This window comes from Pseudoalteromonas sp. MMG005, from assembly GCF_018101015.1.
Classification (GTDB): domain Bacteria; phylum Pseudomonadota; class Gammaproteobacteria; order Enterobacterales; family Alteromonadaceae; genus Pseudoalteromonas; species Pseudoalteromonas aurantia.
Genome location: NZ_JAGJEK010000009.1, coordinates 57,672 through 173,014 on the forward strand (window position 1 = coordinate 57,672; position 115,343 = coordinate 173,014).

The 115,343-nt window shown below is 40.5% G+C and carries 84 protein-coding genes and 1 riboswitch (1 of these 85 only partly in view); of the genes, 53 read left to right on the forward strand and 31 right to left on the reverse strand.

Features of this window, described 5'->3' with window-relative positions:
- Positions 1-187: 187 nt before the first annotated feature.
- From J8M01_RS08645 to J8M01_RS08675, 7 genes are all read left to right on the forward strand, one after another.
- On the forward strand, positions 188-5,026 hold the full coding sequence (locus tag J8M01_RS08645; RefSeq protein ID WP_211057724.1) for an NAD-glutamate dehydrogenase: 4,839 nt from the start codon (positions 188-190) through the stop codon (positions 5,024-5,026).
- Positions 5,027-5,124: 98 nt separating this feature from the next.
- Positions 5,125-6,135, forward strand: a complete 1,011-nt coding sequence (gene pyrD, locus J8M01_RS08650; RefSeq protein WP_211057725.1) for a quinone-dependent dihydroorotate dehydrogenase — start codon at positions 5,125-5,127, stop codon at positions 6,133-6,135.
- A gap of 122 nt (positions 6,136-6,257) precedes the next feature.
- A complete protein-coding gene (locus tag J8M01_RS08655; protein WP_192508534.1) occupies positions 6,258-6,788 on the forward strand; it encodes a cell division protein ZapC domain-containing protein in 531 nt (176 codons plus the stop codon).
- Between the two features lie 68 nt (positions 6,789-6,856).
- Complete coding sequence (gene rlmKL, locus J8M01_RS08660; RefSeq protein ID WP_211047690.1) at positions 6,857-8,968, forward strand: bifunctional 23S rRNA (guanine(2069)-N(7))-methyltransferase RlmK/23S rRNA (guanine(2445)-N(2))-methyltransferase RlmL; 2,112 nt, start codon at positions 6,857-6,859, stop codon at positions 8,966-8,968.
- Positions 8,961-9,191 (forward strand): glutaredoxin family protein, encoded by a 231-nt coding sequence (locus J8M01_RS08665; protein WP_210997426.1) that lies wholly within the window; start codon positions 8,961-8,963, stop codon positions 9,189-9,191. Before rlmKL ends, J8M01_RS08665 begins: the two co-directional genes overlap by 8 nt.
- A gap of 1 nt (position 9,192) precedes the next feature.
- Complete coding sequence (locus tag J8M01_RS08670; protein ID WP_211057726.1) at positions 9,193-11,118, forward strand: ABC transporter ATP-binding protein; 1,926 nt, start codon at positions 9,193-9,195, stop codon at positions 11,116-11,118.
- An 11-nt stretch (positions 11,119-11,129) separates the two neighbouring features.
- Positions 11,130-12,887 carry a DUF3466 family protein gene (locus J8M01_RS08675; RefSeq protein ID WP_211057727.1) on the forward strand — a complete coding sequence of 586 codons (1,758 nt, stop codon included), beginning with the start codon at positions 11,130-11,132 and terminating at the stop codon, positions 12,885-12,887.
- An 80-nt stretch (positions 12,888-12,967) separates the two neighbouring features.
- Here the strand turns inward: J8M01_RS08675 and J8M01_RS08680 are convergent, their stop codons facing one another.
- The gene (locus J8M01_RS08680; RefSeq protein WP_192507235.1) at positions 12,968-13,474 is read right to left on the reverse strand and encodes a DUF2062 domain-containing protein; all 507 of its coding nucleotides are present in this window, start codon (positions 13,472-13,474) and stop codon (positions 12,968-12,970) included.
- Between the two features lie 63 nt (positions 13,475-13,537).
- Here J8M01_RS08680 and J8M01_RS08685 point away from each other — a divergent pair, with 63 nt between their 5' ends.
- The 7 genes from J8M01_RS08685 (at position 13,538) to tcdA (ending at position 20,988) form a co-directional block, all read left to right on the forward strand.
- Complete coding sequence (locus tag J8M01_RS08685; RefSeq protein WP_211057728.1) at positions 13,538-15,763, forward strand: DNA internalization-related competence protein ComEC/Rec2; 2,226 nt, start codon at positions 13,538-13,540, stop codon at positions 15,761-15,763.
- A gap of 114 nt (positions 15,764-15,877) precedes the next feature.
- Positions 15,878-17,614: a lipid A export permease/ATP-binding protein MsbA gene (gene msbA / locus J8M01_RS08690; RefSeq protein WP_192507237.1), complete on the forward strand. Its 1,737-nt coding sequence runs from the start codon at positions 15,878-15,880 to the stop codon at positions 17,612-17,614.
- A 3-nt stretch (positions 17,615-17,617) separates the two neighbouring features.
- Positions 17,618-18,598: a tetraacyldisaccharide 4'-kinase gene (gene lpxK, locus J8M01_RS08695; protein ID WP_211057729.1), complete on the forward strand. Its 981-nt coding sequence runs from the start codon at positions 17,618-17,620 to the stop codon at positions 18,596-18,598.
- Positions 18,588-18,785: a Trm112 family protein gene (locus tag J8M01_RS08700; protein WP_192507239.1), complete on the forward strand. Its 198-nt coding sequence runs from the start codon at positions 18,588-18,590 to the stop codon at positions 18,783-18,785. The genes lpxK and J8M01_RS08700 overlap by 11 nt, the downstream gene beginning before the upstream one ends.
- Positions 18,773-19,528, forward strand: a complete 756-nt coding sequence (gene kdsB, locus J8M01_RS08705) for a 3-deoxy-manno-octulosonate cytidylyltransferase (protein ID WP_192507240.1) — start codon at positions 18,773-18,775, stop codon at positions 19,526-19,528. Before J8M01_RS08700 ends, kdsB begins: the two co-directional genes overlap by 13 nt.
- Entirely contained in the window at positions 19,521-20,186 is a 666-nt protein-coding gene (locus J8M01_RS08710) for a TIGR01621 family pseudouridine synthase (RefSeq protein ID WP_211057730.1), read from the forward strand. The genes kdsB and J8M01_RS08710 overlap by 8 nt, the downstream gene beginning before the upstream one ends.
- A gap of 1 nt (position 20,187) precedes the next feature.
- Positions 20,188-20,988: a tRNA cyclic N6-threonylcarbamoyladenosine(37) synthase TcdA gene (tcdA, locus tag J8M01_RS08715; RefSeq protein WP_211057731.1), complete on the forward strand. Its 801-nt coding sequence runs from the start codon at positions 20,188-20,190 to the stop codon at positions 20,986-20,988.
- 21 nt (positions 20,989-21,009) lie between these two features.
- Here tcdA and J8M01_RS08720 read toward each other — a convergent pair whose 3' ends face one another.
- The 3 genes from J8M01_RS08720 to J8M01_RS08730 all read right to left on the reverse strand — a co-directional run bounded on the left by J8M01_RS08720 (position 21,010) and on the right by J8M01_RS08730 (position 24,024).
- Positions 21,010-21,414, reverse strand: coding sequence for a SufE family protein (locus tag J8M01_RS08720; RefSeq protein WP_211057732.1), 405 nt, complete (start codon positions 21,412-21,414; stop codon positions 21,010-21,012).
- A 3-nt stretch (positions 21,415-21,417) separates the two neighbouring features.
- Entirely contained in the window at positions 21,418-22,635 is a 1,218-nt protein-coding gene (locus tag J8M01_RS08725) for a cysteine desulfurase (protein ID WP_211057733.1), read from the reverse strand.
- 102 nt (positions 22,636-22,737) lie between these two features.
- On the reverse strand, positions 22,738-24,024 hold the full coding sequence (locus J8M01_RS08730; RefSeq protein WP_211057734.1) for a citrate synthase: 1,287 nt from the start codon (positions 24,022-24,024) through the stop codon (positions 22,738-22,740).
- A gap of 411 nt (positions 24,025-24,435) precedes the next feature.
- On the opposite strand from J8M01_RS08730, the gene sdhC reads away from it, so the two are divergent.
- From sdhC to J8M01_RS24345, 9 genes are all read left to right on the forward strand, one after another.
- Positions 24,436-24,813, forward strand: coding sequence for a succinate dehydrogenase, cytochrome b556 subunit (sdhC, locus tag J8M01_RS08735; RefSeq protein WP_192508535.1), 378 nt, complete (start codon positions 24,436-24,438; stop codon positions 24,811-24,813).
- Positions 24,804-25,151 (forward strand): succinate dehydrogenase, hydrophobic membrane anchor protein, encoded by a 348-nt coding sequence (gene sdhD, locus J8M01_RS08740; RefSeq protein WP_192507246.1) that lies wholly within the window; start codon positions 24,804-24,806, stop codon positions 25,149-25,151. Before sdhC ends, sdhD begins: the two co-directional genes overlap by 10 nt.
- The gene (gene sdhA, locus J8M01_RS08745) at positions 25,152-26,924 is read left to right on the forward strand and encodes a succinate dehydrogenase flavoprotein subunit (protein ID WP_192507247.1); all 1,773 of its coding nucleotides are present in this window, start codon (positions 25,152-25,154) and stop codon (positions 26,922-26,924) included.
- A 10-nt stretch (positions 26,925-26,934) separates the two neighbouring features.
- Complete coding sequence (locus J8M01_RS08750; protein WP_192507248.1) at positions 26,935-27,654, forward strand: succinate dehydrogenase iron-sulfur subunit; 720 nt, start codon at positions 26,935-26,937, stop codon at positions 27,652-27,654.
- 84 nt (positions 27,655-27,738) lie between these two features.
- On the forward strand, positions 27,739-30,558 hold the full coding sequence (gene sucA / locus J8M01_RS08755) for a 2-oxoglutarate dehydrogenase E1 component (protein WP_211057735.1): 2,820 nt from the start codon (positions 27,739-27,741) through the stop codon (positions 30,556-30,558).
- Between the two features lie 3 nt (positions 30,559-30,561).
- Positions 30,562-32,064 carry a 2-oxoglutarate dehydrogenase complex dihydrolipoyllysine-residue succinyltransferase gene (gene odhB / locus J8M01_RS08760; RefSeq protein ID WP_211057736.1) on the forward strand — a complete coding sequence of 501 codons (1,503 nt, stop codon included), beginning with the start codon at positions 30,562-30,564 and terminating at the stop codon, positions 32,062-32,064.
- Positions 32,065-32,241: 177 nt separating this feature from the next.
- Positions 32,242-33,408: an ADP-forming succinate--CoA ligase subunit beta gene (gene sucC / locus J8M01_RS08765; RefSeq protein WP_192507251.1), complete on the forward strand. Its 1,167-nt coding sequence runs from the start codon at positions 32,242-32,244 to the stop codon at positions 33,406-33,408.
- Positions 33,408-34,280: a succinate--CoA ligase subunit alpha gene (sucD, locus tag J8M01_RS08770; RefSeq protein WP_210997439.1), complete on the forward strand. Its 873-nt coding sequence runs from the start codon at positions 33,408-33,410 to the stop codon at positions 34,278-34,280. The genes sucC and sucD overlap by 1 nt, the downstream gene beginning before the upstream one ends.
- Positions 34,281-34,383: 103 nt before the next feature.
- Positions 34,384-36,219, forward strand: a complete 1,836-nt coding sequence (locus J8M01_RS24345; RefSeq protein ID WP_210997440.1) for a tetratricopeptide repeat-containing diguanylate cyclase — start codon at positions 34,384-34,386, stop codon at positions 36,217-36,219.
- A gap of 13 nt (positions 36,220-36,232) precedes the next feature.
- Here the strand turns inward: J8M01_RS24345 and J8M01_RS08780 are convergent, their stop codons facing one another.
- The gene (locus tag J8M01_RS08780; protein WP_210997441.1) at positions 36,233-37,303 is read right to left on the reverse strand and encodes a DUF3083 family protein; all 1,071 of its coding nucleotides are present in this window, start codon (positions 37,301-37,303) and stop codon (positions 36,233-36,235) included.
- 229 nt (positions 37,304-37,532) lie between these two features.
- Between J8M01_RS08780 and glnS the strand changes: the two genes are divergently transcribed.
- The 4 genes from glnS to J8M01_RS08800 all read left to right on the forward strand — a co-directional run bounded on the left by glnS (position 37,533) and on the right by J8M01_RS08800 (position 42,340).
- On the forward strand, positions 37,533-39,197 hold the full coding sequence (glnS, locus tag J8M01_RS08785) for a glutamine--tRNA ligase (protein ID WP_192507254.1): 1,665 nt from the start codon (positions 37,533-37,535) through the stop codon (positions 39,195-39,197).
- Positions 39,198-39,257: 60 nt separating this feature from the next.
- A complete protein-coding gene (locus tag J8M01_RS08790) occupies positions 39,258-41,099 on the forward strand; it encodes a serine/threonine protein kinase (protein WP_211057737.1) in 1,842 nt (613 codons plus the stop codon).
- Between the two features lie 316 nt (positions 41,100-41,415).
- Complete coding sequence (locus J8M01_RS08795; RefSeq protein ID WP_210997444.1) at positions 41,416-41,727, forward strand: hypothetical protein; 312 nt, start codon at positions 41,416-41,418, stop codon at positions 41,725-41,727.
- 43 nt (positions 41,728-41,770) lie between these two features.
- Positions 41,771-42,340 carry a hypothetical protein gene (locus J8M01_RS08800; RefSeq protein WP_211057738.1) on the forward strand — a complete coding sequence of 190 codons (570 nt, stop codon included), beginning with the start codon at positions 41,771-41,773 and terminating at the stop codon, positions 42,338-42,340.
- Between the two features lie 74 nt (positions 42,341-42,414).
- Here the strand turns inward: J8M01_RS08800 and J8M01_RS08805 are convergent, their stop codons facing one another.
- Together J8M01_RS08805 and J8M01_RS08810 are read right to left on the reverse strand one after the other, a co-directional pair.
- Positions 42,415-42,861, reverse strand: coding sequence for a DUF3010 family protein (locus J8M01_RS08805; RefSeq protein ID WP_192507258.1), 447 nt, complete (start codon positions 42,859-42,861; stop codon positions 42,415-42,417).
- Between the two features lie 63 nt (positions 42,862-42,924).
- A complete protein-coding gene (locus J8M01_RS08810; protein ID WP_211057739.1) occupies positions 42,925-43,929 on the reverse strand; it encodes an endonuclease/exonuclease/phosphatase family protein in 1,005 nt (334 codons plus the stop codon).
- A gap of 264 nt (positions 43,930-44,193) precedes the next feature.
- On the opposite strand from J8M01_RS08810, the gene thrS reads away from it, so the two are divergent.
- The 4 genes from thrS (at position 44,194) to rplT (ending at position 47,479) form a co-directional block, all read left to right on the forward strand.
- Complete coding sequence (thrS, locus tag J8M01_RS08815; RefSeq protein ID WP_192507260.1) at positions 44,194-46,104, forward strand: threonine--tRNA ligase; 1,911 nt, start codon at positions 44,194-44,196, stop codon at positions 46,102-46,104.
- Between the two features lie 56 nt (positions 46,105-46,160).
- Positions 46,161-46,721, forward strand: a complete 561-nt coding sequence (infC, locus tag J8M01_RS08820) for a translation initiation factor IF-3 (protein WP_084622626.1) — start codon at positions 46,161-46,163, stop codon at positions 46,719-46,721.
- Positions 46,722-46,903: 182 nt separating this feature from the next.
- On the forward strand, positions 46,904-47,104 hold the full coding sequence (rpmI, locus tag J8M01_RS08825; protein ID WP_010363888.1) for a 50S ribosomal protein L35: 201 nt from the start codon (positions 46,904-46,906) through the stop codon (positions 47,102-47,104).
- A 15-nt stretch (positions 47,105-47,119) separates the two neighbouring features.
- Entirely contained in the window at positions 47,120-47,479 is a 360-nt protein-coding gene (rplT, locus tag J8M01_RS08830) for a 50S ribosomal protein L20 (protein WP_192507261.1), read from the forward strand.
- Between the two features lie 114 nt (positions 47,480-47,593).
- Here rplT and J8M01_RS08835 read toward each other — a convergent pair whose 3' ends face one another.
- The gene (locus J8M01_RS08835) at positions 47,594-48,418 is read right to left on the reverse strand and encodes an SDR family oxidoreductase (protein ID WP_211057740.1); all 825 of its coding nucleotides are present in this window, start codon (positions 48,416-48,418) and stop codon (positions 47,594-47,596) included.
- Positions 48,419-48,571: 153 nt separating this feature from the next.
- Between J8M01_RS08835 and J8M01_RS08840 the strand changes: the two genes are divergently transcribed.
- The 6 genes from J8M01_RS08840 (at position 48,572) to J8M01_RS08865 (ending at position 55,258) form a co-directional block, all read left to right on the forward strand.
- Positions 48,572-50,356, forward strand: coding sequence for a M14 family metallopeptidase (locus tag J8M01_RS08840; protein WP_211057741.1), 1,785 nt, complete (start codon positions 48,572-48,574; stop codon positions 50,354-50,356).
- A 1-nt stretch (position 50,357) separates the two neighbouring features.
- On the forward strand, positions 50,358-50,999 hold the full coding sequence (locus J8M01_RS08845; protein WP_211057742.1) for an MBL fold metallo-hydrolase: 642 nt from the start codon (positions 50,358-50,360) through the stop codon (positions 50,997-50,999).
- A gap of 68 nt (positions 51,000-51,067) precedes the next feature.
- Positions 51,068-51,526 (forward strand): Lrp/AsnC family transcriptional regulator, encoded by a 459-nt coding sequence (locus J8M01_RS08850; RefSeq protein WP_192507265.1) that lies wholly within the window; start codon positions 51,068-51,070, stop codon positions 51,524-51,526.
- Positions 51,527-51,663: 137 nt separating this feature from the next.
- Entirely contained in the window at positions 51,664-53,220 is a 1,557-nt protein-coding gene (locus tag J8M01_RS08855; RefSeq protein WP_192507266.1) for a SulP family inorganic anion transporter, read from the forward strand.
- Between the two features lie 143 nt (positions 53,221-53,363).
- The gene (locus tag J8M01_RS08860; protein ID WP_192507267.1) at positions 53,364-54,434 is read left to right on the forward strand and encodes a histidine kinase; all 1,071 of its coding nucleotides are present in this window, start codon (positions 53,364-53,366) and stop codon (positions 54,432-54,434) included.
- Positions 54,434-55,258, forward strand: coding sequence for a LytTR family DNA-binding domain-containing protein (locus J8M01_RS08865; RefSeq protein ID WP_192507268.1), 825 nt, complete (start codon positions 54,434-54,436; stop codon positions 55,256-55,258). The genes J8M01_RS08860 and J8M01_RS08865 overlap by 1 nt, the downstream gene beginning before the upstream one ends.
- Positions 55,259-55,297: 39 nt before the next feature.
- Here the strand turns inward: J8M01_RS08865 and pyk are convergent, their stop codons facing one another.
- Entirely contained in the window at positions 55,298-56,731 is a 1,434-nt protein-coding gene (gene pyk, locus J8M01_RS08870; protein ID WP_192507269.1) for a pyruvate kinase, read from the reverse strand.
- Positions 56,732-57,228: 497 nt separating this feature from the next.
- On the opposite strand from pyk, the gene gndA reads away from it, so the two are divergent.
- Complete coding sequence (gndA, locus tag J8M01_RS08875; protein ID WP_211057743.1) at positions 57,229-58,602, forward strand: NADP-dependent phosphogluconate dehydrogenase; 1,374 nt, start codon at positions 57,229-57,231, stop codon at positions 58,600-58,602.
- A 416-nt stretch (positions 58,603-59,018) separates the two neighbouring features.
- On the opposite strand, the gene J8M01_RS08880 is transcribed toward gndA, so the two are convergent.
- The 3 genes from J8M01_RS08880 to J8M01_RS08890 form a co-directional block, all read right to left on the reverse strand.
- The gene (locus J8M01_RS08880; protein ID WP_192507271.1) at positions 59,019-59,456 is read right to left on the reverse strand and encodes a hypothetical protein; all 438 of its coding nucleotides are present in this window, start codon (positions 59,454-59,456) and stop codon (positions 59,019-59,021) included.
- Between the two features lie 232 nt (positions 59,457-59,688).
- Positions 59,689-62,832 carry an efflux RND transporter permease subunit gene (locus J8M01_RS08885; protein ID WP_211047665.1) on the reverse strand — a complete coding sequence of 1,048 codons (3,144 nt, stop codon included), beginning with the start codon at positions 62,830-62,832 and terminating at the stop codon, positions 59,689-59,691.
- A gap of 3 nt (positions 62,833-62,835) precedes the next feature.
- Positions 62,836-64,011: an efflux RND transporter periplasmic adaptor subunit gene (locus J8M01_RS08890; RefSeq protein ID WP_211057744.1), complete on the reverse strand. Its 1,176-nt coding sequence runs from the start codon at positions 64,009-64,011 to the stop codon at positions 62,836-62,838.
- Positions 64,012-64,437: 426 nt separating this feature from the next.
- Between J8M01_RS08890 and J8M01_RS08895 the strand changes: the two genes are divergently transcribed.
- Positions 64,438-65,130 carry a metal-dependent hydrolase gene (locus J8M01_RS08895; protein WP_210997457.1) on the forward strand — a complete coding sequence of 231 codons (693 nt, stop codon included), beginning with the start codon at positions 64,438-64,440 and terminating at the stop codon, positions 65,128-65,130.
- A gap of 84 nt (positions 65,131-65,214) precedes the next feature.
- On the forward strand, positions 65,215-65,982 hold the full coding sequence (locus J8M01_RS08900) for a ribonuclease H family protein (protein WP_348772732.1): 768 nt from the start codon (positions 65,215-65,217) through the stop codon (positions 65,980-65,982).
- A gap of 456 nt (positions 65,983-66,438) precedes the next feature.
- On the opposite strand, the gene J8M01_RS08905 is transcribed toward J8M01_RS08900, so the two are convergent.
- Positions 66,439-69,120 (reverse strand): TonB-dependent receptor, encoded by a 2,682-nt coding sequence (locus tag J8M01_RS08905; RefSeq protein WP_211057746.1) that lies wholly within the window; start codon positions 69,118-69,120, stop codon positions 66,439-66,441.
- A 996-nt stretch (positions 69,121-70,116) separates the two neighbouring features.
- Here J8M01_RS08905 and J8M01_RS08910 point away from each other — a divergent pair.
- Positions 70,117-70,362 carry a hypothetical protein gene (locus tag J8M01_RS08910; protein WP_211057747.1) on the forward strand — a complete coding sequence of 82 codons (246 nt, stop codon included), beginning with the start codon at positions 70,117-70,119 and terminating at the stop codon, positions 70,360-70,362.
- A gap of 510 nt (positions 70,363-70,872) precedes the next feature.
- On the opposite strand, the gene J8M01_RS08915 is transcribed toward J8M01_RS08910, so the two are convergent.
- On the reverse strand, positions 70,873-75,102 hold the full coding sequence (locus tag J8M01_RS08915) for a DEAD/DEAH box helicase (protein ID WP_211057748.1): 4,230 nt from the start codon (positions 75,100-75,102) through the stop codon (positions 70,873-70,875).
- Between the two features lie 319 nt (positions 75,103-75,421).
- On the opposite strand from J8M01_RS08915, the gene J8M01_RS08920 reads away from it, so the two are divergent.
- Both J8M01_RS08920 and J8M01_RS08925 read left to right on the forward strand, forming a co-directional pair.
- A complete protein-coding gene (locus J8M01_RS08920) occupies positions 75,422-76,654 on the forward strand; it encodes a S41 family peptidase (RefSeq protein WP_211057749.1) in 1,233 nt (410 codons plus the stop codon).
- 387 nt (positions 76,655-77,041) lie between these two features.
- Complete coding sequence (locus J8M01_RS08925) at positions 77,042-77,293, forward strand: YkgJ family cysteine cluster protein (RefSeq protein WP_192507280.1); 252 nt, start codon at positions 77,042-77,044, stop codon at positions 77,291-77,293.
- 33 nt (positions 77,294-77,326) lie between these two features.
- Here the strand turns inward: J8M01_RS08925 and J8M01_RS08930 are convergent, their stop codons facing one another.
- The 5 genes from J8M01_RS08930 to J8M01_RS08950 all read right to left on the reverse strand — a co-directional run bounded on the left by J8M01_RS08930 (position 77,327) and on the right by J8M01_RS08950 (position 83,224).
- The gene (locus J8M01_RS08930) at positions 77,327-77,734 is read right to left on the reverse strand and encodes a hypothetical protein (protein WP_211057750.1); all 408 of its coding nucleotides are present in this window, start codon (positions 77,732-77,734) and stop codon (positions 77,327-77,329) included.
- Positions 77,735-78,026: 292 nt separating this feature from the next.
- A complete protein-coding gene (locus tag J8M01_RS08935; RefSeq protein ID WP_192507282.1) occupies positions 78,027-78,581 on the reverse strand; it encodes a DUF4136 domain-containing protein in 555 nt (184 codons plus the stop codon).
- Positions 78,582-78,634: 53 nt separating this feature from the next.
- Complete coding sequence (locus tag J8M01_RS08940) at positions 78,635-81,427, reverse strand: ATPase (RefSeq protein ID WP_211057751.1); 2,793 nt, start codon at positions 81,425-81,427, stop codon at positions 78,635-78,637.
- Entirely contained in the window at positions 81,424-81,975 is a 552-nt protein-coding gene (locus J8M01_RS08945) for a hypothetical protein (protein ID WP_211057752.1), read from the reverse strand. The genes J8M01_RS08940 and J8M01_RS08945 overlap by 4 nt, the downstream gene beginning before the upstream one ends.
- Entirely contained in the window at positions 81,962-83,224 is a 1,263-nt protein-coding gene (locus tag J8M01_RS08950) for a hypothetical protein (RefSeq protein ID WP_211057753.1), read from the reverse strand. Before J8M01_RS08950 ends, J8M01_RS08945 begins: the two co-directional genes overlap by 14 nt.
- 149 nt (positions 83,225-83,373) lie before the next feature.
- On the opposite strand from J8M01_RS08950, the gene nhaD reads away from it, so the two are divergent.
- From nhaD to J8M01_RS08970, 4 genes are all read left to right on the forward strand, one after another.
- Positions 83,374-84,621: a sodium:proton antiporter NhaD gene (gene nhaD / locus J8M01_RS08955; protein WP_192507286.1), complete on the forward strand. Its 1,248-nt coding sequence runs from the start codon at positions 83,374-83,376 to the stop codon at positions 84,619-84,621.
- A 118-nt stretch (positions 84,622-84,739) separates the two neighbouring features.
- Positions 84,740-84,911: riboswitch (Lysine riboswitch) on the forward strand.
- An 87-nt stretch (positions 84,912-84,998) separates the two neighbouring features.
- Entirely contained in the window at positions 84,999-86,345 is a 1,347-nt protein-coding gene (lysC, locus tag J8M01_RS08960; protein ID WP_192507287.1) for a lysine-sensitive aspartokinase 3, read from the forward strand.
- Positions 86,346-86,447: 102 nt separating this feature from the next.
- Complete coding sequence (locus J8M01_RS08965; protein WP_192507288.1) at positions 86,448-86,978, forward strand: DUF924 family protein; 531 nt, start codon at positions 86,448-86,450, stop codon at positions 86,976-86,978.
- Between the two features lie 108 nt (positions 86,979-87,086).
- On the forward strand, positions 87,087-88,409 hold the full coding sequence (locus J8M01_RS08970; protein ID WP_211057754.1) for a sodium-dependent transporter: 1,323 nt from the start codon (positions 87,087-87,089) through the stop codon (positions 88,407-88,409).
- A gap of 54 nt (positions 88,410-88,463) precedes the next feature.
- Here J8M01_RS08970 and J8M01_RS08975 read toward each other — a convergent pair whose 3' ends face one another.
- Both J8M01_RS08975 and J8M01_RS08980 read right to left on the reverse strand, forming a co-directional pair.
- Entirely contained in the window at positions 88,464-89,768 is a 1,305-nt protein-coding gene (locus J8M01_RS08975) for an NAD(P)/FAD-dependent oxidoreductase (RefSeq protein ID WP_210997928.1), read from the reverse strand.
- Positions 89,769-89,910: 142 nt separating this feature from the next.
- Positions 89,911-90,777 carry an AraC family transcriptional regulator gene (locus tag J8M01_RS08980; RefSeq protein WP_211057755.1) on the reverse strand — a complete coding sequence of 289 codons (867 nt, stop codon included), beginning with the start codon at positions 90,775-90,777 and terminating at the stop codon, positions 89,911-89,913.
- A gap of 315 nt (positions 90,778-91,092) precedes the next feature.
- Between J8M01_RS08980 and J8M01_RS08985 the strand changes: the two genes are divergently transcribed.
- The 4 genes from J8M01_RS08985 to J8M01_RS09000 all read left to right on the forward strand — a co-directional run bounded on the left by J8M01_RS08985 (position 91,093) and on the right by J8M01_RS09000 (position 98,940).
- Positions 91,093-94,059: a TonB-dependent receptor gene (locus tag J8M01_RS08985; protein WP_211057756.1), complete on the forward strand. Its 2,967-nt coding sequence runs from the start codon at positions 91,093-91,095 to the stop codon at positions 94,057-94,059.
- Between the two features lie 222 nt (positions 94,060-94,281).
- Complete coding sequence (locus J8M01_RS08990; protein WP_211057757.1) at positions 94,282-95,541, forward strand: MFS transporter; 1,260 nt, start codon at positions 94,282-94,284, stop codon at positions 95,539-95,541.
- Positions 95,538-96,404 carry an ROK family protein gene (locus J8M01_RS08995; protein ID WP_211057758.1) on the forward strand — a complete coding sequence of 289 codons (867 nt, stop codon included), beginning with the start codon at positions 95,538-95,540 and terminating at the stop codon, positions 96,402-96,404. The genes J8M01_RS08990 and J8M01_RS08995 overlap by 4 nt, the downstream gene beginning before the upstream one ends.
- Positions 96,397-98,940 (forward strand): family 20 glycosylhydrolase, encoded by a 2,544-nt coding sequence (locus J8M01_RS09000; RefSeq protein ID WP_211057759.1) that lies wholly within the window; start codon positions 96,397-96,399, stop codon positions 98,938-98,940. The genes J8M01_RS08995 and J8M01_RS09000 overlap by 8 nt, the downstream gene beginning before the upstream one ends.
- 55 nt (positions 98,941-98,995) lie before the next feature.
- On the opposite strand, the gene J8M01_RS09005 is transcribed toward J8M01_RS09000, so the two are convergent.
- Together J8M01_RS09005 and J8M01_RS09010 are read right to left on the reverse strand one after the other, a co-directional pair.
- Positions 98,996-99,976, reverse strand: a complete 981-nt coding sequence (locus tag J8M01_RS09005) for a 2-hydroxyacid dehydrogenase (RefSeq protein WP_211057760.1) — start codon at positions 99,974-99,976, stop codon at positions 98,996-98,998.
- A complete protein-coding gene (locus tag J8M01_RS09010) occupies positions 99,942-100,457 on the reverse strand; it encodes a glutathione peroxidase (protein ID WP_192507297.1) in 516 nt (171 codons plus the stop codon). Before J8M01_RS09010 ends, J8M01_RS09005 begins: the two co-directional genes overlap by 35 nt.
- Positions 100,458-100,595: 138 nt before the next feature.
- Here J8M01_RS09010 and J8M01_RS09015 point away from each other — a divergent pair, with 138 nt between their 5' ends.
- A complete protein-coding gene (locus tag J8M01_RS09015; RefSeq protein WP_211057761.1) occupies positions 100,596-101,489 on the forward strand; it encodes an NAD(P)-dependent oxidoreductase in 894 nt (297 codons plus the stop codon).
- Between the two features lie 51 nt (positions 101,490-101,540).
- On the opposite strand, the gene J8M01_RS09020 is transcribed toward J8M01_RS09015, so the two are convergent.
- The 4 genes from J8M01_RS09020 to J8M01_RS09035 form a co-directional block, all read right to left on the reverse strand.
- On the reverse strand, positions 101,541-102,725 hold the full coding sequence (locus J8M01_RS09020) for a serine hydrolase domain-containing protein (RefSeq protein WP_348772733.1): 1,185 nt from the start codon (positions 102,723-102,725) through the stop codon (positions 101,541-101,543).
- Positions 102,726-102,991: 266 nt separating this feature from the next.
- Complete coding sequence (locus J8M01_RS09025; protein ID WP_211057762.1) at positions 102,992-105,751, reverse strand: methyl-accepting chemotaxis protein; 2,760 nt, start codon at positions 105,749-105,751, stop codon at positions 102,992-102,994.
- Between the two features lie 176 nt (positions 105,752-105,927).
- Positions 105,928-107,754 (reverse strand): di-heme-cytochrome C peroxidase, encoded by a 1,827-nt coding sequence (locus tag J8M01_RS09030; RefSeq protein WP_211057763.1) that lies wholly within the window; start codon positions 107,752-107,754, stop codon positions 105,928-105,930.
- 171 nt (positions 107,755-107,925) lie between these two features.
- Entirely contained in the window at positions 107,926-110,484 is a 2,559-nt protein-coding gene (locus J8M01_RS09035) for a TonB-dependent receptor (RefSeq protein WP_211057764.1), read from the reverse strand.
- A 155-nt stretch (positions 110,485-110,639) separates the two neighbouring features.
- Here J8M01_RS09035 and J8M01_RS09040 point away from each other — a divergent pair, with 155 nt between their 5' ends.
- Positions 110,640-111,164, forward strand: coding sequence for a YaeQ family protein (locus tag J8M01_RS09040; protein WP_210997939.1), 525 nt, complete (start codon positions 110,640-110,642; stop codon positions 111,162-111,164).
- Between the two features lie 23 nt (positions 111,165-111,187).
- On the opposite strand, the gene yfaE is transcribed toward J8M01_RS09040, so the two are convergent.
- From yfaE to J8M01_RS09060, 4 genes are all read right to left on the reverse strand, one after another.
- Entirely contained in the window at positions 111,188-111,460 is a 273-nt protein-coding gene (gene yfaE, locus J8M01_RS09045; RefSeq protein WP_210997940.1) for a class I ribonucleotide reductase maintenance protein YfaE, read from the reverse strand.
- On the reverse strand, positions 111,460-112,590 hold the full coding sequence (gene nrdB / locus J8M01_RS09050) for a class Ia ribonucleoside-diphosphate reductase subunit beta (RefSeq protein WP_210997941.1): 1,131 nt from the start codon (positions 112,588-112,590) through the stop codon (positions 111,460-111,462). Before nrdB ends, yfaE begins: the two co-directional genes overlap by 1 nt.
- 49 nt (positions 112,591-112,639) lie before the next feature.
- Positions 112,640-114,925, reverse strand: coding sequence for a class 1a ribonucleoside-diphosphate reductase subunit alpha (nrdA, locus tag J8M01_RS09055; protein ID WP_210997942.1), 2,286 nt, complete (start codon positions 114,923-114,925; stop codon positions 112,640-112,642).
- Between the two features lie 361 nt (positions 114,926-115,286).
- On the reverse strand, positions 115,287-115,343 hold the 3' portion of the coding sequence (locus J8M01_RS09060; RefSeq protein ID WP_211057765.1) for an HAD-IA family hydrolase. The gene runs 591 nt beyond the window's last position; only the last 57 of its 648 coding nucleotides appear in the window; its start codon lies off the right edge, out of view — the gene reads right to left on this strand; it ends in the stop codon at positions 115,287-115,289.

Consider the following 115,343-nt stretch of genomic DNA (forward strand, 5'->3'; position numbering starts at 1 on the left):
GCCATGATTGGCCATTTATATCTATATTTTGTGAATAGATGAGCAAATAGCTGAAAAGCTTAAAATGTTTTCATCGAAAAAGCTGTTTATTAGCGCCAGAAAGGTTAAAATTCATTTGACTCCACGCTAATAAATGGCTGTACAAATAATCTACCGTTCAAAGGTGGTATAGATTAAGGAACACATAATGACACAAAATGAAGGTTCAGCATCAGTTATTCTCGATAACGTCTGCAAGTTGATTCATAAGAAAGTTCATGCCGAAAACGTGTCACTCGTTGAAACATTCGCCAAAGCCTTGTACAGCAATATGTCTAAAGAGGATTTGGCCAATCGTAACGACAGTGACCTATACGGTGCGGCGCTTAGTCTTTGGAACTCTCTAGAACAAAATACTTCGGATGATGCTGTCATTCGTGTTTTTAATCCAGAAGTCGCAAAAGATGGATGGCAGTCGTCTCACACGATAGTCGAGATCATCGCCAAAGATATGCCATTTTTAGTTGACTCAGTGCGAATGGCATTGAGTCGCGAAAACATTGCATCTCACCTTTTACTGCATTGCCCATTAAAAATTAAACGCAGTGAAAATGGTCAAATCAGCGACCTTACGAATTTAAAAACAGAACAAGAACTTACGTCAACTAAAACCGTTTTCTTTATAGAAATAGATCATCAAACTGATGAAGCAATTATTGAATCTTTTAAGACAGAGTTAGAATCTGTATTGAAAGATGTATCTGTTGCCGTTGCAGATTGGTTGGCAATTAGAGATAGACTAGTTTCAGTTAGCAAAGAGCTGCCAACTCGAGATTCTGATTGCAGCAAGGCTGAAATTAATGAAACGGTTGAGTTTCTAGATTGGTTAGTTAGTGATAATTTTACTTTTATGGGTTATCGCCAATATGATTTATGCCCAGTGCAAGGGGACCATGAATTAAAACCAGTTGCAGGAACAAGTCTGGGATTGATGAAGAACTCTTCTTCAGAAGGCAGTCGTCTTCTATCTGAATTGCCAGAAGTTGCGCGTAAAGAAGCGCGTAGTAAAAATTTATTGATTCTAACAAAAACGAATTCATTATCACGTGTTCACCGCCCAGCCTATGTTGATTATGTCGGCATCAAGCGATTTGACGACAAAGGCAATGTGGTTGGTGAAGATCGTTTCATTGGCTTGTTCTCGTCAAGTTTCTATAATAATAGTGCCGCAGATGTTCCTGTTTTAAAATCTAAGATAAATCGCATTATGCAAATGTGTGACTTTGCCCAAGGCACGCATGCGTATAAAGCAGTTTTAAATATTTTGGAAACGTACCCTCGTGATGAGCTTGTGCAGGCTCGCGAAGCAGAATTGCTAGAAGTCGCGATGGGTGTGTTACAAATTCAAGAGCGTGACATGTGTCGTTTGTTTGTTCGTAAGGACATTTACGGTCGCTTCTTGTCTTGCATGGTATACGTTCCTCGTGAGCGGTATAACACTGCGCTTCGTCGTGAAACTCAGCAATTGTTAGCAAATGCGTTTCAGTCTTCTGAAAAAGTTGAGTTCACAACTTATTTCTCCGAATCTACGCTTGCACGAACGCATTACACCGTGCGCGTAGCTGACAACAACATTGAATATAACGTGAAAGACATCGAAAATAACTTAGTTGAAGCCGCTCGTACCTGGGAAGACAAACTACAAGGTGCACTATTAGAAAGTGCCGGTGAGTCTCGGGGTAATGAACTGAATCGTAAATATGCAAGTGCTTTTCCACATGCCTATAAAGATCAGGTTTTACCAAGTGCAGCTGTTGTAGATATCGAAAAACTAGAGCAGTTAGACGAAGAGCATAAGCTAGAAATGCTGTTCTATCGTCCGCAAGAAGAAGCTAACTCACAAATAGTCCGTTTAAGTTTGTTCCATAAAGACGAGCCTATTCATCTTTCTGATGTAATGCCAATGTTGGAAAACTTTGGCTTACGTGTTATTGGTGAAACACCATATGCAGTGAAGACGAACGATGGTCGCGTCAATTGGATCATGGACTTTTCAATGTTGTTAGACAGCAAAGGTATTGCTGAGTTTGATAAAGTATCAGCGCGCTTTAGAGCTGCGCTTACAAATGTGTGGAACAATACCCTTGAAAATGATGGCTTTAACCGTTTAGTTTTATTAGGTGGTTTAACAGGTCGTGAAGCGTCAATTTTAAGAGCCTACGCAAAGTATATGCGTCAGATTGGTGTTACATTCTCACAAACATATATTGAAAGCACATTTGATAATTACCCAAATATTGCGGCAAAAATTGTAGAACTCTTTACTAAAAAGTTCACACCTGTAAAACCAGCAGCAGAAAAAACCCTCGATAAACTGATTGCGGGTATTTATGAAGAACTGGAAAATGTTGCTAACTTAGATGATGACAGAATCATTCGTTTGTACGTCGACATGATCAATGCCACGTTACGTACTAACTTCTTCCAAAAAGAAGCGGATGGTGTAAATAAGTCGTATGTATCATTCAAGATCAAGTCAAGTGGTATTCCTGATATGCCTTTGCCACTTCCTGCGTTTGAGATTTTTGTATACTCACCACGCATTGAAGGTGTTCACTTACGCGGCGGAAAAGTTGCGCGTGGTGGCTTACGTTGGTCTGACCGCCGTGAAGACTTCCGTACCGAAGTACTTGGTTTGGTAAAAGCGCAACAAGTTAAAAATACAGTGATTGTTCCAGTTGGTTCGAAAGGTGGTTTTGTTTGTAAGCAACTACCAAGTGAACGTGAAGCATTCTTCAAAGAAGGGCAAGCTTGTTACAAAATCTTTATCCGTGGTTTATTAGATATTACCGATAACATTATTCATGGTGATATTGTGCCACCGGCTGATGTTGTACGTCATGATGAAGATGACCCATATTTGGTGGTTGCAGCTGATAAAGGCACAGCGACATTCTCTGACATTGCTAATGGTATTGCCGATGATTATAACTTCTGGCTAGGAGATGCCTTTGCCTCTGGTGGCTCAATTGGTTATGACCACAAGAAAATGGGGATCACAGCCAAAGGTGCATGGGAGTCAGTAAAACGCCACTTCCGTGAAATGGGGATAGATTGTCAAACAACCGATTTCACAGCGGTAGCAATTGGTGATATGGCGGGTGATGTATTCGGTAATGGTATGCTTGCTTCAAAGCACATTCGTTTACAAGCCGCATTTAACCATATGCATATCTTTATTGACCCAACACCGGATGCCGCATCTTCATATATAGAACGTGAGCGATTGTTTGCACTACCACGATCTTCTTGGGAAGATTATGATAAATCGTTAATTTCTGCTGGTGGTGGTATTTTCTCTCGTGCGGCAAAGTCAATTACGCTAACACCAGAAATGAAGAAAATGGTGGGCACGAAAAAAGCCAGTATGACACCAAATGAACTGATCAAAGCATTGCTAATGATGCCATCAGATCTACTTTGGAATGGTGGTATTGGTACTTACATTAAGCACACCAGCGAAACAAGCGCTGACGTAGGTGACCGTGCCAATGACGCACTTCGCATTAATGGCTCTGAACTTGGTACTAAAGTATTTGGTGAGGGTGGTAACTTAGGTGCGACGCAACTTGGGCGTATTGAGTTTGCAGCAAAAGGCGGCCGTATTAATACGGACTTTATTGATAACGTAGGTGGTGTTGCGTGTTCAGATAACGAAGTAAACATTAAGATTTTACTGAATGGCTTGGTTGCTGAAGGTGATTTAACCCAGAAACAACGTGATGAATTACTTTATTCAATGACCGATGAAGTGTCTGAGTTGGTGCTTGCAGATTGTTATCGCCAAACTCATACGTTGTCTATTACTAAGTCTAAAGGCCCGGCAACGCTGAAAGAAAAAGTACGCTTTATTCATGCGTTAGAAAAAGATGGTAAGCTTGACCGTAACATTGAATTCTTACCGACGGATGAAGAGTTAGCTGAGCGTGCAGCAGCTGGTAAAGACCTGACGCGTCCAGAATTGTCTGTGTTGGTTTCTTATTCAAAAATGGTACTTAAAGAGTCATTAGTCGTTGATGAAGTATCGGAAAATCCATATTACCGTCAGTTGCTAGTAACTTCGTTCCCGGTACCACTTCGTGATAAATTTAATGCTGCAATGGATAACCATCCACTACGCAAAGAAATTATTGCAACAAAGTTGGCCAATAATATCGTCAATGATATGGGCCTGAACTTTATGGTACGTATGAATGAAGAAACTGGCGCAACAGATAGCGAAATCGCGTTATGTTACTCAATTGCTAGTGCTATCTTTGAAATGAGTACAACTTGGTCGTCAATTGCGGCGCTGGATAATAAGATCCCAGCTGCGGTTCAAACTGAGATGCTGTATCAATTACGTAGAACGGTTCGCAGAGCAACACGTTGGTTCTTACGTCATCGCAATAAAGCAATGACCATTGAGCAAACAATAGAGTTTTTCACTCCGACGTTTAAAGATGTGAGTGTCAACTTAAACAGCTACATGATTGAAGAAGAGAAAGAGACTATTTCAGCTAAGGCTGCTGAGCTCGAAGCGCAAGGCGTGCCGGCAGATATTGCATTACGTATTGTGTCATTATCTAGTCTATTCTCGGTTATGGATTTAGCTGAAGTAGCGGATAACTCTAAACGTAAGATTGAGGTGGTATCAAATACCTACTTCAAGCTTGGTTCAAGCATGGGTCTTCATTGGTTCTTAGACCAAATTACGGCTCAGCCAGTTGCGAACCATTGGCAAGCACTTGCTCGTGCTTCGTATCGTGAAGAACTCGATTGGCAGCAGCGTTCGTTATCAGAAGTTGTATTAAATAGCTTCGAAGGTGATGATCATGATGTAAATGCTTTAGTGGAGCAGTGGATGGATAGTCAATCATCGTTGTTACACCGCTGGCAACAGATGTTGTTAGAGTTTAAGACTTCGCAAAGTCATGATTTTGCGAAGTTCTCGGTTGCATTACGAGAATTGATGTTATTAAGTCATAACTGTGATACTTCCAAATAAATTATAATTCGTTAAAATACCCCGGCCTTGCTGGGGTATTTTTTTATCTGCTGTTTATTCAGTAGATGTGTGTTACTTAGGATCTTTTAGGAGTTTTCATGTTTTACGATATTGCACGACGTTATATGTTTAGCCGCGATGCAGAATGGGCCCACGACTTTGCATTAAATAATTTACGTCGTTTTGCAAATACACCACTGAGTGCAGCGTGGTCTCAAACAGTGGCAGACAAGCCTGTGAACTTCTTAGGACTTGATTTTAAAAACCCTGTTGGACTTGCAGCAGGATTAGACAAAAATGCGGAATGTATAGATGCATTTGCACAAATGGGTTTTGGTTTTATTGAAGTCGGTACTGTGACACCTAGACCGCAAGCAGGAAACGACAAACCACGTATTTTTCGTCTTCCTGATGCACATGCGGTTATCAACCGTATGGGGTTCAACAATAAAGGTGTAGATAACTTAGTAAGTAATGTTAAAGCATCTCGTTATTCTGGGATCTTGGGGATCAATATTGGTAAAAATAAAGATACTCCGAATGAACAAGGCAAAGACGATTATATTCATTGTATGCGTAAAGTGTTTGAATATGCGTCTTATATTACAGTGAATATTTCTTCACCGAATACACCTGGGTTACGTGATCTTCAGTATGGTGATGCGTTAGATGACTTGCTTGAAAGTTTGAAGAGTGAGCAAATGGATTTAATTGCCAAGCACAATAAATCAGTGCCTATGCTTGTTAAAATAGCGCCTGATATTGACGCGGTCCAAGTTGCTCAAATCGCTGAATCACTTACAAAAAATCGCATCGATGGCGTGATTTCGACCAATACGACACTGGAACGCACAGCTGTTCAAGGTATGCAGTATGCCGAAGAAGCTGGTGGGTTATCAGGTCGTCCAGTTCGAGAAAAGTCGACGTTTGTTGTTGATGAGTTGAGACGTATTACTGATGGTAAATTACCAATAATTGGCGTTGGTGGCATTGATTCAGCAGAATCTGCAAAAGAGAAACTTTCTGCTGGTGCAGACTTGGTTCAAGTATATACGGGCTTTATATACAAAGGCCCAGGGCTGGTAAAAAGGATCGTTGACGGGTTATAAGGATCCGTTATATAACAAAATGATCCTAAATAAATTGTTATTATAAAAAATTTTACAGTTTAGGTTTTTTAGTTATACTCCCATCTACTATTAAATAATTATAAATAGTTGATGGGAGTAGTATTGTGCAGGCATCTAAAGAATGGCAATGGCAGTTATGTAGCCAACGAAATCGCTTGCTCGTAGACCTAGGTGAAGATCTTAGTTTATGTACCCCATTCAGACAGCGACAGTTAACTCAAGATATTACTTACAGCCCAAACTTTAGCCTAAATGAAGCTGGCTATTACCAAAACGTGTTTGCCTACCTATGCAAATTTGCTGTGTGGAGTGAAGCGCAATGTTGCCAAATTGCACTGAATGCAACCGCTGCAAAATTTTATTTATTACCAGTACAGGCTAAAAGTTGGTTCTTTCAAACATATGTAGGTGGTGAGCCTTGTACAGAAGCCATCATTAGTTTGCATTCAAAAAATCAAGTCGGTGAGTTTTTTATTGTTGAATATTGTGCCGAGTCGTCACTCTGCATTAATTTAACTGACAGTTTTAAGCTTGATGACCATTTAACACTTGAACAGTTTCAAGCAATCAAAGTACTCAATGATCGTATTCATCCCCTGGTTATTGCCGATAAAATTATCAAATCAGCTTAATCCCGCTACACCTCCTCAGCCGAACCTATGGTATACTCGCCTTCAATTGAATACATAGGGTTAGCACATTGCAATTTATCGCACTTACATCTATCGGCATAGAACACTTATTAGCTGAAGAACTAGAACAAGCAGGCGTGACACTGGGTAAACAAAGTGTCGGTTCGGTCCGATTTGAAACGGATAACAGCACAGCACAACGCATATGTATGATGACGCGTTTTGCGACGCGTATCATGCTTTTAATTGATGAAAGTGAAGAAATTACCAATAAAGATGCGCTCTATAAATTCGCACGCTTCCAAGCGTGGCAAGATTGGTTTGGCCCAACTCAAACGTTTGCAATTGAATTCAACGGAACAAATACTGAGCTCAAAAATACTCAGTTTTCAGGCTTAGTGATAAAAGATGGCGTCGTAGATTATTTTAATGACTTGTATGAGCAGCGTCCTAATGTTGATAAATCAGAACCAAACATTCGTATAATAGCAAAGTTGAACCGCGATAAATGTGCGTTGTATATTGATTACTCAGGACCTAGATTATCAGATCGAGGTTACAGAACTAAACAGGGTAAAGCACCTATCCGAGAGCATTTAGCAGCAGCACTTGTAAAGCGTAGCGGTTGGTTAGACGATATTACTCAGCCATTGTTTGATCCTTGTTGCGGTTCAGGTACTTTGCTTATTGAAGCGGCTGGCATGGCAAATAACGCACCAACAAATACAGAGCGGGAATTTGCGTTTAAGCGTTTGCCAAGCTTTCGAAAAGCAAAATTTGATATGGTAAAAGCTGAGCTCAAAGAACAGCAACAAGATAACAATTTATGGCTTATTGGCTCTGATATAGATCGAAAGTTAGCTGAGGTTGCGGAGCAAAATGCTGAAAGGGCTGGGGTAGGAAGCACGATAAAATTTAAGCAAGGTGACGCAAACCAGCTTAAAAGTATTGCAAAACGTCCTGGAGTTGTTATTAGTAATTTACCTTATGGTGAACGTATTGGGTCTATGGCAGAGCTGGTAAGTTTACATCGTAATATGGGTGTGGCATTTAAAAAGTACTTTCCTAACTGGAAGCTGGCTTTATTAGGAACAGACGATAGTTTGTTTAAACTATTGAAATTGTCGCGAGAAAAACGTTATAAATTTAAGAATGGTCCATTAGATGCTGAGTTTAATTTATATGAATTAAACGAACGTCAAGTGAATCAAAACGAACGTGCAACAGGCTTGAATTATGAAGGCTCAAGTGCGTTTGCAAATCGATTGAAAAAGAATAAACACGCATTAAAATCTTGGGTCAAGAAAGAGCAGATCAATGCTTACCGAGTGTATGATGCTGATATTCCAGAATATAATGTAGCGGTAGACATATACAACGACTGTGCTGTTATTTTTGAATATGCGGCACCAAAAGAAATCGAAGATGATGTCGCACAGAAGCGTTTGCAAGATGTTATTACATTGACTGCGCAGCAGCTAGAAATCGATCCTGAAAATATTGCAGTAAAAGTAAGAAAAAGACAAAAAGGTGAATCTCAATATACTTCAATGGATAAGCAAAATCGCTTTGAAACCATTGAGGAGTTTGGTGCAAAATTTAAAGTAAACTTGTTTGATTACCTTGATACTGGATTATTTTTAGATCATCGCTTAGCACGTCGTTATATTCAAGAAAACGCTAATAGTAAACGTGTGCTTAACTTATTTGCATATACCGGCTCTGTGTCGGTTCATGCTGCTTTGGGTGGTGCTAAAGCGGTCACAACTGTTGATATGTCAAAAACGTATTTAAAATGGGCAGAAGAAAACTTTGCGCTTAATGAGTTGAAAAATACTCGCTTCAGGTTTGAACAAGCTGATTGTTTAAAATGGCTAGAGCATGCTCAAGGTCAATATGATCTTATCTTCTTAGATCCGCCAACGTTTTCTAACTCAAAACGTATGAAAGAAGCATTTGATGTACAACGTGATCATATTCAATTATTGACTTGGATAAAGAGGATTTTGAGCCCTAATGGTACCTTATTTTTCTCAAATAATAAGCGTGGCTTTAAAATAGATGAAGTTGCGCTTATTGGATTAGGACTTAAAGCAGAAAATATTTCTGATAAAACACTCTCTCCTGATTTTAAGAGAAATAAGCAAATACATAATAGCTGGTTAATAACACATGGCTAAATATGTTTTATATCATACGGATGGGTGTCACCTTTGCGAACAGGCTTACGAACTTGCGTTGCACGCGATTCACGCCAGCGATATTAAGCACGTTGATATCACTGGTAGCGAAGAGCTAATGCAGCGCTTTCAAACGACCATTCCAGTATTAGAGCGTAAAAGTGACCACCAACAATTAACGTGGCCATTTGAACTAACACAAATTCAACAACTCGTAGAATAATATGGATCTAATTAGAATAGCTAAAGCGCAGCTTGCGTTTGGAACTCACCCTTTGCTTGATAACGCAGATGCAATTATCGAGGCAGGCGAAAGAGTATGTATTGTCGGCCGTAATGGGGCTGGCAAATCGACACTGTTAAAGGTACTTGATGGTGAAGTATTACTTGATGACGGAGAGATTAATCGCGTTGGCGAGCTTAAAATATCGAGACTAGAACAAGACCCTCCTAAGGGGGTTGAAGGTGCTGTATTTGATTACGTCGCAAGTGGGTTACCTGATATAGCCAATTTATTAATTGAATTTAATCATGTTAATGAGGCGCTACAAACTGACCAATCACAGGCACAGTTAAATAAACTTGAACGATTATCGACTCAAATAGAAGCCGCCGATGCATGGCGATTTGAAAGTCGAATTCAAACAGTATTAAGCCAGTTAGAATTAACGGCAGATATGCGCTTGGAGAAGTTATCAGGAGGTTGGCTGCGTAAAGTCGCGTTAGCAAAAGCACTAGTAAGTGAACCTGATTTACTGCTTTTAGATGAGCCAACGAACCATTTAGATATGAACAGCGTTATTTGGCTAGAGCAGTTCTTAAAGGAGTTTAAAGGCGGTATAGTCTTTATTTCACATGATAGAGCATTCATTCGCGCCGTTGCTACGCGAATTTTAGATTTAGATCGTGGACAGTTGATCTCATACCCAGGAGATTATGCGACGTATCTTGAACAAAAAGCACATGACTTAAAAGTTGAAGAAACGCAAAATGCACTTTTTGATAAGAAATTAGCAGAAGAAGAAGCGTGGATCAGGCAAGGTATTAAAGCACGAAGAACGCGTAATGAAGGCCGAGTGAGAGCGCTGAAGTCTTTACGCAATGAACGAAAGCAACGTGTAGAGCAGGTTGGGAGAACAGACTTTAATATTGAAACCGCCGATCGCTCAGGTAAATTAGTATTTGAAGCGCAACATGTTAACCATGCGTTTAAAGACAAAGTGATCACAAAAGATTTCTCTACCCTAGTAATGAGGGGCGATAGAGTTGGGCTTGTTGGTCCAAATGGAGTAGGCAAAACCACACTTCTCAAACTGCTTTTTGGTAATCTGGATGCAGATGCGGGTAAGATCAAACAAGGAGTTAACTTAGAAGTTGCGTATTTTGACCAATACCGAGAAAAGTTAGATGAAAATGCCACAGTTCAAGATAATGTGGCAGAAGGAAAGCAAGAAGTTATGATGGGTGGTCGCAGTCGCCACGTATTAGGTTATTTACAGGACTTTTTGTTTCCACCAGCCAGAGCGAGAACCCCTGTTAAAGCTTTGTCAGGAGGTGAGAAAAATAGGTTACTTCTAGCAAAGCTTTTCTTAAAACCTTCAAACATCTTGGTGTTGGATGAGCCAACCAATGACTTAGATATTGAAACCCTTGAACTATTAGAAGAAATAATTAATCAATATCAAGGAACTATCTTGATCGTAAGTCACGATAGAGAATTTATTGATAATACATGTAATAGCGTTTGGGCTTTTGAAGGAGAAGGCTTGGTCACGGAGATTGTGGGTGGGTATACTGACTATGAACAGTATGTTGCTCATAGAGTGGCTCAAGCTAAAGCGCTTGAAAAGGTAGACAAGCAAAAAACACAGAAATCGGATAAACAAACTCCGAAACAAGTTACTCAGGCCAATAACAAAAGTACTAAGTTAAGTTACAAATTAAAACTTGAATTAGAAGAACTGCCAAGTAAAGTAGAGGCACTAGAGCTTGCATTAGAGGCTCAACAAGAAATCGTGAATGCGGCAGACTTCTTTAAACAAGATGCAGAGACTACTCAAGCAGCGTTGAACCATTTGGCGGACCTTGAGTCGAAGCTTGAAACCTCATTTGAGCGTTGGGAAGAATTAGAAGCGTTACAGAATCAGTAGTAAGGAATAAAATGAAGCATACTTTAATTGCAGCGAGTATTTTTGCTGGCTTGAGTGGCCAGGCTTTGGCCGCCACATATCAACTTACAGAGTTACCAAGACACGAAGGTGCAGTTCATTCAATTGTCTCGGATGCGAATGAAAATGGTCAGATCATTGGGGCTGCGACTCGTCTTTTTAATTTGCCGATAGATGTTAGCTATATCGACTTTGATAAAGATGATACAGCGATAAAAACAGCATATGATCAAGAAAAAAGTAGATATGAACTGATTGATGAAACGATTACATTTACGCTTGAAGATGTAAAAAACGGTGCGGCGTCGACAAATGCAGATGCTAACAACTTCATGTTAGGTTTTTTGAGTCGTCAAAGTAATTCAGCTGAATATCAAAAGTTGACAGATCGCATTGCATTGACAGTTAGTCCCACATTTGCGGATGAAAAAGTCTTATTTGATGTACAGAGCTCAGAGCTCAATTCATTGACTCGCTCTGTGGGAAATAACTTGGCAGCAATCAGTGATGATGGGGTGATGGTTGGCTGGGGTTCAGCACCTTTTTCAAAAACAGAATTTACACCTAAAGACGAAAATGAAGCTAAGACTTTCTTTGTAAGAGATTGGAGTTATCGGGGTATTGTAATTAATACAGCGGGTGAAAAATTTACTCTTGAACCCGCATTTACCGAACATGGTGGCGCCAGTATTGCAACTGACATTGAGCGTTTAGAAACAGGTGGCTATGTTGTAGTTGGTTATGCCAGTGTTGGTATTACGACACAGCGCCAAGAAGGTTATGATGATCGTTGTAAAGGTGAAGATAGACCATTACAAGCATGTGTGTGGTTGGAAGAGCGCCGAGTGGCTAACTTAGATGGACTACCAACGTTTTATGACCTACGCGCATATCAATGGACCTTAGATGATAATTTTGCTGTGGTAAGTGCAAAAGAATTAGGTGTCGGAGCTGTCAGAAAAGACAATGAAGATAATACTATTTATAGTGCTGCAATGGCCATAAATAACTCAGATATCGCGGCTGGGTATTCAATAACTCGATTTGACAATGATATTAATGCACGTGTTGTACCTGGGTACTTTAAAGATGGTCAATTTAGTGAAATTGGAGAGCGTGATGCATGGTACAAAACAGGTAAAGCCGTCGATATTAATAACAATAATGTTGTTGTGGGTCACCGAGCAGAAGTAAGCCGGAGCACTATACAAAAAGCCGTGGGGTTTTATTACGATATTAATGCTGACAAATTCACAGATATTCCCACCTACTTTAATGGTTCTGAAATGGTCATTAATGATATTAATGATGCAGGATATGTTGTTGGGCAAGGTGAAATTGAGAAGAACGGTAACAACCAACGTAGAGAAGGTTTCATCTATAAGCTAGGAGATGAAAACATCGTTAATATTAATTCTTTGCTACCTTGTAAAGATGCCAGTGGTCAGGCATTCCCTTATACAATTGCAGAAGCCGTAAAAATTACTGAATCGAATAAAATTTACGCTATCGCGGTAAAAACGGTAGAGCGTAGAGACAGACTTGGTGCAGTAGAGAAAAACAGCAAAGGTGAGATTGAGTATGAATCAGCGACTTTACCTGTACTGTTAACACCAACGAATGGCGAAGTAGAGCAGTGTGCTGCGCCAGAAGTTGAAACGTATGAACGTCAATCAGGCAGCTTTTCTGTGTTTGCATTTCTTACGTTGCCTTTGGTTTGGTTAAGACGTCGAAAATTAAAGATTGCTTAAGCACCTAAGTTGTTGCATTTTGTCGTGATAATAAAAAAGCCCTTAAGGGCTTTTTTATTATCTATAATATAGAGGAAGTATTATTTATTGCGCGCATGCCATGCTTTATTTACCGAACGTCGCCATAAGTAATCAACCCCAAAGTACCCAATAATAGCGGCGAACGATGCACAAATGAGTGAGCCAATCATAAACGCAGGACCGATTGTGGTAATACTTTGAACGAGCCACTCCCAACTGGCTTCGAAATGAAAAGGTTGTGTTTCTTGGCCTAAAGCAAGCACACCAACTAAATAAGAACAGTAAAAAATAGGTGGCATAGTTAGTGGGTTTGTTAACCACACCAAAGCCACTGATAAAGGTAAATTTACGCGAAACGGAATCGCAAATGCGGCAGCTAATATCATCTGAAAAGGAACTGGGATGAAAGCAAAGAACAAACCAACTGAAAAAGCGCCACGCGCAGAACGGCGGTTTAGGTGCCACAGGTTGGCATCATGCAACCATCGGCCAAAAATTTTTAAAGACTTTTGCTGTTTTATTTTATTGTGATCAGGTAAAAAGCGTTGAATCGTTTTTTTAGCCATAGCATGCAACCGTTTACTTCAATTTTTATATGTTGGGGATTTCTATTCGGCTGTATCATTACCGTGTTTCTATTCAAAACGTGGCAGTTCTATAGCAGTCTTTTCTTCCTCACTATTTTGTTCCCCTATTTTAAGCCGTTTCGACCTGTATTGTTAGGTTTTATTTTCGCTATTTTTGTCGTTATTACTCAATATCATTTGTTTTATTCATTTAGTATAGAAAACCAACAATTTGACGATGAAATTTATTTCAGTGGTCAAGTTGTAAAGGTATTTGGAGAAGAGCCAGCAGATTATTTTCAGGTGAGCCTCAGTGATGTTGGTGAACATTCCTATTTACCTTGGATGAACCCCAAAGCGAACTTGGCTATTTCTCAGAATGAATTAAAGATAAAGGCTGGTAGTATCATTACGGGTATGGCCAAAATTCGTCCATTTAGAGGGCGAAAAAATTTTTCCGGTTTTGATAGTGAGCTTTATGCATTTAGAAATCAAATTGCATATAAAGGACGTGTTCTAGAGGCTACCATCGCGGCCCAACAAAATGACGCATATTATGAACCATACAGACAATTTTCATGGCAAGTGTTTGGAGGTTTAAAGTTAGGCTGGCTCTATTATACTTTAATGACGGGAGATACAAGCCAGATAAGTCATGATACCCGTGTCATGATGCGTAGGCTTGGATTGAGCCATATTATGGCCATTTCTGGGTTACATATCGGTATTATATTTGGGATTTCATATTGGTTTGTTAAAGCGGTTGTATCAGCTTATTTGCTATTGTATGCCAACCCTCGCTTTCAAAAGTACAATTTAACGACATTTTATATGTGTCTCTCGGGAGTAATTGCATTTATATATGTTTATCTGAGCGGTTTTAGTGTATCGGCGCTAAGAGCGTATAGCATGTTATTACTTGCGATTACAGCCTACATTGCATGTAAAAAGATAAGTAGCATGAGAATACTGGTCATCGCACTGAGCCTTATTTTACTTCTTGATCCTTTCTTATTACTTAATCCGGGACTATATTTTTCATTTATAGCTGTTGCCGTGATATTTTTTGTAATGAGTTCTGAGCACACACAGCATAGTTACAAAATGAACCTCCTTTTTAAGGTTATTTTATTGATAAAGATACAAATTTGTCTTTTCGTATTCTTGGCGCCACTCAGTATTTATTTCTTTAAAGGAGTTAGCTTAGCTGGATTATTTATAAATTTACTGGCTATTCCAGTGTTAAGCATAGTTGTTTTTCCATTTATGATATTGGCGCTCATATTGAGCTTTGCAATAGGCCATGCATCATGGGGAGTGGGTCTTGTACTCACGAGTCTAGACGGTTGCTTTCATTTCCTATTGCAAGGAGCCTCAATGATCAGTGCTGGTCACGGCTGGTTGCATACGGGCTCTTCATCTTTATCAATAACCATGTTTATATATCTCTCTTTACTATTTATAGTGTTAGCGCCTTTTAGAAAACTGGTTTGGCTTCCTGCCGTGATTTATGCGGTGCATAGGCTGTCGAGTGAAGAGGTATTATGGCAATTGGATGTTTTGGATGTAGGGCACGGAACCGCAGTGCTTATATCAAGTAACCGTGAAGCTCTATTGTATGACCTTGGAGCTAAATATTTTAACCGATATTCCCTATTTGAGCATGTTGTACAACCCTACATAGAGGATAATCATATCGTATTAACACACACAATTTTAAGTCATCAAGATAAAGACCATGTTGGTGGAGTTAAGGAATTGCTTGCATTTGATGGAATACACTCCTTTAAATCGTTTCATAATGGCATACCAAATAGTGATTGTAATTTGCGAACAGTCAAGATGGGTGAAGTCACTATTGAAACACTGTGGCCTCGAGCTGGGCGAGCCTCTAAAAACAACAATTCTTGTGTTGTGAAAGTCAGTGGAGGCAATTACTCAGCTTTATTAACGGGGGATATAGAAGCTCATGCAGAACGGCAGTTGGTAAATGTACTCTCAGCTGAACAATTAAAGAATGATATATTATTGGTCCCACATCATGGCAGTAAAACATCGTCAACAATGGCTTTTTTACAAGCTGTAAATGCCGACATCGCGATATATTCGCGCAATTATGCATCACAATGGGGACTTCCTCATACAGATGTTCGAGAGCGATTCACCCGATTGGGCACGTTACAATTAGATACGGCATTAGATGGCCATATTAGGATAAAAGTAACACCTGATGGACTAATCACTGAAAAGGCGAGAGAAGTAATGAAGTATTGGTTTTTACCCCAATAAAGGGGGGAGTTATTTGGTTTTCGTTTGATTAATTTAAAGTAGCCCATTTTGTTTTATAGGTATGGCAAGTACAATACACTGTTTTTTAGAATGGGTTAGTGGAAGAGAAAGTACATGCAAATGAGCGCGAAGCAGATATACAAACGTTTACTAGCTTATACATTAGATTACCGGGGCGTTGCGATATGTGCCGTCATTGGTATGTTAGGTTACGCAGCGATGGATGCGCTGTTTGTCCGCTTAATGCAACCGTTTATTGATGATGGGTTAAACGACAGAAACGTCGATGTTTTGTCGTGGGCCCCTATTGTGGTTATTGTATTAGTGATAGGACGTGGTGTCTTCAATTATATGGCATCATATTGTCTGACATATGTTGGATCCCAAGTTGTTAGGGCATTACGGCAAGAGCTGTTTGAGCACATGTTATTTTTACCCGTCTCATTTCATGACAAACATTCGAATGGTGAAATGATCTCTAAAATTACTTTTGATACAGAACAAGTTCAGCAAGCCATTACCCGAGCATTACAAGTCATAGTGCGTGAAGGTGCGTTTGTTGTTTTTTTATTATTTGTTATGTTTGGTGCGAGTTGGCAGTTGTCCTCGGTATTTTTAATTATTATTCCTATTGTCGCGCTGATCGTTTCAGTGGTATCAAAACGGTTTCGTAAGATTTCGAAAAATATTCAAGATGCGATGGGGGAAGTGACCCGTGGTTCTGAACAAATGCTTGCAGGGCATAAAGTAATTCATAACTTTGGTGGTCAACAAAGAGAAATCGACAAGTTTGCAACAGTCAATAATAAGAATAGGCAGCAACGGGTCAAAATGGATGCGACTCGGGCATTAAGTGTATCCGTGATTCAAATTTTAGCGGCCAGTGCGATGGCGTTAATATTGGCAATTATAGCCATGCCTTCTATGATAAATACGATTACTTCAGGTGCGTTTGTAGCGCTATTGACATCAATGATGATGATGTTGCGACCATTAAAGCAGTTAGCAAATGTAAATAGTGATCTGCAAAGAGGTATTTCGGCTGCGCAAAGTATATTTGCAATATTAGATACAGAGAAAGAAGGGGACCAAGGCACCACGCCGTTAGTGACAGCGAAAGGGTTAATAAGTGTTAAATCGGTTACATTTTGCTATCCGACTAAAGAAAACCCAGTAATTCAATCACTTGATTTAAAGGTTAATGCAGGCGAGAGCATCGCGCTGGTTGGCCGCTCTGGATCTGGTAAGTCGACATTATCAAATTTACTACCAAGATTTTATGATATTCAACATGGTAGCATCGAGCTCGATGGCGTCAATATTCAGGAATACTCTTTGCAGGACTTGAGACGGCAATTTGCGGTTGTTTCACAGCAAGTGGTTTTGTTTAACGATACTATAGCGAATAATATTATGTATGGGCTGGAAACGCCGTTATCAGATGACGCTTTAATTGCAGTTACAAAACAAGCACATGCTTGGGAGTTCATAGAGGGATTACCTGATGGCTTACATACTATGGTGGGTGAAAATGGGGTAATGTTGTCAGGTGGACAACGGCAACGTTTGGCCATTGCAAGAGCGATTGTAAAAGATGCGCCGATACTGATCTTAGACGAGGCAACCTCCGCATTGGATACGGAGTCAGAAAGGTTGATACAGCAAGCGCTAGATAATTTGATGAAAGACAAGACTTCGATAGTGATTGCACATAGGTTATCGACAATAGAAAAATCAGACCGAATATATGTATTAGAGCAGGGTAGAATAGTTGAGCAAGGAACACATACAACCTTGTTAGAACAGCATGGGGCTTATGCTGCTTTATGTAAAATGCAGTATGGTGATTAGACATTGAAAAGTATAGAAAATAATTGGTATAGACCAAAATCCTTCATAACTTACTTACTACTGCCGCTCAGTGCTATATTTTGGTGTGCTGCGATAGTAAGACGGATACTTTTTTCATTGGGGTTTATTAAACGTTTTAATGCACATGTCCCCATATTGGTTATAGGTAATATTAGTATCGGCGGTAATGGTAAAACGCCATTTGCATTATGGCTAGTTAACTACCTACAAAATATTGGGTTGAAAGTCGCAGTGATCAGTCGAGGATATGGATCAAATGCACCCCATTACCCTTATGAAGTGACGACCTGTAGCTCGGTATTAGAGGCCGGAGATGAACCTTTTTTACTTCATTCACGTTTGCAATGTCCAGTTGTTATCGGCCCAGATCGTCAGGCTAGTTGTGAGTATATCAAGCGTGAATACAATGTCGATTTGATTATTTCAGATGACGGTTTACAACATTATAAAATGAATCGTGCTGTTGAGTTTTGTATTGTAGACAGTACTCGTGGGTTTGGAAATGGGTGTCTCCTGCCGGCTGGACCATTAAGGGAGTTGCCGAGTCGACTTCGCAGTGTCGATCTAGTTGTTACAAATGGTATTGGCGCACCTTGCAATTATCAACTCGAAAGCACCGGTATATATCGTGTTGGAAGTGGCGAAAAATGTGAATCATATCCAGATATGGGCATCGCCGTAAGTGCAATAGGAAACCCTGCTCGGTTTGAGAAATCATTGAGTGAGTTAGGGATCGATATTATAGAGACCGCACACTTTCGAGATCATCATGCTTATCAAAACGGTGATTTTGATAGATTTGGTCACACAGCCGTTTTTATGACGGAAAAAGATGCGGTAAAATGTAAGAGCTTTGCGTTAGAAAATTGGTACTACTTACGAGTTGACGCTCAACCAAGCAAGATGTTGATTGAGCGGTTATTGGATATTTTAAAGAAAAAAGAGATCTATCATGGCCTTTGATAAAAAATTATTAGAAATCTTAGCTTGCCCTGTGTGTAAAGGTAAGCTGCAGTACGATAAAGAACAAAGTGAGCTTATTAGTACAGCGGCAAAATTGGCGTATCCAATTAGAGATGATATTCCTGTACTACTGGAAAACGAGGCGAGAGAGTTGAGTTTAGAAGAGGTTGAACAGTGGCATTCGTAGTTGTTATTCCAGCACGCTATGCGTCGAGTCGTTTACCGGGTAAACCGCTTGCGGATATCTGCGGAAAACCGATGATTCAACATGTTTTTGAGCAAGCGTCTCGCTCAGGAGCGAATGCTGTTTATATTGCGACTGATCATCAAGCTGTCTTTGATGTCGCAATGGGCTTTACAAAAAATGTACTCATGACCAGAATTGACCATCAATCAGGCACTGAGCGGCTCGCGGAAGTGGTAGAGAAGCTAAATTTAGGTGCTGAAACAATAGTGGTTAATGTACAAGGCGATGAGCCATTGCTAGAACCTGAAAATATAGATCAAGTTGCTCAGTTGTTGGCTAACTCAAGTGCCCCTATGGCGACCCTTAGTGTTGATATAGAGAATGTTGAAGAAGTGCTAAACCCCAATGCGGTTAAAGTAGTACAAGATGCACATAACAATGCTCTATACTTTTCTCGCGCTTCAATTCCATTTCAACGAAATAGCATGTTAACGCTAGATAAAAACTCAATTCCTTTACATAATTTTCAACGCCATGTTGGCATTTACGCTTACCGCGCAGGGTTTATTCAAGAATACTTAGAGTTACCAGTGTCGCCACTAGAAGTGCAAGAATCACTTGAGCAACTGAGAGTTTTGTATCATGGTAAGCAAATTAAGATAGCCAAGGCGATAATGCCCGTCCATGCGGGGGTCGATACACCAGAGGATTTAGCGCGAGTAGTTGAGTTGTTAAATGCGTGAATTTGAAGTTATCGCAGACGAAGTTGATTATATTATCGCATTAAAACCTGCAGGAGTGAGTTTTCATAGCGAAGACGGGGCAGGGTTTGTTGTTCAATTAGAGAAACAAGTTGGCTATAAATTGTTTTCGGTTCATCGTTTAGACAAAGTCACTTCGGGACTATTAATCTTAGCCAAGTCAAGTAAGTCAGCCAACCTCTTTACTCAGAAGTTTGTAGGAAGAGAGGTAGAGAAAATTTATTTGGCGTTAATTTCGAAAAAGCCCAATAAAAAGCAAGGGTGGATCAAAGGTGATATGGTCAAATCCCGACGGGGGGCACACAAGCTACTCAAATCACAAGAAAGCCCTGCCGTTACCCGCTTTTATTCAAAAAGTATTGCTGCTGGATTACGTGGTGTAATTTTGAAGCCTTTTACAGGTAAAACACACCAACTAAGAGTTGCTATGAAAAGTTTATCCGCGGCAATAGTGGGAGATGAATTGTACGGGGGAATGCCAGCAGCACGGGTATATTTGCATGCTTATGCATTAAGGTTTTCTTGGGATGGACAGCAGCAATGCTATTATGCAACACCAAAAGATGGTGATGAATTTATAAAATTAATTAATCATGAGGATTTTGCTAATTGGCGAAACCCTTGGCAGTTAGAGTGGTAACATGACTGAGCAGCAAACTGAATTGAGATTTGGCGGTATTTCACGCCTTTATGGTACACAGCAGCTTACGTGGTTGCAGCAAGCACATTTTTGTGTAGTTGGTATTGGTGGCGTTGGCAGCTGGGTGGCGGAAGCGTTAGTACGAACGGGTGTAGGCCATATAACATTAATCGACTTAGATGATATTTGTGTTACAAATATCAATCGTCAAATTCATGCGTTATCAAGTAGTGTAGGTGAGCAAAAAATTGAAGCAATGAAAGCGCGTTTATTAGAAATAAACCCGTATTGTACAGTGAATTTGATCGATGACTTTATCACCGTCGATAACATTGCAGAATATATCATTAATTATGACTATGTCATTGACTGTATTGATGCGGTTAAAGAAAAGGCCGCGCTAATTGCGCATTGCAAACGTCGAAAAATCCCAGTCATTGCCACCGGTGGTGCTGGTGGACAGACAGATCCTAGTCAAATTTTATTTGGCGATGTTGCGAAAACAACACAAGACCCTTTACTTGCGAAAGTACGTTATTTATTGCGTAAGAACTATAATTTTTCCTCAAATCCAAAGCGTAAATTTGCTGTTGATTGTGTTTATTCAACTGAGCAACTTGTTTATCCAACAGCCAGTGGTGAAGTTTGCCTAGCTAAGCAGCAAGCTGAGGGAGCAAAAAACATGGACTGCGCAACTGGGTTTGGCTCTGCCACCATGGTGACAGGCACCTTTGGTTTTTTCGCGGCTTCACGAGCAGTTAAAAAGTATTTACAAAAAAAACTCAAAGCTGAAAACCAATGAGTATGAAACTTTCTCGGTGATTTACCACTGAGAAAGCTTTTCTTGTATGGCCTTAATAATGGCTTGAATGCCATTACCGCGTGACGGGCTCAGGTGCTTTATTAGTCCGAGAGACTCAAACTCAGCGTAAGCATCAATATTTTTAGCTTCGGTAAGGGTTATGTCGTTATACATACTTGAAATAATCGCGAATAGCCCTTTGACGATACGGGTGTCAGAGTCACCAATTAATAGAATTGTTCCCCGGCTTTCATCTAAGTCAATATGCAACCAGACTTTGCTCTCACACCCTTGTATAAGGGCATCATCATTCTTTAAGCAGTCGGGTATAACGGGCAGTTGTTTGCCAAATAGCATTATTTCTCGATAACATTGTTGCCAACTTTGGGTCTTTTTTAATTGGTTTTGTATTTCTTGATAGTTCAAATCTTATCCTGCAATTAATTTAATACTGCTTTTTAGAGCAGTAATAAATGTATCTATGTCATTGTGTGAATTATAAAAGGCGAGGCTTACTCTTAATGTACCCTGAATACCTAGTTCAGCAATAAGTGGTTGCGTACAATGGTGGCCGCTTCGCAAAGCAATGCCATAGCTATTGAGTAACATTGCAATGTCATAATGGTGCTCGTCGCGATAATTAAAGCTAATTGTACCTATATTATTTTGCGTGTCGCCATAAATAATGATGCCATCGATTGCTTGTAATTGATTAAGACAGTACGAATATAAGGTTTGTTCATATTGATGAAGTACGATAGGGTCAAGCTTATTTAAATAATTGATGGCTGCTCCAAACCCTAATACACCTGATATGTTTGGTGTCCCTGGTTCAAATTTAGCTGGGGCCTCTCGGTAACTTGACGATTCGTATGTTACCTTGTCAATCATTTCGCCGCCTGTTTTGAAAACGCTTAGTGCGTTGAGCTTGTCAAATTTCCCATATAAGAATCCAAGCCCTGTAGGACCTAATGCTTTGTGGGCAGAGCCAACATAGAAATCGCAATCTAACTGTGACAGATTAGGCCTTAAATGAAGAAAAGCTTGTGCGCCGTCAATCACGGTTATGGCATTAACTTGCTTCGCTGCATCAATTAGCTTGGCGATGGGATTAATATTACCAAGCGTATTAGATGCATGTGTGCATGCCATAACTTTGGGTTTTAAGTCTTCAATCATAGCGATTGCAGCTGGTACATCCAAAATCCCTTGTTTATTTATGGGCATGATAGCTATTTTTGCACCGCTTTCTTGCGCTGCTTGTTGCCATGGAACAATATTAGCATGGTGCTCTAATGCACTAATTAGAATAATATCCTGTGAATTGAGATCACATGTTACACCAGAGGCGATAATGTTAAGGCTTTCAGTTGCACCACTGGTCCAAACCACTTCTTTGGAATTAACTGATAAAAATTTAGCCAGTTGTGTCCGCACATATTCGTATTTCGATGTTGCATTTTCACTGAGTGAGTGTAAACCTCTATGTACGTTTGAGTTGTTTTTACTATAAAAATCGTTTATCTCATCGATCACACTCTGAGGCTTTTGGCTGGTCGCACCAGAGTCAAGGTAGATTAAAGGCTGACCTTCAATAGATTGAGAGAGTACAGGAAAGTCATGGCGCAACTCAGCAATTATGTTCATTTCAATATTATTCCGGCAAATATAACGAAGGGATTGTAATTTGATCTGTGTAAGATGCAATAAAAAAGGCCGCTAATAGCGGCCTTTTTTTAAGACTTTACGTTATCGTTTTGCAGAGTCCGCATAGTCGCGTTGTGCGTAGCCAGTATAAAGCTGACGCGGACGACCAATTTTGTGTCCTGCTTGAGATAGCATTTCATCCCAATGCGAGATCCAACCAACAGTACGTGACATTGCGAAGATAACAGTGAACATACTCGTTGGAATACCAATTGCTTTCAAGATGATACCTGAGTAAAAATCTACATTCGGATATAGCTTTTTCTCGATGAAGTATGGGTCTTCAAGCGCGATTTGCTCTAAACGCATAGCAACGTCGAGTAGTGGATCTTGAATGTTTAACTCTTTCAAAACTTCATGACATGTCTGACGCATTACTGTCGCACGCGGGTCGAAGTTTTTGTATACGCGGTGACCAAAGCCCATTAAACGGAATGGGTCGCTCTTATCTTTTGCTTTCGCTACATACTCGTCGATACGGTCGAGCGAACCGATTTCTTCAAGCATGTTAAGACAAGCTTCATTTGCACCACCATGAGCAGGTCCCCATAGTGAGGCGATACCAGCAGCAATACATGCGTAAGGATTAGCACCTGATGAACCAGCTAAACGTACTGTAGACGTTGAAGCATTTTGTTCGTGATCAGCGTGCAGCATAAAAATACGATCCATAGCTTTAGCTACAACAGGGTTAACCGTGTAATTCTCAGCTGGGACAGAGAACATCATATGCAAAAAGTTTTCTGCATAGCTTAAATCGTTGCGTGGGTAAACGAATGGTTGACCAACGTTATACTTGTACGCCATTGCTGCAATGGTAGGCAACTTAGCAACTAATTTGATAGCACTGCGCTGACGTTGGTCTGCATCTGAGATATCTAAATCATCATGATAGAACGATGATAATGCACCAACAACACCACAAAGCATAGCCATTGGGTGAGAGTCAACGCGAAAACCTTGGAAGAATGCAGCGATTTTCTCGTGCATCATGGTGTTACGTGTGATTTCATCTGAAAATTCAGCATGTTGCTCAGCTGTTGGTAACTCACCGTTTAGCAATAAATAACATAATTCAATGTAATTTGAATGCTCAGCTAACTGCTCAATTGGGTAACCGCGGTGAAGCAGTACACCTTTTCCACCGTCGATGTAGGTGATAGATGATTCACAAGAACCGGTAGACATAAAACCTGGGTCATAAGTGAAGTGGCCGTGAGCACCTAAAGTACGAACATCAATTACATCTTGACCAGCGGTACCCGAATAAATTGGTAGCTCGATTGGGTCGTGACCATCAATATGGACAGTGGCTTTTTTATCTGCCATCTATTTATCTCCTATGGAATAACAATTCTGATTGTTATGTTGTGATACTAATGTTAAGCAAATTCAGATCATTTTAACGTAAAACTAGGGTATAAAGTCAATTTTTCTTGGAATTATGCAAAGATGTATAATAAATATTCTGTAGAGATTAAATATTATACCATTGGCTAATTCGCAAGCGTCTCAATCTAAACAAGAATTGTAAAAGCGCGCACGGCCTTATATACTGTGATAGGTTTTACACCGTATCGTCTGTGGGTAAACCTTTTTTTACAACAAACAGAATGAATTAAGATCGGTTCGTTGAAAAAGCAGGTATACCTAGAGTGTGCCATTTGTGCATGTCGTGCAAGTGGATTTTATAAAAACAAAGTAGATGAGCTCCTTTGTGGGCAAGATGGGCAAGTAACTGTGAAAAAGCAAAGACCTGTAAATCTAGATCTTACGACTATATCGATGCCGGCAACGGCTAAAGCATCAATTCTGCACCGTGTAACGGGTGTTGCATTATTTTTCGCTTTAACCTTCGTCATTTGGGCATGGTCTGAGTCTCTTTCTTCTCCTGAAGGTTTTGAATTAGTAAAGGGGCTGTTTAACGGCTTCGTTGCAAAATTCATCGCGTGGGGCACGCTTTCTGTGTTGGCATATCACCTAATCGTTGGTATCCGTCATTTGATCCAAGACATGGGTCATTGGGAAGAATTAGAGTCAGGTAACAGCAGCGCTAATATCGCGATTGCACTTTCTGTGATTGTAGCAATATTGGCAGGAGTGTGGATATGGTCTTAAATCAAGCAACTCTCAAGCGTGATGGCGTACAAGATTACGTTTCACTGCGTACAACCGCGTTAATAATTGCAGCTTATGCTGTATTTATCGTTGGCTACTTACTTCTAACTCCTGAGTTAACATTTGAAGCATGGCAGGGTTTGTTTTCTAACCTAGCTGTTAAAGCTGCGACATTGGTCACGCTTGTATGCATTATGGTTCATACAACTATTGGCTTATGGCAAGTATTAACAGACTATGTAAAGTGTTCGACATTACGTTCGGTACTTGGCTTCGTGTTAAACCTGATGGCACTTGCTTATGTAGCAATAGGCCTGTTTGTTTTGTGGGGTGTTTAAGTGAAATATCATGTCCGTGAATTTGACGCTGTTGTAATTGGTGCCGGTGGTGCTGGTATGCGTGCAGCGCTTGCAATTTCTGAATCAGGCAAAACGTGTGCATTGATTTCGAAAGTTTTCCCAACACGCTCTCATACAGTTTCAGCACAAGGTGGTATCACAGTTGCGCTAGGAAACTCGCATGAAGATAACTGGGAATGGCACATGTACGATACGGTCAAAGGGTCAGACTTTATCGGTGACCAAGACGCGATTGAATATATGTGTCAAACAGGTCCTGAAGCGATTACTGAATTAGAGAATATGGGGTTACCGTTTTCTCGTTTTGAAAATGGCCGTGTATATCAGCGCCCTTTCGGTGGTCAATCGAAAAATTTTGGTGGTGAGCAAGCAGCACGTACAGCGGCTGCTGCTGACCGTACTGGTCATGCACTATTACACTTGCTTTATCAGCAAAACGTAAAAAATAAAACCAATGTTTTCTCTGAGTGGTATGCGTTAGATATTGTTAAAAACGATAACGGTGATGTTGTAGGTTGTACTGCAATTGAGATTGAAACGGGTGAAATCACTTTCTTCAAATCAAAGGCCGTCGTACTTGCAACCGGTGGTGCAGGACGTATTTTTGCATCAACGACTAACGCACACATTAACACCGGTGATGGTGTTGGTATGGCAACTCGAGCCGGTATTCCGATGCAAGATATGGAAATGTGGCAATTCCACCCAACGGGTATCGCGGGTGCTGGAACGCTTGTTACAGAAGGTTGTCGTGGTGAAGGTGGTTATCTTTTAAATAAAGATGGCGAACGTTTCATGGAACGTTATGCACCAAACGCGAAAGACCTTGCCTCTCGTGATGTTGTTGCGCGTTCAATGATGACAGAAATTCGTGAAGGTCGTGGCTGTGACGGTCCTCTAGGCCCGCACATTAAGCTGAAACTTGATCATTTAGGCGAAGAAACGCTGTATAAACGTTTACCAGGTGTTTGTGACTTATCTAAAACGTTTGCACACGTTGATCCAGCTAAAGAGCCAATTCCAGTTATTCCAACTTGTCATTATATGATGGGTGGTGTACCGACAAACGTCAACGGTCAGGTATTGAGCGTTGATGCTGAGGGGAACAATAAGCTCGTTGAAGGTTTATTTGCGGTTGGTGAAATAGCTTGTGTATCTGTACACGGTGCTAACCGTCTAGGTGGTAACTCATTGCTTGACCTCGTTGTATTCGGTCGTGCTGCGGGTAACTTCTTAGGTGAATACTTAGCAAATGCTGAAGTGACTAAACAAGCGTCAAGCGATAACATTGATGCAGCATTTGCGCGTTATAACCGCTGGGAAAATTCGAGCAAAGGTCAAGGTGAAGATCCGGTACAGATCAAGAAAGACCTACAGCAATGTATGCAGTTAAATTTCTCTGTATTCCGTGAAGGTGACTCGATGGCTGAAGGGTTACAACAGCTGAAAGAGATCCGTGAACGTTTACAGCATGCTCGCTTAGACGATAAATCTACAGAATATAATACGCAAAGAATTGAGTGTCTTGAATTAGATAACCTGATGGAAACTGCATATTCAACAGCGGTAGCCGCTAATTTCCGTACTGAAAGCCGTGGTGCGCACTCTCGTTTTGATTATCCAGATCGTGATGATGAAAATTGGTTGTGTCATACTGTATTTAACCCAGAAACGGAAGTTATGAGTAAGCGTGAAGTAAATTACGCGCCTAAGACTCGTGAAGCATTCCCGCCTAAAGCACGTACTTACTAGGAGCACAACGATGGCAATTTTAGAGTTATCTGTTTATCGTTATAATCCTGATGTGGACAATGCGCCACATATGCAGGAATATAAGCTGGAAGTAGAAGAAGGTCGTGACATGATGGTGTTGGACGCGCTTTTACTTTTAAAAGAGCAGGATCCTTCACTTTCTTTCCGTCGTTCGTGTCGTGAAGGTGTATGTGGTTCTGATGGTGTGAACATGAATGGTAAAAATGGCCTTGCATGTATTACGCCTATATCAGCACTACAGAAAAATGGAAAAGGCAAAATCATTCTACGTCCGTTACCTGGTTTACCAGTGATACGTGATTTAGTTATTGATATGAGCCAGTTTTACACTCAGTATGAAAAAGTTAAGCCGTTTCTTATCAATGATAAGCCAACGGGTGGTGAGGAGCGTCTTCAATCTGTAGAAGATCGTGACAAGCTAGATGGTTTATATGAGTGTATTTTATGTGCGTGTTGTTCGACTTCATGTCCTTCGTTCTGGTGGAACCCAGACAAGTTCATAGGTCCAGCAGGTCTTCTTCATGCTTACCGTTTCTTAGCAGATACACGTGATACGGCAACAGAAGAACGATTGGCTGATCTTGATGATGCGTTCAGCGTATTCCGCTGTCACAGTATTATGAACTGTGTTAGCGTTTGTCCTAAGGGCTTGAATCCAACTAAAGCCATTGGTCATATAAAATCTATGTTGTTAAATCGTTCGGTTTAATACATATTTAAACAGTAAGATGGCATGCCTAGTATGCCATCTTGTTAATAATTAAATTTCTGCGCTAGAAAAAAGGGCTAATAAATGCACGAAGGTGTGATGAAGGCATGGCTAGAATCTTCGCATTTGTACGGCGGAAACGTAGCTTATGTAGAAGAGCTTTATGAAGCGTATCTTGACGATGCGACTTCAGTGCCAGAAGAGTGGCGAGAAGTGTTTGATCAACTTCCTAAAGTTGATGGTGTGGATGTTGATGTTAAACATTCCGAGGTAAGAGCTCAGTTTAAGGATCTTGCTAAAAACAAACACAGAGAAGTAGTTGTTGCAGCAAGTGGCACATCAGATGCCAAGCAAGTTCGCGTGCTACAACTCATAAACGCATTTAGGTTTCGAGGGCATCAAAATGCCAACCTTGACCCGCTAGGGTTATGGAAGCGTGAAAGAGTTCGAGATTTGGAACTCGAATATCACGATTTAACGGAGTCGGACCTAGAAAAAGAATATAACATTGGCTCTTTTGCTTCCGGTAAAGAGACAATGAAGTTGAAAGACTTATATTCGGCCCTGAAGACCACGTACTGTGGGTCTGTTGGTGCAGAATATATGCATATCACTTCTACAGAAGAAAAGCGTTGGTTACAACAACGTGTTGAATCTACCTTCTCACAGCCTAAATTTAGCAAAGAAACAAAACTACGCATATTAAAAGGCTTAACCGCTGCTGATGGCCTAGAGAAATATCTTGGTGCTAAGTTCCCTGGAGCAAAGCGCTTTTCTCTTGAAGGCGGTGATGCTTTAGTACCAATGCTTAAGGAACTGATTCATCGCGCTGGTGAAAGTGGTCAAGAAGAAGCGGTTATTGGGATGGCACACCGTGGCCGTTTAAACGTTTTAGTAAACGTACTCGGTAAAAACCCACAAGAATTGTTCGACGAATTTGCTGGAAAATATGGTGAATCAGCGGGCTCGGGTGATGTTAAATACCATATGGGCTTTTCATCTGATTTCGCCACAGAAGGTGGTGACGTTCATATGGCGTTGGCGTTTAACCCATCTCACTTAGAGATTGTTAACCCAGTAGTTATGGGCTCTGTTCGAGCGCGCCTAGAGCGTTTAGGGTGTAAAAATGGTTCTAAAGCATTACCAATAACGATTCATGGCGATTCAGCTATTGCGGGTCAAGGTGTTGTTCAAGAAACATTTAATTTATCTCAAACTCGTGCGTTTGGTGTGGGCGGTACAATTCGTATTGTCGTAAACAACCAAGTCGGCTTTACAACGAGTAAACAAGAAGATGTACGTTCTACAGATTATTGTACCGACATCGCTAAAATGGTTCAGGCACCTATCTTCCATGTTAATTCTGATGACCCTGAAGCCGTTACGTTTGTTACACAGTTAGCACTTGACTTCCGTAATAAATTCCACCGTGATGTTGTTATCGATTTAGTATGTTACCGTCGTCATGGTCATAACGAAGCTGACGAGCCTAGCGCAACGCAGCCTGTGATGTACAAAAAGATCAAAAAACACCCAGTACCACGTCAGTTATACGCGGACAAGTTAGCAAGCGAAGGTGTATTAAGCGCAGACGATGCTAAGCGACTTGCCAATGACTATCGAAATGGCTTGGATAATGGTGAGTGTGTTGTTGAAGAGATTCGTCCTGATACGAAGCATTCATCTGATTGGTCAAAGTTTGTAGGTCACGACTGGGATGTAGCTTACGACCCAACGGTTCCGGTTGAAAAGCTAAAAGAGTTGAGTGCAAAAATCTCTTCATATCCAGAAGACCATAAAGCACAATCTCGAGTTAAAAAGATTTACGAAGATCGTAAATTAATGGCATCTGGTGAAAAGCCATTAGATTGGGGTATGGCAGAGACGCTTGCTTATGCAACGCTTGTTGATGACGGTGTTAATATCCGTATGACTGGGCAAGATTCTGGTCGAGGAACGTTCTTCCATCGTCATGCAGTTGTTCATGATCAAGCTGAAGGTAATACATATTTACCACTGCAAAATATCCATGCTGATCAAGGTAACTTTGAAGTTTATGACTCCGTTTTATCTGAAGAAGCCGTATTAGCATTTGAATACGGTTATACGACGGCAGAACCAACCTCGTTGGTATTGTGGGAAGCGCAGTTTGGTGATTTTGCAAATGGTGCACAAGTTGTATTTGACCAATTCCTAAGCTCAGGTGAACAAAAATGGGGCCGCTTGTGTGGCTTAACAATGTTATTACCACATGGCTATGAAGGGCAAGGCCCAGAGCATAGTTCTGCACGTTTAGAGCGTTATTTACAATTGTGTGCTGATCACAATATGCAAGTATGTGTACCTTCAACGCCAGCTCAGGTGTATGCGATGCTACGTCGTCAGTCTGTACGACCATTACGTCGTCCATTGATAGTAATGACACCAAAATCATTATTGCGTCATCCATTGGCTGTGTCATCTTTAGATGAATTGGCAGATGGTGTATTCCACAATATGATTGATGAGATTGATGATATCGATCCGGCAACTGTGGAACGCGTTGTATTTTGTAGTGGTAAAGTCTATTACGAATTGTTGCAAGAACGACGTAAGTTAGAGCTCAACAATGTAGCGATAGTACGTGTTGAACAGTTATATCCATTCCCTCATCAGGAGATGGATGAAGTTATGGCACGGTACCAGCACGTTAAAGATTTCGTTTGGTGTCAAGAAGAACCACAAAATCAGGGGGCGTGGTATTGCTCTCAACATCATTTCTGGGAAGCTATCCCGTCAGGTGCTAATCTTTCATACGCGGGGCGTAAAGCGTCTGCGGCACCAGCATGTGGCTATATGTCGACTCATACAAAAGAACAAAACGCGTTAGTTGCTGACGCCTTAACAATTAAAAATAAGGGATAAGAGATGACAACCGAAATTAAGGTTCCTGTTCTTCCTGAATCTGTTGCAGATGCGACAGTTGCAACTTGGCATGTAAGCGTTGGTGATACTGTAACGCGAGATCAGAACCTAGTTGATATTGAAACAGATAAAGTAGTACTAGAAGTTGTAGCTCCAGAAGATGGTGTTGTCGTTGAGATTTCACAAGCAGACGGAGCGACTGTTCTAGGTGAACAAGTTATTGCACTTTTAGGTGCAGCCGGTGCATCAGCAAGCGCACCAGCTCAGCAATCAAATGAACAACCAGCAGCGGCAGTAGCCACTACAGCATCAGAAGGTAACGAAGTGGACATCAAAGTACCAGTACTTCCAGAATCAGTAGCAGATGCTACAATTGCAACTTGGCACGTTCAACCAGGTGAAGCGGTAAGCCGTGATCAAAACTTGGTAGATATTGAAACCGATAAAGTGGTATTAGAAGTTGTTGCACCGGAAGACGGTGTAATGGGTGAACACATTCACGCTGAAGGCGATACCGTACTAGGTGAGCAAGTTATCGGTAAAATTAGCAGTGGTTCTGCGGCGCCAGCCGCTCCAGCTGCAGCGACCGAAGCAAGCTCAGCAAATGACGATAGCTCTGATGTATTAACGCCTTCAGTTCGTCGTTTAATCGCAGAGAAAGGCCTAGATGCTTCTGCTATTAAAGGCTCTGGTAAAAATGGGCGTATTACTAAAGAAGATGTTGATGCATTCTTGTCAGCTCCGGCGGCGAAACCAGCTCCAACTAAAGCTGCGTCAACGCCAGCGCCTGTTGCTGATTTAGGTGAGCGTACACAAAAACGCGTACCAATGACGCGTTTGCGCAAAACAATTGCGACGCGTTTACTTGAAGCTAAAAACTCTACTGCAATGTTAACAACGTTTAATGAAGTTAACATGAAGCCTATCATGGACCTTCGTAAGCAGTATAAAGACTTGTTTGAAAAAACACATGACACACGTCTTGGTTTTATGTCTTTTTATGTTAAAGCAGTTACTGAAGCGCTTAAGCGTTACCCTGCAGTAAATGCATCAATTGACGGTGATGATATTGTTTATCACAACTTCTTCGATATCTCGATTGCAGTTTCTACACCTCGTGGTCTTGTAACGCCAGTATTGCGTGACTCAGATCAGTTGAGTATGGCGGGTATTGAAAATGGCATTCGAGATTTAGCAATCAAAGGCCGTGATGGTAAGCTGTCAATGGCAGATATGACGGGTGGTAATTTCACAATTACTAACGGCGGTGTATTTGGTTCATTGTTGTCTACGCCGATTCTTAACCTACCGCAAGCTGCCATTTTAGGCATGCACAAAATACAAGAACGCCCAATGGCTGTGAATGGTAAAGTTGAAATATTACCAATGATGTATTTAGCGCTGTCTTATGACCATCGTCTAATTGATGGCAAAGAATCGGTAGGATTCTTGGTTGCGATTAAAGAACTTCTGGAAGATCCAACACGTTTGTTGTTGGATGTATAAGCAGTCTGATTAGATATTAAGCTGTATGTTAGTCCATACAGCTTTTTTTTTGCGCCTTTGGTCTAACTAGGGTTTTCATAAGTACCCTTGGGATCTATACTAGGGGCGCATTTTGGGATAGCTGATTATTTGCATAAATATTCAGCTTTTTTAGTACAAGAAATTGGATAAAGCATCATGAATTTGCATGAGTATCAGGCAAAACAACTGTTTGCCGACTATGGTTTACCAGTATCTGAGGGTTTCGCATGCGATACTCCTCAGGAAGCTGTAGAAGCAGCTGCTAAGATTGGCGGCGACAAGTGGGTAGTTAAATGTCAAGTACACGCCGGTGGCCGTGGTAAAGCGGGCGGTGTTAAACTAGCAGATAGCAAAGACGAAATCCGTGCATTTGCTGAAAACTGGTTAGGTAAGAACTTAGTTACTTATCAAACGGACGAAAAAGGTCAGCCAGTTGCTAAGATCTTAGTAGAAAGCTGCACAGACATCGCAAACGAATTATACCTTGGCGCTGTTGTAGACCGTGCAACTCGTAAAGTTGTTTTCATGGCATCTACTGAAGGTGGCGTTGAAATAGAAACTGTTGCCGAAGAAACACCTGAGCTTATTCATAAAGCTGAAATCGATCCATTAGTAGGCCCTCAAGCTTACCAAGGTCGCGAATTAGGCTTTAAATTAGGCCTAAATCCAGTTCAAATGAAACAATTTGTTAAGATCTTCATGGGTCTAGCAAAAATGTTTAATGATCATGACTTTGCGCTTTTAGAGATCAACCCTCTAGTTGTGACAGACGAAGGCAACCTTCACTGTCTTGACGGTAAAATTGGCATTGATGGTAATGCATTATACCGTCAACCTAAGATCCGTGAGTTCCACGATCCTTCGCAAGAAGATGCACGTGAAGCACATGCAGCAAGCTTTGAATTAAACTACGTAGCGCTAGATGGCAACGTTGGTTGTATGGTTAACGGTGCAGGCCTAGCGATGGGTACTATGGACATCGTAAACCTACACGGCGGTAAGCCAGCTAACTTCCTAGATGTTGGTGGTGGTGCAACTAAAGAGCGTGTAGCTGAAGCATTTAAGATCATCCTTTCTGATGACAATGTTAAAGCTGTATTGGTAAACATCTTCGGCGGAATCGTTCGTTGTGACATGATTGCAGAAGGCATCATCGGCGCAGTGAAAGAAGTTGGCGTTGAAGTACCAGTAGTAGTACGTTTAGAAGGTACTAACGCTGAACTAGGTCGTGAAGTTTTAGCTAACTCTGACCTTGACATTATCGCTGCAGAATCTCTAACTGATGCTGCTGAGAAAGTTGTTGCTGCTGCGGAGGGCAAATAATGTCTGTATTAATTAATAAAGATACTAAAGTAATCTGTCAGGGTTTCACTGGTGGTCAAGGTACTTTCCACTCAGAGCAAGCTATTCAGTACGGCACGCAAATGGTTGGTGGTGTATCTCCGGGTAAAGGCGGTCAAACGCACCTTGGTTTACCTGTATTCAACACTGTACGTGATGCAGTGCAAGAGACAGGTGCTACTGCATCAGTTATCTACGTACCAGCTCCATTTTGTAAAGATGCTATTTTAGAAGCAATCGATGCAGGTATTGAGCTTATCGTATGTATTACGGAAGGTATTCCAACACTTGATATGGTTGACGTCAAAGTTAAGCTAGACCAATCAGGTGTTCGTATGATCGGTCCTAACTGCCCAGGTGTTATCACTCCGGGTGAAACTAAGATTGGTATCATGCCTGGTCACATTCATAAGCCAGGTAAAGTAGGGATTGTTTCTCGTTCTGGTACTCTGACGTACGAAGCGGTTAAGCAAACTACTGACGCTGGTTTCGGTCAATCTACTTGTGTTGGTATCGGTGGTGATCCAATCCCAGGTACTAACTTTATCGACGTATTAGAAATGTTCGAAAAAGATGACCAAACAGAAGCGATCGTCATGATCGGTGAGATTGGTGGTACTGCAGAAGAAGAAGCTGCAGAATACATCAAGGCTAACGTGACTAAACCTGTTGTTTCTTACATTGCTGGTGTTACTGCTCCAGAAGGTAAGCGCATGGGTCACGCTGGTGCAATTATCGCTGGCGGTAAAGGTACTGCTGACGAGAAGTTTGCTGCACTAGAAGCAGCTGGTGTTAAAACTGTACGTTCTCTTGCAGACATCGGTGTTGCACTAAAAGAAAAAGCGGGTTGGTAATTACCAACTCTTGCTTAAAAAAGGTCCCATAAGGGGCCTTTTTTGTTGCCATTTGCTTTACAAAACATTACATTATACTAATACAAATTGATGAGTTGATGTAGTGGTGAAAGTATTTTTAGCAATGGTCGCTATGTTTGTTTGGTTGTCGTGTTTTCAACCAGTACAGGCGAGCGTAAATGACTTTTTGGAATTGGAACAACAAGTACTCAAATCACCAGAACTACATATTGAACTAACAAACCGCTGGATTAATACGTCAAACTCTGCCGACACTGAATTTTTCTTAAGTGCTTTGAGCGCAAGAGCATTTTTTTTTGCCGGTCATATAGAACGTTCTAAAAAGGAATTTTCGCGCTTTTCTTCAACACTTAAGACGCAACAATTCTCTTGGGGGGCAGGGTACTGGTATTTATATCGAAGCTTTTTTGCTATTGAGCAGGGTCACTTAGATGATGCGAAGCGTTTAGTTAAACAATCTAAACGGGCATTTACGCATGTTAAAGACTCCGCTATGTTAGTTAGGGTTCAAGCTATGGAAGCTGTGATCTCTATTTGGCGAGAAGAATATAGTGAAGCGCTGAAATCTGTACAAGCGGCCCATGCTTATATCATGAGAAATGATATTGGAGATGTGAGTAAATTAGCTGTATTAGACAGCCTCACAGCTTATTATTCAACACTTAAATATCACCGGAAAGCCATCGAGTTTGCAAATCAAGCCAATGTTCTCGCCGTACAAACACAAAATGTATTGGATGGACTACCAATAAAATACAATTTGTGCATGGCTTTATTACGTTCTAAGCTTGTTGAAAAAGCAAGATCTTGTTATTCAGACATGCTCGTGAGCGCCAAACGCTTAACACTGCCACGCTATCATTTTTGGGCAAACGCGGGCCTAGGTAAGGTCTCTTTATTGTTAAAGGAGTATGATGAAGCCGTCGACTATTTTTTGCAGGCAAAAGAATTAGAATATAAAGCTATTGTTAACCCGGCACATCTCATCGTTTTGCATAACAACTTAGCCAAAGCACTGTCTTCGATGAGCCGTTATGCACAAGCACAAATCCATTTAAAAGAATCGCTGTCTATATTGGACAATTATCAGAGTCCTTTGAATAATAGGTACATGCGTAGAACACTTAAATTAAAAGCGCATGTATTGGATTTGCAGCAAGACTATATCGGCAGTATTGCGGTATTGAATCGCTATATTAGATTGCTAGAAGAAAATGAATTAGCAACGAAAGAAGTGTTAGAGCAAGAAGCGCAAAGTTTTTTTGAGGCGGAACAGCATAAATTTAAGTTAGCGCTGACAAATGAGAAACTCAAAGCACAAGCGGCGAACCTTGCTGAATTAGAAAAAGAAGAGCAATTGAGTAGAGCGTATATTTTTATTGCCTTTTTGAGCTGTATTAGCATCGGTCTTTTTGCTTATTTACAACGTAAAGCGAGCTTAGTTAATCGTAACTTTGCGTATAGGGACCCGTTAACTGAATTATTCAATAGGCGATACTTTCAAGAGCATATTGATAAGTTGTCCCACCAAAAGCAGTCATTTAGTTTAGCCATGCTAGATCTTGATTATTTTAAACGAATTAATGATGTATCCGGACATGACATCGGCGATGAAATACTCGTACGATTTGGTCAGCACTTAAGGTCTCATTTTCGAGACGACGCTGATGTAGTTTGTCGTTATGGGGGCGAAGAGTTTGTTGTGGTGTGTCAATTTATGGATGTATCACAGCTAACACAAAGGTTAGAGATGCTTCAGGCAGTATTGAGAGAAAACTTATCGCATGATAGTGAAGCGGTCACGTTTAGTGCGGGTGTTGTAAATAGCTCAGATTACTCCAAAGATACACTTATCAAGGCGGTTGATGAGCTAATGTATCGCTCTAAGAAGTTAGGAAGAGATAAAATCTCTTCCTAACTATACATTAATGCTAATATTGATAACTAATATGCTGGAAAAAACGAATGTTAATATCTTGCTTCTGCGGAGATATCGCTAAAGAAGATGTGAATGTTTTGACCATAGATTCAACTTGATTCATGAATTTACCATAGCCAACATCTTTTTTATCAGAGGCTTTTGCCACAACCACAAAATGCATTGTGTCGACTAAACCATCCGATTGCCAAATAGATTTAATTTGAACATCACTATTGTCAATATTGAAGCTTAATTTTTGTAATTCACAGTTTCCGTCCGACTTATCCGTTCTACTGTTTCTTATTATTGGCAATCGTCCATTCGCAACAAAAGCAGAGTGTGTAAGATGTTTATTGGTACATGCAGACAAAAATAGATCTTCGATGGTTTTGTAAAATTGTGAACAGTCGTCACTGAGTAATAAGTGTTGATATTCAGTCTTAAGGGAGCGGGTCACAGGTATGCTAAATGTGGCATATGTCATTTCCGAGTGGTCGGCTGGTAATGTACAATTTCTTGCTTGATATCGGGGATATAAACTGCGTAGCTTATATCCATAACTTTCTTTATTACCTTTGGATTTAGCAAAAACGTCATAGGTTAAATGTTGATGGTCTCGAACCTTAAATGTCACATTCTTGAATGTTAAGGCGTTATGTAATGCGTCGAGCGTTTTGGTTACTTTGTTATGAAAATGCGCCGCATTAGCTCTAATATCATCCCCAGTGGCTAGAAATAATAGCCGTATCTTCTTTGCTGCGGTGTCATCATGGTAGTAAGTTTTATGGGCTTCATGGTATTGTGGGTTGTAGAAAAATAGAATTTGCTTTTCTGTTTGCAAGCAATGTGATTCTTCGTGAAACCGCACAATGGGCAGCTTATCATTGGCAATGAGATGTACATTATGTAACTCGTATTCGTCACATAATGCAAACAGTTGTCGGGCGATACGTTCGTAGCAACTTTTTAGGTTATCAAAGCAATCGTAAAATTCATTTTCGGGTTTAAATTCAGCCAATATATATTGGTTATTACGCGCATTAGCGGGAATGTAAACGCGGTTTAAGTTCATTGAAGCCATGTTGAATATCCTTAAGTTACTTCGTTCTATGCTGCGCACTATATAGACGTTTTATGACTTTTTTATTGCGCTAGAACAAAAATTGTCATGAATTTGGCTAAGTTCATTGAACACGAGTACTTTTGGACCAATATTCTTTAAACTAAGGAAAGGATTTGCTGTAAGTTGTCGAAGCTTTTTGTAATAATGCGCTGATATAGAGCGCTAAATTTTTGAGGAATGCATACCCATGGCGGAAACAGAGAATCGCCCATCAAACTTTATTCGAAATATTATAGATTCTGATTTATCTAGTGGTAAGCACCAACAGACGCACACGCGTTTTCCACCAGAACCTAATGGCTTTTTACATATTGGTCATGCTAAATCGATCTGCTTGAACTTTGGTATTGCACAAGACTATAAAGGTCTGTGTAATTTACGTTTTGATGACACAAACCCAGAAAAAGAAGACATTAATTACGTAAAGTCAATTCAAGAAGATGTGTCTTGGTTGGGGTTTAAGTGGGATGATGAAATATGTTATTCATCTAATTACTTTGACCAATTACATGCGTACGCTGTTGAGCTGATTGAAAAGGGACTAGCGTATGTTTGCTTTTTATCACCAGAGCAAGCCCGCGAGTATCGTGGCACCTTGACTGAAGCTGGAAAAAATAGCCCACACAGAGATTCGGCTGTTGAAGACAATTTGGCATTGTTTGAAAAAATGCGCAATGGCGAGTTTAAAGAAGGGGAATGTGTACTTCGAGCTAAAATTGACATGGCTAGCTCGTTTATGGTTTTACGTGATCCGATAATTTATCGAATTCGTTTCGTTCATCATCATCAAACGGCTGATAAATGGTGCATTTACCCAATGTATGATTTTACGCACTGTATTTCTGATGCACTTGAAGGGATCACCCATTCTTTATGTACCCTAGAGTTTCAAGATAACCGCCGTTTATATGACTGGGTACTAGATAATATCAGTCTTGAGTGCCATCCACAGCAAATAGAGTTCTCGCGACTGAACCTAGAGTACACTATTATGTCCAAGCGAAAGCTTAATGACTTAGTCGTTAATAATCATGTTGAAGGATGGGATGACCCACGTATGCCAACCATTGCTGGTTTACGTCGACGAGGTTACACACCGGGGTCAGTGGTTGAGTTTTGTAAGCGTATTGGCGTTACCAAACAAGATAATATGATTGAAATGGGTATGTTAGAGGCTTGTATTCGTGATGATTTAAACGAAAATGCACCACGAGCAATGGCTGTGTTAGACCCTATAAAGGTGGTTATTGAAAATTATGATGCTGACAAAGTAGAGCAATTAGTTGCACCAAACCATCCATCAATCGAAGAAAAGGGTACACGTGAAGTACCATTTACCCGAGAATTGTTCATTGAACGTGAAGACTTCAGAATTGAAGCGAATAAAAAGTTCAAGCGATTAGTGCTTGATAAAGAAGTTCGTTTAAGAAATGCTTATGTTATTAAAGCAGAGCGTATTGAAGAAGATGCTGATGGTAACATTACGACGATTTTTTGCTCTTATGATCCTGAGACGCTAGGTAAGAATCCAACTGATGGTCGAAAGGTGAAAGGCGTGATTCATTGGGTTTCTGCGTCTGAATGTATTGATGCTGAGGTGCGTCAGTACGATCGTTTGTTCAACGTACCTAACCCAGCAGCGGCAGAAGATTTTTCTCAAGTATTGAATCCAGATTCACTCAAAGTTATTACTCACGCAAAGCTTGAACCGTCACTTGCTAATGCAATGGCTGAACAAGGATTTCAGTTTGAGCGTATGGGGTATTATTGTAGAGATAATAAATCTGACGCGTTAGTGTTTAACCAAACGGTTGGCTTAAGAGATTCTTGGGCAAAAATAGAAAACGCTTAATAATATATTGTTTATAAAGGCCGAACTTTTCGGCCTTTTTTATGCCCGAATTTGTAGCTGATGAAAATATCAAACTTATCTAAAGCAAACATTAAGTCGATAAATAATTTTTATATTAATGAACAGCAATCGATTTATCTGTTGTCTCACCATGATGCCAAGAAGCATCGCCAATGGCTCAATATCTGTAAAAAGCAATTAACCGTATTAGGTTATGAGTCGGTAGAATTAATCGGCTCAGGCGCATTTGGTTTTGTGTTTGGGGGAGTGAGTACTGACAGTCAACAATGGGTGTTTAAATTTTCTCGTATTACGTTGGCACAAAGTGTGCGTGATAGGTTAGAAGATGAAGCGTATATGCTGTCGCAAATTGATAACACTATGGTTCCAAAATTTTTGGCTTTTGAGCGTGTTAAAAAGCAAGGGATTTTGATGATGGCACGCGCTAAAGGTGAAGACTTAGAAAAGGTATCACTGAAACGCGGCTGTTTTGAGCCTAAAGAATTGGTAGAGCTGGCATTGTTGTTGCGCAATGTGTTGTTGGATTTAAGAAATCATCGCAATGGGATTTTACCACAACCCATTGTTCATGGTGATATTAAGCCTTCTAATATCGTATGGGATGAGGTTTCGAAAAGCTTTTCTTTAGTCGATTGGGGGAGCTCTGTCTATGCGCAAGTAGATACAAATGGGGAACCTGTTGCGAGCAATATTATGGACCTAATGTCGTCTGATGTAGCGGGTACCAATGCGCGTATGGGTGATGTGTACTTCATTGGCGATGAGCAGATGCAAGGTGCTCAATCGTCTCCACGCTTTGATGAACAAGGCGTGGCATCAACCATTTATGCATTAGCCAGCGCTCAGTCATGTCGATTTGGTGAACAAGTTATTCCTGCAAAGAGCTTGGGGTTGCCCCAAGAGTTTGCGGCGGTTATTGATGCCATGCTGAGTAAAGATAAACAAGAGCGAGACAAAGCAGGCGACTATTTTATGCAGCATATGCCTAAGATAGCAAAGTCTTATTTACCCATATTAAATGTTGAAAAACCAAAGTCAAATATTCCATTTTGGATCACCAATACGGATGATCATCCGGATACTGTTGTTTATAGTTCAAGAAAAGAGTTTTTACGCAGAGCTGACCATAACCATCAATTACATGATATCAATGATGCCCAGTTAGACCGGTATTATAAGGAGTTTTTATTTGATACAGGTGACACCGAAAAAGCATTTTTGGCATCAATAAGCCGTTTAGCAAAATACCCTTTAGTGGGGGGGTTGAGCTTTCATTGGAAGGAAGACTCTTTGTATGTTGAATCGAGTTTAATTTTGCATGATGAGACATTAAATAACGCTTTGACGGATGCGATAAATGCGACTGTCATGTTAGCGCAAGGGATAACGCAAAAGGGGTTGTTTAAGTGTTGCTTATTTGATGCACGTCAAACCATCCAACTAGAGCGGGATGATACGGGGGCGTTTATATTTGATACCTTGCCTCAGCTGCACTATTCAATGGTTGATGTTGCAAGTAATGAGGTAACTCGTCCTCACAGTTATTTTGAAGACGGTAAAGATCCAGACGAACAGCTACAATTGCCGAAAAGCATCATTCAATGTGTATTTGAGCTTAACCAAATTCACCATACCGGGTGTATTATATTTGAGTCATTGCCTAATAGATTGAAAATCCATCATTACTATCGCTTGTTAGACGCCAGCCAGGAACAAAAATTTGAGCTCCTTCTTGCGCGGATAATGCAATACGCGATGAGTATTGATGATGTAGGTGTAGCTGGGTTTATGAAGCTGCCCTATAAAAATACCAGAGAGTTCGATTTGTGCTTGGAGCAACCGGTCAAGTATTACCCTAAAAACCCGAAACAATATGCGTGAAAATTTGCGATGCAAATTGCGAATAATTATTTCTTAAAATAATTATTATATATAATTCAACTGGCTAGACTTTTATTAATTTGGCATGTCGTTTGAATATAATAAACTAGCACATTCACTTCTCCAGGTTTTGTTGCTAGTAGTTAGGCACTTCTTTTATGAAGTGCCTTTTTTTTGGTATGAATATAGCCGTTGTCAGTCTGCATAACGATTACATATTTTCTATGTATATCTTATGAATAAAATTACATTGAATTTACTTTATTTTTATTACACAGTGACAAAAGAATGTTAGATAAGTACGATTGAGGCTGCTATGGACAAGCAACAACGACAAGAAATACTCACATTGAGTTGGAGTATTCATGACCAAGTAGAACAGGCTATTTTACAACATAGCGCTGCTTCAAATGATGCAAATTGGCATGAGAAACAACGATTACTCTTGGCTGATATGGCATTACACCTTTTGCAAACTGCACTTAAACCAGGTGATTTGCATTATGATAAGTTGGTAAGCAACCTAAATGGTATTTTGAGTTTGAGTGATGACTTTATTGAACATGTGAACTTACGCTCGGTGTCTGATAGTTTGTATGCGACTCATGCGCAGAGCAGTGTTGATTGACAGCCCCTAGAAAATGATTTTGGTAATTTGAAGGTAGAAAGTGGTGAAAATTCCCAGTCAATTTCGAGAAGTATTAGGCACCCATCAATCTGGGATAGCTTTGAGTTCAATAGGGTTAATGACTTTATTTGGGTGTTATGTTGTGTATGTACTTTTTGTTCGACAACATTCGTTACCAGATGTCGCTTGGTGGCAGTTGGCCATTGGTGATTTGTTGGTCATTGACGTGATAGCTGGTTGTGTGGCCAATTTTACTAAGGGAACTAACGATTATTATAAAGCTCGTAGCCAGTCTCGTTGGGTGTTTATTGCCATTCATGTCCATATCATTGTGATCGCATGGGCCTACAATATTGCACTCAATGAAAGCGCGATTATATGGGGCTACACTATCGTAACAGCAGCAATATTAAATACATTATATGGCCACAAATCACAGGCGCTCATTGCAATTGTGTTTGTTTTATTAGGGGCAGGGGTGATTGCATCGCTATCATCACCGTTATGGTTTCAGTGTATTGCTGGCTTGTTTCTAGTTAAAGTATGTTATGCATTTTCAGTTGATCATTACGTCAATGACGTTCTACAACACGAGCATCCTACAGACCCATAAAAACCTGGCATAATATCGGTTTTTATGGATTTGCAGTTGTTGTGCAACAATCAGAGAACTGATCAATGTAAGTGTTATTCTTCTGGACGATACGTTTTCTTTTGAATATATACATAGGCATTGATAAACGCATTTTCTTGAAACTTTTTTAGTCCCGTATCGGCGAAGTCAATCGGTACTGGGTTGCGCTTCAATTGCTCTTTTACTTCCGTTGTCGACAGCAAACGTACATCTAAATCTGCAATTAGCTGTATTGCTGCTTCCATTTTAAAGCCTGTGGCGCTGCCAGCAAACTTACCTTTTGGCATACGTTGGCGAATTGCCACAGAATCAACTTGATAGTCTTGCATAAGTTTGGCGAAATCAAATTGAAATTTTTGCATATCTTGAGTATCTAAGCCTACATTGCCTAGCGTAAAGCGAGTTTGGCGAATATCACGAATATCGAATACGTCGTTTTCTTTGGTTAGCAAGCATAGTAGAACTTCGCTACCTGCTATTTCAACGCCACATGTTCTCATTAGTCTTTCCAGTTTATATAAAATTTTGGGCGATTATAGCAATCACTTTACTAAATCAAAAGATTATAGCGTTACCTTTATTGCAATTGCACTATGATCTGAATAGCGAATGTCTTCTTCATCTCTTTTTGCATCTAAATGGCCATCATAATTATGGTAAGTTAAAGTTTTAACTGTTGGATTAATTTGGTTGGGGTTAAACACTTTGGAGGCCAATATATAGTCTAACACATTGCCTTTTCCGCGATAAAAGTGCGTCGGGGGCTTTTGGTCAAAAGTGTGGTTATTATCGGCAAACAAATAGCTGTCAACTAGACCTACACTTTCAAATGGGGAGCTATTGTGTATTTGTGGGGGGAAAGTTTGGGTCATAAATGATAAAGCTGGACTATGCAGATGGTCATTAAAGTCTCCCATTACCAAGGTTGCGCAGTTTTGTTCGCGTTGTGTTTTTAGAGCGTCATAATAAATAATAGATGCCTCTAACGAACGGGAGATTTGTGATTGCATAGTACCAACCGTTTCATGTAAAAGAGTCAGTAACGGATCTCCCTGTTCGGATTCGCCAAGCATGTGCGCCATTGATAAAACTCGCTGGGACTTGAAATGTACGGCATAGCACATAATAGGACCTATGCCGTCAAGCTCAATTCGGCATTTAATGGGTGTACGATTAAATCTAAACTGTTGTTGGTTGTTAAGGTATTCGAGTAACTCTGGACATGGTTCAAGTGCTTCAACACTGGTAAATGGGAGTTTAGACGCAATAGCGACGACTGGGTTAAATAAAACCGTTGGATACATGCTGTCTGGCTGAGGCATGTCCACAACCGCGAAATGAATAAGTCCCAGATCTTTACAAAGAGCCTCAAGTACCTCAACACTAAAAACTTCTTGAAATACAATTAAAGTCGGGTTGATATGTTCGATAAGCCCTGTGATGAATTGGGTCTTGGATTGCCATTGTGTATCGTTATAAGTTTCATGAAGTTGATAAAATGAGAATGGAGGTGCTGTGAAATTAAGCAAATTTAGTGACGCGAAGCAATATTGCTGAGAATGTGCCATGGAATACCTTAATATTTTTACTACTTATACTCAAATTGAGCAGAAAATTTGCATTTAATGAATCAATTTTAGTCTTTCTCTTGAATTTCGTCACGGGCGCAGTCAAAATACTTGCTGGTTTGAAAGACCTCAAACACAATACAGGTAAATAACTTGTGTAACCCAATGCTTATTCGTAAAAGCGTTGTTAGGCACATTTAATTATTATTAATTTTTTATACATGTGATGCATCGTAGGTGTCACCACTGTAAATAGGACATATCATGCCAATTATTACGCTTCCTGACGGCAGTCAGCGTACTTTTGAAAATCCAGTTTCTACTTTAGACGTAGCTCAAGATATCGGCCCTGGCCTTGCTAAAGCCACTATTGCTGGCAGAGTGAATGGCACGCGCGTTGACGCGTGTGACATTATTTCTGAAGACGCAAGCTTAGAAATAATAACAGCCAAAGATGATGATGGATTAGAAATTATTCGTCACTCATGCGCTCACTTAATTGGTCATGCAATTAAGCAATTATTCCCAGATGTGAAAATGGCCATCGGTCCCACGATTGACAATGGTTTTTACTATGACGTTGATCTGGATCATTCATTAACGCAAGAAGACTTGGATGCAATAGAAAAGCGCATGTTAGCGCTTGCAAAAACGAATTACGATGTTATTAAGAAAACGGTTTCTTGGCAAGAAGCGCGTGATGCGTTTGAAGCGCGTGGTGAAAATTATAAGATTGAGATCTTAGACGAAAACATCGATAAAGATGATAAGCCCGGCCTATATCACCATGATGAATATGTTGACATGTGTCGTGGCCCTCACGTTCCAAATATGAAGTTCTGTCAACACTTTAAAATAATGAAAGTAGCGGGTGCATATTGGCGTGGTAACTCTGAAAATAAAATGCTGCAACGTATTTACGGCACAGCTTGGGCAGATAAAAAGCAACTTAAAGCATACTTAAAACGCCTAGAAGAAGCTGAAAAGCGTGATCATCGTAAAATTGGCAAAGCACTTGATCTGTGGCATTGGCAAGAAGAAGCGCCAGGCATGGTGTTTTGGCATAATGATGGTTGGAGCATCTACCGTGAGCTAGAAGAGTTTGTTCGTGAAAAGCTACGCGAATATAGCTACGAAGAAGTCAAAGGTCCAATGATGATGGACCGTGGTTTATGGGAAAAATCAGGTCATTGGGATAAATATTCCGATGCGATGTTCACAACTGAGTCAGAAAAACGTGAATATGCTATTAAGCCGATGAACTGCCCAGGCCATGTACAGATATTTAACCAAGGCCTTAAGTCATACCGCGATTTACCGTTACGTATGGCCGAGTTCGGTTGTTGTCATAGAAATGAGCCCTCTGGTGCATTGCATGGTTTAATGCGTGTACGCGGTTTCACACAAGATGATGCGCATGTATTCTGTACAGAAGACCAAGTGATGGATGAAGTGTCACAATGTATTAAGATGGTTTACGATACATACGAAACATTTGGCTTTGAAAAAATAGTTGTTAAGTTATCAACGCGGCCTGAAAAGCGTATTGGTGAGGATGATATTTGGGACAAAGCAGAACAAGCTCTGGCTGAAGCATTGAAAGTCAATAATATTGAATTTGAATATTTACCAGGTGAAGGTGCTTTCTATGGTCCAAAAATTGAATTTACCTTATATGATTGTTTAGAGCGAGCGTGGCAGTGTGGTACAGTGCAACTAGATTTTGCATTACCAGGTCGATTAGGCGCAACGTATGTTGCTGAAAACAACGAACGTAAAACGCCAGTTATGATCCACCGTGCAATTTTGGGGTCTATTGAGCGTTTCATTGGCATTTTAACCGAAGAGTATGCTGGTCTATTCCCAACTTGGTTAGCACCAAAGCAAGTGGTAATTATGAATATTACCGATAAACAAGCTGATTATGTGCACGAAATTGTACAAAAATTAAATAAACTTGGAATTAGAGCCTGTGCTGACTTGAGAAATGAGAAAATAGGCTTTAAAATTCGGGAGCATACTTTAAAACGTATACCATATCTGCTTGTTGTTGGAGATAAAGAAGTAGAACAACAAGAAGTAGCTGTGAGAACGCGCAAAGGTGAAGATCTTGGCAAGTTCTCGGTTGATGATTTTGTTGCCCATATTAGTGCAGAAATTAAAGACCGTAAGTAAATAAAACCTGTGTGTAGTAGTAACATATTAACTACACACAATATATTTTGATATTCTTGGAGGAACGTACCATTAGAGGCGGAAAAAAAGGGCAAACTACAGCTCAAAAAAATCGTATCAATGAAGAAATAACAGCGAAAGAAGTTCGATTATCTGGTGTAGAAGGCCAGGAACCGAAGATCATGTCGTTAAGAGAAGCTCAGGCGATTGCTGATGAATTAGGTGTGGATTTAGTTGAAATAAGTCCAAATGCTGAACCCCCTGTCTGTAAAGTGATGGATTACGGTAAGTTCATTTTTGAAAAAGCAAAATTACAAAAAGAACAGAAAAAAAAGCAGAAGCAGATCCAAATTAAAGAGATCAAGTTCCGTCCAGGTACTGATGAAGGTGATTACCAAGTTAAGTTACGCAACCTAAGAAAATTCTTAGAAGCGGGCGATAAAGCTAAAATCACTATTCGCTTCCGTGGCCGTGAAATGGCACACCAAGAAATCGGCATCGACTTATTGAACCGTGTTAAAGGCGATTTAGAAGATTTAGCAATTGTTGAGTCTTTCCCAAATCGTGTTGAAGGTCGTCAAATGATAATGATGATGGCCCCTATTGCTAAAAAGTAATAGGTGCGGTAAAATGCGCGCGAATTTAATACAGGTTTAAAGTGCCTTTGGTCACCTGTATTGACCGGTCTTAAAGAAAGGGGCGACCCTTCACCGGAATATGGTTGTAAGTTAGGCCTTCCAAGTGATGGCAACATCCGCCTACTTATATTTGTTTAGGCAATACTATTGGAGTTATTGCAATGGCTTATAAGCTAAAATCACATAGAGGCGCTGCGAAGCGTTTCAAGAAAACTGCTTCAGGCGGTTTTAAGCGCAAGCAGTCGCATCTTCGTCACATTCTGACTAAGAAATCATCTAAGCGTAAGCTACACCTACGTGCTAAGTCTATGGTTCATAAAAATGACCTTGGTCTTATCAACCGTATGTTACCATTCGCTTAATAGAGGATATCAGAAATGGCAAGAGTTAAACGCGGCGTTGTCGCACGTGCACGTCACAAGAAAGTATTAAAACAAGCTAAAGGTTACTATGGAGCACGTTCACGTGTTTACCGCGTAGCGTTCCAAGCAATCACTAAAGCTGGTCAATATGCATACCGTGACCGTAGAGCTAAGAAACGTACATTCCGTCAACTATGGATTGCACGTATCAACGCAGCTTCACGTCAAAACGGCCTATCTTACAGCCGTTTCATCAATGGCCTTAAAAAGTCATCGATTGAAATCGATCGTAAGATCCTAGCTGATATCGCAGTATACGATCAAGTAGCTTTCGCAGCACTAGTTGCAAAAGCAAAAGAAAGTCTTGCTGCTTAATAAGTTTCGTACTTATTATGTGAAAAAGGAGCCTTGAGCTCCTTTTTTTGATCCATTCATTCTGTTTGTTTATCGCATTAAATTCGATGGGAAAAAGTAGTTGTAAATGACTGCTTATTTATTTTTAAGTAACACTTTATCTAGCATATTTGTACTAAGTAGCCGTTTTATGTAGCCCATGAAGTACGTTGGGAAAGTGACATAATAGCGAGGTTTGGCTTTTTTGGCTGTAAACGCGTGTATTAACTTGTTGTAAACAGCATCGGGACCAAGCGTAAATAATTGTGGCGCTGAGTTTGATTTTAAACGGTCGAGCTGTTTTTGATAACTAGTAGCGTGTGCACTGTTATCAATGTCAATATTTGTCATAAAGGCATGTAAAGCATTTTCTCTAAATTTAGACGTTATTGGTCCAGGCTCAATTAAGCTCACTTGAATATTTGTTTGTGCTAACTCCATTCTTAACGTGTCCGCCAGTCCTTCAAGTGCAAATTTACTGGCATTGTAAGCGCCTCTGTAGGGCAGTGCGACTAAACCTAATACTGAAGAGTTATAAATTATTCTCCCTTGTCCACGTATTCGCATATGTTTGATGGCTAAATTTGTCAGTGTGTGCCATGAGAAAAAGTTCACTTCAAATTGCGCCCTTAGTGCGTCGGTTGGTAAGTCTTCTATAGCGCCGGGTTGCCCATAGGCGCCATTATTAAATAACGCATCTAGTTCATTGTTACATAGCTCAAGTGCGCGTTTAAAACCTAATTGAACACTGTTTTCATCGCAAAGGTCCAATAAAATGGCGGTGAGTCCTAGGGCTGTGAGTGCATCAACGTCTACTTGCTTTTTACAAGCTGCAATAACATTAAACCCTTCATCATGTAATCTCTTGGCACAGTAGTATCCAATACCGGATGAACAGCCGGTAATTAAAATTGATTTCATATTAAACCGTCTTTATTTTAGCTAAAAATGCCTAAAAAATGTGAGCAGCATGTTATTAGCTGCATATTTTTGTTGAATCACCGCACATTGTAAGCTGTTAATTAAAATATTGATATAATTGCGCTATTCAGGCAACTATTTAGAGAGCGCATCATGATTGCCAGTATTATTATGTTATCCGCAGCAATGAATTTGGATGCACATTTACCACCTTTAGAGGCTTGGCAGGGACAAAGCCTGCAGCTAATTCAACAAAAAGGGCCGCTAACAACTGATTTTGAACTTAGTGGTGGGGTAACGTCTCCAGACTACCAGTTGACGATGGCATTTGTGGACCGTTTAGTTGCTGCCAACCCAACGCAGTTTAAGGCAATTAGTATTGGTCAAAGTCAGGCCGGTCGAGATATTAAAATGCTGGTCGCATCAGAGCACGGTAAATTTAGTGCGACAGAAATCAGCACTAGCGCTAAACCCACGTTACTTATTCAAGCTGGCATTCACGCTGGTGAAATTGACGGGAAAGATGCTGGGTTTATGCTGTTACGCGATATTGCTACTGGTAAACGCTTAGATATATTAGAAAAAGTTAATATTTTATTTGTTCCCATCTTAAATGTGGATGGACATGAGCGACGAAGCCCATTTAATCGCATAAATCAGCGAGGTCCAATTGATATGGGCTTTCGAACTAATGGTAATAATTTAAATCTTAATCGTGATTACACGAAATTAGATACACCAGAAGTGCGCGCTGTATTACAAGTGATTAAAGCGTTTGACCCGGATCTATATATTGACGTTCATGTGACGGATGGCGCTGACTATCAATATGATGTGACGTATGGGTATAACCCACAATTTGCAAGTGAATCCCCTCTTGTTGCAAAAGTATTGGATACGCACTTTAAACCACAAATAGACGCCGCGCTAACTCAAGCAGGCCATATTGCAGGCCCTTTGGTGTTTGTTATGGACAAGCGAGATTTTAAACAAGGGTTGGCTGGTTGGGTAGCAACACCTCGCTTTTCAAATGGCTGGGGTGATTTGGCTAGTGTACCAACTATTCTTGTTGAAAATCATTCATTAAAACCTTACAAACAAAGGGTTTTGGGAACATATGTGTTTTTTGATGGTGTCGTGGATGCGTTGGCAAAGGGTCAAAGTGCATTAGAAAAAGCCATTGACATAGAGCATGCAACGAGGCCAAAAGAAATAGTAGTACGACGTAGTTACGCTAAACAGCCTGATCACATACCGTTTAGAGGTATTGCATATAAGCAATTTGATAGTGCACTATCTGGTCAAGTGGAAGTGAAATATTTAGGTCAACCTAAATTTTATGATGCGCTACCAATATATTGGCAGAAAACAGTGGAGAAGAAGGTAAAAGTGCCTGCTGCATTTTATATTCCCCCTGCATACCCGAATATTGTAGAGAAACTACGGATTCATGGTATTTCCGTGGAAATTGTCACCACGGCTGAAAGTAAAGAGGGACTTAAACAAGCGAAAATTACTCAATATGAGTTCGCTAAATTGCCTTTTGAGGGACGCTTTAGAGTAACGGCTGAATTCGATTTGAACGAAGTTGAGAAAATGCCTTTAACAGGATGGTACCGCATATCTACAGATCAGGCTAAGTCTGAGTTAGTGACGCATTTATTACACCCTGAAGCAACTGATTCATTCTTTCAGTGGGGGGAGTTTAATACCATATTTCAACGTACTGAGTATGTTGAAAATTATGCACTGGAACCTTACGCTCGTTCTATGTTAAAAAGTAATCCAGCGATGGCACTTGAGTTTGATAAAAAAATCCGAGAAGATGAATTATTCGCCAATGATGCTAAAAAAAGGTTATCGTGGTTATATGAAAAAACGCCATTTTACGATCAGGCGTACTTAAAATATCCAGTATTAATTGAACTAGGAGAGTAAGGTGCACGTTTTAACTGTCCCAGTAACCTCGTTTATGCAAAATACTCGGTTCATAACGTGCCAAAGCACAGGAAAAAGCGCGGTGATAGATCCGGGTGGAGATGTAGATAAACTGCAATCTGTTATTGCGCAGAATAAGCTAGATGTAGAGGCTATACTGTTAACTCATGGTCATTTGGACCATGTTGGTGCTGCAGATCTTTTGAAAGCCGTGCTCAAAGTAGATATTATCGGCCCACATCAAGATGAAACATTTTGGTTTGAGGCCATTCCAATGCAGGCTCAAATGTTTGGTTTCAAACCTAAGCAGGCATTTTTACCAGATCGCTGGCTAACGGCAGGTGATGTAGTTAAGGTGGGTAAACTCGAGCTTGAGGTACGCTTTTGCCCAGGTCATACACCGGGGCATGTTGTCTTTTATGAGAAATCGTCAAAGACAGTAATTGTTGGAGATGTACTATTGAAAGGGGCTATAGGCAGAACCGATTTTCCAAAGGGAAATACGAAGCAACTCAAAGAGTCTATTCGGAAAGAATTATTTTCTCTTCCAGATGAAACTATCGTGATGTCAGGACATGGCGAAAACACAACGATAGGGTACGAGAAACAGAATAACCCATTTATGAGTGGCCGTTTTGGCTAAGGAAATGCAGACAAGTATTCATTCTGTATGTATAATTTATCTAATTTACTTAAATTTAAGAAAAATGTATGTCTTTAAATCAAGTTGATCGCCAAATATTGGCATTGTTACAGCAAGATGCAAGTTTATCTACTGCTGAAGTTGCCGACAAAGTCGGGTTGTCTCAATCGCCGTGTTGGCGTCGAATCGCTAAACTAGAGCAAGACGGGTATATAAAAGGGAAGGTCGCGCTACTCGACGAGAAGCAACTTGGTTTTGATATGCTAGTGTATGCACATGTTCGTTTATCTAATCATGGTAGAAATAATTTATCAGAGTTTGAACGACTAATTATGAGTTATGATGAAGTGACTGAATGCTATACAATGGCAGGTACAATGGACTTTATGCTCCGCATCATTTCGAGAGGAATAGAAGGGTATGAACAGTTTGTTAGAGATAATTTACTCAATTTAGAGTATGTGCAAGAAGTCCATTCTAACGTTACCATGACGTGCGTAAAGCGTACGACGGCACTTCCACTATAAGCCTGACAATATGTACATGATATTGTAATATCAATGTACTGACTATGTACTATAGTCATACTTCACCATTTGTTAAAAGCGCTGGATTTTGATAGAATCCAGCGCTTTTCTGTTCGTTGTAAATCAAGAGGATATGAATGTTTAATTTAATCGGCAAGGCACCAAGCTCTGCTAAAAATGACATACTGTCTGGTTTGACTGTTGCGCTTGCATTGGTCCCAGAAGCTGTTGCTTTCGCATTTGTAGCGCAAGTTGACCCATTAGTAGGCTTATATGCTGCGTTTATTGTCGGTTTAATTACGTCAATATTTGGCGGTCGTCCAGGTATGATTTCAGGTGCTACAGGTGCACTAGCGGTTGTAATGGTCAGTTTAGTGGTAGAGCACGGGGTTGAATATTTATTTGCCACAGTGTTATTGATGGGGGTTTTACAAGTCCTTGCTGGGGTATTTAAACTAGGTAAATTTATCAGGATGGTACCGCACCCCGTGATGCTTGGGTTTGTAAATGGTTTAGCAATCGTCATCTTTTTGGCACAATTAGGTCAATTTAAAGTCATGGATGCTGAAGGTCAATTACAATGGATGCAAGGTTCCCCATTACTAATAATGGCTGGATTAGTCGCTTTGACTATGGCTATTATTCAGTTCTTACCTAAATTAACGACTGCTATTCCTTCTTCTCTTGCGGCAATTCTCGTCGTTACTGGATTAGTTATTGGGTTAGACCTTGAAGCTAGAACAGTACTTGATTACCTAAAAGATATGTCGGGAGATATGAATGCAACTATTGCAGGCGGTTTCCCTGAGTTCCATATCCCAATGGTGCCTTTTAATTTTGAAACATTTAAAATTATTTTCCCATATGCACTTATTTTAGCTGCAATTGGTTTAATTGAATCATTACTTACATTGACTCTTATTGATGAAATTACTGACACGCGGGGTAATAGCAACCGTGAATGTATTGGCCAGGGGGCTGCTAATATGACATGTGGCGTGTTTGGTGCAATGGGAGGCTGTGCAATGATAGGCCAATCTATGATTAACATTAACTCGGGCGGTCGTAGTCGATTGTCGGGTATTACAGCTGCCTTGTTATTGCTTGGGTTTATTTTATTTGCAGCAAGTCTAATTGAAATGATCCCATTAGCTGCGCTAGTAGGTGTTATGTTTATGGTTGTACTCGGTACTTTTGAATGGTCTAGTTTTAGATTAATGAAACGTATACCAAAAACAGACGCATTTGTGATCGTACTTGTCTCTGGTGTGACAGTTGTAACTGACTTGGCAATTGCAGTGTGTGTCGGTGTTATTGTATCTGCATTAGTGTTTGCTTGGGAACATGCAAAGCACATATACACAAGCAATTATATTGATGAGCAAGGTTCTAAAGTATATGAATTGCATGGCCCATTATTTTTTGGCTCTGTTAAGAACTTTAGTGAGCTGTTTGATGTGCTGAATGACCCCGCAGATGTTATTGTAGAGTTTAAACACAGTCGTGTTTCTGATCACAGCGCTATAGAGGCAATTGATAATTTAGCCGAAAAATATACTAAAGCAGGGAAAAAGCTGCATTTGAGACATTTGAGTCAAGATTGTAAAGACTTGTTAAACAAAGCAAATGATTTAGTAGAAGTAAACGTAATTGAAGACCCTAAATATAAGGTAGCGTCTGATAAACTAGCGTAATTATTAGCATTTTCTAAAAAGGCACTTTTATAGTGCCTTTTTTTATTTGCGTCGAGCCGTAAAAATTCTGAGACTATCGGTAGTGATTAAAAGGTTATCACTGATATATAATCAAATTATTATGATAGGAGTTAAATACACTGTTGAAATGGCAAGCATTAGTCGATAATCGACAACGTTTTTTTTGGGTTCTTCAAATTGCTGGCTGGTTAGGTTACGCGCTAGTTAACTATATAGGGTCCAAAGTATTTGAGATGAGAGATATTTATGTCTTCGTGATCGTACTCAATGCTTATGCAGGGTGTCTTTTAACTGTGCCTATAAGGTATCTTTACCGCAGAATTTGGAACGCTCCTCCACTTATTCTTATTTTAGTGGTATTTAGTGCGTCCTATTTTACGGGGACTCTATGGGCTGTCATCCAAAAGTTTAATTTGTGGGAAATTTATCGTCATGGCTACCGTCCCACTGAGTGGTTTTACTACTTTCAGCAAGGGCTCGACTCGGTTTACATTGTACTATGTTGGAGTGGCCTATATTTTGGCGTTAAATATTATCAATTATTACAAAGTGAACGACAAAAAGCATTAAAAGCGAACACAATGGCCCATGAGGCCCAGTTAAAAATGTTACGCTATCAATTGAATCCACATTTTTTGTTTAATACGCTCAATGCTATCTCTACGTTGATTTTGGTAGAAGAAAATAAAGATGCAAACCAGATGGTAGCAAGATTATCAGACTTCTTACGGTATACCTTAAACACTGACCCTATAAAAAAGGTACCGCTAGAGCAGGAACTCCATGCGCTGATGCTTTACTTAGAAATAGAGAAAGTGCGGTTTGACGAACGACTCAGTATTGATGTTGATGTAAGTTCTGAGGCTAAACAAGCATTAGTACCAAGTTTAATACTACAACCAATCATAGAAAACTCGATAAAATATGCGATAGCACACCTCGTGGAAGGTGGTAAGTTAGAGATAAAAGCTCAGGTTTTTGCAAATGAACTATTGTTAGAAGTGGGAGACAATGGCCCTGGTGCAGAATTAAAAAACGGACAATTACAAAACGCACAAGGTGTTGGGATTGCCAATACGATTGATAGGCTAAAAACACTTTATGAGAATAACTACTCATTTGTGTTATCGCATAACGAACCGAATGGCTTGAAAGTAAACATTCGAGTTCCTTTTGAAAAGGCTAAGAAGTAATGAGCAAAATAAGAACGTTGATTGTTGATGATGAACCGCTGGCGCGTAAAGGGCTTGCTGTGCGCTTGAAGTCGTTTCCAGAATTAGAGATAGTTGAGTTATGTAATGGTGGTGAACAAGCAATCGCTCAATGCCAAGAGAATGATATAGATTTAGTTTTTCTAGATATCCAAATGCCAGGAATGAATGGATTTGAGGTTGCTCGAACTTTAAGTGAAAGTGTTAAGCCTCTACCTGCAATTGTATTTGTTACTGCATTCGATCAATATGCTGTGCAAGCATTTGAGATCCATGCTTTGGATTACATTTTAAAACCCGTTGATGACAACAGACTAAGACAGGCGGTGGAAAAAGTGCAAAGTTATTTGAAGACACAACAAGACAACGTACACAAGAAAAAGCTAGCGAGCTTTGTGGCGGGAATAACAGGTAATAATTGTGAAGAGATCCTAAAAAAATTAGCAACAGGGGATACCTTAGTTGATAAAAAATATCCAGAGTCGATTGCTGTAAAAGAGCAAGGTGAAATTGTTCGGGTATCAACAGCGAGTATCCAATGGGTAGATGCAGCAGGAGATTACATGTGTTTGCATTGTAGCGATGGTCAAACCCACATATTGCGTAAAACCATGAAAGAACTGGAGCAAGAGCTAGATCCTGCATTGTTTGTCCGAGTTCACCGTTCTGCAATTGTAAATACCAAACAAATTAGTAAGTTAGTTACACAAAGTAGTGGTGAATATTTACTGGTTTTAGATAATGGGCAAGAGCTGAAAGTAAGTCGTAGTTATAGAGATAAAGTAAAAGCAGCGTTGGCTAGTTAAGATAAGGTAGCCTCATTGGAAGCTACCTTAGAAAACTATTTATACGGTGACAATTTTCATTGTGTTGGTTGCACCGACAGTTTCCATTGCATCACCATGCGTTAGTATTACTGTATCGCCTTTTTCAAGTGAGCCAGCTTCAAGCAATGTAGCGAGTGCGTCGCGAACCATTGATTGGTCTGAACAGGTGGTCGAATCAAAGTAGACAGGATAAACACCGCGATAGAGCGCCGTTTGCCCGAGTGTAGTTGCGTGGCGAGATAATGAATATATAGGTAAACCAGAACTAATACGAGACATGAGTTTCGCCGTTTTGCCAGACTCAGTAAGCGCCACGATAGCTTTAACGCTATCCAAATGGTTTGCGGCGTACATAGCTGACAGTGCGAGTGTTTCTGACGTGTCAGAAAACATACTATCTAAACGATGTTTTGATACATGAATTTCGGGTTGTGATTCTGCTCCTAAGCAAACTCGAGCCATAGTTGCGACGGTTTCTTCAGGATAATCACCAGCAGCTGTTTCCGCTGATAGCATCACCGCGTCAGTGCCGTCAAGTACAGCATTTGCTACGTCCATCACTTCAGCACGTGTTGGCATAGGGTTATCGATCATTGATTCCATCATTTGCGTCGCAGTGACAACCGTACGATTTAACGAGCGAGCACGGCTAATGATGAGTTTTTGTTTGCCAACTAATGCAGCGTCACCAATTTCAACGCCTAAATCTCCACGGGCAACCATCACTGCATCAGATGCAAGTACAATATCATCAATATCAGCTTGTGTAGCAACAGCTTCTGCACGCTCTATTTTTGCCAGAAGTTGTGCATTTGAACCTGCTTTTTCAGCCAAAGAGCGAACATAGCGCATATCATCGCCACTGCGTGGGAATGAGACCGCTATATAGTCAACCCCAATTTCTGCTGCTGTTATCAAATCTTCCTTATCTTTGTCAGTAAAAGCCGGTGCTGTCAATCCACCACCTAAACGGTTGATACCTTTGTTATTTGATAGCACGCCACCAACTGTAACGGTAGTATGCACTAGAACGCCATCAATTGAGTCAACGGTAAGTTGAATGAGGCCATCATTAAGTAACAATAGATCACCAGGTTTGACATCTTGAGGAAGTTCTTTGTAATCAATACCAACTGCATCCACAGTACCTTGACCTAACTCCATCTGCGCATCAAGTGTAAATTTAGCACCAACCGCAAGTGTTACTTTACCTTCTTTAAATGTTGAAACTCGGATTTTAGGGCCTTGTAGATCAGCTAAAATAGCAACATGATTTCCAAGTTCTTTGGCAATTTTACGAACGGCTTCAGCTCTATCTTTATGATCTTGTGCTACACCGTGGGAGAAGTTTAATCTAACAACGTTAGCACCCGCTCGGATAATTTTTTCTAGGTTGTTATCACGGTCTGTTGCCGGTCCAAGGGTTGCTACAATTTTTGTGCGTCTAAGCATCAGGATCTCCTGTCGACCTACTATTTATAGGGTTGTTTAAATTCGTACCTATCGATAATACATGATTTGCCTTGCTACTGAACAAAACAATGTATTCATCACATGATAAAGATCGTGTGTATAAAGATTTGCTCTATAAACTCTTTTTTACACTTCAATTAAATTATATGATCTGTATTACATCATTATGACACCGGTGTCAGTATTGGTCAATCTCTGATATTCGGACAATATGAGTTTACATCTGTTGTTTTGTTAGTCGAGATAAGAAAAATCACAGGATTCGAAATTACTCATTTAAAAACTAGTGATGGTATTTGTACAAAGAAGCGACTACAACAGTCATATAATGAAAAAAAAGCAGATTAGCAAGGACATTTAACCTGACTTTGCTATTAATGCGTGGTCATGCGCTGGCTTCTTACTAAAGCTAGGGTATAATGCGGCGCGAAGTAATAAATTACTCACAATTTTGTAGTTACCGAGGAGGAAACTAAATGCAAGTTGCATTAGTTGGTTTAGGCGTGATGGGTAAAAACCTAGCATTGAATCTAATTGAGAAGGGGTTAACGCTAGTTGCCTATGATAGAAACCCAGACGCAGGTGCTGAGTTAATTAGCTGCGCCCAATCTATGGGCATGGCTGAGCGCTTACACATAGTTTCAGATCTCGGTGATATGGTCAGACGACTAGAAACACCTCGTTCAATTTTACTACTGGTCCCAGCTGGTGAATTAGTTGATCGAGTGTGTGGTGATTTGATTGAAGCGGGTGTGGCAAAAGAAGATATTATTGTCGATTGTGGTAACAGTAATTATAAAGATGGTATTACCCGTAAGTTGAAGTATCAAAATAAATTTGAGTTTGCGACGATGGGGATATCAGGTGGTGCTGAAGGTGCACGTCATGGCCCTGCTATGATGGCGAGTGGCTCGGAAGGTGGCTGGGAGCGCGTAGAACCTTGGTTTGAAAAGGTTGCTGCAAGTTATAACGGCGAATCTTGTTTCGCACGTGTTGGACAATCTGCAAGCGGCCATTTTGTTAAAATGGTACATAATGGCATTGAGTATGCGTTGATGCAGTTAATTGCAGAAATGTATCAATTGTTGCGCCATGGCACAGGCCGTTCACCTAAGGAAGTGGCTGAAGTATTTGAGTCTTGGTCTGAAGGGACACTTAATAGTTATTTATTGTCAATTTCCAGTCATATTTTACAGTTAGAAACAGATCGAAACGAAGCATTAGTTGATTTGATCGATAACAAGGTGGGTGCGAAAGGTACCGGTCTTTGGACTGCACAAAATGCACTAGAGCTGGGGATTGCAGTACCATCATTGGTTGCAGCTGTTCAAGCGCGCCATTTGACTAATACAATCGATACTCATGCAGCAAAAGAAATGACTTATGCAGCAAAAGGTACGATTAATATTGACGTTGATCTTGAGGAGCTTAAGCAAGCATTTTATTTAGCAAGCCTACTCTGTTATCGCCAAGGTTTAGCACTGATAAAAGGCGCATCTCGTGCTCATCAATGGAAAGTTGATTTAGCAAAGACATTACAGACTTGGCGCGCTGGTTGTATTATTCGCGCTGATTATCTAGATGATGTGGCGCAAGGTGTTGAGTTCATTGATGGCTTAGATTTAGAGGTGGCGGCGTTACGTAAGGTGACAGGCTTAGCAGTATCAAGCGGCTTAGCGTTTCCTGTATTATCATCGACACAAACCTACATTGCGACATTAAGCACACCCAGTAATGGTCACTTAGTACAATCGCAACGAGATTATTTTGGTGAACATGGCATTAAAACTCACGATGGTGAAATTTGCCACTTGACAGACTTAGTGAATATAGCGGCTAAAGTTCGCTAAGATACTTGCTTAGTTTAAAATGATAAACCGGTTTTATAGACCGGTTTTTTTATATCTCCAATCTGCAAGTTAATGTCAGATAAAACCGTGATAACACAATATGCGTTTTTTGAATAGTAGGTAATTTTACCGGTTAAAACTGTCACTCACAAAGTTAATTCTTGAACTAATAAAACTCAAATTGCCGATAGTCGATATATTGCTCTTACTAATGTATGACTGTGCTCGTGTAACAATAGATGCTATTGAGCATACATTTTGCGTTACTGCTGCCAACACTATTTTGTCAGTTATAGCATTCATTAGATAAGGGAAGGAGAGCCGTTTTTTATAGCAAGCTCTCGGGCGAAGCAACTGCAACTTACCCGAGCTAAAAGCGTCCATTGTAACAACGCACAACCAGCAAAGTGAGCGGGTTAACGGGCAAACGGATCTGGGTTTATTTTATCTACGTACCATTTTCCTTTTTTACGTAGCAGTTTCACGCTTCGCATATCATCTACTTGCTCACCTCTGAGCGTACCTGTAAAGACCATATTTATATTAGCTGTCTCACCGTATTGTTCTCGCAAACTCTGATTTGTCATGTCCAATTCTATGGTAACTTGATCAAACTGCATATTAACGAGATTTCGCGTGAACTGTTTTGCAGTTCCATATGAGCGCATGACACGAGCAAGACGTGGTGTTGCATTCTTGGCTGCTCTTTCTAAATTATTATGATTGTACAAAGCATCAAAAAAAGCGGTGGCGGTGTAGCCCGGAGAGCTTGATTCACCCGTTCCTTTATTATCTTTTCCACAACCTGATAAGAAAACCAAGGCACAAGTTAAAATTATCGTTAAATACTTCATGGTGGTGTCTAACTAAATCTATTTATATGTCAGTTTGTCTTTAAAACATGGATATGTAAAGAGCGATACGGTGTATGAGTAGATAAATTCTGTTAGATCGGTATTTTGTATTAGTTAAAGAGATTATTTTCATTAACAACAGCAAATTACCTGTTTACACATACTCATTATTATTAAAAATAAAAAAGCTCGGTGGAATCCGAGCTTTGGGGTTGGGATTACTTAGTGTTTATTAAGTTGCAGATGTTTTCTGTAGCGTATCCTTTTTACTAAACCATTTGTTCTTGAGTGCCTTAATATCTTCAAGAACAACATATTGACATGGAATAAGTATTAGGGTGATTACAGTCGCAAACAATACACCAAACGCTAAAGAGACAGCCATTGGAATAACGATTTGCGCTTGTAAACTGGTTTCGGTAATAATAGGCACAAGTCCAATAAATGTCGTTAATGAAGTTAAGAGAATTGCCCTGAAACGTTTGCAGCCAGCTTCTACAACCGCTTGCTTAATCGTTGCGCCTGCATCTCGAGCTTTATTCACAAAATCGACCATGACCAGAGAGTCATTTACCACAACCCCTGCGACAGCTATAATTCCAAAGAACGACAAGCTACTCATGGTCATACCCATAACCATGTGACCAAATACAGCCCCTACAACGCCAAATGGGATAACCGACATGATCAGGATTGGTTGAGAATAGGAGCGTAAAGGAATCGCAAGTAATGCAAAAATGATCATCATTGAAAGTGCAAAATCACGAATTTGCTCTGCAACACTGTCCATTTCTTCTTGAATTCTACCTGCTACATTACTTTGTACACCGGGGTAATTAAGCAGCAATGATGGCAGATACTCATCACGTATTTCTGTTGCAATTTCAAATGGCTGGGCTTGATTTGTATCTACAGAAGCCCACACGTTAATAGTACGTTTTGCGTTTTCTCGACGAATACGATTCACACCGTCGACGAGTTTTACATTTGCGACTTCAGCAAGGAGTACTTCTGCGCCTGCTGGTGTAACGATACGCACATCTTGAATGTCACTGATTGAATTGCGAGACTCTTTCGGATAACGGATCATCACTTTGATTTCTTCACCGTCACGTAAAATACGCTGAGCTTCTAATCCGTAGTAACTAAAGTTTACTTGGGAGGCTACGTCTGCAAGTGTTAAGCCCATGCTATAAGCCAAAGGCTTCAGCTCTAGTTGTACTTCATCGGTTGCACTTTGCATCGAATCATTGACATCTCCGACACCTGTAATGGTATTGAGTTTTTCGGTGAGCTTTTCGGCAACTTCTTTCAATTGTTCTTTATCTTTTCCCTCAAGCCTAAAGCTAATGTCACCATCATCTCGGCCGCCATTCATTATGCTGTCGCGAATATTCAGGTTCTTCACACCAGGCAGTGGGGGCATTTGTTCGCGCCACATGGCACTTAGCTCAAATGTGTCAATTGGACGCTTATCCGGTTCAACGAGAATAGCCATGATATTTGCATTGGTACGGCCTCTGAGACTTACAGATAAGTCACGGATCATACCTTGTCCATATTTTTCTTCAATTTGCTTATCAACATCAAATAAAAGCGCTTCTATTTTTTGTGCTGTTTCAAGTGTGGCACTTTCAGATGAGGATAAATTCATTTCAATTGAAATTTCGGGGAAGTCATGAGGAATCTTTGGGTTCGCAACAAACTTAATGAAGCCTCCTGCAAACATGCCAGCGCTCACGATAAGAATTGTTAAAAAGCCGACAATTACTGTGTAGCGATAGTGAATGCAACGCTCGATAAAAGGGCGGTATAGGTTTTCAATAAAGTTCTTAAGGGCGCCATCTAAAAGTGCTCGAAGTCGATGAAAGGGGTTTTTAGGGTTGCTAGGCTTATCTTTCATCGCGGCTAAGTGTGCAGGCAAAATAAGCTTTGATTCAATTAAAGAGAAAATTAAGCAAAGTATAATTACGCCACCAATGGCTTTAGAAAAAGCAGCAGCAGGGCCGGTCGCTAGCGTTTGTGGTAAAAATGCCGCAACAGTGGTTAGTACACCAAATGTCGCTGGGATCGCAACACGCTTCACGCCTCGAACAACGTTATCTAAACTATGGCCATGTTCCTCAATTTCGGAGTGAACGGATTCACCGACAACAATGGCATCATCTACCACAATCCCGAGTACCAGTATAAATGCAAATAATGAAGCTAAATTTATTGTGACATCTAGCGCGCCCATTGGCATAAATAAAAAAGCACCTAGAAACGAAACAGGTAGCCCCATCATAACCCAGAACGCAAGTCTAACGCGTAAAAATAGTGCCAGCATCAGCATGACCAGCAAACCACCCCAGATCATGTTTTCAACCATCATATTTAAGCGGCCATCAAGATAGTAAGTTAAATCAATGAAAGGTTCTAGTTCAGCATCTGCGGGTAAGGTGGTATTACGTTCAGCTAGGTAGCTTTTTATAACATTGGCAACTTTACTGATATCTTGATCTTTTGAAGCACTTACTTGGTAAATGAGAGAGCTTTTACCGTTGTACTTTGAATACTGTAACCCTTCTTCAAAGCCGTCATTGACGGTTGCCACATCACCCAGTTTAATTTGCGCACCATCGGCTAACGTGATCAATGGTAAATTTTCAAACTCCGAGCCTCGGTATGCTTGATTCTCAACCCGCATTGATATGTAGCCGTTGTCAGAGCGAATTTGACCAGCAGACATGTTAGCGGAGAAAGCTGAAACAGCGTTTGAAATATCTCTAAAGCTTAGTCCATATTCGCGTAGCTTATCAGGACTAACTTCAATGCCAATTTCGTAGTTGAGACCACCATTGAATTCAACAAGGTTAACACCTGGCAGGGCAAGCATCTCGTCGTGTAATGTGTTACCTAACTCTTTGAGCTCGGCCCGACTTAAACTGCCATTTAAAGCAAGCCACATGACTTCCTGTTCAAACTTGTCGTAACGAACAACAGGGCGCTCCATACCAACAGGAAAGCTAGATATGGAGTCAACTTGCATTTTTACTTCATCAAGTACTTCTTGAGGGTTGTACTTTTCTTCGACTTCGATCCATGTTTGCGACATACCACGGTTGGAATAGGTGATCAGCCGTTTGATACCTTCGAGTCCTTCCATTGACTCTTCAACTTTTATCGTGATGCCTTCTTCGACTTCTTGAGGTGCAGCACCAGGATAAACAGCTTGCACACTTAACCAGTTATTTTCGAATTGAGGGAACATTTGCTTTCTAATTGAGAAAGCAGTGAGGATCCCGCCAACCAGAATAAAAATCATTAATAGGTTTGCTGCAACAGGGTTACGTGCAAACCATGCGATAATGCCTTTTTCGGATGGTAATGACATAAGTTACTCCTCCTTAAGAGCCAATTGTGTTGTTGGCGCTTGATTAGCAGCATCTTCAATACGTAATTGCATGCCGTTAGCAGGGTACTCTAGTGCAGACGTGATGATTTTATTGCCATTAGAGAGACCTGCATTCGCAATAACCATTCCATTACTTTCTCTAATAATTTGAAGCGATTTGAAGCTGAGTGTTAAATCATCGTTAAGTGTCGCAATTTGACCATTTTTGACCAAGTGGCGAGGAACAGATACCGCGGACTGGATAAGCTGCCCCTCAATTTTTGCATTAATATAGGTGCCAAAGCGAAGCTGTTTGTCGCCAGAGCTGTAAGGGACATCTACTTGCGCAACCAAATAAGTCATTCGGCTTCGCTCGTCTATGACGCCTTCATTACGGACAATCCTACCTTTCCAAATAACGTCTTTGCCCGCAAATTTCGCGGCGAGTGATACCTTTGAATCTAAGCCATTGTTGACTAAATATTGTAGTTCTTTATCAGCAACCGGTAGTCTTACCTCAGCAACTGATGTTGCATTGAGTACACCAAACTGATTTCCCGGACTAACGACACTCCCTAAACTGATTTGTCGACTGTCCACAATGGCGTCATAGGGTGCCTTTATATAGGTCCGTTCTAAGTTGCGATTTGCACGCTTTTCGCTGGCTTGTGCAGCTCTGTACTGCGCTAGTTTGTCAGCCAATTGCGGCTTTCTGAGATATAATTCAGATGGAATGGTTTCACTGGCATTGTTTTTTATCCGTTGCCATTCCGTTTTTGCCACATGCGCCTGAGCTTGTTCAATTTCAAGGGCTGAATGCGCTTGGGCTAAATTAGCTTGTGCTTCAATGAGCGCCGCTTCATAATCATTGGGATCAATGCGCGCTAATACTTCACCAGCTTTAACAAAACCTCCTCGCACAAATTTCTCTGAGATTTGAATTATTTGACCACTGACTTGGGCAACGAGTTCAGTACTATATTTCGGTTTTACAATACCGTATGAGTCAACAGTAAGTTGCATGGGGGCAACTGAGACTGATTCAATTTCAACAAGTGGGTGAATGATTTTTTCGGCTTTTTCTTCTGGTGGTTGTTTCATTGCAGAAAATGCTGCTGCAACGCCAATTCCTGTAATGAGTACCGCAATCGGTAATATAATTTGTTTTTTACTAGCCACGTTATAGTCCTTCCTACTATTAAAACACGCAATATCAATGACGGCTGATATCTTTACCTATTATGATACGACAATAGATGTTTCTAGGTGTTTAAAGTCTAAGGTAAGTTGTAACAAAGCATTGCGATAACAGAAACATTTTTACATTTACAGTATCAGTATCAGGCGTATGGCTTCTTTGAGGGTGATACCTATTCAATGAATGCTTTTTGGTTGTGCAAGACTGATTGCATTACAAACTCGCTGCTTTGTAAATATGGTAAATGATTTCACTGGAAACCACGGCTAAATTTGCATGTAGGGTTAATTATTTTAACTGCAGCAGGAATTGGTGCTTAATGTACAGTTAAAGTGTTAAAATCACTCTATAACAGTAGCCTATACGATTGCTTTCTATCGTGTCGCTAAATTTAGTAAGGAACCCACTTGGCAAATTTCTCTACTCATATAACAGCAAGTACAGTATCAAGCGCCATGCTAGGAACAACTTTATTGGCATCACACATTGTGACGATGTCAGAGAGTTTTCTGCTTATATTGATAGGCGCTTTGTCTGGATTGTTGCCCGATCTTGATGCGGATGACTCAACATCGATAGGATGGCTATTTTCTATTTTAGGCTGTGTGCTTGCTGGTGGTTTTATTGCGACTTACCCATTATCATCATTACTGTCGGTTTGGCTTTGTGCAGGCGGTATTTACGGCCTAGTTTGGTTTTTAGTCAAACCAATATTTGAAAGTATAACGGTGCATCGGGGAAGTTTACATTCAATTTTAGCTGTACTTATGTTTACGCTACTTGGATGTGTTTGTGCACTTCAGTTGGGGGCCACGTTGAGTTTTTCACTATTGGTAGCACTCTTTGTTTTTTTTGGTTCTTTAGTACACTTGCTTTTAGATGAATGTTACAGCGTCGATTTAGCTAACAATCGCATTAAGTCTTCATTTGGCAGTGCAATGAAGATTATTGATATACGTTACCCCTTTATTGCGTTGTCGCAGTTAGGTCTGGTAGGGGCTGGCTATTACTACCTTTATCAGCACTATACACAGATACCCACAGTGGTCGTAAATTGGTATGAGAAATTAATGCAGTTAACCATCGTACCCAGTTTCTAGGGTTATGATGACTCTTCATACATACCATCAAATGATCGCGAGATAAGCGTAAATTGGCGGTATATATATTGATTAATATAAGGAGTGACCTTGGCTAAAAAATTTTATGTCGTTTGGCAAGGGCGAGAGCCTGGAATTTATACTAATTGGGCGCAATGCAAAGCCCAAGTGGATGGCTTTTCAGGTGCTAAGTACAAGTCTTTTTCAAGCCAAGAAGAAGCTGAGTCAGCCTTTGGAGGCAGATCATTTCCACAGCGTGAGATTCAAGATATTTCATCCAAAATTACAAAAAAGAAGCCTAGTGCTTTGTCACAAGCGCACATTGATCAAATGGCCTATGATATAAAAATTTATACTGACGGGGGTTGTGAACCAAATCCTGGGGAAGCGGGAACAGGGCTAGCTGTTTATGAAAATGATGTACTTAGTGAACTATGGTACGGGCTTTATCAGTCAATCGGAACGAATAATACTGCTGAATTACGCGGGTTAAATCAGGCTTTGTTGATAGCACAAGATAAGTTATCAACAGGAAAATCTGTGGTTATTTATTGTGATTCAAAATATTCAATTGATTGTATTACCAAGTGGGCAAGTAATTGGGAGAAAAAGGGTTGGACGAAGGCTTCTGGAGAAATAAAAAACTTAGATATTATTCAACCTGCGTATGCACTTTATCAGACACTTTTATCGAAGATCGCGATATATCATGTGAATGGACATGTAGGTATTGAAGGCAATGAACTTGCTGACAGAATGTCTATTCTGGCTATAGACTCAAAAGATGAAGGCTTATGCCGATATAATAAAAATGTTGATATACCAACTATATTGGCTATGCGCACAGGATAAATATTTCTAAGACGCCTGAATTTCAATATCGCTATTTTCAATAGCTCGGTACAATGTGAACGGTCGCATGTCGACTATTTCCAGCCGTTATGAGCATAACGAAGGGTATTTACTTTTTTGCAATATAATGGGGCTGATTTTAAGTCGTGGTTATACCGTCACTTTGATATATCTATTGTCACAATGAACGTGTGCCTGCCAAACGAAGCGGTTAATGGCCCAAAAGTGATTTTTATGACGTGAACGCCGGAGCAATGAGTCAACTTTCTTGTGAGTTGTTTTTGCAAGTATTGATTGTTTTGCTTGTGTTTTAGATGCATGAATAAACCCATTTCATTGTTTAATATAGGAAAATATGTACTGAGTCGTATGGGGGATTAATGCAAAATAAGTTGCTCTATTATTCTAGAGCAACTTATGGTTTGTTTTATATAACAGGGAGTTTTTTAAATTCTATTAGAAGTCTAGATTTACGCCGATATAGCCAGAGCGACCTAGTATAGCCCAACCATTATAGGCTCCACGTGAAGTGGTCCAATGGTCGCCGCCATTATTATCAGTAATATTGTTGATACCTACATAAACAGATGCCATGTCAGTTAGTTGATAATCTGCGCGGATATTGTGAATACGAGAGTGTGACGGAGTATCACTATCACGATAGTTTTCACTGGCATCATCATCAAATCGACCTGACGTTTTAAATTTGAATGTCCAACTTAGGGTTAAATCATCCAGTGTATATTTCGTAACGAGATTAGATGCCCATTTAGGTCGGCCTAATTGACCGGCTTCGTTATTCGTTTCAGCCGTACCTTCTGCTAAATCTTGAGTCGTAGTTGAGTCTTCATATAATCTGGTTGCTTTGAAATCAAATGACAATGCATCCCAGCTATAATATAACTCGAAATCAGTTCCTCTCACGCGGCCTTGGTCGAAGTTTAAGCTCAGTGGGCGAACATAATCTACATCGCCATTGTCTTTTCGAGTTACTAGATTACAGAACATATTATCAATGGAGTTTGCTGCTAAATCTACGCAGTTTTCCATAACGTCTTCACCGTCAAACTCAGATATTTTATCTTTGAGCTTAATGTCAAAAAAGTCAACCGAGAGTGTCAAGCCTTCAAGTATTGAGGTTGGTGTATATACAAAACCAACCGTCAGTGTATTGGCTTTTTCTTGTTGCAGGTCAGCGTTACCTGAGTTTCTGACTTCTCCGCGAGTTGTTTTAATATTTGAGTTCCAACCTGCAGGAATACCGTATAGTGCACAGTTTGCTTTACGACGTCCATCAGCAGGGCCGCCATCTATATTTGATTCATCACAAGGGTCGTTAATTGTTGAGTAACCGACACTTTCACCCGCGTATAGCTCATATAGCTGAGGCGCACGAACGGCCTGTGAGAAAATAGAGCGTAATCTGACTTCTTCATTAATCGACCAGTTTACAGCGAACTTAGTACTTTCAAAACGATTTTCATTGGTTGAGTAATCGGCAACACGATACGCAGCTTCTACTTCAAGCAGTTCGGCGAATGGCATGTCACTAATGACAGGTACTAATAGTTCAACATACGCTTCCTTAATATTCCGACTTACATCTAATGGTAGCTTTTTAGACGTTAAGTTGCCTGACGACCATAGTTCTGATGGGTCAAAGTGAATACCCTCGTATCGAACTTCTAAGCCACTACTCATTTGCATAACACCTGCTGGTAGCTCGTATAAATCGCCAGATAAGTTTGCTGTAAAGGCGTGGTTTACTGAGTCAGTTGTAGCGACAAATGCATCGATTACATAATCTGTCAATGCTTGAGACTGACGTTCAAAAGGTGAGAAACTCGGGCAATTTCCGGCTTCAACACATGGACCGATAACTTGTAATTGACTATCTAGACGGTCCACTCTCAACTGAGTTTTGTTTTCTAAATCATTCATTGATTTACCGGATGAAAAATTCACATCCCAAAACCATTCGTCATTATATACGCCAGAGAAAGTCAAAGATGAACTGAAAAATTCACGAACGTTTTTGTGTTTACGACCTCCAACCTCATGAAATGTGTGGTGAAACCCAATCCAATCGGTATCTTGAAAGTTGTCTGTAATGGAAGCTGGAGTGTCGAATAGTTCTTTAACATCAGCTACTTGCATCCACGCGCGTTTGAAGGGGGGGTCGATAACATTATTAGACTCTGTTCTAGCAAGTGTTACATCAAATGACATATCAAAGTCATCAAACTGATAATTTACAGAAGAGAATAGGTTAATACGCTCAAATGGGTCTTCAATATTACCCCATCGAGTGCCCTCGTATCCATTACCGGCATCGACTAGCCAGCCGTCATACATGTCTTTGTATCGAGCACGAAGTGCCACATCTTGGGTCGATTCATCGAAATCGTACCAATCATAGCCACCATCATCATCGTTGTATACTGAAAAGATAGTTTCAGGTACACCCCACGGGATTGGTGAGACATTTTTAACCCAAATTTTACTTGGCTGCCCATCGGCTTTATTTGGGTTTGTTACTGAACGTTGATAGTTATACGCTTTTTCACGATCGTTTTGCGTTAAGGCGGATTCTGATAAGTAATCGACGGCAACGGTAAAATTACCATTGTCATCATCGAAGTTAAAACCATGAGTAAATGATAAGCTGCGTGTGCTATGACCGCCTTCTTGCGTACCAGAAAGGTGTGCGTTTGCTTTAGTACCTTCAAAGTCTTTTCGCAGAATAAAGTTAACAACACCTGCAATTGCATCTGAACCATAAATTGCTGATGCACCACCCGTCATAACTTCTACACGTTCAATTAGAGAGGCCGGGATAGTACCAACATCAGCGAAAAGACCTTGGTTATCAGTAGATACAGAAGGGGGACGTTTACCATTTACCAATACTAGAGTACGCTCTTCACCCATATTGCGAAGATCTAATATATTTAGACCTGAATTACCAAACGAATAGTTCCCTGAAGCGGAATCAAAACCATCGGAAAATTGTGGCATGCCTGTAAGAATATCATTTACATTCTGAGCACCAGTTAGTTTGATGTCTTCTGCTGAGATGACAACGGTAGGAGAAGGCGCTTCGAAGTTGATTCGTTTTATACGAGAGCCTGTAACCATAATTCGTTCTGGTGTATCGACGTCAACTGAATCATTTGCCTGTGCAGTAGCCCCAAGACTTGCAGCTGAAACAGCAAGTGCAAGTAAACTTTTATTTAGCTTTGTATTAGCTACCCATTGATTATTTATTGTGTATACCCCTTAGTATCACTAATTATTGTTATATTTTTCATATGCTTTCTGTGCATGCAAATAAGAGTTACTGTTTTGCTTTTAGAAAGAATAAACATCAACATTCTGCTGCTGATATATTGTATACAATATATCAAAAGCAAATAATTACAAGTCCTTTTATTGGGTAATTTTGTGCAAAAGGGGATTGTTGATGTTTTTCGGAAAGGATGATGTAACCTTTATTTTCAAAATTAAATTTATTTTTTTGTTGTCTTCACATTGACATTGCATTTTTTATCTAATTATTTTCTTTATGTGGTTTTATTTTTCTTGTGTTTAATTTTGTTACTGTGGTATTGATTTGTTTCTTGAAACAGTGACTGTCGTTATCTATAGGAATATGTTAAAGGTGACTCTGTTATGGTGGTCTGATTCAGTGGGTAATACATTTCTTGTTTTTGAGTAAAACAGGATGGTATGAGGGCTCATTTTTTAGTTCTACGGGAGAGAAGGGGTTACTCGTTAAAGCAACATGTAAATGAGGACGGGGCAGCCGTATCCGTAGGGTATTTTAATTCAGTATAACAGTACCGACTTTCAATTAATTGTAGGCTATTCACGGTATGGGATTTATATAATAATATGAATTTATAAGTATTTGAAGTCTACATGTGTTTCAATTCTTCCTGACTTATTAAGGTGAGTTAATATCAAGAATAAGCTTTCTTACTTAATATTTACGTTTATTCTTAATTCACCCTTTATTCTTGTTGATTTATCTTTTATTTAAGGCTAGGTTAAACGCTCATATGTTTTTTGCAGATTTTTACTCTGCTCTAAATACCAAAAAATAATTAAAAAGACATAATGGAAGAGGGAAATATGAAAAATATACTTAGTGTAGTAGCATCTTGTGTTGTTTTAGTAGGTTGTAATGCAACGGATGATGACGCCGATAAACAGGCCAGAAATACTAATGGATATAAGTGTGAGCAAGTTAGAGTTTTAGGGTCAAGTATCCCTAAAAAGGTGTGTTCGACTCGGGAGCAACGTAAGCAAGCTGAGATCCGCTCAAAAGAAGCGACAAGAGACGCGCAGCGCCCTGTTACATTAAATGGTATTGAATAACCGTTATGCGGTTCTAGGGCCTCAAGCAGTGCCCTAGGGCTTTTTCAAATAGATGAGTTCTTTCCTCAGTATTTTCAGTTTACGTAAGACTTAACTCGATACCGAATCGAGTACGAATGAGTTAATACGTTTTCTATACCTATGATGTAACTGTTAAAGCGCTTCTTTAATAGCATATTTTAGATTGTTTTTTCTCTCATGATTTTAACTTTTATTTTACACTTAATATTTTATATAAAACTGAATGTTATTATCGGTATGTTATTTATAAGTAAAGGTAGTGCTGGTTTCTAATGTGAAAATTAGCATGTGGTGTTAAATAATAGTTAATGTTGATTTTTAACGATTTGTTAATTTATACTCCTCTTTGTTTGTTATAATTGTAACATTAAATTCTCTTTTATTAACTTTATGTTTTTTCTGATCATCATGAATCGTGAGTTATTTATAGTCTCCTAGTTGTAACCTAATAGTCGCGGCGTAATCCCCCCGAAAGTATAAACATTGTGGTTAAAAGGTTTTTTTAAGCATTGCTATGATATCAGTTACCGATAGTTTACTTACAGAGTCACTACCAGAGAGTAATGTTTGCGCGAGATCTCGTTTATGTTGATGCAGTGCTACAATTTTTTCTTCTATGGTGTTTATCGCAATCAATCGATAAACGGTCACCGGGCGCAGTTGGCCCATGCGATGTGCACGGTCACTGGCTTGTTCTTCTACAGCAGGATTCCACCATGGGTCCATATGAATAACGTAGTCGGCAGCAGTGAGGTTTAACCCTGAACCTCCCGCTTTGAGGCTAATTAAAAATACTTGACCTTCACCTTGTTGAAAGGCATTGACGCGATGTTGTCTGTCTCTTTGTGGTGTACTGCCATCTAGGTATTGATAGTCCACACCTTTGCTATCTAAGTGCTGTTTGATTAGTTGTAAATGTCCTACAAATTGGCTAAAAATGAGGGCTTTGTGATTATTTTCTTGGAGTTCGTTTAATAGTTTATCAAGAGCGATAAGCTTCGCACTGGGGAGCGTATTGTCTGAAAGTACCAGCGATGGATGACAGCATGCTTGGCGAAGTTTAGTTAATTCTGCGAGCATTTTGATTCTTTGTGCGCCAGCTTGGTCTTGTTGAGATGTCGCGGTGAGGTTTTCTATCGCAGTTAGCCGTAGAGCTTCGTAAAGTGCCATTTCTTCTTCACTAAGTTGCACTTTAACATTAATATCCGTTCTGGCTGGTAGTTCGGTGAGTACCTGATCTTTCATGCGACGCAGTATAAATGGTTGGATCAGGTTTTTTAATTGAGAACGGGCTTTTTTAGCGGCAATTGGGTCATCTTTAACATTGTCAATAGGCGTTGAGAAACGTGCACTGAAGCGTTTTAAGTTACCAAGCAGGCCGGGGTTAACAAAACGAAATAAGCTCCACAATTCGGTTAAATTATTTTCAATAGGTGTACCAGTGGTTATAAGCTTAAAATCGCCTTTTAATGTGCATGCTGCAATCGAACGCTGTGCTAAAGGGTTTTTTAATGCCTGAGCCTCGTCAGCGACAATCGTTGACCATGTGCACGCTTGCAGTAATGCGCTCTCTCGCTGCAGTAACCCGTAGCTTATAATTAAGCAATCAAGACTGTTGAGCTGTTTTAAGGCGTCAGCTCGTTTGGCTGAAGTTTTAATATCAGACAACAGTTTTATGTTTAATGTAGGAGCAAATTTAGTTGCCTCTTGTTGCCAGTTGAAACAGACTGATGTAGGCGCTATCACTAAGCTAGGACCTAAGTGTGCTCGAGAGACGAGCAGCGCAAGTGCTTGTAGTGTTTTACCAAGCCCCATATCATCAGCTAAACACGCCCCAGCCCCCCAATGGGCAAGTCTTGATGCCCAATCAAATCCTTCAATTTGATAATCACGGAGTGTAGCACGTAATGTTGTGGGAACTTTGCATTCAAGGAGATTAGCTTGCGTCATTTTAACATGTTGTTCATCCCAAGCATGTAATGTTTTCATTCTCATGCCTGTTGTTGCCTGTGATACATGTAAGCTGGCAAGTGGATGAAATTGTCCATTATCTGTTGCGGTATTAAGTTGGTCTAAGCGTTGTTTTAATTCATCAGATAGGGCGAGTATTTGATGGTTATCCAGTTCTATAAATCGGCCATGAGCTTGAGAAGTTAACGAGAGTAACCTCTTAAGCTCAATTACATGAGAATCGTCAACGACCAAATGGCCCGATAAATCAAACCATTGATGTTTTTTGCTCAGAGCCAATTGCAAATGATGACTGTGCAGTGGTTTTGTCAAAGTCATTGTTTTACCTTTCGGCCAACGAAGGGTCAAAGGAATAGGGCTGGGATCTAACGCCGTGGTATGGTCTAGCTGCTGAAGTGTCTCCAAAGCAGTTTGTAAATCGTTAAGTTGGAGACGATTATCTTGCATCGTTAGAAATGCAGGGCAATGCGTATCTAATATATCAAGGTACTGCTCTTCTTGGATGAGGTTGCGACTAGTCGCAACGCGTTTGCCATTAAGTTCTGTGGTTATTTTGGCATTGCCAATACCAGGTTTGAACGTTGGCCCTTGCTCACCAAATGGCATCACAAAACAGGTAAACTCAAGTCCATCATGAAATGGTTGAATATTGATGACTAATCGAGCATCAGCAGGGTGGGTTTCAAGCCCTGTATCTAGTTCAGCAATGCTTGATTGAATGTTGAGTAAAGGCGCAATCGCACTGACGCTTTCTAGCACCTTTTCTTTAGCTGATATAGGAATTGTTAACCCTTCTTCACCAATGATCTGCGCGACTTTTAAGTGTTCTGGTGCAAAGACTGTAAGTCGATATTGCTCTGGGGCATATTCAGTTAACGAGTAATTCAATGGTATGCCATTCAAAGTTGCGGGAATCTCAGCGATACTCAGTACTAAATGATTATTTTGTTGCGTGATAAGTAACTCGGGCTGCGCCTTGTTCAATTCAATGGGTGTAAATACATCATCGACTAAAAATAAGTTCGGTGCACCGCATGCGGCGGTGAGTGCCCTTGCGCCTTCCAAAGTATAATGGGTTTTATCTTGCCATTGCTTTGCTCTATTAATATGTGAACAAATTTTAATGTCTTGCTCAGACATAAAAGTAAACTCGTGCGATTGTTCATATAGACGTTGTAATGATACAGGGCGACCTTTACTCCATCCCGATGTCGTTTTTTTTTGCGCGCGTGCAGACAGTGAAATGCAAAACGGTGCTATGGTTATCTCCCATATTAGCCTTGAGGCTGTGTCCGGAAGGTGAGTGTTAGCCGATGTGTCTTCAGGAGCGAGTGAAATGAGTTTATCAAGTGCGAGATCCCAGCTTACTTTATGTGAAATAGCCTGTGTTAAATCAAAAAGGTTATGAGTGCTAGGGAGCTCTACGTCAACGCTATTATTAACATTAAAGTGTGGCGTCAATTGTTCAATTAATAGGGAAAATAAGCGGTAATCAGTTGCTTCAAAAAAAAGATATGCATGGTGAAGGGCTTGCGAACTGAGCTGCTGTTCATTCGATAATGGTTGGCACCACTTTACGGCCAGAGCATCAAAATAATGTATTAGATGAGCATAAAATACGTGATGGCTATGTAGAAACGTGAAGTCAGGTAGCAAAGATGTATACGGTGTTGCTGTTGATAAGCTCTCAATAAGAGGGAGCATAAATTGACCTACGTGATGGCTGTGATCCTGACTATTTTTGTCGTGGCTTTGGGCATGTACATGTTTTTCTGCAAGTGAAAAGTAAGTCGCGTCTAGTTTGTTTGCTGCAATTAATAAAGTTAACTGATAAAACAGGCTATACAGTCCATCCAAGTGTTGAAATTTCTTTTTTCCATATTTATTTTTAGCCGTAAGTGCTTTACTGAACAAATTAAGCGCACTGTCTATGTCACCTGCCAACAATGCAAGGGTTGCCTTGAGTTGCAAGCTATAACAGCTATTGTCGTTCGGTACCATTAATAGGCGCACTTTGTTTATTTTACCTTGTAATAAATACTGTTCAGCTAAAAGAAGACTGAGGGAGCGTTCACTATTATTAGTGTCGTGTACCTGCTCTAGCAATGTTAATGCATAGGCATTTGAAGCGCCTCGCTGGCGAAGTACATAAAACCAGCATGCAAAAGATTGATATTGAAGCGTGTCTGGTAAGGTCACAAAATGTGTTAGCTGAAATGGGACAAAATTCAGCTCAATTAATATTTGACCACGCTGATAGTCGATTTGCTGTGGATTTTTATGTATTTTTAGATGTTGGACCATCTTGTTGTGATCATTTAAGAAATAAAAATCCCGAATTAATCGTTGTTCATCATCAAGCGTTTGCTCCCAATCATACAATTGTATAACAGGAACAACCGTTTCACCGGCCTTTAAAATGGTAAAAAACACGTCACGAGTGATGGCTTTATGCGTAAGCTGATGAGTGAGTAAATGGGTGAGTTTTAGCTCATCATTATGTACGCGAATAAACCCCAATTGCTGCCAAGCTTTAATCGCGTTTGATGTAATACGTTCATAGGCGTAGTGCTTGGAATTAAATGCTTGTTTATCTAATTGTTTAAGGAGTTTATTTAAATTCCCTAAAGAAATGGGTTTATAAATCACGGCCATGACCGTGAATACCCATTGCTCAGCATGTGACCGAGATAAAAACTGGTGATAACAGGCATCAATTTCTTGCGGCAATAGAGCTGTGATTTTCATAGCGTTAAGTGTGTATTTAATAGCAAATTAAAGAGCGCTAATTTAACACATAACTTAGTTGCTTAAATAGTCGGTTATGTTGGTTGTGCATTTGCTTGTTATTTGAGTGATAAGAGAAAGGGTATTCGCCCTTTAAAGGAATCTAATGCGTCAAATGGTGATAACCCTCGATTCGTTTGTGGGCAGAAAGCCGAACTTCGAAGAGGATACGTCGATTTCTGGGGATTGTGATAACCGGGATACTGCTATAGACTCGACTAGCTTGTACCTTATTTTGATTAAGGTGAAACATAATAAAGCTTGTTTTGAAGGAATAAAGATGAAAAGAAATCTCGTGCTTATGCTAGCAAGTTCTGTGATGCTTATGGGCTTTAAATGTGCTGCATTTGATGCTGAAAAAGCCATAAATGAACTTCAAACAATACTCACCGACAACTACGCATACTTGCACGATAGAGAGCAGTCAGCAGTAAAGCTATTCAATACTCATCAATCAAGGTTACGTGATAGTAAAACAGCGAAGGAATTTAGAGATAACGCACAAGCATATTTACGAGCATTTACAGATCCGCATTTGAATTTGGGGCCCTATGACCGTGATGATTTCAGCGTTTACCCGACAGGTTCTGACATTTTTGTCCAGTTTGAAGATAGGAAATTGGTGGTTTATGACATTAAAGCGGGGTCTGATGCACATATCAAGGGGTTAAAGCCTGGTATGGAGATTAGCGCCATTGATGGGCAATCGATAGAACAGGCTATGAGTCAAGTAACTGGCATGACATTGAATGAGTTAACGAAAAAGCAGCGTAACTATGCGGCTAATATTGCGTTAGGTGGAAGGCGCCATCAGCCCAGAAGGTTACTCATTCACAGTGAAAATGGAGATAAAGAGTTTAACTTAGCAGCGAGTTATTCTAATATAAACGCACTTAAAAAGGCAGAGCCCGTCACGATTGAAGTGTACGGACAGGTGGGGTATATACGCTTTAATAATGCATTGGGTGATACACAGACAAGCGATTTTTTCAAAAAAGGGTTAAGAAAACTTGTTAATACCAAAGGTCTGATCATAGATTTACGCAATACACCTAGTGGCGGTAATACGGGAGTTGCAGAACCAATTCTTGGCCACTTTACTAATAAAGTGGCCACTTATCAGACGTATAAAACGCAAAGTAAAGGCCAGCTCTACGGTGAGTCTGTTATGCAATTTGCCCAAGTTTTACCTGAAAATCCGTATATAGTTCAGCCATTTGTTGTACTCGCCGGACGTTGGACCGGTAGTATGGGTGAGGGAATGGTGATTGGCTTAGATGCGCTTGGTGCACAAGCAGTGATAGGTGCTCCGATGGCAGACTTACTTGGCGGAATTAAACAAGTCAAACTCCCTTACAGTGACAGTTGGATTGAAGTTGGGTTCGAGCGTTTGTATCACACTAATGGTGAATATCGAGAAGATTTTATACCTCAGGTATTGCTAAAATCTGCGGATATAGATGCATCAGGCAATGATGTTGCAATGCAAAAGGCATTTGCATTTTTTAAATAACCTCAGGTTTGGATAAGGGTTTTGGAATAGAAAATGTTTTGTAAACAAACTTACACACAATCCAATGATGATATTTTGTTCAATATCAAGGCGCTTTTATGCAGTAATAGCGGGCTATTACAAATGAAAGCAACGCCGAGAGTGACAAAAATAGCTTTATTGGGCAAATTCGCTATTCAGAGCTGAGGTTAAATAAAGATATAGCTGGGTAATTTTAGTTTTGTACATGCGCATTGTTACCAAGGAAAGTAACTGAATCAACACGTATTGTGACGCAATGTATACCGTGATTGTGAGGTTAACTGCCTGTTGTAGCTAGTGCTATAAAAATCGCGTAAAGCTGAGTGGTTTTTGATATACTGAGCCCTTTATTTTTAGGGCTGTGTTATGGAATGTCGTTTACATTGTGGTGCGTGTTGTATAGCGCCGAGTATAAGTTCAAGTTTTCCATTGCACCCAAATGGAAAAGCGGCGGGTGAGCGCTGTAAAAACTTGTCAGATGATAATTTATGCAAATTATTTGGTCAGCCTGAGCGTCCTAATGTGTGTCACGATTTTAAAGCGGTTGAGTGGGCATGCGGTAAATCTTCAACGGAAGCGTTATCAATATTAACAAACATGGAAATTATGACGTGTTAAATTGCGCTATGTTCAAACATAGCGCTCTATTCTTTATTGGCCTAGTAGTTCATTTGCAAGAGGACCGCCTTGGCCCCAGTAATTTGCATGGGCAGTGGCACACCAATTTACGTCAGCCCATGTGAAATCTTTATAATAAATTTTATCAACACACGCATTCACTTCATGCTCACCTAAGCCAACTCTGACAATACACGTTGTACCAGAGCAGTTAGCATTATATCTGCTAATATCCCATTCGACACTTTGGACTGGTTTTGACGTATTGACTTTAAATACAGCAGCACCTTGACGTGTGTGAGTGAGTGACTCACCACCAAAACAGATGCCTTGCCTGTACTCATCATATGCTCTTGTATCTACATAACAAGATACTGAACTTGCTAATGCTGCACCGCTAAATAATGTTGCACCAATTAGTGCGAGAACTGCTTTTTTCATGATTAACTTCCTTTTATTAACTTATTGGTTGCTCAATTAATGAGCAGTTAATAAACTAGAGCATTTATATCATTTTTACAACACTATATTATCAAATTGATGGGTGTTTTATATGCAATGTGTGGGTCAGTCAATTCTAAAAATGTTCGGTTGTATTGGTGTGGTGACTGGTGAATAAGTAATTATTGTGATGTGTGTTGAAACATGTAAACAATACACTTATGTTTAGGCTATAAGCCTAAACATAAGTGTTACTGGGCAGCTTGATACATGTATCATCGCCAATTTATTATCAGTGGACTTCTACAGGAGGAAAGTTTTCAAGAATTGCAAACACCGTTTTATTCACAGATGTGGTACGTTGTTCTGGAGTTTGTTTATTACGAAGGCGGCCTTCTTTTGCACCACGCCATACTAATTGATTAGATGCTTTATCTATGACATCTATTACCAGTGTCCCTACATCATATTCTCGAGCATGGGTTTGTGTTTGGTAACCGAAGCCCCAGTAATTCCAACGAGCGGAATAACTTGTATTAAATGAATCTGCTTCTATTTTACTATCAACAGATGCGTGATAGTTTACAAGAACGTCTGCGTTTTCACTTTCGACTAGTTTAATATTATGCTTTAACATTGCTTCAATAATGGCGTTGCGAACACGCTTTTCCATGAGATCATTTATTTGATACGCATTTCCGCCATTATTTTTTAAATCAGCATCTGCAGACCAAGAAAATGTCTTGTAATTGGTAAACTTAACGGACTTATCGTAATCCCAATCAGGTGTATTACTGCACGCGCTGATCAATATGACCGAGGCAGCTAAAATAATATTTCTTAACATGTTTTATCTCCTAAAGGGCTGAATTACTTCAGCCGATACAGCATATTGTCCACTCAGACAGCTTGATTCGTAGAATGTTCCACTTCAATCCAATCTTTTTCAGACACCCAGTTCTGGCTACCGTTTTTAACACTTCGGATCGGCACGATATAGTCGCAACTTATTTGCGGCTTTACAGATGCAAATATTGGCACAAATCCAAAGCTTAACGCAGTTTCGATAATCGCTTTTTGGTTTTGTGGATCAATATCGGCGGCCTCATCAATATAAATAGGTATACGGTACAGAGCTTGTTCTTGGTCAGACAACAAATAACGTATAAACAACATACCACATAATAACTTAATTGTAATACGGGTGCCATTAGAGCCAGCTGAATCAATTTTATCGAAATGTTCAGTTTCACCGGCGCGATTGACTATTTCAAAACGAATATCGAATAGATCAGTGAGTGTTAAACCCGCTTTCTCACTGGCCAATTTAATCAAGTGATCTTTGGCCTCATTGACGGCCTTTTCGTCTGAGGGCTGTTCTGAAAGTAAATCTAGGTTATCTCCCTTTTCATAATTGTCAGAGGTGGCGATGATGGTATCAATACTCTCCACGAGCATTTTTCTAGGTATAATATTGATCTTAAATGACTTAAGATTTGAAATACGATGTTGGCTGATCCCACGGTTAAAGCTATTCATCTCTCGGCGGAGACGATCTAAGTCTTCACGCAAGCCCTTAATTGTTGCCGCAACCTCAGTCAATGCGACGCGCGCTTGACGGTCTACTGCGTCTCTTTCGTTGTCGATATTATGGTATGCACTAATAAGCTTGGTGTATTTATTTGCCTCATCCGTTTCATTATCAAATTTGGTGATCCCTGCATTGTAAATATGCAAGTAAGTATTTTTAACGTTAACCGCTAAGTTTCTTAACTCATTACAATCTTTATTAAATTGATGAATGACTTCAGATAGGTTATCAAACTCGATGGTGATTTCTATAGGATAGGGAGCAAGCGAGCCACTGTACAAATTCAATGTATGATCTAGTCGTTCGGACTTTACTTGGCGTAATCGGTCAGCTTGGCGAGTTAATAAATCTTGTTTACTTTTAATGATGGAGCGTCTGTCAGAGATGGAGCCAGCATTGCGTTGAACATCTTGTAAATATTCGTCAACTTGCTCTCGCTCAACGTGCAATTGCTCTTTTAATAACTCTTGTGCTTCTACTGATTGTAGCATTGTTTGATATTGCTCGAATCGTTTGAGTGATCCTTCCAATGCCATGAGTTCATCATACAATGCATCACGCTCTTGTTGTTTTTGGGCAACGTTTGCCGCAACGTCTCGTTGTTGTTGAAACTCTTTCAATGATTGCTGAAGAGCGGTTAACTGTGCAGCTAATTGCTCCTTATTTTCACCACTTTGCATTTGTACTGGAGCCAGTTTTTTAAGTTTAATACTGGCACCGGGGACCGTCAATTCACCTCCTTTTACTGAGGCGGATAGTTGACTTAAGAACTCACCAAAAGCATCTTCATCGGTGATACTAACTTCACCTTGGTTGGTCGTAGCAAATGACAATAAATCAGGGTTAAGTATACGAGATATTTCTTCAACCTCTTTGAGTGATAGGTCTTCACGCATACGTGTAAACAAGTTAAATTCTAAGTTCTTGAGTTGTAACTTTAAGCTCTTAATTTGTTTTTGTGTTTCATTGATCCTAAAATCGAGCGTATGTAAGCTTTGTCCATGCGCGCTACTGATAGAAAAAGACAGCTGTTCATATTCTTTTTTCAATAGCTGTAGATTGGTTTTTAGAGTGGCGTGATTGGTGAGCTCAAACTCAGTTTTTAGGCCGTGGTAGTTAATAAACCATTGTTCAATTTGTGTTTGACGACGCTCAATGTCTCTAGACTGTTGTAAATATAACTGCTGTTTTTGTTCAAAATCGTGTTTCTCTTGTTCAATGTTAGTCAGTTGCTCTGAAAGCTCAGTATGTTGCGATTGTTGGTATTCTTCATACTCGCCTAAGGCAATATCTATTTTAGGTGCGTAAGCTGCTAGCTTTCCTTTGAGTGTTGCATCAGTGTTAAGCATTTCCTCTAATGCACCGATGGGCTCTTGCATTGATTCTAAAGCGGTAAGTTCTCGACGGGAGCGATTAACTTTATCGAATGCACGACGCCATACTTCGTAAAAATCAACTCGAGAGTTTGACATATGTCGCTCAAATACACGCAACATAAAACGTTTTACATCTTGTGCACCTAGCTTATGTAGATTAAGTATACGCCTAAATATTTCTTTATAAATAGCAGCATCTTGGACGTTGTTAAGTGGGATCATTTTTAAATTGATGTCGCCATCAAATTGTGTGGCGCCGCCGGTTAAAAGTGCATTGAGTTCTGCGGCTTTTAGTTCTACGGGACTCATGCCCTTGCTTTGTAGATGTTTGAATAATTTAGTGTATTTTATGATGCTTTTACCTTCAGTAAAGTCATCTAGGTTTAGTTTACCTGGGTAGCAAAAAAATTGGTGTGCAAACCCAGCTATTTTGCCAAGGCCAGCAACGCCAATTACCACATCTCCATGGGGGAGGTTTGCTTCGAGCAAAATATAGGATTGGTCAGACGAAAAGTAAAACTTTCGCGTTTCTTCTAAATCATGGCCATCCCACTCGGTCAATCGTAAATCATTGATAAGAGGGAATTGTAAGGCATTAATAACCGAACTTTTACCGGTGTTATTTGGTGCGCAGATAGAAGCACTTTTATTGAGTGGGATCACGCACTTCGCATAGCCCGCGGTATTTAATAGCGCTAATTTACTTAGGCCGTATAGTTCACTCATACTTCTTCCTCTAGTCCATCAAAATTTGTGTCGTTTACTTCCATTAGTGCATCAATATAACGATATACGGGCGCTAAATGGATAAAACCTTGCTCAGTTTCTTTCGCTAGTCCAAGTCTAATCATCCTGAGGTATACATCTTTACGGAGGTCGGAGCCTGAGAAAATCTCAAGTTGATCAAATAAGTGTTTATTTAACTGCACTAAAGTTTGCATCAGCTCTAGATCTGCCGGCTCGTCAAAAATTGCACGCAAAGGATCTTTTCCCTGATTGGCAAAGTGTTCGATAAGAATAAAGAGTGTGAGTGCAATGGCACGAGAAATTTTTCCCATGTTAGGGGTACTTTCATCACTTGCGAGATAGTAGAACCCACGAGCATCGTGTTGTAGATCATGGCCTAAGGCATTAAATAGTGCTTGATAGGCGCCAATGTTCTGGTCGAGTTGTTGCCATAACGTCGTGTCTTGCTCACTGATATGATAGCCACTGGCCAATTTCTTGTTAATGGCTTGTAATTCTGTTAGTTCTGTTAAATTAATTGTTGTCATTAGTGTGTTCTACTTTTGTACTGGCATTAAATGGGTAGAGAGAGAAATCATGCTCTGCTATGTTTACTGTGACTCGCTGTTCATCTTGCGCCAGCTCCAGTGCTTCATCACTGATTAGCTTTTGATATAAAAATAATAACTCATCAGCGTCTAAGTCAGGGTAGTGCCCAGTGAGAAACCCAAGTAATGCAATTTTAGTTTTACCTGTATTTGAAAAGCTTTTCTTAACATCTGCATAGTCTGGAATATGCGGGCTTTGATATGCAGGGACATCACTTTGATCTGGAAGTTGATATTCATCATGTTCAAATTCGGCCAAGCCAGCCATATAAGCAACCATGTGTCGTTGCTGGCCAAGTGAAAAGCGCTGAATGTCTGATACGAACTCTGGTTGAACAGGGCTTAACATTGGATCAACCCCATTCTTACGGATCATTGCGAGTACTTTGGATGCTTGACGCGTAATTAAAGAGTTTCTGCGCAATTCTTCACGCAATGGCATTAACATATCTGCACTTTTTCTTAAGCTTTCCCTACCGACCAAGTGCATATCCAAGATTCGTGTGCGCAGTTGTTCAAGCATACGTTTGTCTTGGGCGCCACGGCCATATAATTCAATATCATCAATTTGTTGGCTCAACTGATTTTCAATGACGTTAAAACAGGCATGAAACTCACCGCGTATATCAACCATTTCTAACATCGGTTCTATATATTCGTCAAATGCCTCAATAACTGCGCGATACCGTTTTTGTAGTGATATTGAGCTGCTATCAGACTTTGCTTGTTCGACAATGTTGAAAATGGCATTTTCATTATGTAAAAATAATTTAATGATCTTTCTGACGCGCTCATCCATGATTCGGCTAAAACGCCGTAGTTCACTTTGATCACCTTCATCAGCAGCTTGTTCTAGGCGGTTACCGAGTCGTTCAAGGTCTTTGACCAGAACGGTGATCTCTTGTGCCAAACCTAGGTGCTCTTCTTGTAACAGAAAACTTGCGAAATCTGCGACAGCCCGATTTATTTCCAGCTGCGAAGATTTAGCCAGTGGAATGATGATTTCTTGATTGAGTAAGCGATTAGTTTCTCTGAATATTCGTTCACTGGTCCATTGAGGATTTTTGTGTTTTATGATGTTTTGAACATCTTTGACGCTAAAATCGGTCATTTTAAAGCGTTTAAAAAGTAGCTCCAATACGCTCCAATGTTCATTTAGCGTATTTAAAACTTTCTTAGCTGGGATCATAACTTTCCAGAGTGTATCTTTTATGTGACGTTTATAGGAAATTAATTGGGCTTAGTCGTAGCGTATCCTATATGTAAGTGCTAGACTCCGCGCCGAATTACGTTACCTTTCTAAATTTTTAACTTTTAATTACAGGTTGTTTACGCATTATGGTTACGCCCATTATCCTTACCCTAATAGCGATTGCGTTTGTGCTTATCGTTATAGAGGATATCATCCATGTAAACAAGGCCAAAACCACCCTTTTTTTTGGTACTTTATGTTGGATTATCGCTTTTATCTCACCTATTCATGGTCAAAGCCCAGAAAATGTACAACATGCGCTAGATCATAACATTCTTGAAATCGCCACATTGTGGTTGTTTTTGATGGCTGCAATGACGTTTGTAGCTTATCTAAACTCTAAGGGGTTTATACAAAATATTGTGCATCGTGTTATGCCATCTCAGATCAGTGAGCGTAAGCTTATGTTCTTGGTAGGCATTGCCGCTTTTGTATTTTCCTCGATTTCAGACAATATTACCGCAACCTTGATTTCTTTGGCAGTAGTTATGTCGTTGAAGCTAGATCCAAAGAAGTTAATTAAGTATGCAACACTAATTATTTTTAGTGTTAACTCTGGTGGTGTGTCACTCATTACAGGAGATGTAACAACATTAATGATCTTCTTAGCGGACAAAGTTACTATTCCTAATTTATTGTTACTTGTCGGTCCTGCGCTGGTGAGTGTGGTAGCGCTGGCAGCTATGTTGTCTATCGGTATGAATGAGCAACTACGCTTTGAAAAGCAGATACAAAGACGGATAGAGAAAACGGATATAACGATTGCGGTGATATTTACTTCGACAATTTTTGCGACGTTATTTTTGAGTGTGCAGTATCAAGTGCCGCCTTTACTTACATTCTTATTTGGATTGTCGTTGATGTTTTTGGTTGCTCAATTCTTAATGCGCAAGAAAGATGTGAACAAGAAAATTATTGATTATATTCGAGAGATTGAGTATGACACTCTATTATTCTTTGTTGGTGTACTATTACTTGTTGGCGCGCTCAAAGAAGTGGGTGTCCTGGCCATGTTTACAGACCTGTATGTTTACATTGCACCAGAATATGCCAATTATTTAATGGGGTTACTCTCAGCGGCAGTTGATAACGTACCGTTAACGGCCGCTTTATTAAAGGCCGATATTGTGATGACGCCACAGCAATGGTTGATGTTTACCTATGCGACAGGGGTAGGTGGTTCAATGTTAGTGATAGGATCTGCGGCGGGAATTATCGCGATGAGCAAAGTGAAAGCACTGACGTTTATGAGCTACTTGCGTATGTTTTTATATTTGTTGATTGCATATACCATTGGCTATGCTGGGGCGTATGTCGCAGGGCAATTTATGTAGTTCACTACAAAAGGTACAATTTAGCACTTGACACCTAGACGTCTAAACGTTACTTTGTTTTTAGCCCGCGTAATATGCGGGCTTTTATTTTGCCTGTGTTCAGTAATGACGAGGCAAAATAAACAGAAGAGGTGCGATACTTAGGTATTTAGTGAAAGGTGACGAACGCCAAAGACCACTAAAGAGGGAAGTACTCGCCGAGGAAGCTCATAGCACGTCACTGTGAACTTTCGGTTTACGAGGTTGAATCCTTGGAACTGTCACCGTTTTGGTGGAGAGCTTCTGGCAATGGTTCCTTCTTGATTTGCAAAGCACCTTAATTGCCAAGTTCTCCTTATTTATTATGATTGCCCCCAATGCAGTCAAAAGGAGATATTATGAGTTCACAGTACACGGTCGCAAAGTTTGGTGGCACCAGTGTAGCCGATTTTGATGCCATGCACCGTTGTGCGCAAATTATTCACGATGACAATAATGTACGTGTTGTTGCTGTGAGTGCCAGTGCGGGAGTGACAAATCATCTAGTAACGCTAACGCAACAAAAAGCTGACGAAAGTGCACGTATGGCGTTAGTTGATAACATCATTAAAATTCAAGACTCGATTTTAGCCCATTTAACACTGGATGCGGATTTAGCACAGTCATTTAATTTAACCCTTGATGAGCTAAAGTCGTTGGCGTCTTTACCCGCGTTAAGTGCACAACAGTGTGATGAGATGTTGAGTTTTGGGGAGCGTTTATCATCATTTTTGTTTACCCAAGTACTCAGAGATATTGGCGTAAACGCCGAGCGATTTGATGTCCGTAAAGTGTTAAAAACTGATAACCAATTTGGTAAAGCCACACCGGATATTGCAGCGACACAGGTGGCGGCTCACAAGCACTTAATACCGTTGTTAGATGAGAAGGTGATTGTGACTCAAGGTTTTATCGGCAGCGATCCGTATAATCAAACAACGACGCTGGGACGTGGTGGCTCTGACTACAGTGCGGCTTTATTAGCGGAAGCTATAGAAGCAAAAAGTGTTCATATCTGGACTGATGTTGTTGGTATTTTTAGTACAGATCCGAGACTGTGTGTAAAAGCCACACCCATAGCCAAATTGAGTTTTGATGAAGCAGCAGAGATGGCTACTTTTGGTGCGAAGGTATTACATCCAGCAACAATATTACCAGCTAGCCGCAGTAATATTTCAGTGTTTGTCGGATCGAGCCGCGACCCACAAGCAGGCGGCACTTGGATTGAAAAAGACACATCATCACAAGCAGGGATCAGAGCTGTTACACAGCGGAAAAATCAAATATTGCTCACACTAAAGAGTCCTGAGATGTTACTTGCTAGTGGTTTTTTGGCGCGTATCTTCACGATATTGAGTGCTTATAATATCTCAGTGGACTTGGTAACAACATCAGAAATAAGTGTCGCGATCACGCTGGATAACGCATTGAACGCGTCACGACCTGAACTTGATCAAGATTGTTTAGAAGAGCTAAGCCAATTTTGTCATGTTACTGTTGAGAACAACTTAACACTGGTGGCTCTTATTGGTTCTCAGATCCAGTTACGTCAGCATGAAGTCAACTTAATGCAAGTGCTCAGTGATTTCAATATTCGACTGATTTGCCATGGCGCAAGTAAGCACAATTTGTGCTTTTTGGTTGAACAAACAGACTCGGATAATGTGGTTCAAGCCATTCACGCGAAGTTACTGGAGGCTGCGTAGCGGCTAGTATCTTTTTAGTAACAATAACTAGTAATTAAGTTTTAGATTGCATGGCGGTTGAATCCCGAGTAAAGTGACTATTACATAAACTGGGAGGCCGTCATGCAGTATCAAGATATCTATAATTTTTGGTTTGTCACTTGTTCAGAGTCTGATTGGTGGCAAAAGTCCGCGCATTTTGACATCAAAATAAAATCCCAATTTATGGTTCATTATAGAATGGCTGTACAAGGAGAACTCGCACATTGGCGAGCTGATCCTGTGGGCACTTTGTGTGAAATAATCGTGCTCGACCAGTTTTCTAGGAATATGTTTCGAGATACACCAGAGGCTTTTTCTGCGGATCCATTGGCGTTGTGTCTCGCGCAAAATGCCATTGATAAAGGCTTCGATAAACGCTTAAATGATACTGAGCTAAGCTTTTTGTATATGCCATTTATGCACAGTGAAAGTAAAATTATTCACCAACAGGCTGAACAGCTTTTCAGAGCTTTGCCTAATTATGAATTCGAGTTATCCCATAAGCGAATTATTGATCGATTTGGCCGCTATCCACATAGGAATCAAATATTAAGCCGCGTATCTAATGATGAAGAGCTACAGTTTTTAATGGAAGCTGGCTCAAGTTTTTAGACATTAATCATATTTGTTGCGCCTATTCTAAATTTTCGACTCGCTGTCGCATTTTTCAAACAGTTAAGTATAATCAGCGGTCCAAAACAATAATCATATAGACTCGTTATGGCTCAATTGCGTGATGGCTTTCAAAGTCGACTTGGCTTTGTTCTTGCGGCGGCTGGTGCTGCGGTAGGACTTGGCAACATTTGGGGATTCCCCACACAAGCAGCGAACCACGGTGGTGGCGCATTTTTGCTTGTTTATTTCATTGTGATATTTCTTTTAGCGCTGCCTGCATTGTATACCGAGCTATATTTAGGGCATCAAGCGCAGGCTAACCCTGTTAAAGCATTAAAACAAGCGTGGCAAGAAAAGGGACCGAATATTGGGGCCACGGCAGGCTATATTGGATTATTTGGTGCCATTGTAATGCTGAGTTTTTATTCTATCGTTGCTGGATGGATGTTGGCATACTCTATAGAACCGATTGCTCGCTTTTTGGGCTTTAACCAATTGAGTGCTTTTTTGGTGGGAGAATCCACACTTCGTAACTTTATATTTACACCTGTGATGTTGATCCTAACAGCAAGTATCATATTGAAAGGAGTGAAGTCAGGCATAGAAATCTGGTCTCGGCGTTTAATGCCAATGTTATTGCTGCTTTTAGTTGCACTCATTGTTTATATCGGCACGTTAGACGGTGCCGCGCAAGGGTTTCAAGCTTATTTGGTTCCTGATTTTTCACATATCACAGACCCCGACTTAATTATTGCGGCAATGGGTCAAGCATTTTTTTCATTGTCTTTGGGTGTTGGCTGTATGATGATTTATGGATCTTACCTGAAGCCAAACGCGAACTTACCAAAGCTCACTGCAAGTGTTGCGCTGTTAGATACAGGCGTTGCATTCTTAGCTGGTTTACTGATCATTCCTGCGATATTTGTTGCCCAACATAACGGGGTTGAAGTGTTCCAAGATGGTAAGCTAATAGGTGAAGGGCGCTTAATTTTTGCGGTTCTTCCTGAATTATTTGCCAGTATGGGAGAGGTGGGTTTAGTTGTAGGTTTAACATTTTTTGTTTTAATGTCGATAGCGTCACTGACATCAACTATCTCATCAACTGAAATACCAGTATCATTCTTAGTAGAAAACCACGGCTTAAAACGACATGTTGCAACATGGTGGGTCACAGCGACTATTTTAGTTGCTTCATGCCTTATTATCTTGAACTTTGACTGGATGTTTGGGCTCGTAATAAGCTTGTTTACGCAGTATCAGCTACCATTAATGGGCTTATTTTACTTTATTACAGTAGGGTGGATGTGGAAACGTGGTAACCAGTTACATCTCGAATGTAAAGGCCCACACTATTGGTTTGCCCAATATGTTCGTTTTGTTTGCCCTATTTTGATGACGGCGGTATTTGTAAACGTTGCACTTAAGTAGAGCGTATTATGCTACGGTCGACAATGGGTTGGGGGTAAACCCAACCCATTTCGTTTAATGTAACTTCATTTTTGGTCGGACAATTTTGAGCATTTTTTCACTCAGCCAAAGAATAAACGTACGGAGTGAGCCATGAATTGCGCGTTGATGCATTCTATACAGCGAGACATACATTAAGCGTGCAACTTTCCCTTCAATGAAGAAACTGTTTTTAGTTAAATTCCCCATTAAATTACCCACCGCGGTGAATTGAGATAGATTTACCAAAGACCCATGATCTTGATAGGTAAATTGCTTGAGGGGTCTATCAAACACTGCTGCGATTAAATTATGTTGGACACATTGGGCCATTTGATGAGCCGATTGCGCCCTTGGGGGAACGATAGAGCCGTCAGCTTGGGTGAAGGCACAGCAATCACCAATGACATAAATTTGATTATCAACGGTACTTTGTAAGTATGAGTTCACTTGGATCTGATTATTTCGAGTCAGTTCAAAAATGTTTAAATCTTTAATGAAATCAGGTGCTTTTACACCTGCGGCCCATACTTTTATATCTGCTGGTATCGTGGTTTGTTGCACAGTGGTAAAGGCGCTTTTAGATGCAGATGCTACTTGGGTATTTTCGAGTACGGTGACACCCAGTTTAAGCAGTTCACGTTTAGCCGCGCTTGCTATTCGCTCGGAAAGAGCAGGCAATATACGTGGACCTGCTTCAACTAAGCTTATTTGTAACTGATTTGCAGTCATATTGTTCATGCCGTACATTTTTAATAGCTGCGTAACATGATATAGCTCAGCTGATAACTCAACCCCTGTCGCGCCGCCGCCAACTATGGCAATGTTTAAGGGTTGGCTCGTATGGTTACTTTGGTGAATTCGGGTAAAATTATCTAATAGTGCGTGCTGGAAATTTTCCGCTTGAGCATGGGAGTCTAAAAAGAAACAATGTTCTTTTACACCAGGGGTATTAAAGTCATTGCTGACACTGCCAACAGCTAAGACCAGCTTATCGTATTGTACATGCCGTTCTGGGAGGATTTGTTGTTGGTTATCACCTAACAGTGGTTTTAATGTTAGGGTGTGTTGATGAGCGTCTAGGGCAATGAATTCGCCTAAAATAAAGCGAAAATGATGCTTTGCAGCGTGGGCAGAGTAAACGACGCCATCTAAATCAGCGTCAAGTGAGCCCGTTGCGACTTCATGCAATAATGGCTTCCAAATATGATTCCGGTTTTTATCAATGAGAATAATATCAGCGTATTGTTTTTTTCCTAATTTATGGCCCAGTTGCGTAGCGAGTGCTAAGCCACCCGCACCGCCACCAACAATCACAATCGTCGGGCGTTTTATAGACATAGTAATTCCTCATAAAGTAATAAAGGGCTACTATCAATATGCCTTTGAGTATTGATCATCAAGTAGTCCTTTATAACCTTGGGTAATGAGGCTACAACATCAATAACTTACCATACTTATTTGGTTGATTTAAAGGGAATAGTTAAATTAATGACGCTTGTTTCAATCGAGATCTAAATGCACTAGGTGTACAGGCTTTAATACTGAGAAAGCGGCGATTAAAATTGGAAATATTATTAAAACCACACTGGTCACTGATCACTGAAATAGGCGCCGAGCTACTTATTAATAATTTACATGCTTTGGCGATTCGTAGCTGATTAATGAATTCAGTAATGGTGCGCTCTGTGCGCTTTTTAAAAAACCTATGGAAGTGATTGGTACTCATATGTGCATACTGTGCGAGAGACTCAGCACTAAGCTGCTCACAGTAGTTGTCGTAAATGTAACTCATGACCTTTTCAAATTTGTCTTGTGCAGGGTCTAAGCTGTTAACAAATGAGAATTCTTGGCTCGATAATGTTTGAGCCTCACTTAAGCATAATGTATTAAGCAAGCTCATCAGTAGCGTAAAGCGTGTCAATGGGTCTGCTGCTTCCATCGCTTTGAACTGCAGAAAAATAGACTTAGCTGTAGCGGTACTAAAGCGAACACCGCACCTTGCTTTTTGTAATAATGTACTCAATGAATATAAGTCTGTGTTGTTTTGTATTAACCCTTCGAGCCACTTAACGGGAATTTGTGCAACATGTACTAATTGCTGCGAGCCATCTGGATTGGGAAGTGATTGCCAAGTATGTGGTAAATCGGGCCCTAACAGCACTAAGTCAAAATCACCATAGGGTGCAATATGATCCCCCACATGACAAACGCCTTGACTGTTTAGGGTTAAGCAAATTTCATATTCTGGGTGATAGTGCCAATTAAAGGGGATTTCATTTAGTTTATATAAACAATACCGCCATGAACAGTTGACGGAGGGAATAACCTTTTCACACATTGCTCTCATTAATAGCTCCTTTATTAAAGCGTCAGCACGTCGTTATCTATGTTGAATGGGTTGATTATTTATAGTGATACTAATCAATCAACAATTGCACCATATCACTCATAGAAGAAGGAAATGGTGAGTTTATAATGTTATCAGTTATTAATTATATATTAATTTATTGAGTGACAGCGATGTCAAAACGATAGGTTAGTATGTAAAAAGGTTTGAAATTGCCCACTGTTTGCGCGAATAGCTGCTGAAATAAGTCAGTACCAATTATTTGGTAGTAAACATTAACACTCCTAACTATATAAAAATTATCAGAGGAATGACATGAACAACAAGGCATCATTCAAACTCTCACACCTTACTTATGCTATTTTGGCTGGGCTGTTGTCGAGTAATGTATCTGCAGCGAGCGAATTACAAGCGCAAGAGTCCGTTGAAGTAATAGAAGTACGCGGTATACGCGCTTCGACAGAAAAAAGCTTAAATACAAAACGTTTTGCTGACGGGGTTGTAGATTCAATTACAGCGCAAGACATTGGTAAGTTGCCAGATGTTACCATCGCAGATTCATTACAACGAGTACCGGGCATACAAATTCGTCGAAATGCTGGAGAAGGGGCGACAATTAATGTGCGAGGGATGCCACAGGTTACCACGCTACTCAATGGAGAGCAGTTTTTAAGTGCGGGTTCGCTCACGAAAGTACAACCAGATTTCACTGATATTCCTTCGAGTTTAGTGGGGGCCATGAATGTTATGAAGTCACCTACAGCCGATACGTTAGCTGGGGGGATATCCGGTACTGTTGATTTGCAAACACGCAAGCCATTTGATTTAGCTGAAGGGTTCACTGGGGCTGCATCAATTGAAGCCGCACGGGGGTCGTACTCAAAGGAAACAGATCCAAAAGCAATGATTTTTGCTGGGTATAATGCTGATAGTTTTGCCGTACTTGCCACCGTATCTAAAGATGAAGTGACACTGGCAAATTATCGTCTTGGGGCAACCAATCATGGTTGGGTTGGTGCGCCTCAAGAGTCGGGGAATTGTTGGTACTGCCCACAAGCTGATATGAATGGGGATGGTGATACCAATGATGCCGAATATACCTACGTCAGTTATGGTATGGTCAATCGATTTACTGAGCGAGAAAGAACGGGCGCTAACATCAGCTTTCAGGCCGATGTTTCAGAAAATTTAGAGTTGAGTGCGGATGTATTTTATACAAAAATGGATGACGCTGACCGTCAACGCGGGTTAATGGCAGATAACGCGTGGGGCGGGCATTGGCAGTGGCAAGACCAACATGATCCCATAGATCGCGGTGATATACTCGCATCAGGCCATCGTTTATATACTGCACAAGATATTACCTTAAATGCGCCAAGAGTGGTTGCGCATTCAGAAAGTCATACCAATGAAAGGCAATCGACTAACTATAACGTTGAACTTGTTTATAAAGGAACTGGGGCTTTTTCAGGTAAAGCGCGGTTTATTACAGCGGATGCATCTCGCAGTCATACAGAGAATGTTGCGCAGGGGTATTTAACAAATGGCTTAGCCCATGGTCTCAGACGCAACGAAGGGAATGGTCCAATCGCTGTAAACCCAAACGGATATGGCCCAGACACCATTGCGATGCGATTCAATTTTAAGGGAGAGCATGCCATGTTGTTACCACCAGCTACATTGCAAGGTGAAACATTTGGCTCAAACATATCACGTTACTCGGTCACTTCAACTTATTCTGAAAATAACTATGATGAGGATGCATCACTCGATATTGTGCGTCTTGATGGCGAATATGAATTTGATCATACACATTTAAATAAAATGACATTTGGGATTCGTTTTGGCGAGCGTGATATTTCACGGGACCAATATGTTTTGCTTGCCCCATTAAACAACCCTGTTGGCGATGGGAGCGTTAATGTCATGTGGAAAGATCAAGGGCTGGCCGCATTTGATACTGATGGTAGTGGGGGTACGCCAAGTGCATCTGCGGGAGATTTGACGATGGGCTATGATAACTTGATTACGTTTTCAAGTTTGCCAGAGGGCTGGGTACAACCAGTATCAGATTTTGGACCAATCAGTATTGATAGCATTTATTTTATCGATCCTAAACAGTTAGATGACCCATTTGCATTTCAAAATAAGTTTTATCCGGGCAATATACGTGGCACTGTACCGGGCAGTTCGTACAAGGTGACAGAACAAACCCAATCAGTCTATTGGCGCAGTGACTTCTCTGGTGAAAATTATCGCGCAAATATCGGATTTCAATACATCAAAACAGACTTAGAGATTGTTCAGAATATCATTGGCGATTCTATCTGTACTAGTTGTCCTGGATCTGTTGCCGAGGATGCTGGAGATATCATCACGGATAAATCATTCTCTGACTTTTTACCGTCATTAAACTTAAGTGTCAATCTAAGTGAAGATGTTGTCTATCGTGCGGCATGGGGAAAGACCATGACGAAGCTGGATCTTGAACAGATTGCTGGAGGGTTGAGGATCAGTCGTACACGTGCCGGTGAAGACTTAGCTGCACGAGAAGGCATTTCACCTGATTTACTTATTGCAACGAATGCCACAATGCAAGGAAACCCTGATTTAAACCCATGGCGAGCTCAAAACACCGATATGGCAATCGAGTGGTACTTTTCTCCAAGTGCGATGGTGAGCCTTGGTATTTTTAACATAAAACTAGATTCTTTTATTGAGTCTAGTATATGGACCCAGCCTATGGCCGATGCTGACGGTGTTGTTCGTCGTGAAGTGTCTGTAAATGGTTTAATCAACGGGCAGGGAGGCACCATGAGTGGGGCTGAATTCTCGTATCAACAGGCATTTGACTTTTTACCTGGTGTCTGGAGTGGCCTAGGTGCGGCGTTTAATTACACCTATAGCGACAGTGAGAGTGGTCGGATAGATTTAAATGGGGATGCTTTACCATTAGAAGATAACTCAAAAGAGTCTGCTAATGCGGTTTTATGGTATGAAAAATCAGGGTTCCAATTTAGATTGGCTGCGAATTACCGTGCTAAACGGTTGGCTGAGATATCAGTGCCGTACGGTATGAGCGATACTGCGATTTGGACCGAACCGACGACTTATATTGATATATCTGCAAGTTATGACGTTCAAGATAATTTCACAGTATTTATGTCTGGGAGTAATCTGACTGAAGAGTATGAGACCAACTACGCGCAATGGAAAGACAATCGTATCTCTCAAAATATTTATGAACGACGCTTAACCTTTGGTGTTAGAGGGCGCTGGTAAGGTTTCTATTGATTGGCAAATTGAGGGTAACCCACCCACTTGATTTGTAGAGTCATGTTATTGATGTCTGAGCGCCTAAAGTCACTGGTTTTATGCGTTCAGTCCCTACAAAGTAACGCATTCATAATTTAAGGCAATGTCCTACTCCTTGAGTCATATGGTTTGTTTGCCCGCAGACCACGCGCTAGTGCCATTGCCTTATTCAATATTAAGGTTATTACCATGAATCCTAAATATGCCGTTGTCTTGCTGGTACTTATGACATTTTTTATGGTGTCGTTTATGACCAATATTTTAGGCCCCATTTTTCCAGAGTTGATAGCTGATTTTGGTATTGGCATTGCACTAGCGGGCTTTTTTCCATTTGCTTTTTTTGCAGCCTACGGGGTGATGTCTATTCCGGCCGGTCTATTGGTGCAAACTGTAGGCGAGAAAAAAACGATGCTGATTGCTTTTGTATTGGCTGGTACTGGCTCTTTGAGTTTTGCACTTTTCCCTAGTTTTACTATTGCAATGGTGGCGCTGTTTGCGATTGGCAGTGCAATGGCCTTATTACAAGTCGCGATTAACCCGCTGTTGCGCGTTAGCGGGGGGAGTCAGTATTTTGCTATGTATTCTGTCCTTGCACAGCTTATATTTGGTGTAGCTGCCACCTTGTCTCCATTAGTTTACAGCGTTTTTGTTGAGCGTATTCAAAAGGGCTCAGGGTTAGGCTTAATATTTAAAGGATTAGTACCGAATGGAATGGAGTGGCTGAGTATGTATTGGCTATTCTCGGTACTGTGTTTTGGTATGACACTTTATGTTGCAGTTACGCCATTGGTTAAAGTAACACGATGTGAAAATGAACTACTCACAGTAAAACAGAGCCTTGCATTACTGAAAAAGCCGACAGTTTTGCGGTTTTTCTTTGCAATTGTCGCTTATGTCGCCTTAGAGCAAGGCATTGCCAATTCCATTTCGTTATTTTTGCACTCTTATCATCAGGTAGACGTTCAGACCCAAGGCGCGTTTGCGGTGAGTCAGTTTTGGATGTTACTCACCTTGGGATGTTTTATTGGATTACTGTTGTTACGGTTCATCGACGCTCAAAAACTGCTCATGGGATTTAGTGCTGGAGCCGGAATCTCTTTAGTGGCAGCTCTTTTTAGTGATCAAGTGGGTGCAATATTTGGTTTTGCTACGATGGGGTTTTTCTTGTCAATTATGTGGTCGGTACTCGTGTCGTTGGGGTTAAACTCAGTACGGGTTGGCCATGGTGCGGTTACTGGCATTTTATGTACAGGTATCGTAGGTGGAGCAATGATATCACCCATACTGGGGGTAGCGAGCGAAGTGCTTAACTCACAACGTAGTGCAATGCTGTTATTGCTGATACCGCTGGCTTATATATTTAGTGTTGGAGTATGGGCTAGACCGTTAGTTAAAAACCATACCGCCAAATTGTTTAAGAAAAAAACGCAGGGGCAGCAATTATTATGAGTCATATTATATGTATAGATTTAGGAGGCACAAAAGCCCATGTTGCTCAGGTATCAAAGTCAGGTCTTGGCCAAGTATATCGCCATGATGTGCCACGTCATGGTACTAAACAAGAAGTCAATGACTTTATCGAGTATCTCGTTGAGTCAAATATGACACGTCAGAGCACGGGAATTGCGATCGGCGTTCCCAGTGCAGTGCGCATCAGCGATGGACATATTATCGATACAGTGAATATCCCAAACTGGCATGATGTTTCGTTAAAGCACAATCTAATGCATCGCTTTTGCGTAGAAACCTATGTGCAAAATGATGCAAATTGCTTCACCTTAGGTGAATATTACTACGGCCCTCACTTACCGACTGATAACTTAGTTGGCGTGACACTCGGAACAGGATTGGGTTCTGGAATCGTACTCAATGGTGCGTTATATACGGGGAAAAATGGTTTTGCTGGTGAATTTGGTAGTTTTCCTTATTTAGATGGCATAATCGAAGATTATACCAGTGGACAGTTTTTTAAGAGGTTCGCGACTGATGGCGCAAAAGAAGCAGAGAAGGCCAATCTTGGAGATTTAAAGGCACTAAATATGTTCGTTCAATTAGGCGAACACTTGGGTAATGCATTGGCACACGTCTTATTAGCATTTGACCCAGATAAAATTGTGTTAGGTGGCTCAGTGGCAGACTCTTTTCCTTTGTTCAGCCAAAGCATGTTTAGCACATTAAAACAACATAGTCATAGCGCATTGGCTGAGCATGTGCAGGTCCAGCCGAGTCGTTTGCAGTATGCCCCGCTACTAGGTGCTTATGCAGGATTCACCAATCAGCTTATTTATAGCAAGGAGCTATCGGATGTATAAATATGTGTTAGGGTTATTGACGTGTGCTATCAGCGTGAATGTATTTGCCATGAATCAACCGCAATTAGATTCAATGGCAAAAGATTTAAAAGTCATTTACACATTACTTGATGCGAATTCTGCTTGTCCGGCGAAGGTGCAACAATGTTATTTATCGGAATTGTCATTGACATTACCCTATGACCTTAAGAGTGATAACTGGGCTATCTATTTTAGTCAATTAATGCCTATTGTTCATAGCTCTAATAGCGAGTTTGAGGTCACGCATATAAATGGGGATCTACATCGCTTATCACCGTCAAAAATGTTTAGTGGTTTTGCTGGTGGAGATGCACATCGGATCCGCTTTTATACTCAAGACTCACAAATAACGCGCTCTGAGTTTATGCCAAATTATATCCTAGCAGATAGTGAGGGGGTATTAAGTGCTAAAGTCATCGCGAGTACAATCCCTACCGTTGACCCTGAAACAGGTTTGGAGGCTCAGCCATATTTGGCGCCTTTCAATACAATGTCTCAATTACGAATTCACGAGCGTGATAAAACACCGTGGATGGGGACTAAATATCTATTTGAAAATGCGTTACGGCCTGTACTGACTGAAGCGCCAATTGACATTATTCCAAAACCAAAGACACTGATACTCAGTTCAGAGCCGGTGGTCAGCATTAAAAATGGCATTAAATTATCACTGGTTAATATTAAGCGTGAAGGAATTTCACAGGCTTTATTCAGGTTGTCAACATTGGGTATTCATGAGCAAGAGCAGGGGTTTAATGTAAACGTCAAACGCACGACCACAGCAACGTTGGCGGAGCAAGCTTATACCTTGAAGATATCAGCGCAGGCTGTAAATATAGAGGCTGCAACTGAGCAAGGGGCGTTTTATGCATTACAAAGTTTAATCGGCTTATTGAATATAGAAACGCACACACTGCCTCAGGTTGATATAACTGACGCACCGCATTATATGTTTAGAGGTTTGCACATTGACAGCGCACGAAATTTTAGGTCAAAGCAGTTTATTTTAGAGACGATAACGCATATGGCCAGCTATAAGCTTAACCGGTTACATTTACATCTAGCAGATGATGAGGGCTGGCGACTAGAAATTGCAGGGCTACCTGAGTTGACGGAGGTGGGGGCGACTCGGTGCTTTGACCTATCAGAGCAACGTTGTTTATTACCTCAACTGGGGGCTGGTAATGCACCTGATGCAAGTATTAATGGCTTTTATAGTCGTCAGGATTATATTGATATTTTACAGCATGCGAAACGACACCATGTTGAGGTGATCCCTTCGTTAGACATGCCAGGTCACTCACGAGCGGCAATCGTATCAATGGAAGCACGCTTTGAGCGTTTGATGGCACAAAATCTTGAAAGAGATGCACTCAAATACCGTTTGGTTGAACCACAAGACTTGACTCGCTATCGCTCGATTCAGCACTATAGCGACAATACTTTGAATGTATGCTTAGAGCAAACTTATCAATTTATAGATAAGGTGCTCACCGAAGTGCAAGCATTGCACGACGCCGCTGAAGTGCCTTTAAAAATCTACCATATTGGTGCAGATGAAACCGCTGGTGCATGGCTGAATTCTCCTGCGTGTAGCGTACTTAAGTATTCAGAACCATCTTTAAATGGTTACTTTATTGAGCGTATTAGTAAAATAGTGACCGATAAAGGGGTTGCAGTTGCGGGGTGGAGCGATGGTTTAGATGATGTGCGGGTAAAAAATATGCCTCATGTTGTGCAGAGTAATGTATGGGGAACATTGGCTCATGGAGGCCATCAAGTTGCACACCGCCATATAAATAGAAATTGGAATGTCATTGTGTCAAATCCTGATGTGACATATTTCGATTTTCCTTATGAGTCACATCCAATGGAGCGAGGTAACCACTGGGCTACGCGGGCGGTGAATACACGTAAAGTTTTTGAGTTTATGCCTGATAACTTACCGGCACATGCAGAGCTTTGGCATAATAATTATGCACGTTCATATATCGCAGATGATACTTCGAGTAGATTAGAAAAAGGCGTAAATGCAAAAGGAATACAAGGACACCTCTGGTCTGAAATGATCCGTACAGATGAACAAGCAGAATATATGCTGTATCCACGCTTATTGGCGTTAGCAGAACGAGCTTGGCACAAACCAGACTGGGCGTTACGATACAAAGAAAGTCGCTCTTTCGATAAAAATACGACTTTTATGACGAAAGGTGCTCTGCAAGCAAGAGAAAAAGATTGGCAAAGATTTATTGCTTTAGTGGGTTTTAAAGAAATTCCTAAACTGGCTTCCCAAGGGGTGTTTTACCGCCTGCCAAGTGTTGCAGCTGGCAAAAGTGAGTCAGGTCAGTTAATGGTTTTTACTGAGATCCCAGGGTTTGATATTGAAGTAAAAACATTGAATGGCTGGCAAGCTGTCAGTCCAAAGATGTTGCACTCTACCGCGTTGGCTGTACGTGCTAAATTAGGAAGAAGAGTCGGTAGAGCCTTGCCTGTATCGGACCACGTTCTTGAATGAGTATGGTGTTATGAGAGCGTAAAGAGGCTTTTAGTGGGAGCCTCTTTTTTATGTGCTATATGACTTGATTCGTTAACGGTAGATCTGACGTGCACTCAGAGAGATTTTCAATGGTAACGTTGGCTATTTGTGTCAACGCTTCTTGGGTGAAGAAACCTTGATGACCTGTAACGAGTACATTTGGAAAGCTGATAAGTCTACTAAATATATCGTCTTGAATGATTTCTTGGCTACGATCTTTAAAAAACAACTCAGATTCTTGCTCGTACACATCAAGGCCTAAATATCCAACAGTTTGGTTTTTTAACGCGTAAATGCATGCTTTGCTGTCAATGAGTGCACCGCGACTGGTATTGATTAACATCACGCCGGGTTTCATTTTTCCAAACGCTTGCTCATCAAGCAAATGATAGGTCGCATCATTTAACGGGCAGTGCAAACTAATAATATCACTTTGTGTCAATAGCATGTCGAATGTTACTTTTGTATAACTGCCTTCCCCTATATTCGGATCATACACTAAAACATTTGCACCAAAGCCATTTAATATAGCAATCAACGCTTGGCCAATTTTCCCTGCTCCGACAATACCTACCGTTTTATTGTGCAAATTGAAACCAAGCAACCCATTGAGGTCGAAATTATCCTCTCTTACCCTGTTGTAAGCTTTATGTGTTTTTCTACTTAATGTTAGCATCAGGGCAATACAATGCTCAGCAACGGCTTCTGGGCTGTATGCAGGCACGCGAACAACTTTGATGTTTAATTTATTAGCAGTGGTCATATCAACATTGTTAAAGCCAGCACATCTTAGAGCAATAAAGCGAATACCCAGTGAGGCTAATATATTGAGTACCTGCTGATCAGCGGTATCATTGACAAATATGCACACGGCGTCAAACCCTTTACACAATGATGCTGTGTGTTCGGATAATGACTCATTAAAACACTTAATATTTAATTCTGGATGAGTACTAAGTGCTTTATCAAAAAATGGTTGTTCATAACTTTGCGAACTGAATAGGGCTATCTTCATTGTATAAATGGCTCTCTATAACCGGTCTTAGTGTATCTGGTTTGGTGCGAGGTGCGTATCTTGATACTAGCTCACCTTCTGAGTTTACTAAAAACTTAGTAAAGTTCCACTTAATTGCTCGGTTTTGTGAGATTCCACGAGTGTGTGATTTTAAGTAGTTAAACAATGGGTGTGCATCAGGGCCATTGACTTGTACTTTGTTACAAATCATAAAGCTAAGATCAAAATGACTGTTATAAAACTCTTTTAACATTGCATCTTCAAGTGGCTCATTACGGCCAAATTGATTACAGGGAAACGCTAGAATTTCAAGCCCAAACGAATGATATTTTTTATACATTTTTTCGAGCGCACTAAGCTGTGCTGCGAAGCTACATTTACTGGCAATATTGATAATGAGTACAGGTTTACCCTGCAATTGCTTCAATGCGATTGTTTCACCGTTGAGTAGCTGTACACTATAACGATAAATTGTTTCCATTTGACTCATACTCCTTCACGGGCATGTTGTAAGTAGTGTTTTAACTACCTTATTAGTGATTTAAATTTGCTATACGCCAATTACTTGGGGTATAAAAACTCCATTGTTAATACCATAGCAGCGAAATAGGACAGAATTATGTCAATGAAAGTGGCGTTTATCGGATTGGGGGTAATGGGATATCCAATGGCTGGACATTTGGTCAGCGCAGGATACGAAGTCACGGTGTATAACAGAACAACAGCAAAAGCACAGCAATGGACGGAGCAACATGCAGGTAACTATGCTCAAACACCGAAACTAGCGGCTAGCGGTGCAGACATCGTGTTTATGTGTGTCGGTAATGATGATGATTTACGGTCTGTCGTTTATGGCGCAGATGGGGTACTCGCCGGTATGCACCCTGGGGCTATTTTAGTCGACCATACGACGACCTCGGCAACGGTTGCATGTGAGGTTGCAGCGGTGGCAGCAAAACAAAATATCTCATTCATTGATGCGCCAGTATCTGGTGGGCAAGCTGGTGCGGAAAATGGGGTGCTTACGGTGATGGCTGGTGGCGACCAAATAAGTTTCGAGTTAGTTCAACCAGTGATGGCTGCATTTAGTCGTTTTAGTCAGTTATTGGGTGATGTCGGCAGTGGGCAAACTTGCAAAATGGTTAATCAAATATGTATTGCTGGTGTGGTACAGGGATTGGCTGAAGGCTTGCACTTTGCTAAACAATCAGGGCTTGATGCTGAAAAGGTTATTGAAACGATTTCTAAAGGAGCTGCGGGCTCTTGGCAAATGGAAAATCGTTATAAAACAATGATTGCAGGAGAGTATGACTTTGGTTTTGCAGTAGATTGGATGCGTAAAGATTTAGGGATTGCACTAGATGAGGCACGTAATAATGGCGCTTCTTTACCATTGACGGCGACGGTTGATCAATATTATGCCGATGTACAAGCATTAGGTGGCGGTCGTTTTGATACATCGAGCCTACTGGCGCGATTAGATGCATTGCATCAGGTCAAGAAAAAGCAATAGGTGTGCTCTAAATTGGAAGGAATGACGGGTTAACCGCCATTCCTGATTGAACTACTGAGCGTTATAGCGTTCTAGCATAACCGCAATGGCTTGCTCTACAGCTTCTCTTGCTTGTGTTGTACTTCCGTTTGTAACCGCCAGTAATGCAATATTCTCTTCTGGAATGATGAGGTTATCAAGGTAAAATGATCCAGTAAATCCGTTATGGTGAAACTGATTGTTTTCTTTTAATATCCACCCTAATCCATAGCTTTCACTGACAGGTGAATGCATGTGAGCGTAACTGTCAGTACTTACAATATTACCTTTGCCCATTGCACCAGATAAGTGGGCTTGTAAGTACAGTGATAAATCGTGAAGGTTGGTATTTATTGTGCCAGCAGGACCGATGACTTTTGGAAGGCTAACCCTATCAGCTGCGGTGATTGCATGCCACTGTCCGTCACGTATCTGATGACCACTTGGTTGATTGTCAGGATCCATAAAGCTAGCAGTACCAAAATCAATAAGGTTCATCTCTAAAGGAACGGCAATTTCCTGAGCAACAAGCGCTTCCCAAGATTGACCCGTAACACGTTCTAACATGTGACCTGCGAGTACATATCCGGCATTACTATATAAGAATGTACCTTTCGTGGTTTCAGGTTCTGTATTAAGTAGCTCAATGGTCCATGAATACCTTTGTTCTGTCATTGATCTTTGATCCATATGCCATTGACCAGTAAACATACTGTCTAAATCTCGCTTTAACCCAGACGTCATTGATAATAAATCTCGAAGTGTAAGGTGTTCATATTCGGGTTTAATTTTTCCAGATAATTCAGGGAAGATTTCTAATACATCACTTTCTAGTGAGATCAACCCTTGTTCAACAAGCCGGGATGCAACTGTTGCCGTGATTGATTTAGTGAATGACCCAATTGACCAACGATCTTCAGTCGTGACGAGTGTTGGTTGACCACTGATACGATACCCACTCACATCCATTTCTAAAAGTGCATCACTACTGACGATAAAAGCAGCCAAAGCCGGCATGTTGTATTGCGTACGTATTGCTTCGAGTTCTTCATGGAGTTTTTCGTCTCCAGTTTTACCATAAAGCAGTTCAGGCTCAGTTGCTTTTAATTTTGGTTGCTCAGTATAGCTGGAAGAATCGCTGCCACATGCAATTAATAGGGTTAGGGTAATGAACACAATGATAGAGTGCACAAGACCGTTTTTAATATTTAAATACACAAAAATTCCTTGTTGATTTTAAAACCAACAATTGTAAACTATTTATATTTCTTTGTGGTTAAAATGAATACAAAAAGTTTTTTGTATTCAAAGGTTAGATTCTTGGTGGTTGAAGAAAGGGGAGCGCCTTCATCTTTATCTCCCCCAGTATTAAAGCCCGTTAACTTATATTGCCAATCAATAAGTCAAGGAGCAGAGGGGTCCGTTAGGTGACTTTAGCCTCCATTTTAGTTTATCAGCATGATGATGTAATAGACTCAGCAAGCTCATACTTCAAACCCAGACATAAAACGATTAAGCTCGTTGGCTTGGTGCGATAAACTATTGCTTGATGAATTGGCCGTTTCAACGAGCATTGTGTTCTTCTGTATAATGCCATCCATCTGTTTTATAGCAACATTGACTTGTCCAACACCATTAGATTGTTCAGTGCTGGCAAGTGCTATATTTTCCATTAGTTGGGATAGTTGTTTAATACTACTCACAATGTGGCCGAGCGTTTGACCTGACTCAGTGACTAGCTGCACTCCATGGTCAACCTTCATCGCGCTGTCATTGAGTAAAGTTGATATTTCTTTAGACGCATTTGCACTGCGCTGGGCAAGTTCACGTACTTCAGCAGCAACAACAGCAAATCCTCTTCCAGATTCGCCTGCTCGAGCAGCTTCTACCGCCGCGTTGAGTGCAAGTAAGTTGGTTTGAAAAGCAATCTCGTTAATGACCTCTATAATACTCGATATTTCATTGGAGCTATTACTAATTTCTTTCATTGCGTTGACGGTTGAATGAACGAGTTCACCACCTTGTTGGGCTTGTTTATCAGCTTCAGTCGCCAAAGATGCTGCTGAGTGCGCATCTTTGGAGTTGATGGAAACCGTGTGGGTGATATCACTCATCGACGCGGTGGTTTGTTCAATGGATGCCGCTTGTGATTCTGTGCGTGCACTTAAATCATTCATACCCAGCTTTATTCCATTTGCCGAGCCATTAATTGTATTGGCTGTGGTGCGTATTTGACTGACCATCTTTGCAAGGTTTGATACAGATGTATTAACAGAGTGCTTTAAAGTATTAAAATCACCTTGATATTCACCTTCCACAAGTTGCGTTAAGTTACCTTCAGATAGTGCATGCATGACCGATTTGCATTCATGCAAAGGCTTAGAGATCGCATCAATTGTTGAATTTATCCCACCAACGATAACGGAAAATTCCCCTTGATGTTTAGAAGCATCGACTCGCTGTTCAAGTTGCCCTTTGCTGGCAGCTTGCGCCAGCTCAGTGGTGTCTTTTACCATACTTTTAATCGCATCAATTGATGTTGTTAAGCTATTCTTAATTTGTAGAAAGTCGCCTTGGTAGCTATTACTAATATCTGTAGGTAATTGTCCTTTGGCTATGAGATCTAAATAATCAGCGGTCAAGCGTACAGGCTCTACAATCACATCTAATGTGGTGTTAAACCCTTTTACGATGCTCTGGAAATCACCTTGATGCAGGTCAATATCAGCACGTTTTGAGAGTTCACCTTGACTGGCCGCTTCCATTAACATATTGGTATCCGCGATGAGCGCGTTGATTGCACCAGTTGCTGTTTTGAGGCTATGATTTATTTCTAGAAACTCACCGCTGTAATCTCCGTGAATAGCATCAGGCACTTGGCCAATTGCAATTAAGTTAAGGGTATCTTTGGTTTGTTTGATAGGAAGGGCAATGGCATCAAGTAGTGAGTTTATGCTTTTTGCGAGTGTATGCATAAAGCCGGTAAATTCTGTGCTATCCAAGCGTGTGGCAAGCTGTCCTTGAGATGCTGATTGAATGATTTTTCCTACTTGTTCTTCTGCGTAGCGCTGCTCAGTCAGATCGGAGAGTTCATAAACAATGCCCAATAGGTGTTTTTCTTCATCGAAAACTGGGCCCGCGACAACATTAAATATCACAGATTGGTAATTTACTTCGCATTCAACTTGGTGCGTGTGAGCATCACGGAGTGTGCCATAGCAGCTTTGTTGATCAAAAAAGTGTTCTACATTGGCTTCATTTAATGATGTGACATTGGGTTGAGTGGTTTTTATTTGATCTTTATAGCGAAGAAATAGACGCTCACACTGGTGATTGGAATAAATGATTTTACCGTTGCCATCACTTAACATCACAGGCGCTGCGGCATTATCAAGTGCTTGTTTAATTCTTCCATTTTCTTGAGCTTGGGTTTGTTGTTGCACCATTTGCAGTTTGAGGTCATCGGTCATAGCCAGTAAATTTTGCTGCATAGTATTGAGGTTATTTAACAGTAAACCAATTTCATCATTGTCGTGTCCATGAATATCGTTTGCCAAATTCCCGCTAGCAATTTGTTCAGCTATGCTGGAAGCTTGGCGAATAGGATGCGTGATCAACCTTTGAATGAATAACGTCATAAGTAGGAGTATTACTGAAGACAAAATAAACATCATGACCATACTTTGAAATAGCACTTGCTCTTTTTTTGCAGTGAGGGCAACAGAACGATCAGAAACTAAATGGGTGATCGCAACGTTGATATCACCAAGGAGCTTAGCCGACAAGCGGTCTATACCTTTTACTGCTTTATCGCCTATTTGGGTGTTAAATAAGGATGCACTATATTCATTTAATCCTACTCGATATAATACCCCTAGCTTTTGGTGTTCTTTTTGGAAACTAGCTAATTGGTGAATAATAGAATCAGGGAGTGTATGGGTATCTAGCAGCACTTTAATATTATCTTGTATCAGTTGTTCATTTTTTTCGAACCGTAGCCAATATTTTTCGTATTGCTCTGGTTCACTGCCTCTGATCAAGACATTTTTCCATTCTTGAACTTGTGTTTTAAACTGGCTAGATATCAGACCGACTTGCTGGCGGGTAGATAATTCATTGTTTATTAATGAATCTAATTCTGCTGCGACATTTTTTACTAAAAATAAAGTCACTAACGCGCCAATGAGTATTATTGACATACCACTGATGACACACAGCATTAATTTGGCTTTTACACTATTCATACGTATCTTCCTTGCAAGGTTTTATTTTGCATCATTACCAAAATATAGTAAAAATTCTCATAAACTCAAATACTTGTTGTAAATAAATGACATATATATGACAGGCATGCGTAGGTATTTAGTGAAGGTAAAAAGGCGAAGTAGGGCATAAGCTGATGGCCTATGCCCCGTTGATATTAAAGTGTTTTCATGAATTCAACGAGTTGCCATTTTTGCGTATCGTTTAGGTGGGTGCCATAGCTATGGCCTAAGTTAGAGTTACCAGCTCTAATTTTGCCATTGCTATCAGTGACTTTAAACAAATTCAACCCTTGATGCGTTTCATAACCTACGTTGACAGGATCAAACTCTCTACTACCGACCCAAAAAGTGTTAGAGCGAGCTTTGGGAGTTTGTAAAAGCTCCCATAAATTTGCGACAGAACCGTTGTGTAAGTATGGCGCGGTTGCCCAAATACCATTTAAAGGTCGTCCTTTATATACACCATTGTCCAAGGTGCCATCTATACAGTCAGTAGCGGCAGATTTTGCTTTGCTATTACGGGCTTTTAGATGCTCAGATACCAGTGCCTCAAATTCAGCAAGCCCACTGAGCTTTTTGCCATTGGCTTGTCTACGTTCAGCAATATTACCTGCTTTTAATGCAAGTGGAATATCTTTAAGCACCAGACCTACAACACCATTTACAGGAATATCAATCGCATTACCTGTTGGCCCGAACTTATCACCAATTAAAATACGCTCTTTAGTTCCTTCTAGAATAAGCGTGTTCGCCATATGGCATGATGCGTTGTAAGCCGTTACAGGATCAGTGCCTAATTCACTTATCAGGGTTTGGTTTGCAATGTAGCGTTTCAACTCATCTTCACGCGGAACAATTTGATGACAGCTCGCACATTCCGCTTTATATAACAGTGCGCCAGCGGCGGCTTTATTGTTGTCTATCGCAGGGAAGTACTGGACAGGCCATTGTGGTGACTTGAGTGTTTTAACCCATGACTCAAGGTAGCCTAGACCCATAATATCAACGGTTGAAGAATAGCGAACCTTTTTACCCCATAAACGTTGCCATATGGGCGCCTCCTTAATATCTAGGCTACCAAATACACCGACGACCTCGCCAATATTTCTCACCAGAGGTCCTACAATAGGGGTGTTAGGTGCAGAAGCATTCCATTGTACAACATCGGATTGATGGGTTCCCCATAAGAATGGATATGATACAGGGCCTGTCGGCGTGTTTTTATTTGTAAGGTCATGTAGAGCAAAGGCCGTTCCGGCGTTTTGTATATTGCCAAAAGCATCAAGCCGTGCATAACTTGTGAAATCTTCAGGGTAGTCTGTTGGTAGTGCATTAACAGTTTGGCGTTTTGCAGAAGCCAATGCAATGTCTTGGAGGCGAGTTTTTAATTGTGCTACATCATTGTCCGTTCTATTTGGGCCGAGTACATTTGCTGCAAAACGCTCAAATTTGGCTGTGTCAGCTAGGGTTTTATCCATAGCTTCAATCAGTTTTTTGAAAAAAAGTACAAAATTACCGAGTGTCGGCGCACCTTCGATGAGTATTTTTGTCCCTTTATAATCTAATTGGTTGGTATGACAAGCTGCGCACGTCATACCAACCCAGCTTTCACCTGTTGTTTGATTATTATGCAATGCAAAGCCTATGGGAAGACCACCAGGATTTGACTGTGATGCTTGCATCGGCAAGTAACGTAACATCTCCATATGATCCGTGTGGCGAAATAGTTGCTCACTTTCTGCTTGTTCAAGCCATACAAACCATGTGTAGGGAATGATTTGTGCGCCTTGATTAGTAAACCAAAAATCGTTTCTTATTTGCTCGCTCCAGCCTTGATCTAACCACACCCGTTTAATTTCACCACCTTCTGCTGGTGTTATTTTTGGTGGGTTAACGGGTGGTGCGGATTGTTGTGTACTGCAGCCAACGACCGTGACGAGGCCTATTATGCTAGAGAGTGTAGCAATACGTAACTTGCTCATTGCATCTGTCCTTACTAATTGAAGTGGGCAGAGCATAGGTCTAAATGTTAATTTTATCCATTACAGAGCATTACATTAATTTAACGTTGAAAGTGTAAGAAGGGGGAAGGGAAAATATAGAAGAAAAAATGGAACCAAAACTATGTTTGGTTCCATTTTCCGAAGCGCGAATTAAAAGTAGGCGCGTAAGCCTAATTTTAAGTTTCTACCCGGTAAAGGGGCTTGCTCTTTTATGAAGGAGCTATGTACAAAGCCAAGTTCATTGGTCAAGTTGTCAATATTAGCGTAGCCAACAAAGTCGATACCCTGTGCCGAGAAATCATACTGAAAGCTTGTATCTACCAATGTATAACCATTAGTTTTACTCTCATAAGCAGCAATATCTGATTGGCTATTATAACGTGTTATTGTCATATTCGCTTTCCAACCTGCATGCTCATATTCATATTTCACGCCAAGCTTATTACTTGGGATCCGAGGTAGATATTGGTCATTGTCTAATTTAGCTGTTAGCGTGTCAGCGAATACTTTCACACGGTTTTTATCATTGATCCGATAATGTGCATCTAGCTCAACACCATAAAGTTCAGCATCATCACTGGCAAACTTAAATACTGGTAATGCGCCTTCATGGAAATGATCTGCGTTTTCAATACCATGTTCAGAGGTAAACATTAACCCTGTATTTTGTTGATAGTAATAATTAGCAACATCATTATAGAAAACATTAATGGTATAGCCAAAATCACCAATAAAACGACGTACGCTGAAATCAATATTAGTGGCCGTTTCTTGCGCAATTTCTTGCGGTTCGAAGTGCACTTCACCATCTTCAATTACATAGCCAAGGCCTAGCTCGTAAGTACGAGTAGCAATATGGGTACCATTTGACAATAGTTCGGCCGTTAGGGGAGCTCGCTCAGAACGAGAAACATTAAATGCGACGTTATGCCCTTCTGTAAAATTGTAAACACCACCAATTGAAGCACTGATATTTGTCATGTCTAATTGATAAGCCACTGATTCATATTCTTTGTGGTCGTCATGTCCGTGGTCGTCGTGATCATCATGGCCGTGGTCGTCGTGATCATCATGGCCGTGGTCGTCGTGATCATCATGGCCGTGGTCGTCATGATCATCATCACCGTGGTCGTCATGATCATCGTGATGCGCTTCAGTTGTTACTAAGCTAGATAGCTGAAAATCTTCAATACGCGCACCAAGCTCTAGCGTAAAATCACCAAACGTGCGTTCTTCAAGTAAAAACAGCGCATGAGATTTTGTTTCTGTTGCTGGAGTAAATGCTTCGGCACCATCAGCTTTATAGTCGCTATCTGCGTAATGGTATCCTACAATACCGTGCCATTCACCGATACGATGTTCTATGCCGGTGCGTAACTCTGTGGTTTTGTTTTTGAATGTTGTGCCAATACTGCCATGCTCAATCTCGCTATGCTCATAGTCCGTATAACCCGCTCTTACATTAATTGATTCAATCCATTCGTTATGAAGAGAGTAGTTAAAGAGAGCTTGCCAACGGTCTTGTTTTACACGAGCAAATACACCTTGTTCAGCGCTTTCATCTGCATGATCATCTTCACCTTCATGCTCGTCATGTTCATGGCCTTCATGGTCATGACCTTCATGACTATGGGCAGGAATACCGTAATCTGTATCAATTCGACCGAAGCTTAAACCCAGTGTTAAATGTTCATTTACGTAACTAGTACCAAAATTAACTTGCTGAGAATCTATAAAAGTATTATCTACCTTTTTAGCCGTTTCAGGTGACTCATTGTGATCATCATGCTCACCCTCGTGCCCGTGATCATCATGTGCGTCATGATCATCTTCGCCATGCTCGTCGTGTTCTTCATGCGGTAAGTTAAACTCAGGCGTGTCATAATCACCACCTTTGCGGCTTACGCCGTCAAAATGGAAATTAAAACCGTCAGATCCAGTTTCAAGCATTGCAGCATAGGTATTGGTATTAGATACCGTATCGTGGCTATACTCAGCGGCGCCAGACAATGACTCTATAATGTCAGTAGGAATACGATTATCGACCACATTTACAACGCCACCAATCGCGCCTGAGCCATATAACAATGTCGCTGGCCCACGAAGCACTTCAATTTGTTGTGCGGATAGACTGTCGTTTGTATTTGCGTGGTCAGGGCCAACGCGAGATGCATCACTGCTGTCTAATCCGTTTTGAGTAATTTTGACACGAGGACCGTCTAAGCCTCGAATAATAGGGCTCGAAGAAACAGGACCAAAGTAGCTTGCATTGATGCCAGGTTGACCTTTCAGCGTTTCCCCAAGAGTTGGCTTGGCTGCGTTTTTCAATTCGTCACCAGCTAATACTGTCACTGGAGACGCCATTTCAACATTATTTTTGTGTAACGCAGATGCATAAACAACCATACTTTCAACAGCACTAGGCTTTAGTACGACGGTTACATAAGCGTTATCGGTTGTTACTGGTAAGCGTTCATCTAAATAATTGTTTTTGGTGATATGAAGTTGTGAGTCGGCATCGACATTAATTGTAAATTGGCCGTTTTTATCAGTAGTTACTGACTGGCTTTTACCATGTAAGTGTACTTTTGCTCCACTTACTGGCTGATTGTTATTGTCGAGTATTTTACCTTTTACATCTGCGGCAAATACGTTGCTTGAGAAAAGTGCAGTAACAATTGCACTGCTGATAAGAGACTGCTTCATCATAATTTATTAGACACTAACGTTGAGGTTGAATTAATTCGTGACAATATAACACCACATAATTGGCAGTTCAATGATGTTATACTATAACCTCAAATATTTTTGCTAAAATCGACACAAAGTCTATAGTTAGAGCGTGACAGAGTAGGGAGATTAACATGATCAAACCTTTTGTTTTTAAAGCGCGCGTTAATGTGGCTGACTTATTTCATCATGCCAATCACCAAGAAGTGTTTACGACTGCGTTACAAAAGTCTGAATCTCTTGAGCATTTTGTACTTAAAATAGTAGGATTGTGCGCGATATCTTATGATCAAAAAGCAAATTTAAACGCCAACTCAGACAAACAAAAGCCGGATGTATGGCTGGAAGATGATACTGGCTATATTACCGTGGCTTTGTATGCAAATACCCTGGAGTTCGATGAGATCATACGACTCGCTAAATTGTTTGGTAAATTGGTGATTTTAATAAAAGAAAATGATGTGTGGTTTGATGAGGTGTCGCAAAGATTACATTTGATAGATAATTTAAGTGTTTTTTCTCTTGAAGCACAGTTTGTAGATGCATTAAGTGATGCATTAAGTCGCAGCTTGCATTGGGATGTGGTGATTGAACAAAATCAACTGAGCATTAGTGATAAGCATGAATACTATGAAACCAGTGTTGCTCAACTGCTCTAAAACCCGCTAGGGGCAACTTGTTTCTATAGCAGCGTAATTTTAATGTTAGAGAGGGGGCGAGAGCAGCATAGTAATATCTCTCCTTCTCGTACAAAAGCGAGAGGCTCTTGATTATAGGTGATTTTCCCCTCATTAAGCTGTGCTCTGCACGCCCCACAAAACCCTTCACGACATTGATATGGTACATCTATATTTGCAGCTTCCAATGTATGTAATAGAGTTGGGGAATGAGCCACAAATTCAAGTGGCTCATCGTGATCTGTTATCGATATCACAGGGTAGGGTTTTTCAACCATTACAAGTCAAAATCACCGAAGTCAGAGGCATCAACCTTTGAGTCTATTTGTCCAACAAGATAGGAGCTAATTTCAGCTTCTTGTGGTGCAACTTGGACATTATCTGAAATTAACCACGCATTGATCCAAGGGATTGGGTTAGATTTTTTTTCAAATTGTGTTGGTAAGCCGACGGCAGTCATACGTGTATTAGTGATGTACTCGACATACTGGCATAAAATATCTTTATTTAGGCCAATCATTGAGCCATCTTTAAATAAGTACTCAGCCCATTCTTTTTCTTGCTCAGCAGCTTCTACAAACATCGCGATTGCTTCGTCTTTACATTGTGCAGCGACGATTGCCATTTCAGGGTCGTCCTTGCCTTCTTGCATTATGTTGAGCATATGTTGTGTACCAGATAAATGGAGTGCTTCATCACGCGCAATTAACTTAATGATTTTTGCATTGCCTTCCATTAACTCACGTTCTGCAAAAGCAAACGAACACGCAAAGCTGACGTAAAAACGAATAGCTTCTAAGATATTTACCGACATGACGCAAAGGTAAAGTAGTTTTTTCAACTCGAATAAACTAATTACAACAGTTTTGCCATTGACCTCATGTTTACCCTCACCATACAAGTTAAATAGGGAGACTTGCTCAATCAAAGCATCATAATAACGCGTGACGGCATCAGCACGCTCATTAATTTTGTCGTTGCTGACAATGTCATCAAAAATAAGTTCAGGTGACTGCGTTACATTACGAATAATGTGCGTATATGAGCGACTATGAATTGTTTCGCTGAACGCCCATGTCTCAATCCAAGTTTCTAATTCAGGGATAGATACAATCGGCAATAGTGCAACGTTAGGAGAACGACCTTGGACACTATCTAATAGTGTTTGGTATTTCAAGTTACTTAAAAATATATGTTTCTCGTGTTCAGGCAGTGCCTGAAAATCTATTTTATCTTTACTCACATCGACTTCTTCTGGTCGCCAGAAAAAGGACAGTTGTTTTTCAATCAGCTTTTCAAAAATAGGGTACTTTTGTTGGTCATAACGAGAAACGTTTACAGTTTGGCCAAAAAACATTGGCTCCTGTAGTTGATCGTTGTGTTTTCTGCTAAACGTAGAATAGGACATAGTTAATACTCGATACTAAAGAGGGCGGGCCGAAAAGGCCCGCTAAAGCTTAAATTTTACACGCGCCGCCTTCACAGCCATCATCTTCAACTTCTGGTTTCATTTCATCATGAGCATCAGAAGCGCCATCACGGGTATTATGATAATAAAGCGTTTTTACCCCTAATTTGTATGCAGTAAGCAAATCTTTCAGCAGTAGTTTCATTGGAACTTTACCACCTTCAAATTTATTCGGGTCGTAGTTGGTGTTAGCAGAAATAGTTTGGTCAACAAATTTTTGCATAATACCAACGAGTGCAAGGTAGCCATCGTTAGACGGAATGTCCCAAAGCAACTCATAGTTGTCTTTCAAGCGTTCATACTCTGGAACGACCTGCTTTAAAATGCCATCTTTACTTGCTTTGACACTGATATGACCCCGAGGTGGTTCAATACCATTGGTCGCATTTGATATTTGCGACGATGTTTCAGATGGCATTAAGGCTGATAGCGTTGAGTTACGCATACCATGTTCTTTAATGCTGGCACGTAGCGCGTCCCAATCAAGCTTTAATGCTTCATCACATACTTTGTCTAGATCACGCTTATAGGTGTCTATGGGCATAATGCCTTGAGAGTACGTAGTTTCATTAAATAATGGACATGCGCCGCGTTCTTTCGCCAAAGTATTTGATGCTTTCATTAAATAATATTGAATTGCTTCAAATGTTTGGTGTGTCAGGCCATTAGCACTGCCATCTGAATATTTTACACCGTTTTTAGCAAGGTAGTAAGCGTAGTTGATAACACCTATACCGAGTGTTCTTCTACCCATTGTCGCTGTATGCGCAGCCGGCACAGGGTAATCTTGGAAATCCAGTAAGTTGTCGAGTGCACGTACGGCCAAATCAGCAAGCTCATCAAGCTCGTCTAATGATTCGAGGGCGCCTAAGTTAAATGCCGACAGTGTACACAATGCAATTTCGCCTTCCGCATCATTTACATTGTTTAGTGGCTTTGTCGGTAATGCTATTTCTAGGCACAAATTAGACTGGCGAATAGGAGCAACTTTCGAATCGAACGGGCTATGCGTATTACAATGATCAACATTTTGCAGATAAATTCTGCCCGTGCTTGCGCGCTCTTGTGCAAACATAGAGAATAATTCGATGGCCTTTATACGTTTCTTACGAATAGATTCATCTTGCTCGTACTGCACATATAGTGATTCGAACTTGTCTTGATCTTCAAAAAATGCGTCGTATAAGCCCGGTACGTCTGAAGGACTAAATAGCGTGATGTAATCATCTTTAATCAAGCGGGCATACATAGTTTTGTTAAACTGTACGCCGTAGTCTAAATGGCGAACTCGGTTTTCTTCAACACCGCGGTTATTCTTTAGAACCAGTAAATTTTCTACTTCTAAATGCCAAAGTGGGTAGAACAATGTGGCAGCACCACCGCGTACACCACCTTGTGAGCAGCTTTTAACAGCAGTTTGGAAGTGCTTATAAAATGGAATACATCCAGTATGGTATGCCTCACCGTTGCGAATAGGGCTACCTAAAGCACGAATTCTACCTGCATTTATACCAATACCTGCACGTTGGCTCACGTACTTAACAATCGCGGACGAAGTCGCATTGATAGAATCTAAGCTATCACCACACTCAATGAGTACGCATGAACTAAACTGACGTGTTGGTGTACGTACACCCGCCATAATGGGGGTTGGTAATGATATCTTGAATAATGAAATTGCATCGTAAAAGCGTTTGATATAATCAATACGCGTTTCTTTTGGGTAATCAGAGAATAAGCTTGCGGCAACTAAGATATATAAGAACTGAGCGCTTTCATAGATTTCTCCGGTTACTCGGTTTTGTACTAAATATTTACCTTCGAGCTGCTTAACCGCGGCATAGCTAAAATTAAGATCTCGAGAATGATCTAAGTAAGCATCAAGCTCGTGTAATTCTGCTTCTGTATAATCAACCAATAAATGTTGATCATAGCGCTTGTCTTCGACCAATTTAGTAATGTGATCATATAAGCGAGGTGGCTCAAATTGACCATACGCTTTTTTCCGAAGGTGGAATATGGCTAGTCTGGCAGCAAGGTATTGATAGTCAGGAGAGTCTTTATCAATTAAATCGGCAGCGGCTTTTATGATTGTTTCATGGATGTCTTCAGTGCGAATGCCATCATAAAACTGAATATGTGACTTAAGTTCAACTTGTGACACAGAAACATTATTTAGACCTTCCGCAGCCCACGTGATAACGCGGTGGATTTTATCTAAATCGAGCGGCTCTTTTCGGCCGTTTCTTTTACTGACAGATAGCTGTTGGTTCATAGTTGTGCCTGTATTCCTTCGGAATGTGTATTTTTATATTGATCGCTGAGACAACAATTGCTTAGCTTTTAACCACTATATATGGTGGGAGTGCCCCTGCGGATCACAAGATAGTGGGGTTATGGCAATTTTGCAATAGAACAACTTGCTCTCAATTGTGGATAACTTAGGGATAATTGCATTGTGTTAGTGTTCATTAACCTTTGAGGTTTTATACACTAAGCCGCCATAAAAAAATCAACTCAATGAAGACTATTTTTTTGTAAATTGAAAAAAAAAACTGACTGATTTTTTTATATGCAGCTAGGTATCAAAATACAGACAAAACACTATATATGGTGCTTTGTCTGATTTTATAATACTAAATGTGCTGAAGTAGTCCCACAGGGTTAGTAAGATTCAGATCCGCGGCCCACGA

Excerpts from the sequence above, each read along its gene's own strand:
- J8M01_RS08645 (WP_211057724.1), top strand. The coding sequence starts at position 188 with ATGACACAAAATGAAGGTTCAGCATCAGTTATTCTCGATAACGTCTGC.
- pyrD (WP_211057725.1), top strand. The coding sequence starts at position 5,125 with ATGTTTTACGATATTGCACGACGTTATATGTTTAGCCGCGATGCAGAA.
- J8M01_RS08665 (WP_210997426.1), top strand. The coding sequence starts at position 8,961 with ATGGCTAAATATGTTTTATATCATACGGATGGGTGTCACCTTTGCGAA.
- J8M01_RS08670 (WP_211057726.1), top strand. The coding sequence starts at position 9,193 with ATGGATCTAATTAGAATAGCTAAAGCGCAGCTTGCGTTTGGAACTCAC.
- J8M01_RS08675 (WP_211057727.1), top strand. The coding sequence starts at position 11,130 with ATGAAGCATACTTTAATTGCAGCGAGTATTTTTGCTGGCTTGAGTGGC.
- J8M01_RS08680 (WP_192507235.1), bottom strand. The coding sequence starts at position 13,474 with ATGGCTAAAAAAACGATTCAACGCTTTTTACCTGATCACAATAAAATA.
- msbA (WP_192507237.1), top strand. The coding sequence starts at position 15,878 with ATGCAAATGAGCGCGAAGCAGATATACAAACGTTTACTAGCTTATACA.
- J8M01_RS08700 (WP_192507239.1), top strand. The coding sequence starts at position 18,588 with ATGGCCTTTGATAAAAAATTATTAGAAATCTTAGCTTGCCCTGTGTGT.
- J8M01_RS08710 (WP_211057730.1), top strand. The coding sequence starts at position 19,521 with ATGCGTGAATTTGAAGTTATCGCAGACGAAGTTGATTATATTATCGCA.
- tcdA (WP_211057731.1), top strand. The coding sequence starts at position 20,188 with ATGACTGAGCAGCAAACTGAATTGAGATTTGGCGGTATTTCACGCCTT.
- J8M01_RS08725 (WP_211057733.1), bottom strand. The coding sequence starts at position 22,635 with ATGAACATAATTGCTGAGTTGCGCCATGACTTTCCTGTACTCTCTCAA.
- J8M01_RS08730 (WP_211057734.1), bottom strand. The coding sequence starts at position 24,024 with ATGGCAGATAAAAAAGCCACTGTCCATATTGATGGTCACGACCCAATC.
- sdhD (WP_192507246.1), top strand. The coding sequence starts at position 24,804 with ATGGTCTTAAATCAAGCAACTCTCAAGCGTGATGGCGTACAAGATTAC.
- J8M01_RS08750 (WP_192507248.1), top strand. The coding sequence starts at position 26,935 with ATGGCAATTTTAGAGTTATCTGTTTATCGTTATAATCCTGATGTGGAC.
- sucA (WP_211057735.1), top strand. The coding sequence starts at position 27,739 with ATGCACGAAGGTGTGATGAAGGCATGGCTAGAATCTTCGCATTTGTAC.
- odhB (WP_211057736.1), top strand. The coding sequence starts at position 30,562 with ATGACAACCGAAATTAAGGTTCCTGTTCTTCCTGAATCTGTTGCAGAT.
- sucC (WP_192507251.1), top strand. The coding sequence starts at position 32,242 with ATGAATTTGCATGAGTATCAGGCAAAACAACTGTTTGCCGACTATGGT.
- sucD (WP_210997439.1), top strand. The coding sequence starts at position 33,408 with ATGTCTGTATTAATTAATAAAGATACTAAAGTAATCTGTCAGGGTTTC.
- J8M01_RS08780 (WP_210997441.1), bottom strand. The coding sequence starts at position 37,303 with ATGGCTTCAATGAACTTAAACCGCGTTTACATTCCCGCTAATGCGCGT.
- glnS (WP_192507254.1), top strand. The coding sequence starts at position 37,533 with ATGGCGGAAACAGAGAATCGCCCATCAAACTTTATTCGAAATATTATA.
- J8M01_RS08790 (WP_211057737.1), top strand. The coding sequence starts at position 39,258 with ATGAAAATATCAAACTTATCTAAAGCAAACATTAAGTCGATAAATAAT.
- J8M01_RS08795 (WP_210997444.1), top strand. The coding sequence starts at position 41,416 with ATGGACAAGCAACAACGACAAGAAATACTCACATTGAGTTGGAGTATT.
- J8M01_RS08805 (WP_192507258.1), bottom strand. The coding sequence starts at position 42,861 with ATGAGAACATGTGGCGTTGAAATAGCAGGTAGCGAAGTTCTACTATGC.
- J8M01_RS08810 (WP_211057739.1), bottom strand. The coding sequence starts at position 43,929 with ATGGCACATTCTCAGCAATATTGCTTCGCGTCACTAAATTTGCTTAAT.
- thrS (WP_192507260.1), top strand. The coding sequence starts at position 44,194 with ATGCCAATTATTACGCTTCCTGACGGCAGTCAGCGTACTTTTGAAAAT.
- rpmI (WP_010363888.1), top strand. The coding sequence starts at position 46,904 with ATGGCTTATAAGCTAAAATCACATAGAGGCGCTGCGAAGCGTTTCAAG.
- rplT (WP_192507261.1), top strand. The coding sequence starts at position 47,120 with ATGGCAAGAGTTAAACGCGGCGTTGTCGCACGTGCACGTCACAAGAAA.
- J8M01_RS08835 (WP_211057740.1), bottom strand. The coding sequence starts at position 48,418 with ATGAAATCAATTTTAATTACCGGCTGTTCATCCGGTATTGGATACTAC.
- J8M01_RS08840 (WP_211057741.1), top strand. The coding sequence starts at position 48,572 with ATGATTGCCAGTATTATTATGTTATCCGCAGCAATGAATTTGGATGCA.
- J8M01_RS08850 (WP_192507265.1), top strand. The coding sequence starts at position 51,068 with ATGTCTTTAAATCAAGTTGATCGCCAAATATTGGCATTGTTACAGCAA.
- J8M01_RS08855 (WP_192507266.1), top strand. The coding sequence starts at position 51,664 with ATGTTTAATTTAATCGGCAAGGCACCAAGCTCTGCTAAAAATGACATA.
- J8M01_RS08865 (WP_192507268.1), top strand. The coding sequence starts at position 54,434 with ATGAGCAAAATAAGAACGTTGATTGTTGATGATGAACCGCTGGCGCGT.
- pyk (WP_192507269.1), bottom strand. The coding sequence starts at position 56,731 with ATGCTTAGACGCACAAAAATTGTAGCAACCCTTGGACCGGCAACAGAC.
- gndA (WP_211057743.1), top strand. The coding sequence starts at position 57,229 with ATGCAAGTTGCATTAGTTGGTTTAGGCGTGATGGGTAAAAACCTAGCA.
- J8M01_RS08880 (WP_192507271.1), bottom strand. The coding sequence starts at position 59,456 with ATGAAGTATTTAACGATAATTTTAACTTGTGCCTTGGTTTTCTTATCA.
- J8M01_RS08885 (WP_211047665.1), bottom strand. The coding sequence starts at position 62,832 with ATGTCATTACCATCCGAAAAAGGCATTATCGCATGGTTTGCACGTAAC.
- J8M01_RS08905 (WP_211057746.1), bottom strand. The coding sequence starts at position 69,120 with ATGGTTACAGGCTCTCGTATAAAACGAATCAACTTCGAAGCGCCTTCT.
- J8M01_RS08910 (WP_211057747.1), top strand. The coding sequence starts at position 70,117 with ATGAAAAATATACTTAGTGTAGTAGCATCTTGTGTTGTTTTAGTAGGT.
- J8M01_RS08915 (WP_211057748.1), bottom strand. The coding sequence starts at position 75,102 with ATGAAAATCACAGCTCTATTGCCGCAAGAAATTGATGCCTGTTATCAC.
- J8M01_RS08920 (WP_211057749.1), top strand. The coding sequence starts at position 75,422 with ATGAAAAGAAATCTCGTGCTTATGCTAGCAAGTTCTGTGATGCTTATG.
- J8M01_RS08925 (WP_192507280.1), top strand. The coding sequence starts at position 77,042 with ATGGAATGTCGTTTACATTGTGGTGCGTGTTGTATAGCGCCGAGTATA.
- J8M01_RS08930 (WP_211057750.1), bottom strand. The coding sequence starts at position 77,734 with ATGAAAAAAGCAGTTCTCGCACTAATTGGTGCAACATTATTTAGCGGT.
- J8M01_RS08935 (WP_192507282.1), bottom strand. The coding sequence starts at position 78,581 with ATGTTAAGAAATATTATTTTAGCTGCCTCGGTCATATTGATCAGCGCG.
- J8M01_RS08940 (WP_211057751.1), bottom strand. The coding sequence starts at position 81,427 with ATGAGTGAACTATACGGCCTAAGTAAATTAGCGCTATTAAATACCGCG.
- J8M01_RS08945 (WP_211057752.1), bottom strand. The coding sequence starts at position 81,975 with ATGACAACAATTAATTTAACAGAACTAACAGAATTACAAGCCATTAAC.
- J8M01_RS08950 (WP_211057753.1), bottom strand. The coding sequence starts at position 83,224 with ATGATCCCAGCTAAGAAAGTTTTAAATACGCTAAATGAACATTGGAGC.
- nhaD (WP_192507286.1), top strand. The coding sequence starts at position 83,374 with ATGGTTACGCCCATTATCCTTACCCTAATAGCGATTGCGTTTGTGCTT.
- lysC (WP_192507287.1), top strand. The coding sequence starts at position 84,999 with ATGAGTTCACAGTACACGGTCGCAAAGTTTGGTGGCACCAGTGTAGCC.
- J8M01_RS08965 (WP_192507288.1), top strand. The coding sequence starts at position 86,448 with ATGCAGTATCAAGATATCTATAATTTTTGGTTTGTCACTTGTTCAGAG.
- J8M01_RS08970 (WP_211057754.1), top strand. The coding sequence starts at position 87,087 with ATGGCTCAATTGCGTGATGGCTTTCAAAGTCGACTTGGCTTTGTTCTT.
- J8M01_RS08975 (WP_210997928.1), bottom strand. The coding sequence starts at position 89,768 with ATGTCTATAAAACGCCCGACGATTGTGATTGTTGGTGGCGGTGCGGGT.
- J8M01_RS08980 (WP_211057755.1), bottom strand. The coding sequence starts at position 90,777 with ATGAGAGCAATGTGTGAAAAGGTTATTCCCTCCGTCAACTGTTCATGG.
- J8M01_RS08985 (WP_211057756.1), top strand. The coding sequence starts at position 91,093 with ATGAACAACAAGGCATCATTCAAACTCTCACACCTTACTTATGCTATT.
- J8M01_RS08990 (WP_211057757.1), top strand. The coding sequence starts at position 94,282 with ATGAATCCTAAATATGCCGTTGTCTTGCTGGTACTTATGACATTTTTT.
- J8M01_RS08995 (WP_211057758.1), top strand. The coding sequence starts at position 95,538 with ATGAGTCATATTATATGTATAGATTTAGGAGGCACAAAAGCCCATGTT.
- J8M01_RS09000 (WP_211057759.1), top strand. The coding sequence starts at position 96,397 with ATGTATAAATATGTGTTAGGGTTATTGACGTGTGCTATCAGCGTGAAT.
- J8M01_RS09005 (WP_211057760.1), bottom strand. The coding sequence starts at position 99,976 with ATGAAGATAGCCCTATTCAGTTCGCAAAGTTATGAACAACCATTTTTT.
- J8M01_RS09010 (WP_192507297.1), bottom strand. The coding sequence starts at position 100,457 with ATGGAAACAATTTATCGTTATAGTGTACAGCTACTCAACGGTGAAACA.
- J8M01_RS09015 (WP_211057761.1), top strand. The coding sequence starts at position 100,596 with ATGTCAATGAAAGTGGCGTTTATCGGATTGGGGGTAATGGGATATCCA.
- J8M01_RS09025 (WP_211057762.1), bottom strand. The coding sequence starts at position 105,751 with ATGAATAGTGTAAAAGCCAAATTAATGCTGTGTGTCATCAGTGGTATG.
- J8M01_RS09030 (WP_211057763.1), bottom strand. The coding sequence starts at position 107,754 with ATGAGCAAGTTACGTATTGCTACACTCTCTAGCATAATAGGCCTCGTC.
- J8M01_RS09035 (WP_211057764.1), bottom strand. The coding sequence starts at position 110,484 with ATGATGAAGCAGTCTCTTATCAGCAGTGCAATTGTTACTGCACTTTTC.
- J8M01_RS09040 (WP_210997939.1), top strand. The coding sequence starts at position 110,640 with ATGATCAAACCTTTTGTTTTTAAAGCGCGCGTTAATGTGGCTGACTTA.
- yfaE (WP_210997940.1), bottom strand. The coding sequence starts at position 111,460 with ATGGTTGAAAAACCCTACCCTGTGATATCGATAACAGATCACGATGAG.
- nrdB (WP_210997941.1), bottom strand. The coding sequence starts at position 112,590 with ATGTCCTATTCTACGTTTAGCAGAAAACACAACGATCAACTACAGGAG.
- nrdA (WP_210997942.1), bottom strand. The coding sequence starts at position 114,925 with ATGAACCAACAGCTATCTGTCAGTAAAAGAAACGGCCGAAAAGAGCCG.